Origin of the sequence: Croceifilum oryzae, from assembly GCF_030814315.1 — a bacterium.
In the GTDB taxonomy this organism is placed as follows: domain Bacteria; phylum Bacillota; class Bacilli; order Thermoactinomycetales; family Thermoactinomycetaceae; genus Baia; species Baia oryzae.
In genome coordinates this window covers 115344-230686 of the sequence record NZ_JAUSUV010000003.1, presented here as the reverse complement: position 1 = coordinate 230686, position 115343 = coordinate 115344, and the positions used below count along the sequence as shown (strand labels likewise).

At 40.5% G+C, this 115343-nt stretch carries 112 protein-coding genes, 1 tRNA gene and 1 pseudogene (2 of these 114 cut by a window edge); 32 read left to right on the top strand and 82 right to left on the bottom strand.

Annotation, left to right across the window (positions count from 1 at the left end):
- The 7 genes from mgtE to J2Z48_RS04330 all read left to right on the top strand — a co-directional run.
- A protein-coding gene (gene mgtE / locus J2Z48_RS04360) for a magnesium transporter (RefSeq protein ID WP_307251338.1) crosses the window boundary here: on the top strand, window positions 1-310 show its final stretch. It extends 1040 nt beyond the left edge of the window; the window shows 310 of its 1350 coding nt (coding positions 1041-1350); the start codon falls outside the window, past its left edge; the stop codon is at window positions 308-310.
- Between the two features lie 290 nt (window positions 311-600).
- Window positions 601-1776 carry a branched-chain amino acid ABC transporter substrate-binding protein gene (locus J2Z48_RS04355; protein WP_307251337.1) on the top strand — a complete coding sequence of 392 codons (1176 nt, stop codon included), beginning with the start codon at window positions 601-603 and terminating at the stop codon, window positions 1774-1776.
- 93 nt (window positions 1777-1869) lie between these two features.
- The gene (locus J2Z48_RS04350; RefSeq protein WP_307251336.1) at window positions 1870-2847 is read left to right on the top strand and encodes a branched-chain amino acid ABC transporter permease; all 978 of its coding nucleotides are present in this window, start codon (window positions 1870-1872) and stop codon (window positions 2845-2847) included.
- Window positions 2848-2856: 9 nt separating this feature from the next.
- Window positions 2857-4122: a branched-chain amino acid ABC transporter permease gene (locus J2Z48_RS04345; protein WP_307251335.1), complete on the top strand. Its 1266-nt coding sequence runs from the start codon at window positions 2857-2859 to the stop codon at window positions 4120-4122.
- A 19-nt stretch (window positions 4123-4141) separates the two neighbouring features.
- Entirely contained in the window at window positions 4142-4915 is a 774-nt protein-coding gene (locus J2Z48_RS04340; protein ID WP_307251334.1) for an ABC transporter ATP-binding protein, read from the top strand.
- Between the two features lie 22 nt (window positions 4916-4937).
- Window positions 4938-5642: an ABC transporter ATP-binding protein gene (locus J2Z48_RS04335; protein WP_307251333.1), complete on the top strand. Its 705-nt coding sequence runs from the start codon at window positions 4938-4940 to the stop codon at window positions 5640-5642.
- Between the two features lie 152 nt (window positions 5643-5794).
- Entirely contained in the window at window positions 5795-7090 is a 1296-nt protein-coding gene (locus J2Z48_RS04330) for a hemolysin family protein (protein ID WP_307251332.1), read from the top strand.
- An 80-nt stretch (window positions 7091-7170) separates the two neighbouring features.
- Here J2Z48_RS04330 and J2Z48_RS04325 read toward each other — a convergent pair whose 3' ends face one another.
- The 3 genes from J2Z48_RS04325 to J2Z48_RS04315 all read right to left on the bottom strand — a co-directional run bounded on the left by J2Z48_RS04325 (window position 7171) and on the right by J2Z48_RS04315 (window position 8694).
- Window positions 7171-8100 (bottom strand): ROK family protein, encoded by a 930-nt coding sequence (locus J2Z48_RS04325; RefSeq protein ID WP_307251331.1) that lies wholly within the window; start codon window positions 8098-8100, stop codon window positions 7171-7173.
- Window positions 8101-8184: 84 nt separating this feature from the next.
- On the bottom strand, window positions 8185-8460 hold the full coding sequence (gene hbs, locus J2Z48_RS04320) for a non-specific DNA-binding protein Hbs (RefSeq protein WP_093292482.1): 276 nt from the start codon (window positions 8458-8460) through the stop codon (window positions 8185-8187).
- An 87-nt stretch (window positions 8461-8547) separates the two neighbouring features.
- Window positions 8548-8694: a hypothetical protein gene (locus J2Z48_RS04315; protein WP_307251330.1), complete on the bottom strand. Its 147-nt coding sequence runs from the start codon at window positions 8692-8694 to the stop codon at window positions 8548-8550.
- Between the two features lie 186 nt (window positions 8695-8880).
- On the opposite strand from J2Z48_RS04315, the gene J2Z48_RS04310 reads away from it, so the two are divergent.
- Window positions 8881-10011, top strand: a complete 1131-nt coding sequence (locus J2Z48_RS04310) for a protein kinase domain-containing protein (RefSeq protein WP_307251329.1) — start codon at window positions 8881-8883, stop codon at window positions 10009-10011.
- 302 nt (window positions 10012-10313) lie between these two features.
- Here the strand turns inward: J2Z48_RS04310 and J2Z48_RS04305 are convergent, their stop codons facing one another.
- The 10 genes and pseudogenes from J2Z48_RS04305 to J2Z48_RS04260 all read right to left on the bottom strand — a co-directional run bounded on the left by J2Z48_RS04305 (window position 10314) and on the right by J2Z48_RS04260 (window position 19772).
- Window positions 10314-11678, bottom strand: a complete 1365-nt coding sequence (locus tag J2Z48_RS04305; RefSeq protein WP_307251328.1) for a hypothetical protein — start codon at window positions 11676-11678, stop codon at window positions 10314-10316.
- A gap of 18 nt (window positions 11679-11696) precedes the next feature.
- A complete protein-coding gene (locus J2Z48_RS04300; protein WP_307251326.1) occupies window positions 11697-12362 on the bottom strand; it encodes an ATP-binding cassette domain-containing protein in 666 nt (221 codons plus the stop codon).
- Window positions 12363-12488: 126 nt separating this feature from the next.
- Window positions 12489-12704, bottom strand: a complete 216-nt coding sequence (locus J2Z48_RS04295) for a hypothetical protein (protein WP_131848781.1) — start codon at window positions 12702-12704, stop codon at window positions 12489-12491.
- A 136-nt stretch (window positions 12705-12840) separates the two neighbouring features.
- Window positions 12841-13056: a helix-turn-helix transcriptional regulator gene (locus tag J2Z48_RS04290; protein ID WP_307251324.1), complete on the bottom strand. Its 216-nt coding sequence runs from the start codon at window positions 13054-13056 to the stop codon at window positions 12841-12843.
- A gap of 161 nt (window positions 13057-13217) precedes the next feature.
- Entirely contained in the window at window positions 13218-14549 is a 1332-nt protein-coding gene (locus tag J2Z48_RS04285) for an APC family permease (RefSeq protein ID WP_307251322.1), read from the bottom strand.
- Between the two features lie 159 nt (window positions 14550-14708).
- Window positions 14709-15533: a DUF8832 domain-containing protein gene (locus J2Z48_RS04280; protein ID WP_307251321.1), complete on the bottom strand. Its 825-nt coding sequence runs from the start codon at window positions 15531-15533 to the stop codon at window positions 14709-14711.
- Window positions 15530-17988: pseudogene (locus tag J2Z48_RS04275) on the bottom strand (heavy metal translocating P-type ATPase). Before J2Z48_RS04275 ends, J2Z48_RS04280 begins: the two are co-directional and overlap by 4 nt.
- A 235-nt stretch (window positions 17989-18223) precedes the next feature.
- Window positions 18224-18673: a hypothetical protein gene (locus J2Z48_RS04270; protein WP_307251320.1), complete on the bottom strand. Its 450-nt coding sequence runs from the start codon at window positions 18671-18673 to the stop codon at window positions 18224-18226.
- 31 nt (window positions 18674-18704) lie between these two features.
- A complete protein-coding gene (locus J2Z48_RS04265) occupies window positions 18705-19193 on the bottom strand; it encodes a YqxI family protein (RefSeq protein ID WP_307251319.1) in 489 nt (162 codons plus the stop codon).
- A gap of 297 nt (window positions 19194-19490) precedes the next feature.
- Window positions 19491-19772, bottom strand: coding sequence for a hypothetical protein (locus tag J2Z48_RS04260; protein ID WP_307251318.1), 282 nt, complete (start codon window positions 19770-19772; stop codon window positions 19491-19493).
- Window positions 19773-20032: 260 nt separating this feature from the next.
- Between J2Z48_RS04260 and J2Z48_RS04255 the strand changes: the two genes are divergently transcribed.
- Entirely contained in the window at window positions 20033-21367 is a 1335-nt protein-coding gene (locus J2Z48_RS04255) for a helix-turn-helix domain-containing protein (protein ID WP_307251436.1), read from the top strand.
- An 83-nt stretch (window positions 21368-21450) separates the two neighbouring features.
- Here J2Z48_RS04255 and J2Z48_RS04250 read toward each other — a convergent pair whose 3' ends face one another.
- The 8 genes from J2Z48_RS04250 to J2Z48_RS04215 form a co-directional block, all read right to left on the bottom strand.
- Window positions 21451-22290 carry a phospholipase C gene (locus J2Z48_RS04250; RefSeq protein WP_370872867.1) on the bottom strand — a complete coding sequence of 280 codons (840 nt, stop codon included), beginning with the start codon at window positions 22288-22290 and terminating at the stop codon, window positions 21451-21453.
- A 124-nt stretch (window positions 22291-22414) separates the two neighbouring features.
- Complete coding sequence (sbnA, locus tag J2Z48_RS04245; RefSeq protein ID WP_307251434.1) at window positions 22415-23392, bottom strand: 2,3-diaminopropionate biosynthesis protein SbnA; 978 nt, start codon at window positions 23390-23392, stop codon at window positions 22415-22417.
- A gap of 130 nt (window positions 23393-23522) precedes the next feature.
- The gene (locus J2Z48_RS04240) at window positions 23523-24212 is read right to left on the bottom strand and encodes a phosphatase PAP2 family protein (protein ID WP_307251317.1); all 690 of its coding nucleotides are present in this window, start codon (window positions 24210-24212) and stop codon (window positions 23523-23525) included.
- 275 nt (window positions 24213-24487) lie between these two features.
- The gene (locus J2Z48_RS04235; RefSeq protein WP_307251316.1) at window positions 24488-25462 is read right to left on the bottom strand and encodes a sporulation protein; all 975 of its coding nucleotides are present in this window, start codon (window positions 25460-25462) and stop codon (window positions 24488-24490) included.
- Between the two features lie 250 nt (window positions 25463-25712).
- A complete protein-coding gene (locus J2Z48_RS04230; RefSeq protein ID WP_307251315.1) occupies window positions 25713-26081 on the bottom strand; it encodes a VOC family protein in 369 nt (122 codons plus the stop codon).
- Between the two features lie 17 nt (window positions 26082-26098).
- Entirely contained in the window at window positions 26099-27010 is a 912-nt protein-coding gene (locus J2Z48_RS04225; RefSeq protein ID WP_307251314.1) for an ABC transporter ATP-binding protein, read from the bottom strand.
- A gap of 21 nt (window positions 27011-27031) precedes the next feature.
- On the bottom strand, window positions 27032-27952 hold the full coding sequence (locus J2Z48_RS04220) for an ABC transporter permease (RefSeq protein ID WP_307251312.1): 921 nt from the start codon (window positions 27950-27952) through the stop codon (window positions 27032-27034).
- A gap of 125 nt (window positions 27953-28077) precedes the next feature.
- A complete protein-coding gene (locus J2Z48_RS04215; protein WP_307251311.1) occupies window positions 28078-28233 on the bottom strand; it encodes a hypothetical protein in 156 nt (51 codons plus the stop codon).
- 282 nt (window positions 28234-28515) lie between these two features.
- Between J2Z48_RS04215 and J2Z48_RS04210 the strand changes: the two genes are divergently transcribed.
- The gene (locus J2Z48_RS04210) at window positions 28516-29010 is read left to right on the top strand and encodes a DM13 domain-containing protein (protein WP_307251310.1); all 495 of its coding nucleotides are present in this window, start codon (window positions 28516-28518) and stop codon (window positions 29008-29010) included.
- 120 nt (window positions 29011-29130) lie between these two features.
- Here the strand turns inward: J2Z48_RS04210 and bacA are convergent, their stop codons facing one another.
- From bacA to J2Z48_RS04175, 7 genes are all read right to left on the bottom strand, one after another.
- Window positions 29131-29961: an undecaprenyl-diphosphate phosphatase gene (bacA, locus tag J2Z48_RS04205; protein WP_307251433.1), complete on the bottom strand. Its 831-nt coding sequence runs from the start codon at window positions 29959-29961 to the stop codon at window positions 29131-29133.
- Between the two features lie 176 nt (window positions 29962-30137).
- Complete coding sequence (locus J2Z48_RS04200; protein ID WP_307251309.1) at window positions 30138-30620, bottom strand: GNAT family N-acetyltransferase; 483 nt, start codon at window positions 30618-30620, stop codon at window positions 30138-30140.
- Window positions 30621-30803: 183 nt separating this feature from the next.
- Window positions 30804-31616, bottom strand: a complete 813-nt coding sequence (locus J2Z48_RS04195; RefSeq protein ID WP_307251308.1) for an alpha/beta fold hydrolase — start codon at window positions 31614-31616, stop codon at window positions 30804-30806.
- A 65-nt stretch (window positions 31617-31681) separates the two neighbouring features.
- Window positions 31682-32308: a phosphoribosylglycinamide formyltransferase gene (gene purN / locus J2Z48_RS04190; RefSeq protein WP_307251306.1), complete on the bottom strand. Its 627-nt coding sequence runs from the start codon at window positions 32306-32308 to the stop codon at window positions 31682-31684.
- A gap of 7 nt (window positions 32309-32315) precedes the next feature.
- Window positions 32316-33620 carry an amidohydrolase family protein gene (locus J2Z48_RS04185; RefSeq protein WP_307251305.1) on the bottom strand — a complete coding sequence of 435 codons (1305 nt, stop codon included), beginning with the start codon at window positions 33618-33620 and terminating at the stop codon, window positions 32316-32318.
- Entirely contained in the window at window positions 33578-34249 is a 672-nt protein-coding gene (locus tag J2Z48_RS04180; RefSeq protein WP_307251304.1) for an HAD family hydrolase, read from the bottom strand. The genes J2Z48_RS04185 and J2Z48_RS04180 overlap by 43 nt, the downstream gene beginning before the upstream one ends.
- A complete protein-coding gene (locus J2Z48_RS04175) occupies window positions 34246-35148 on the bottom strand; it encodes a DMT family transporter (protein WP_307251303.1) in 903 nt (300 codons plus the stop codon). Before J2Z48_RS04175 ends, J2Z48_RS04180 begins: the two co-directional genes overlap by 4 nt.
- A 234-nt stretch (window positions 35149-35382) precedes the next feature.
- On the opposite strand from J2Z48_RS04175, the gene aiiA reads away from it, so the two are divergent.
- Window positions 35383-36141, top strand: coding sequence for a quorum-quenching N-acyl homoserine lactonase AiiA (aiiA, locus tag J2Z48_RS04170; RefSeq protein WP_307251302.1), 759 nt, complete (start codon window positions 35383-35385; stop codon window positions 36139-36141).
- Window positions 36142-36453: 312 nt separating this feature from the next.
- Here aiiA and J2Z48_RS04165 read toward each other — a convergent pair whose 3' ends face one another.
- From J2Z48_RS04165 to J2Z48_RS04135, 7 genes are all read right to left on the bottom strand, one after another.
- The gene (locus J2Z48_RS04165) at window positions 36454-38835 is read right to left on the bottom strand and encodes an endonuclease/exonuclease/phosphatase family protein (protein ID WP_307251301.1); all 2382 of its coding nucleotides are present in this window, start codon (window positions 38833-38835) and stop codon (window positions 36454-36456) included.
- 80 nt (window positions 38836-38915) lie between these two features.
- Window positions 38916-39962, bottom strand: coding sequence for a C39 family peptidase (locus J2Z48_RS04160; RefSeq protein WP_307251300.1), 1047 nt, complete (start codon window positions 39960-39962; stop codon window positions 38916-38918).
- Window positions 39963-40394: 432 nt separating this feature from the next.
- Window positions 40395-40910 carry an arsinothricin resistance N-acetyltransferase ArsN1 family A gene (locus J2Z48_RS04155; RefSeq protein WP_307251299.1) on the bottom strand — a complete coding sequence of 172 codons (516 nt, stop codon included), beginning with the start codon at window positions 40908-40910 and terminating at the stop codon, window positions 40395-40397.
- A gap of 38 nt (window positions 40911-40948) precedes the next feature.
- A complete protein-coding gene (locus J2Z48_RS04150; protein WP_307251298.1) occupies window positions 40949-42328 on the bottom strand; it encodes an MFS transporter in 1380 nt (459 codons plus the stop codon).
- 77 nt (window positions 42329-42405) lie between these two features.
- Window positions 42406-42963 (bottom strand): hypothetical protein, encoded by a 558-nt coding sequence (locus J2Z48_RS04145; RefSeq protein WP_307251297.1) that lies wholly within the window; start codon window positions 42961-42963, stop codon window positions 42406-42408.
- Window positions 42964-43133: 170 nt separating this feature from the next.
- Entirely contained in the window at window positions 43134-44207 is a 1074-nt protein-coding gene (locus tag J2Z48_RS04140) for a C39 family peptidase (RefSeq protein WP_307251296.1), read from the bottom strand.
- A gap of 270 nt (window positions 44208-44477) precedes the next feature.
- On the bottom strand, window positions 44478-45224 hold the full coding sequence (locus J2Z48_RS04135; protein WP_370872863.1) for a Crp/Fnr family transcriptional regulator: 747 nt from the start codon (window positions 45222-45224) through the stop codon (window positions 44478-44480).
- Window positions 45225-45459: 235 nt separating this feature from the next.
- Here J2Z48_RS04135 and J2Z48_RS04130 point away from each other — a divergent pair, with 235 nt between their 5' ends.
- A complete protein-coding gene (locus J2Z48_RS04130; protein WP_307251295.1) occupies window positions 45460-46440 on the top strand; it encodes a PadR family transcriptional regulator in 981 nt (326 codons plus the stop codon).
- Between the two features lie 10 nt (window positions 46441-46450).
- Here the strand turns inward: J2Z48_RS04130 and J2Z48_RS04125 are convergent, their stop codons facing one another.
- The 18 genes from J2Z48_RS04125 to J2Z48_RS04040 form a co-directional block, all read right to left on the bottom strand.
- Window positions 46451-46633: a hypothetical protein gene (locus J2Z48_RS04125; protein WP_307251294.1), complete on the bottom strand. Its 183-nt coding sequence runs from the start codon at window positions 46631-46633 to the stop codon at window positions 46451-46453.
- Between the two features lie 112 nt (window positions 46634-46745).
- On the bottom strand, window positions 46746-47939 hold the full coding sequence (locus J2Z48_RS04120; protein WP_307251293.1) for an ATP-grasp domain-containing protein: 1194 nt from the start codon (window positions 47937-47939) through the stop codon (window positions 46746-46748).
- A 228-nt stretch (window positions 47940-48167) separates the two neighbouring features.
- A complete protein-coding gene (yhbH, locus tag J2Z48_RS04115) occupies window positions 48168-49301 on the bottom strand; it encodes a sporulation protein YhbH (RefSeq protein ID WP_307251292.1) in 1134 nt (377 codons plus the stop codon).
- A 33-nt stretch (window positions 49302-49334) separates the two neighbouring features.
- Entirely contained in the window at window positions 49335-51233 is a 1899-nt protein-coding gene (locus J2Z48_RS04110) for a PrkA family serine protein kinase (RefSeq protein WP_307251291.1), read from the bottom strand.
- Window positions 51234-52004: 771 nt separating this feature from the next.
- Window positions 52005-52901, bottom strand: a complete 897-nt coding sequence (locus J2Z48_RS04105) for a hypothetical protein (RefSeq protein WP_307251290.1) — start codon at window positions 52899-52901, stop codon at window positions 52005-52007.
- Window positions 52902-52952: 51 nt separating this feature from the next.
- Window positions 52953-53915, bottom strand: coding sequence for an NAD-dependent epimerase/dehydratase family protein (locus J2Z48_RS04100; RefSeq protein WP_307251289.1), 963 nt, complete (start codon window positions 53913-53915; stop codon window positions 52953-52955).
- 112 nt (window positions 53916-54027) lie between these two features.
- Window positions 54028-54549 (bottom strand): TetR/AcrR family transcriptional regulator, encoded by a 522-nt coding sequence (locus J2Z48_RS04095; protein WP_307251288.1) that lies wholly within the window; start codon window positions 54547-54549, stop codon window positions 54028-54030.
- Window positions 54550-54682: 133 nt separating this feature from the next.
- Window positions 54683-55147: a tRNA (cytidine(34)-2'-O)-methyltransferase gene (locus J2Z48_RS04090; RefSeq protein ID WP_307251287.1), complete on the bottom strand. Its 465-nt coding sequence runs from the start codon at window positions 55145-55147 to the stop codon at window positions 54683-54685.
- 73 nt (window positions 55148-55220) lie between these two features.
- The gene (locus J2Z48_RS04085; RefSeq protein WP_307251286.1) at window positions 55221-55724 is read right to left on the bottom strand and encodes an amidase domain-containing protein; all 504 of its coding nucleotides are present in this window, start codon (window positions 55722-55724) and stop codon (window positions 55221-55223) included.
- Between the two features lie 78 nt (window positions 55725-55802).
- A complete protein-coding gene (locus J2Z48_RS04080) occupies window positions 55803-56336 on the bottom strand; it encodes a methylated-DNA--[protein]-cysteine S-methyltransferase (RefSeq protein WP_307251285.1) in 534 nt (177 codons plus the stop codon).
- Between the two features lie 126 nt (window positions 56337-56462).
- A complete protein-coding gene (gene queG, locus J2Z48_RS04075; protein WP_370872874.1) occupies window positions 56463-57602 on the bottom strand; it encodes a tRNA epoxyqueuosine(34) reductase QueG in 1140 nt (379 codons plus the stop codon).
- 44 nt (window positions 57603-57646) lie between these two features.
- A complete protein-coding gene (gene rnhA, locus J2Z48_RS04070; protein ID WP_307251283.1) occupies window positions 57647-58060 on the bottom strand; it encodes a ribonuclease HI in 414 nt (137 codons plus the stop codon).
- Window positions 58057-58629, bottom strand: a complete 573-nt coding sequence (locus J2Z48_RS04065) for a uracil-DNA glycosylase (RefSeq protein ID WP_307251282.1) — start codon at window positions 58627-58629, stop codon at window positions 58057-58059. The genes rnhA and J2Z48_RS04065 overlap by 4 nt, the downstream gene beginning before the upstream one ends.
- 107 nt (window positions 58630-58736) lie before the next feature.
- A tRNA-Pro gene (locus J2Z48_RS04060) sits at window positions 58737-58813 on the bottom strand.
- Between the two features lie 186 nt (window positions 58814-58999).
- Window positions 59000-66244: a non-ribosomal peptide synthetase gene (locus J2Z48_RS04055; RefSeq protein ID WP_307251280.1), complete on the bottom strand. Its 7245-nt coding sequence runs from the start codon at window positions 66242-66244 to the stop codon at window positions 59000-59002.
- A gap of 133 nt (window positions 66245-66377) precedes the next feature.
- Window positions 66378-67286 (bottom strand): GHMP family kinase ATP-binding protein, encoded by a 909-nt coding sequence (locus J2Z48_RS04050; RefSeq protein WP_307251279.1) that lies wholly within the window; start codon window positions 67284-67286, stop codon window positions 66378-66380.
- Between the two features lie 18 nt (window positions 67287-67304).
- On the bottom strand, window positions 67305-69998 hold the full coding sequence (locus tag J2Z48_RS04045) for a lyase family protein (RefSeq protein WP_307251278.1): 2694 nt from the start codon (window positions 69996-69998) through the stop codon (window positions 67305-67307).
- A 13-nt stretch (window positions 69999-70011) separates the two neighbouring features.
- On the bottom strand, window positions 70012-71049 hold the full coding sequence (locus J2Z48_RS04040; RefSeq protein WP_307251277.1) for a pyridoxal-phosphate dependent enzyme: 1038 nt from the start codon (window positions 71047-71049) through the stop codon (window positions 70012-70014).
- A 336-nt stretch (window positions 71050-71385) separates the two neighbouring features.
- Between J2Z48_RS04040 and J2Z48_RS04035 the strand changes: the two genes are divergently transcribed.
- A complete protein-coding gene (locus J2Z48_RS04035) occupies window positions 71386-71724 on the top strand; it encodes a hypothetical protein (RefSeq protein WP_307251276.1) in 339 nt (112 codons plus the stop codon).
- A gap of 189 nt (window positions 71725-71913) precedes the next feature.
- Here J2Z48_RS04035 and J2Z48_RS04030 read toward each other — a convergent pair whose 3' ends face one another.
- The 12 genes from J2Z48_RS04030 to cspE all read right to left on the bottom strand — a co-directional run bounded on the left by J2Z48_RS04030 (window position 71914) and on the right by cspE (window position 82255).
- A complete protein-coding gene (locus J2Z48_RS04030) occupies window positions 71914-73470 on the bottom strand; it encodes an ABC-F family ATP-binding cassette domain-containing protein (RefSeq protein WP_307251274.1) in 1557 nt (518 codons plus the stop codon).
- Window positions 73471-74065: 595 nt separating this feature from the next.
- Entirely contained in the window at window positions 74066-74458 is a 393-nt protein-coding gene (locus J2Z48_RS04025; RefSeq protein WP_307251273.1) for a thioesterase family protein, read from the bottom strand.
- A 21-nt stretch (window positions 74459-74479) separates the two neighbouring features.
- Window positions 74480-75976 carry an aldehyde dehydrogenase family protein gene (locus tag J2Z48_RS04020; protein ID WP_307251272.1) on the bottom strand — a complete coding sequence of 499 codons (1497 nt, stop codon included), beginning with the start codon at window positions 75974-75976 and terminating at the stop codon, window positions 74480-74482.
- Between the two features lie 21 nt (window positions 75977-75997).
- Complete coding sequence (locus J2Z48_RS04015) at window positions 75998-77209, bottom strand: thiolase family protein (protein WP_307251270.1); 1212 nt, start codon at window positions 77207-77209, stop codon at window positions 75998-76000.
- Window positions 77202-77993 (bottom strand): 3-hydroxyacyl-CoA dehydrogenase family protein, encoded by a 792-nt coding sequence (locus tag J2Z48_RS04010; protein WP_307251268.1) that lies wholly within the window; start codon window positions 77991-77993, stop codon window positions 77202-77204. The genes J2Z48_RS04015 and J2Z48_RS04010 overlap by 8 nt, the downstream gene beginning before the upstream one ends.
- Window positions 77986-78846, bottom strand: coding sequence for a 3-hydroxyacyl-CoA dehydrogenase NAD-binding domain-containing protein (locus J2Z48_RS04005; protein ID WP_307251267.1), 861 nt, complete (start codon window positions 78844-78846; stop codon window positions 77986-77988). The genes J2Z48_RS04010 and J2Z48_RS04005 overlap by 8 nt, the downstream gene beginning before the upstream one ends.
- Before the next feature lies 1 nt (window position 78847).
- Window positions 78848-79159, bottom strand: a complete 312-nt coding sequence (locus J2Z48_RS04000) for an EthD family reductase (protein WP_307251264.1) — start codon at window positions 79157-79159, stop codon at window positions 78848-78850.
- Window positions 79160-79182: 23 nt separating this feature from the next.
- Complete coding sequence (paaD, locus tag J2Z48_RS03995) at window positions 79183-79665, bottom strand: 1,2-phenylacetyl-CoA epoxidase subunit PaaD (RefSeq protein WP_307251262.1); 483 nt, start codon at window positions 79663-79665, stop codon at window positions 79183-79185.
- Window positions 79643-80449: a 1,2-phenylacetyl-CoA epoxidase subunit PaaC gene (paaC, locus tag J2Z48_RS03990; protein WP_307251261.1), complete on the bottom strand. Its 807-nt coding sequence runs from the start codon at window positions 80447-80449 to the stop codon at window positions 79643-79645. The genes paaD and paaC overlap by 23 nt, the downstream gene beginning before the upstream one ends.
- Entirely contained in the window at window positions 80439-80822 is a 384-nt protein-coding gene (locus J2Z48_RS03985) for a phenylacetic acid degradation protein (protein WP_307251259.1), read from the bottom strand. The genes paaC and J2Z48_RS03985 overlap by 11 nt, the downstream gene beginning before the upstream one ends.
- A gap of 33 nt (window positions 80823-80855) precedes the next feature.
- Entirely contained in the window at window positions 80856-81779 is a 924-nt protein-coding gene (gene paaA / locus J2Z48_RS03980) for a 1,2-phenylacetyl-CoA epoxidase subunit PaaA (protein WP_307251258.1), read from the bottom strand.
- Between the two features lie 263 nt (window positions 81780-82042).
- On the bottom strand, window positions 82043-82255 hold the full coding sequence (gene cspE, locus J2Z48_RS03975) for a transcription antiterminator/RNA stability regulator CspE (RefSeq protein ID WP_307251257.1): 213 nt from the start codon (window positions 82253-82255) through the stop codon (window positions 82043-82045).
- 185 nt (window positions 82256-82440) lie between these two features.
- On the opposite strand from cspE, the gene J2Z48_RS03970 reads away from it, so the two are divergent.
- A complete protein-coding gene (locus J2Z48_RS03970; RefSeq protein WP_307251256.1) occupies window positions 82441-82878 on the top strand; it encodes an SRPBCC family protein in 438 nt (145 codons plus the stop codon).
- 77 nt (window positions 82879-82955) lie between these two features.
- Here the strand turns inward: J2Z48_RS03970 and J2Z48_RS03965 are convergent, their stop codons facing one another.
- Together J2Z48_RS03965 and J2Z48_RS03960 are read right to left on the bottom strand one after the other, a co-directional pair.
- Entirely contained in the window at window positions 82956-83516 is a 561-nt protein-coding gene (locus J2Z48_RS03965) for a VanZ family protein (protein ID WP_307251255.1), read from the bottom strand.
- A gap of 48 nt (window positions 83517-83564) precedes the next feature.
- Complete coding sequence (locus J2Z48_RS03960; protein WP_307251254.1) at window positions 83565-83990, bottom strand: hypothetical protein; 426 nt, start codon at window positions 83988-83990, stop codon at window positions 83565-83567.
- A 411-nt stretch (window positions 83991-84401) separates the two neighbouring features.
- Between J2Z48_RS03960 and J2Z48_RS03955 the strand changes: the two genes are divergently transcribed.
- Window positions 84402-84695: a hypothetical protein gene (locus tag J2Z48_RS03955; RefSeq protein WP_307251253.1), complete on the top strand. Its 294-nt coding sequence runs from the start codon at window positions 84402-84404 to the stop codon at window positions 84693-84695.
- Window positions 84696-84973: 278 nt separating this feature from the next.
- Here J2Z48_RS03955 and J2Z48_RS03950 read toward each other — a convergent pair whose 3' ends face one another.
- Together J2Z48_RS03950 and J2Z48_RS03945 are read right to left on the bottom strand one after the other, a co-directional pair.
- Window positions 84974-85816: a hypothetical protein gene (locus J2Z48_RS03950; protein WP_307251251.1), complete on the bottom strand. Its 843-nt coding sequence runs from the start codon at window positions 85814-85816 to the stop codon at window positions 84974-84976.
- Window positions 85817-86114: 298 nt separating this feature from the next.
- The gene (locus J2Z48_RS03945; RefSeq protein WP_307251250.1) at window positions 86115-86468 is read right to left on the bottom strand and encodes a hypothetical protein; all 354 of its coding nucleotides are present in this window, start codon (window positions 86466-86468) and stop codon (window positions 86115-86117) included.
- Between the two features lie 451 nt (window positions 86469-86919).
- Between J2Z48_RS03945 and J2Z48_RS03940 the strand changes: the two genes are divergently transcribed.
- Window positions 86920-88275, top strand: a complete 1356-nt coding sequence (locus tag J2Z48_RS03940; RefSeq protein WP_307251248.1) for a helix-turn-helix domain-containing protein — start codon at window positions 86920-86922, stop codon at window positions 88273-88275.
- Between the two features lie 1072 nt (window positions 88276-89347).
- Here the strand turns inward: J2Z48_RS03940 and recQ are convergent.
- From recQ to J2Z48_RS03920, 4 genes are all read right to left on the bottom strand, one after another.
- Entirely contained in the window at window positions 89348-91513 is a 2166-nt protein-coding gene (gene recQ, locus J2Z48_RS03935; RefSeq protein WP_307251247.1) for a DNA helicase RecQ, read from the bottom strand.
- Window positions 91514-91612: 99 nt separating this feature from the next.
- Complete coding sequence (locus J2Z48_RS03930) at window positions 91613-92461, bottom strand: DUF4097 family beta strand repeat-containing protein (RefSeq protein ID WP_307251246.1); 849 nt, start codon at window positions 92459-92461, stop codon at window positions 91613-91615.
- Entirely contained in the window at window positions 92458-93012 is a 555-nt protein-coding gene (locus tag J2Z48_RS03925; RefSeq protein WP_307251245.1) for a DUF1700 domain-containing protein, read from the bottom strand. The genes J2Z48_RS03930 and J2Z48_RS03925 overlap by 4 nt, the downstream gene beginning before the upstream one ends.
- Entirely contained in the window at window positions 92987-93328 is a 342-nt protein-coding gene (locus J2Z48_RS03920; protein ID WP_131848897.1) for a PadR family transcriptional regulator, read from the bottom strand. The genes J2Z48_RS03925 and J2Z48_RS03920 overlap by 26 nt, the downstream gene beginning before the upstream one ends.
- Window positions 93329-93586: 258 nt before the next feature.
- Between J2Z48_RS03920 and J2Z48_RS03915 the strand changes: the two genes are divergently transcribed.
- The 4 genes from J2Z48_RS03915 (at window position 93587) to J2Z48_RS03900 (ending at window position 98246) form a co-directional block, all read left to right on the top strand.
- Window positions 93587-95512: a beta-glucoside-specific PTS transporter subunit IIABC gene (locus J2Z48_RS03915; protein ID WP_307251244.1), complete on the top strand. Its 1926-nt coding sequence runs from the start codon at window positions 93587-93589 to the stop codon at window positions 95510-95512.
- 61 nt (window positions 95513-95573) lie between these two features.
- Complete coding sequence (locus tag J2Z48_RS03910; protein WP_307251243.1) at window positions 95574-97007, top strand: 6-phospho-beta-glucosidase; 1434 nt, start codon at window positions 95574-95576, stop codon at window positions 97005-97007.
- A 159-nt stretch (window positions 97008-97166) separates the two neighbouring features.
- Window positions 97167-97706 carry a GNAT family N-acetyltransferase gene (locus J2Z48_RS03905; RefSeq protein WP_307251431.1) on the top strand — a complete coding sequence of 180 codons (540 nt, stop codon included), beginning with the start codon at window positions 97167-97169 and terminating at the stop codon, window positions 97704-97706.
- 99 nt (window positions 97707-97805) lie between these two features.
- The gene (locus J2Z48_RS03900; protein WP_307251242.1) at window positions 97806-98246 is read left to right on the top strand and encodes an NUDIX domain-containing protein; all 441 of its coding nucleotides are present in this window, start codon (window positions 97806-97808) and stop codon (window positions 98244-98246) included.
- A gap of 14 nt (window positions 98247-98260) precedes the next feature.
- Here the strand turns inward: J2Z48_RS03900 and J2Z48_RS03895 are convergent, their stop codons facing one another.
- A complete protein-coding gene (locus J2Z48_RS03895) occupies window positions 98261-99247 on the bottom strand; it encodes an MBL fold metallo-hydrolase (protein WP_307251241.1) in 987 nt (328 codons plus the stop codon).
- 326 nt (window positions 99248-99573) lie between these two features.
- Between J2Z48_RS03895 and J2Z48_RS03890 the strand changes: the two genes are divergently transcribed.
- The gene (locus tag J2Z48_RS03890; protein ID WP_307251239.1) at window positions 99574-99879 is read left to right on the top strand and encodes an alpha-helical endospore appendage domain-containing protein; all 306 of its coding nucleotides are present in this window, start codon (window positions 99574-99576) and stop codon (window positions 99877-99879) included.
- Between the two features lie 170 nt (window positions 99880-100049).
- A complete protein-coding gene (locus J2Z48_RS03885) occupies window positions 100050-100397 on the top strand; it encodes a hypothetical protein (RefSeq protein ID WP_307251237.1) in 348 nt (115 codons plus the stop codon).
- Window positions 100398-100490: 93 nt separating this feature from the next.
- On the opposite strand, the gene J2Z48_RS03880 is transcribed toward J2Z48_RS03885, so the two are convergent.
- The 4 genes from J2Z48_RS03880 to J2Z48_RS03865 form a co-directional block, all read right to left on the bottom strand.
- Window positions 100491-101069 (bottom strand): hypothetical protein, encoded by a 579-nt coding sequence (locus J2Z48_RS03880; protein WP_307251235.1) that lies wholly within the window; start codon window positions 101067-101069, stop codon window positions 100491-100493.
- A gap of 22 nt (window positions 101070-101091) precedes the next feature.
- Window positions 101092-101775: a hypothetical protein gene (locus tag J2Z48_RS03875; protein WP_307251234.1), complete on the bottom strand. Its 684-nt coding sequence runs from the start codon at window positions 101773-101775 to the stop codon at window positions 101092-101094.
- An 18-nt stretch (window positions 101776-101793) separates the two neighbouring features.
- Window positions 101794-102390: a matrixin family metalloprotease gene (locus J2Z48_RS03870; RefSeq protein WP_307251233.1), complete on the bottom strand. Its 597-nt coding sequence runs from the start codon at window positions 102388-102390 to the stop codon at window positions 101794-101796.
- 128 nt (window positions 102391-102518) lie between these two features.
- Window positions 102519-102932 (bottom strand): hypothetical protein, encoded by a 414-nt coding sequence (locus J2Z48_RS03865; protein WP_307251232.1) that lies wholly within the window; start codon window positions 102930-102932, stop codon window positions 102519-102521.
- Window positions 102933-103041: 109 nt separating this feature from the next.
- Here J2Z48_RS03865 and J2Z48_RS03860 point away from each other — a divergent pair, with 109 nt between their 5' ends.
- A complete protein-coding gene (locus tag J2Z48_RS03860) occupies window positions 103042-104238 on the top strand; it encodes a tetratricopeptide repeat protein (RefSeq protein WP_307251231.1) in 1197 nt (398 codons plus the stop codon).
- Between the two features lie 617 nt (window positions 104239-104855).
- On the opposite strand, the gene J2Z48_RS03855 is transcribed toward J2Z48_RS03860, so the two are convergent.
- The gene (locus tag J2Z48_RS03855) at window positions 104856-105233 is read right to left on the bottom strand and encodes a hypothetical protein (protein WP_307251229.1); all 378 of its coding nucleotides are present in this window, start codon (window positions 105231-105233) and stop codon (window positions 104856-104858) included.
- 513 nt (window positions 105234-105746) lie between these two features.
- Between J2Z48_RS03855 and J2Z48_RS03850 the strand changes: the two genes are divergently transcribed.
- From J2Z48_RS03850 to J2Z48_RS03840, 3 genes are all read left to right on the top strand, one after another.
- Window positions 105747-106124 (top strand): hypothetical protein, encoded by a 378-nt coding sequence (locus J2Z48_RS03850; protein WP_307251228.1) that lies wholly within the window; start codon window positions 105747-105749, stop codon window positions 106122-106124.
- Between the two features lie 149 nt (window positions 106125-106273).
- On the top strand, window positions 106274-106966 hold the full coding sequence (locus J2Z48_RS03845) for a DUF5819 family protein (RefSeq protein WP_307251226.1): 693 nt from the start codon (window positions 106274-106276) through the stop codon (window positions 106964-106966).
- Between the two features lie 12 nt (window positions 106967-106978).
- Window positions 106979-107947 (top strand): HTTM domain-containing protein, encoded by a 969-nt coding sequence (locus J2Z48_RS03840; RefSeq protein WP_370872862.1) that lies wholly within the window; start codon window positions 106979-106981, stop codon window positions 107945-107947.
- Between the two features lie 77 nt (window positions 107948-108024).
- Here J2Z48_RS03840 and J2Z48_RS03835 read toward each other — a convergent pair whose 3' ends face one another.
- The gene (locus tag J2Z48_RS03835) at window positions 108025-108420 is read right to left on the bottom strand and encodes a hypothetical protein (RefSeq protein ID WP_307251225.1); all 396 of its coding nucleotides are present in this window, start codon (window positions 108418-108420) and stop codon (window positions 108025-108027) included.
- Between the two features lie 294 nt (window positions 108421-108714).
- On the opposite strand from J2Z48_RS03835, the gene J2Z48_RS03830 reads away from it, so the two are divergent.
- Window positions 108715-109044: a PadR family transcriptional regulator gene (locus J2Z48_RS03830; RefSeq protein WP_307251224.1), complete on the top strand. Its 330-nt coding sequence runs from the start codon at window positions 108715-108717 to the stop codon at window positions 109042-109044.
- Between the two features lie 13 nt (window positions 109045-109057).
- On the top strand, window positions 109058-109984 hold the full coding sequence (locus J2Z48_RS03825) for a pentapeptide repeat-containing protein (protein WP_307251222.1): 927 nt from the start codon (window positions 109058-109060) through the stop codon (window positions 109982-109984).
- Window positions 109985-110129: 145 nt separating this feature from the next.
- Here J2Z48_RS03825 and J2Z48_RS03820 read toward each other — a convergent pair whose 3' ends face one another.
- Complete coding sequence (locus J2Z48_RS03820; protein ID WP_307251220.1) at window positions 110130-110885, bottom strand: amidohydrolase family protein; 756 nt, start codon at window positions 110883-110885, stop codon at window positions 110130-110132.
- Between the two features lie 175 nt (window positions 110886-111060).
- On the opposite strand from J2Z48_RS03820, the gene J2Z48_RS03815 reads away from it, so the two are divergent.
- Window positions 111061-111861, top strand: a complete 801-nt coding sequence (locus J2Z48_RS03815; protein ID WP_307251218.1) for an HAD family hydrolase — start codon at window positions 111061-111063, stop codon at window positions 111859-111861.
- A 38-nt stretch (window positions 111862-111899) separates the two neighbouring features.
- Window positions 111900-112823, top strand: coding sequence for a ribonuclease Z (gene rnz / locus J2Z48_RS03810; RefSeq protein WP_307251217.1), 924 nt, complete (start codon window positions 111900-111902; stop codon window positions 112821-112823).
- A gap of 45 nt (window positions 112824-112868) precedes the next feature.
- On the opposite strand, the gene J2Z48_RS03805 is transcribed toward rnz, so the two are convergent.
- A complete protein-coding gene (locus tag J2Z48_RS03805; protein ID WP_307251216.1) occupies window positions 112869-114074 on the bottom strand; it encodes an MFS transporter in 1206 nt (401 codons plus the stop codon).
- Window positions 114075-114307: 233 nt separating this feature from the next.
- Between J2Z48_RS03805 and J2Z48_RS03800 the strand changes: the two genes are divergently transcribed.
- A complete protein-coding gene (locus J2Z48_RS03800; RefSeq protein ID WP_093293787.1) occupies window positions 114308-114601 on the top strand; it encodes a hypothetical protein in 294 nt (97 codons plus the stop codon).
- Window positions 114602-114826: 225 nt separating this feature from the next.
- On the top strand, window positions 114827-115343 hold the beginning of the coding sequence (locus tag J2Z48_RS03795) for a S8 family peptidase (RefSeq protein WP_307251215.1). The gene runs 974 nt beyond the window's last position; the window shows 517 of its 1491 coding nt (coding positions 1-517); its start codon is at window positions 114827-114829; the stop codon falls past the right edge of the window.

The following is a 115343-nucleotide window of genomic DNA, read 5'->3' as shown; positions in this document are numbered from 1 at the left end:
ATTTTCAGATGTGTTTCGCGTCATTCGGAAAGAGTTAATTACAGGTACCCTCATCGGAGCCTCGATCGGTATCATTGCTCTCACCCGCGCATGGATGATGGATGTGGATCCTAATGTCACATATGTGGTTTCCATCTCTGCCTTATGTATCGTGCTATGGTCATCATTGGTATCGGCCTTTTTGCCCCTTATGCTTCACCGGCTTAAAATCGACCCCGCTGTCGTATCAGGTCCACTCATTACTACTTTAGTAGATGGAACAGGACTCATCATCTACTTCACAATGGCCCAGTTAATTTTGCATATCTAACTCCCATTGATTATTTTTAAAAACGCATAGGAGTGATCTTATGGACAGTTCCAGTCCTAGGTTGCGATCTAAAATGGATACTAGACAACAAATGGAGAACTAACTAGTTGAGATCTTTCTCATCAATCACTAGTGGTTCTCCATTTCCTATTTATAAAAAGTTATGTCTATTAATTATAATTTTTTAAATAAATTTATTTTTTAATCTAATATAAATTGGTGGTGAATTCCAAACCTTTTGCGTGTATGATATAGCTATAGTTACAACATTAAAGAGGAGGCTTACCCTTTTGAAACGTAATTTTCTTACTATTCTCACTGTGTTTGGACTTGTTACCGCCACAGCTGTCGGTTGTAGTACCGATGCAGGAGGCAATAACGCCATCAAAATCGCAACACAAAGCCCGCTTTCCGGAAGTAGCTCCACCTTAGGGGAAGCAATTAAATTGGGAGCTCAGCTAGCACTGGAAGAAAACCAGGAGAAGTTTAAGAAACTAGGCTTTACTCTAGAGCTTGTTCCGTTTGATGATCAGGGAGACCCAAAAGTGGGTGTGTCCAACGCGCAAAAATTAGCCGCTGATCAAAGCATCCTCGGGGTCGTAGGGCACTTAAACTCAGGTGTGGCCATCCCTGCCTCATCTACTTATGAAAACAATTCCATCGCGATGGTTTCACCAGCTAACACAGCAGTTGAATTGACTGAACAAGGGAAAAAATCAGTTAACAGAATCGTGGCACGCGATGATTTCCAAGGGCCTGCCGCTTTTGGATTTGCAACAGACAACCTCAAAGCAAAAAATATTTTCATTATTCAAGATAAATCAGCCTATGGTCAAGGGCTTGCTGAAAACTTCAAAAAAGTAGCCGAGCAAAAACAGGCGAAAATCCTTGCCTATGAAGGGATTACTGTTGGTGAGCAGGATTTTAACGGCGTTCTCAACCAAGTAGTAGCCAAAAAACCTGATCTCATTTACTTCGGTGGACTTTACGGCGAAGGCGGTCTACTTGTTAAACAGGCCCGCGAAAAAGGACTGAATATCCCTGTTATGGGTGGAGACGGGTTCGATAGTTCCGATATGGTCAAAATTGCTGGCAAAGGGGTAAAAAATACCTTTTACACATCGGTAGCAGCTGACATCTCCAATACCTCAGAGGGACAAAATTTCGTGAAAAAATATCAAGCAAAATTTGGCGACAAGAAATCGGTTCAGTCTTTCTCCTACTACGGATATGACAGTATGGGCGTTATCCTCAAGGGACTCGAAGACTCGATCACGAAAAATGGGAACAAAAAACCAACTCGTGAGCAGGTTAGAGATGCTATCCGCGCAGTTCAAGATTATCAAGGAATCGCGACCAAAGTAGGCTTTGACGCGAAAGGCGATAACAAATACGCAAAAGTATTCGTCTTCCAATTTGAAGATAAATATCCAGGAAAACAAGTTGGAGTCATCGAGAAACAGTAGTCCTTTTTTGCTATGAGGTGAAGGATCACACCTTCATCTCTTTTTTACAAAAAAACTTATAAAACTATACGTTCTAGAAAGGAATGGACCCTTATGCAAGAGATCCTCTCCACACTACCCCAGGTACTCTTGGACGGTCTGACCCTCGGCGCCATTTATGCAGTCGTCGCTCTCGGATATACCATGGTATATGGAATTTTGGAACTCATCAACTTTGCGCACGGTGAGATTTTTATGGCAGGGGCATTTATCGGAACCGCTCTCTTATTTACTTTTGTAGACATTGGTCTCGCTTTAAACTGGCTAACGTTGATCCTCGTCTTACTTCTCGCTTCTCTATTGACAGGTGTGCTGGGCGTTGGGATTGAACGTATCGCTTATCGTCCCCTCCGTAAAGCCCCCAAACTAATCCCTCTGATCTCTGCTGTCGGAATCTCTTTTATCCTTCAAGACCTTGTCCGATTCATCGCAGAGTATAAGACAGGAAATTATATCGTTACGGGACAAACCGTCTTTGAAAACAAAATCGCCATCCCCGCATTTTCCATAGGTGGGTATGACGTTCATGCATCCGCCATCAAATCAAACACCTTAGTTGTCATCGGAATCGCCGTTTTAATCATGATTGTACTCGACATCTTCGTAAACCGTACCAAATGGGGAATCGCGATGCGTGCAGTCGCTCAAGATCGTGATACAGCGGCCCTAATGGGGATCAATGTAAACAAAGTGATCGCACTCACCTTTTTCATTGGTTCCGCCATCGGAGGAGCGACAGGCGTTCTCTATGCACAACAATATGCTACCATTAACCCCTTTATCGGCTTCATTCTCGGGTTAAAAGCATTTACTGCTGCCGTTTTAGGAGGGATTGGGAATATCCGTGGAGCCATGTTTGGTGGACTTTTAATTGGATTATTAGAGGTATTTGCGGCCGCTAACCTAGGGATTCTGACTGGTGGAGCCTTAGGTGCTGAGTATAAAGATGTATTTGCATTTATTATTCTTATACTGGTCCTCATTTTTAAACCTGCCGGCCTCTTTGGTCAAGCAGTAAAAGAGAAAGTGTAGGTGAAAATCATGAAAAAATTAGCTTCTCTCTTCTCAAGTAGCCGCACTTTTCAGTCGGTTCTCATTCTTCTCATCGTCCTATGTACAAGCACAAGTCTCTATCTCATGGATAAATCAGTCACATCCTTTTTACTTTTACTTTTCTCTTTCTTACTTCTGTACTACACAACCTTTTCCAACTGGATCAAATGGGGCGCTGGTGCCCTAATCGCCTTTGCCGTCATTCCCGTTGCTGCTTCTGGCGGTCCTTCCCAGCAAGTGTATATGGAAGTCGCCGTTATGGCCGGAATCTACATCGCCATGGCACTTGGGTTAAATATCGTAGTTGGCTTCGCAGGCTTACTCGATCTAGGATTTGTCGCCTTCTTCGCACTCGGAGCCTATGTGTACGGGATTTTTGCCTCCCCACAAGCACAAGCCCTCTTTCATAACTCCTCCATCTTCCCACTGGGCGGAGAATCATTCTGGCTCTTTATTATCGTAGGAGCACTGGTAGCGGCATTATTTGGCATTATCTTGGGTGTTCCCGTTTTGCGGGTAAAAGGCGATTATCTCGCCATTGTCACCTTAGGGTTTGGTGAAATCATCCGTATTGTATTTAACAACTTGGATAAGCCCATCAATATTACCAACGGAGCACTCGGAATTTCGGGAATCCCCCAACCTAAACTATTTGGTTTCACATTTACACAAGCCTCTCACATTTACTTCTTGGTTTTGATTGTCTTAGGATTCGTCATCTATGCCGTTCGGCGCTTTGAAGACTCCAAATTAGGACGTTCGTGGAAAGCCATACGAGAAGACGAGATTGCCTCTCAGGCCATGGGAATTCCCCTTGTGAAAACCAAGTTATGGGCCTTTGCTCTCGGTGCTTCTTTTTCCGGCATGATGGGCGTTCTCTTTGCCGCAAAAAATCAATTCGTCGATCCTACCAGCTTCACCTTATTAGAATCCATCACCATCTTAGTGATGGTCATCTTAGGCGGAATGGGTAGCGTCCCTGGTGTTATCTTAGGTGCCGCGATCATCTCCATTCTCAATCTACAAATTTTAACTGAGATTACCCTATTCCTCACCCAAAACCTACACGTACCTGAGGTATTCTCGCCAGCTAAAATGCAACGTCTATTATTCGGACTCGTCCTCGTCGGCATCGCCATCTTCCGACCCCAAGGACTCATCCCAGCCAAAAACAAAACATACAAAATCGCTGATCTCAAAGCAAAACTCTCAAAGAAAAATACAAAAACAAAAGAAACAACCACTTCCATCTAATGTTTGGAGGAATCAATCCATGTCGATGTTAACAGCCACCAGCATTACCAAACACTTTGGCGGACTCACTGCTGTCAAAGATGTCTCCATCAACTTTGAAAAAGGATCCATCACTGCCGTCATCGGTCCTAACGGAGCAGGTAAAACCACATTCTTTAACATGATCACAGGAATCTACTCCCCCGACGGCGGAGAGATCCATCTCGATCAAAAGCCCATCACGGGCCTAAAGCCCAATTTCATTGCGGAAAAAGGGATTGCACGCACATTTCAAAACATCCGTTTGTTTAAAGAGATGAGTGTCCTCGAAAACGTAATGGTCGGCATGCATACCCACCTAAAAGCCGGCTTCCTTGGCACACTATTTTCAACACCTAAAGTTCGTTCTGAGGAAGAACAAGCCCGCTACGATGCATATTCTCTTCTCGAATACGTCGGCCTAGCCGATTGGGTAAACCATCAAGCGAAAAACCTCCCTTATGGGGCACAGCGCAAGTTAGAAATTGCCCGAGCGCTAGCCACTCATCCCAAAGTCCTACTTCTTGATGAGCCTGCCGCCGGGATGAATCCAAAAGAGACTACTGAATTAACCGATCTCATCCTACAGATCCGGGATGATAAACAAATCACCGTCATCCTCATCGAACATGATATGAAACTCGTGATGAGAATCTCCGAGCAAATCTATGTGTTAGACCATGGTCAACTCATCGCCCAAGGTTTACCTGAAGAAATCCGAAACAATCCCAACGTCATTGAGGCTTACCTAGGGAAAAGTGCCATTTCAGTATAAGAACATAGGAAAGGAGACCCTTATGAGTCTACTTCAACTTCAATCCATTCGCTCCTTTTATGGCCAGATAGAGGCATTACACGACATATCCCTACACGTCCAGCAAGGTGAAATTGTCACCCTAATCGGCTCCAACGGCGCCGGTAAATCAACCACCCTCAAAGCCATTTGCGGACAAGTCAAAACAACAGGGACTATTTTATTTGAAGGAAACGAAATTCAAAGCCAGCCTCCCCACACTATCGCCGAATTAGGAATTGCTCATGTTCCCGAAGGACGACGTATCTTCCCAGGACTCACAGTAAAAGAAAACTTAGAGATGGGAGCCTTCCAAGTAAAAGATAAAAAACAAATTACCGAACGGATGGAACGAGTTTTTCAATACTTCCCGAGAGTAAAAGAACGACTCTCTCAAAAAGGAGGAACCATGAGCGGCGGGGAGCAACAGATGCTTGCCATCGGACGTGGACTCATGATGAATCCCAAGATCCTCCTACTCGACGAACCCTCCATGGGCCTAGCCCCCGTTGTCGTAGAACAGATTTTTGAGATCATCCAAAAACTAAACCAATCCGGGATGACCATTCTCCTAGTCGAACAAAACGCCTACCAAGCCCTACAAATCGCCGATCGCGGCTACGTCATCCAAACCGGCTCCATCGCCCTACAAGACCACGCCGATGTACTACTCGGAAACGAACAAATCCGCGAAGCCTACCTCGCCTAATACCCTCAAATAAAAAAACTAGACCCTACATGGAGTCTAGTTTTTTTATTAATTAAATTAAAAAAATAATATTTTATATTTACTTTCATTATGTAAGTGACTTATGATTAAAGTTGTAACACTATATTCTATTTTACTAGGAGGTTGACCTTTTGGAAGGGGTCATAAGTAACTCACTGTATTTGATATTCGCATTATTCCTCGTTTTCCTCAACGGATTCTTCGTTGCTGCTGAATTTGCTATCGTAAAAGTTCGAAGCACTCGAATTGCCCAAGTAGGGCATCGACGCGGTAGGCTCGCACAAAAGGTGCTTGCCAACCTAGATGCATATTTATCAGCAACACAACTAGGGATTACCCTCGCTTCTCTCGGACTTGGTTGGGTGGCCGAGCCAGCTATTGCTAGGCTTCTCAAACCCATACTCATAGTTTTCCAAACACCCGAATGGTTCATTCACACGATCTCTGTGGCAGTTGGCTTCCTGATCGTTACCTTCTTACACATTGTAGTAGGTGAGATGGCACCCAAGACTCTAGCAATTCGTCAAGCTGAAAAAGTTACCCTGTGGATCGCTGCGCCATTACACTTGTTTTACTCTATCTTTCGGCCTTTTATTTTTGTCCTCAACGGTTCCGCCAATGGGCTCTTACGCGCATGCGGCATTGAAACAAACGACCATCACTCTGCTCACACCGAAGAAGAGATTCGCTTGGTACTCCAGCAGAGTCATAAGAGTGGTTATATTGATAAGACAGAGATGCAGTTATTTGACAATGTATTTGACTTTACCGAGCGGATTGCTCGTGAAGTGATGATCTCCAGAACCCAGATGACCTGTATCTACTCAGAAGATGATTTCGCTACAAACTTAGATATTATTGTTAACTCGACACATACTCGATTTCCGATCTGTGAACAAGACAAAGATCAGATTATCGGGATTATCCATATACGAGATGTATTTGAAGCATTAGCCAAAGGAAAACAACCCACATTAAAAGATTTATCTCGTCCCGTCTCGTTTGTCCCAGAAACGATGGAGATTAAAGATGTTATGTTTACCTTACAAAAAAATCGCGCGGGGATGGCCATCGTGGTCGATGAATTTGGTGGTACATCAGGGATTATCACATTAGAGGACATCATGGAAGAGATTTTTGGAGAGATTCAAGATGAATTTGACCAAGAGCTACCTTTATTCCGTAGTACGGGTTCGCATACATCCATTGATGCACGCTTGCTATTAGAAGATGTAAATAGACATTTTAAACTAAGATTAGAAGATGAAGATAACGATACCATTGGCGGATGGCTTTTCTCTCAGCTACAAGCCATTCCGAACATCGGAGATTCGCATGATGCCTTTGGGTATACGTTTGAAGTAGAAACCATTGAAAATCGTAGGATCGCACGTATTATGGTGAAGAAATCACCTGTTGCAACATAATCGCTTTCGAATCATCATAGAAGCCCTTCAGCTGCTGTCTGAGGGGTTTTTTCATGTGAATCAGGGCTGACATCCAGCCCCTATTTTGCACACAGCATAGCCGCCCCTAGGATCGCACCACGCTCAAACAATTTAGCTGGAACGATTTCAAAGGTACCTCTATAAACAGGCATCGTTTCTTGCTCCACTTGTAGGTGTAGTAAGTCGAAAAATCGTACCCCTGCTTTTGAAACACCACCACCTACTACGATGCGCTCTGGATTGAAGATATGGATATAATTCGCAAAGCCAATTCCTAGATAGCGAATCACGTTTTTCACAATTTCATCTGCAATGGAGTCTCCCGCTTCCCACGCTTGGAACACATCTTCAGAACGTACATCTCGATCCTGCTCTTTCGCATACTGGAAGAAAAGGGCTTGTGGATTCGCTTCTTTGGCCCACTGAGCGATAGCTGTACCCGAAGCGACGGCCTCTAGGCACCCTTTTCGCCCACATCCACACACAAAGCCTTCTGGATCGACCACCATATGCCCCAGCTCACCAGCAAAGCCTTGTTTGCCTTGGATCGTCTGCCCATTTAAAATGATTCCGCCACCTATACCCGTACTGATTGTAACGAAGATGAGTGAATCGGCTCCCTTCCCTGATCCAAAATGGTATTCCCCCCAAGTGGCCGCATTGGCATCGTTGTCAATATGAACGGAAACACCAAACTCTTTCGCTAATCTTTCAGCAAGCGGAAACCCATCGAGACTCGGAATATTGGACAAGGTTAAGATCGTTCCTGTCTGAGGATCTGTTAATCCGGGTACGGCAATCCCAATCCCATAAATAGGCTCCTCACCGCTTGCACGCATAATCACTTGCTTAATCCGCCCATATACGCTTTCGGCTCCTTCATGAGCACGGGTATCGATTCGGGTCTCATTTGTGATGTGTCCACTTTCATCTACACATGCCGCAGCGATCTTGGTTCCACCTAAATCCACACCTATATAGCGTGTCATCCATCATCACCCAGATTCTATATATTGATAAGAAAAAACCAGCATCCACAAATGTAAGTGCTGGTTTCCTCTATGTACTCCAAATTAAGCGTTAACTTCGTCTTTTAACTGCTTACCTGGTTTGAATGCTGGTACTTTCGTAGCTGGGATTTCGATTTCTTCTCCAGTTTGCGGATTGCGGCCTTTACGAGCTGCACGATCACGCACTTCAAAGTTACCAAAGCCAATCAGTTGAACCTTCTCACCCGTTGCTAGAGCTTCTGTAATCGCATTCAATGTAGCGTCTACAGCAAGACCCGCATCTTTTTTCGTCAGCTGAGCAACTTCTGCAACTTTATTGATCAATTCGGTTTTGTTCAAGCTTAACCCTCCTAACAATCAAGGACAGCCTTATCTTACAAGGCATTTCTCCTGTCATACCTATATTAGCTAGATTTGTTCAGCCATTCAAGATTTATTTTTAAATAAATATAGGAGAAGCACGCCCAGCATCACAAATATCCCTAATGCAGCAAACGTTAACTTCAGTAACTTCCCAACCACAAGGAAGAAGAGAATCATCAATCCGACTACATACCATCTACGTTTTTCCATACAGTCCTCCACTATAAAAAAGTGATTTAAACCGATTTAGCGTGTCCTTTCTGTTAACAAGGAGGAAAAAAACTTGTAACACGAAGGTTTTTTCGGAATAATAGATATGTACCTTACCCTTTAACAATGCTAATTTTATAATAAGATAGATGATAAGCCATCCGATCTCAGAAAAAGGTGATGCCGATGGAAGGAAGGCTACTAGCCGGGCGATATCAAATACATCATATCCTCGGCACTGGTGGGATGGCAACTGTATACAAAGCCTATGACAATGTTCAAGATCGCACGGTTGCGATCAAGATTATGAATCAACGTCTCATTTATGATCATGAATATGTCCGACGCTTTGTATGGGAGGCTCAAGCCACTGGCCGATTGTCCCATCCAAACATTGTAAATTTGTATGATGCCGGGCAAGAAGGTCCTCTCTACTATATGGTGATGGAATATGTAGAAGGACAAGCACTACGGCAACTCATTCAGTCTAAGAAACGATTAAGCGCAAAAGAAGCTATGCAAATTGCGATTCAGATTTGTAGTGGCCTTCAACATGCACACAATCATGGCATCATTCACCGCGATATCAAACCACATAATATCATGTGCACTCCAGGTGGACGATATAAGGTGGCTGACTTTGGAATCGCGCGCCTATTACGCAACACGAACAATCTTACCAAGACCGGAACGATCATGGGCTCCATCCACTACTTCTCTCCCGAACAAGCAAGAGGTCATGTAATCGGATACCCTTCAGATCTATATTCACTTGGTATTGTTATGTATGAGATGGTCACAGGTAAGGTCCCGTTCCACGCTGAGGAGGATATTGCAATCGTATTAAAGCATATCCAAACCCCCGTACCAGACCCCCGTAAGATCAATCCAGACATCCCAGCTGAGTTCACACAAGTATTGCGCAAATCGATGGAAAAAGATCCTAAAAAGCGTTTTCAAACAGCTGAAGAAATGAAAAAAGCACTTCAATCTGCCCTGCATGCTACGTCCAAGGAGAAAAATCCGGCTAGCAGGAGATCAGAGAGCCTTACCAAAACGAGGTCAAACTCAAAAGCCTACTCTATCTCGAATACAGATCGTTCTCGCTCCAGTGCACAGGTTCAAGCTCAACAGAGACCCAACGTAGACTTGAGAAGAAAGCGTACAGTTGAAGCTACTAAGAAAAAATGGATTTATCTGATCGGTGCCATTTTCATCATTATCCTATTTGGGATTCTATTAAATTCATGCCTAAATAGTAATAACCAAGAAAGTAACCATTCAATCGAACAAACAAAACGAACTCTAGTGAGATAAGACCCCTTCACTAGAGTTCGTTTTGTTTGTATTCTATGACCTAAACCAATAAAAAAACAGAAACGAACTTTCTCGTTTCTGCGGACAGCCAACCCCTCATTTTTTTCGTTCTACTCTTTCTTAGCACCCAAAGAGAATACTATTTTTAGAACTAAACCAATTGCTGCGCAGGTAAAAAACAAACTAGAATACGGCTTTAGCCCTGCAATTACGTATTTAGACAGTAAGTATGACACAAATGAAAGTACCAAGATAACCTCAGCTACACGGGTCAATTTTTTCATTCTTTGATCACTTCCTTATCAAGAGATTGATTTCATTTCAGTATTTCTTCGGTACGTTCTTAAATAAGCCCATACAATTGTGATTCCTAGAAGCAGTAGCTTCACATAAATGAAATGGAACCAAATTAACCAAGGGATTTCGATAGATAAACAGGTCAATATACAAAAAAAGCTGACTTTCAGTTTCTGCCCTACTTTCAACTTTCCCTTGGGCACCTTTACAATCAACGTGGCTATGTATAAGCATATTAATAGCAAAATAGGATTAAGTAGCTGACTCGGATTTAGCATTCCTGAGAGAATCTCCACAGAAAAAAATAGTAGCCCGAGCAAGAAGACAAAGACACCGTGTATAATATTTAAACCTAAGCGGTCTAATCTATTTGCGATAGGATAATCAAGTAAGTTGTGCTTCTCTTCCAACTGATAATCCACACGTAGATTATTAAATGAAAAATATACAATCATAAAAGAAGGATACAACAAATCAAAATGGTCCTTCGAATCAGATTTACCTAAAAATATGTAAGAAATAGATTTAACAAAAAATAAAATGATTCCAATGCCTAACATCTTACTAAGATACTCTTCACTCCGTAAGAGCCGGAGTAAGTGAATTTTTAAAGCAGGACCCAGTAGGCTTTTACGTGGGAATAAAGCCGAACATAACTCTACTATCCTCGCTGGGACTTTTAGCCTAGAACTACTCGTATGAGCACTCTCTACTAGGCATCTCTGCACCATGTAAGGATAAAATACTAAAATGAGTACACTCAGAAAAACGAGGATCATGTCTACAAACAACATGACACTATCAATCGAGAAACTCACATGAAATCGATTCCATACATTATAAATGATAATGAGAAAAGCAAAAAAGATCAATTTAAAAATGAGTGGGGAGAGATTAGTCCCCTTTCGAAACATGTTGTAAATGCTAATAGAGGACCATACAAAATTCATTAATTGAACCCGAACAAGTAGCATCACGACCTGCATGAAATCAGCATCAAAATAAAGTAAGACAGAAGCCGCCAGAAGAGAGTCGATGATAATAAAGACCCATGAATTGCTATTACACGAAACATAATACCAAAAAAAGCGATGTACCGAAACCGGCATCGACTTGGCAAAGCTAATCGTTGTAGAGGTACTTTCATAAACATGAGTTGTTACAAAGTAGTAGGACGACTGTAACAAAAACAAACTAAAAAAATAGATGATAATAGCGCTTTTCGTTCCAAAAAAATGAACTAAACAAGTTAATCCGATGGCTACAATGAAACAGAACACGATTTGTTCGATCCATATCTGAGCTTTGCTTCTATTTTCTGTTTCATTCGCCTTATCCCATATTTCTCTATAAATAGATAAAGTTACCATTTCCTACTTCCAATCCCCTCATGCTGTTATGCTCACAGCAGGAATTATTTCTCCATTCTCCAAAGAGAATATCTCATCTACAAAATCAGCGTGATGCATAATGTGAGTGGTGAACAAGGTAGTAAGACCTAAATCTTTTCGTTGTTGAAAGGATTTTTGAACATATTTTACTGTCTCAGCGTCAAGCCCTTCAAAAATCTCATCACACACCAATAAGGCTGGTTGATATAACAAGCAACCGATCAGTTGAATTTTCTTTTTCGTTCCAAAAGATAGTTCCTTAATTAGATGATTTAGTTCGTGGGTTACGAGTAACTGCTCCGCAAGCTCTGTAATTCTTGCTTGAGGGACACTCAACTGATAAATATCGATAATAAAACGAAAATATTCATTAGGTGTTAAAATGTCCATAAATTCATGTCGATCCGATGAGATGAACCCTGTGTTTTTACGTAAAAAAACGCGATCCTTAATACTCTTTCCTAAAACCATAACTTCCCCTTGCTCTACACTTTGATAGCCTAACAGACAACTAAGAAAGACAGTCTTCCCTATGCCGTTACTCCCTCTTATTACTGCAGTAGTTCCTTTTTCAAGTGTAAAGTTGATATCCTTTAATACCGTTTTTTCACCAAATGACTTAGACAATCCACGTACATCGACTGCAAGTTCAACATTTGCCATACTGACCATTCACCTCTAGAGTGTTTAGGGATAAAGATAAAGGGTATTTATCTTTATAGTATCATGAAAAGGGAACTCAATTTCTACACTAAGTCGAGGAGTGTAAAATTGAGTTTTCTTTCTTTATTAGAGCAAACCTGCTTTTTGAAGTGCATCATAAATGATACCTAGAGTACTTGTATGCTCTACTAGCCACCAAACAAATGACCAGAATCCTTTATCCCAAGCAGCTTTTGCTGAGTTATAAACGCTTCCAGCGCCTTTCTTAATTGCGTCCCAAGCTTTAGGACCATGTTTTTTAATCGCATTTGCAATCGCTTTTGCTTTTGATAACCAACCCATTATATATCTACCTCCATATGTTTATATCCCTTTATCTTTATCCACATTTTAAATTATAGAGTATAGAGTATAGAGCCTCAATTTCGTATTTCCGAAGAAATTGATAATTATATATTAATGCGCTTTGTTTTTTACTTTAACTTTCAATTCCATTCCTAAATGCACCTGCTACTATACCAACTTTGGTAGAAACTCCCATCTTTTTTGCAATCCCCTGGATGCGATACTCAACCATTCGCTGCGAGCAACGTAACTCCATAGCGATCTCTTTGTTAGGCATTTCCTGTATAATCATGCGAATAATCTTACACTCTACCTCACTAAAATCCATAGGTTTCACATCAGCTAACATTCGTTCACCTCTCAATAAACTTTTCTAAATCATGTAATAATATTAAAAAATATAAAAATACCTGTCAACAGCTATTATGAATCATTATTCATATAAAGACAAGCCCTTCCAACAAATCACTTAGAAGGGCTTCATTTTCCTATTAAATTCTTACATTCCTATTAATTAGATGAAACTTCTTTCTTCTCAACTTTGGAACGTTGATACCAAAATAACGGGAGTCCTACTAAAGTAAGTAGAATCGATATCAAGCTATCCATTGGCTTTTCCCACAGTGTGCTAAATACGACAAACAGAGAACCCAATATCGACACTAACGGAACAAACGGATACCAAGGTACACGATATTCGCCAGGCTTCATTTCGCTCCCTTTGCGTAAGCGGAACACCGCCATCAAGGCAAAGATATAGAATGTAAAAATCGAAAACGTAGCTATATCGCTTAAGCGATTAGAATCTAGGGCACACATAAAAATAATTCCAATCCCAGTAATGAGGAAAATAGAATTCACAGGAGTCCCAAATCGCTTCGAAACAAATGCAAATACCGAGGAAAAAGGTAATTGTCCACGAGTTGCCATCGCATAAGGTACACGTGGCATACTTAAAATTTTACCATTTAAGCTACCAAAGATTGATACTAAAATCCCAATACTGAGTAACTTCCCGCCAAAGTCTCCAAATAAGATAGTGGATGCTGTTCCAGCAGCATTTTCACCGAGAGAGACCACTTGAGCCGCAGGTAGTACATGCAGAATTGCAATATTAATTAGCATATAGGTAGCCATGATCAGTAAGAGTCCTGCCGTAATGGCCTTTGGTAATACTTTCGCAGGATTTTTCACTTCTCCCGCGACCGAACCAACTAAGATCCAACCATCATATGCAAACAGGGTAGCAAGTACCGCTGAAGAGAAACTAAACTCTTGGCTCGATTCAAATAAAACACCTAGAACTTTAGAGTCTCCATACCATAATCCAAATACCGTAATTAAGAAAACCGGAATCAGCTTACCAAACGTAGTAACCGTTTGAATCCATCCGCCAAAGCGGGCTCCTAATAAGTTCATTCCTGTTAAAAACAACACGGTTATAATTCCGATAGCTGTCTGCCAACTTTCGGACCATGAGAAAAAGTGAGCTAACAGTGAGCCAAAGTACAGTCCTAAGGCTCCAATCAGTGCGGGTGCATAGATAACTGTTTGCATCCATCCACTTAGGAAACCTAAAGTCGATCCATACACTTCTTCAATATAGGTATATAGTCCACCCGTTTTCGGGATTTTCACAGCCAATTCAGCAATCGTAAGGCCCGATGCAATCGTAATAATTCCACCAAATAGCCATGCTAACAAAGCAATAGTTGAATCTCCTGTATATCCTAAAACCACACCTGGTTTTAGAAATACACCAGAACCAATTACGCACCCTACTACAATCGAAAAAGCATGAATAAATCCTAAATCTCTCCGCAACCCAGTCTGTTGCTGCATCTAGTTCTCCATTCCCTTCTATGATTATATTTTATCGAACTAAAGCAATTAGAAATAAATGTATCAGCGATGGCTGATTTAGTCAATGGTTCTTAAATAGTATAATTATTTATACAAATAAAAACTACCATAGAAGGTAGTTTTTATTTGTATAAATAATTAGGAAACCTTTACAACAAAAGGTACTGTAAATACCTTGTCATTACGTTTAAATTGTCCCCATATTTTATAGGTTCCTGATTTCGGAAATGCCGTATGAAATTTCGCCTCAGGTCCTGTACTTTTTTCATCCACCGGATGGACATGTAAGTATTCTTCCATATTCTCACTTAAGATAACCACATGTCCAACTGCTCCTAGATAAGGTTGTAGATCTGTAATTCCTTGTTTGCTGATCGAGTCTTTCATTTGAAAAATAAGCATCGTTTGCTGATTCACTTGCGGCTCTGGAGAGATCTGAAGACTGATCTCCTGTCCATCCACCACTTTTACAAGCTTCTGATCTGGCTGGATAGCTTCTTTTTTTACATCTCCTTGAACCGTAAACATATAGGTTTGAATCGTCTGTGCCCCATCTTTTGGAATATAATCAGCAATGAGTTTATATTTACCCGCCTTAGGGACCTGCGTATGAATCGTAAATTCGCCATTTCCTTTATACTCTGGATGTACATGATTAAAGTAAGATAAATCATCACTCACCATAATTAGATGAAGCAACTTTTCATGATTTACCTTAAATTCAGGTACGGTCTTCCCAGAGTCATCCATGATTTTCATATTAATTTCACCAGATGATTTCGGTGTATGAATCGTCGTAGACCATTCAACATGAGTCTGTAACTCAGCCTTATCTTCTTCTGCTGCTTTATGATTAACATGAGAATCAACAGGCTTGGATGGTGGATCATTGCTTGCATTTCCACAAGCTACTAAAGCTACAACTAGAAACAAGCAACTTATTCGCATGAACCATTTTTTCATGATACTTTCTCCTCTTTAAAAGAAACTCGTTGTAAGCGTAGGGCATTTAAAACAACCGAGACCGAGCTAAATGCCATCGCCGCTCCTGCTAACCATGGGGCTAACAAACCCAGTGCCGCAATAGGAATTCCAAGCATGTTATAAGCAAGTGCCCAAAACAGATTTTGCTTGATATTTACCATCGTTTTTCGGCTCAACATCATCGCATCCGCAACACTACCCAAGTCACCCCGAATTAAGGTAATATCGGCTGCTTCCATCGCAACATCTGTACCCGTTCCAATCGCCATACCTACTTCTGCCGTTACCAATGCAGGAGCATCATTCATCCCATCCCCGACCATCGCAACTTTACGGCCACTTTCTTGTAGCTCCTTTACGACATCAGCCTTACCAGCTGGGAGCACTTCTGCCATCACACGATCTATTCCAATCTGATCCGCGATCGCCTGTGCCGTACGCTGATTATCTCCTGTTACCATAATCACCTCTAAATGAAGCTCTTTTAAACGTCTAATCGCTTCAAGAGAGGTAGACTTGACCGTATCCGCTACGGCAATCAAACCCGCATACTTACTTTCAACAGCAACGATCATCACCGTTTTGCCCAAGCTCTCCAAGTTAGACATCGTTCTCTCGTCCGCTTCTTGAAACGCAATATGATGTTGATTCATCAATCTTCTTGTTCCAACGAGGATTTCTTTACCATGAATGAGCGCACGGACACCATACCCCGGAATCGTTTCAAATTCCTCTGGTCTTCCCAGCTTATATCCTTTTTCTATCGAACCTGCCACAATCGCTTCCGCCAAGGGATGCTCCGAATTCCTCTCAGTAGTACCTACCAACGATAAAAACGAATCTTCATCCCATTCATCTGTAAAGATGACATCTGTGAGAATGGGTTTCCCATTTGTAATCGTACCGGTTTTATCCAGCACGACTGTATCAATAGACTGAGTAGACTCTAGATATTCTCCACCTTTAAATAAAATCCCCATCTCTGCCGCTCGACCCGAACCAGCCATGATCGAGGTGGGAGTCGCTAAGCCTAATGCACACGGGCAAGCGATAACAAGGACAGCAATTGCTTTTTCCAGAGCACCTGAAAATTGATTCGGATCCACAAGAACATACCAGATCAAAAATGTGATCATAGCAATTCCCACTACAATTGGAACAAACACGCCTGAAATTCGATCTGCTATCCGTTGGATAGATGCTTTAGACCCCTGCGCTTCTTCGACTACTTTAATAATTTGGGCTAAAGCGGTCCCTTTTCCGACCTTCGTAGCTTGTATGATCAGCAAACCATTTTTATTTAAAGTGGCTCCAATCACTGTGTCGCCCACTTTTTTATCTATCGGGATGCTTTCACCCGTTAACATCGATTCATCAACAGCCGAAAGTCCATCTACCACTTCTCCATCAACCGGGATTTTTTCCCCCGGCTTTACGACGACTTGATCCCCAACTACTACTTGCTCCGTGGGAATCAATATCTCCTGCCCATCTCGAATCACACGAGCCGATTTCGCTTGCAGTCCCATCAGTTTCTGAATGGCTTCGGAGGATCGCCCTTTCGCCCTCGCTTCCAGCCATTTTCCTAAGATAATTAACGTAATCAATACAGAACTAGTCTCGTAATACAACTCTACATCATGCCCTACTTGCGAAAAGCTTGTAAATGTCAGATAGACGCTATAAAAATACGCGGCGGAAGTCCCTAGGGTGACGAGCACATCCATATTGGCGCTTTTATGCATTAAAGCTTTTATAGCACCCACGTAAAAATTCCATCCGAGAATGAATTGGACAGGCGTAGCGAATACAAACTGAAACCATGGGCTCATCAAAATATCAGGTACCCATATCCATGAAGTAAAGGAAAAATGGCTCACCATCGCCCAAAAAAGCGGAAGCGATAATATAGCAGACCCAATAAATCGCCATTTCTGCTTCTCAGTCTCTTGTAGGCGATCTTCCATCTGCTTTTTATCTTCCTCGTTTATCCTTGCCTGAAAGCCGATTTGTTCAATCTTCTTTATAATTTCCTCTGATGACACAACACTTGAAGTATACTCGACTTTAGCTGTCTCCAAAGTAAAGTTAACAGCTGCAATCTCCACACCCTCTAATCGATTTAATACCTTCTCGATTCGATTGGCACACGCAACACACGTCATTCCTGTCACTTGAAACGAGGTTGTTTGCTTCGTCATACTCACACCTCCATTCATATCTTCTACCTCATATCCTACACCACATCAAATCCTTGATTTTCTATTACATCCTTAATCTGCTCAAGAGTTACTTTTCCTTCATGAAACTCCACTGTTACAGATTTACCTGCTAAATCAACGTTCGACTTTACTCCAATCTGCTCCAATGCCCCTTCAATCGTCTTCACACAATGATTACAAGACATACCCTCTACTTGTAGAATTTGAATCATATCATCTATCTCCTCTATATTTATTTTTTCTTAGATACTATCATCATACCCTAACGGGGTATATTACGATTCTATTATACCCCATTAGGGTATGTAAAGTGAAAAACTGCACGTAAAGAAGGAGCTATCATTGCAGGATTAGTGGGGATTCTTTTTCTGTATTCATTAATTTGGTTGTTGATTAGTACAAAAAATCCGCTAAGGAAAACTAGCGGATTTTTTGTATAGAGTCCCTTTAAAGCTGATGAGGATACAAGACGGTCAAATCTTTGGATAAACCTTGATTGTGTAATGCTTGAAAAAGCTCTTCAATCGTCTCTTCGTTTCGAATTTCAAGCACTTCCATAAACAATTGTTTCGCTTCTTGATAAGTAGGGGGTTGGGGACTATATAGCATGTCCATAGATACCCCGGGAATGTTTTTCTTGAAAGGCTCTTGACCTGTAAGGCGATCAACTAGAATTGACTTAACTAGTCCGAAATACGTTTGTTTCTTTCCATACACCTTGTTTCGAACACACCAGTCCCAAAAAGCGTACTTCTCATTTGTCACTTTCGAAAAAGATAGGTACTCAACCATTTCTCTTAATTGAGCTACTTCTTCTTTTAGTAGCTCCAACTCGCTTAAGGGTTCTTCAACGTACTTTTCTTTGGCTTCTTCAAGTTCTTTTTTTAAGCGTTCCATTCTTAACCTATCATCCACTTTATCACCTCATTTATAGCACCAAATTGTCGATGATCCACTTAACAGTATTAGCTATTTGCTGTGCATAACCACCATTCATCCCTAAAGTACCCACCAGAAAATAATATAACTTTTCCTTGATGATACGGGTAGTCACATCGGGAATCTCAGCAATCTCGTCAATATAGTTGGCAATAGACCTTGAGTTCTTTGAGAATGCTTTAGCAACATCGTCGTCCAATTCCTTTAAAAGCTTTCCAAGTAAATCACCACCGTGACGAATGGCGGAAGCTAAAAGCTGTGCCGCCAATTTTGTAAGGTAGCTCTTTACGCCTTTTTGGTTTATATCTCCTTTACCATTTTGTAGTTGTTGCTCAAGTTGTACATTTGTAGGTATATCTGTTTTTGCATGAATAACAGGAGAAGCATTCGTTTCTGATGCAAAGGCTTGCAAGCTTGTACCTATACCAGTAAACAAAACGGAAGTAGCAAGTGTCACTGTTAAGATAAATTTTTTCATCTCTCTCAAAACTCCTTTTAAATTGAATAAAAAAATACGAAGGATGAGCCATTAATTCTTCTACATCCCTCGCATTTACATCATTTACATAATGAAGCAACCAGTGAAAATACCGTAAGGATAGACCCCATACATCAAAGCAACTAGATTCCTGCTTCTAAAGGCGGATCGCCTACAAACAGTCTGTACATAAGGTCGTGCCTCCTCCTAACTCAATTAACATGATAGAGGGTAAAGTCTGAGAACAGGTTATCAGTAAATAAATGGCGAAATTAGATAAATGAGGGAAAAACAAGTCTAATCGGAAAAAATATCATACCCATGTCCATAAAAAATGGTGTTGTTGTCCATTTCGAATTTTTTCCATGTGATGTTTGGTAGATAAATCTTCACTTTCGTGTCAGTTGTGATAACAAGTGTCTGCTCTGTCTTTCTACGTGTAGCAACATAGACTGCTTCCGTAGTTTCGTCAGGTAATTGGGTGGTCCGACGTTCTTCCAGGTCAAATACTTGTTTTAAGGCTAATCTAGAACATTTTAAGGCTTCTAAAGACTTGGCTTTGATATGAAACCGTAGCATGTTTTTCCCCTCTCTTTATCAAGCTTTCGCAATTATCTACTAGGATGTTTCCTGACTATAGTCTACTATGTTACGATAAAAATACAAAAATTTGGAATTATCTACAATTTATGCAGTTGAGATAAAGGAATCCAATATACTTCTTTGTATTTTAACTCCTACCCTTTCCCATACAACCTGTTGCGCTCCACATTCCATTGGAATCCTCTCGCCGCTCCAAAATGAGGTGAAAAAATGGCACTTATTTTAGTAAATAATTACTGGCTCAAGCAATTAAAGAGGCTAGGATCGCTCGAAAAATGCACCAAGACGACGTTTCCATCGAGACAGGTATATCATCCTCTCACTTGTATAACATTGAGAAAGGATACTTCAGGGTAGATCGGGACAAGGTTCAAAAGGTTTGTGATTTATTCAAGCTTCATTTAGAAAATTTTCTAAGTGAAGAGGTTGCACCAATTGAACTTGATATCTCCCAGTACATCAAGCTCATTGAGTGGGAACTTACTCAGAACCCATCAAAAGCTATGGAACATCTTCGTCAAATAGAATCACAGCAAGTACATCTTTTTGGAAAAAATACCAACTTGGAGATGTATGCAACCCACATCCGAGCCAAACACGCTAAAATGAATGAGCAGTACGATCTAGCTATCAAATACTACAACGCTGTAATAAAGATCGCTACTGAATCGGGGAAGTCTCTACATCACAATCTAGTATCATCTAGTTACTATGGAATTTCACAGGTTTTACATCGACAAAACAGATTATTACAGGCAATACAAGCCATCCATCGAGGGATTGATGCTTTTCGAACAGAAGGCGAGCGTGTTTATACTTATATGTTGCTTCGAATTAACCAAGCTTCCATTTTAGAGAAAATGGATAGAGATAATGAAGCACTTAATCTTATTGAAAAATACTGGGATGATCGTTCTTATCTAGAGTTTTCAGACGCGCGTCTTAATCTGTATCAGATTAGAAGCGAAATTCTTATCAAACAAGAACGTTTTCAAGAAGCTGTAGAGATTGCGAAAATTGGCTTTGATTTAGCTAGGTTAGAAAAAAACGTCGACCGTACTTTTGAATTTCTTTCATCCATTGGATACGCATTTGCAAGGTTGGGGAATTTGCAGGTGGCTAAGGTTTACTTTGAAGAGGCAAACCGACTTCAATCAAAAATCAGAAGAAAAGTCCTTGCTTCTACGACTTATATACAACTAGCAAAGATCTATCTGCAACAAGGACAGTTTGAGGATGCAAAACAGCACCTAGAAATCGCATTAACACTTTCCAAAAGTGATGACTACTACCACGCAAAAACTCTCACCGCTATGGGAGAAGCACATTATCATCAAAAAAAGATGGAATCTGCTTTACAGTACCTAGATTCCGCTCGGAGGATAGCAACTAGACTGAATCTTGACAACATGGTTAGATATACTCTAACCTTATTATTAGATATATCTCATCATTTAAAAATGTCTATACATGAGGAATACTTGGAATTATTCCGTTCTATCTTTATAAAATCCACTACCCAAGGAGGGATTGGTATGTTCGGATTTGTAAACGACCCACCAGATGATTAACCACTTTTCTAAAAAGACAACACAAAAAAAGAATGGCTAGATTGTTGTAATCACTAGCCATTCTTTTTTTGTGTTTAGATATATTAATTCACATACGTCTCAAACCAAAAATGAAGAAACCCAGCCGTCGTACGTTGTGCTTCGATCAGTCTTTTTCCAGCAGTCGGAATCACTTCTTCCCGCCACTTTGCCGCATAATAATCCGAGAAAGTCGCTCTCGTATACCAATCAAAAACTTGAGAATTTAAGATCCCTGGGGCATCTTTTTTCGATTGAACAGCCGCTTTATGTAGCCAACCTTCAGCCGTATTTGAAAAATTCCAGTATCCAACATGATCTGTAACCTTGTAATTCTCTTTAAAACTATCTACAAAATCCTCAAACTTAGAATGAAACCCCCATGGCATCGTCGCACTTGTGAAGTTTGATGAATGCATGGGCTGGGTCAAATCTGTCAAGAAATGGAGGGATAATCCCAGATAATAAAAAGCCTGTTTTACATCCTTGCTTCGATACGCCTCTCCAGCCATGTGGAAATACTTAACCCCTGTTTCTTTAGCCGTTTTCACACCCGGTAGGTAGCTACTACCCGTATCAGGATCATAAAAGTGAGAGCTAAACGTTCCAAAATTGTTATACGTTACGATATGGTCTGCATCATATAAACCTTGTGCCAGATCATCTTTCCATTTTTTCAACAGCGATACTTCTTGCGACTGTACTTCATTACTTCCTGTCATGATGTCTATACTTCGTGAAACAATCCACAGATGAGAATTTGTTCCTTCCTCGTGTGGATGACCCGTTGTCCAATTAGGGTTTATAGAATGAGAAGGATCTACACTTGCTGCTGCTTGAAGCGGAAAAATGGTACTTGCTACTAGAAGTATACTAGCAAACATAATTCTACCCTTACTTTTCACAAAGCTCTCCCCTTCGCGTTACAATGAACTCTTACAATCTACCCATTTATCATTTGATAGATTCACCTTCATTATAAACGATTCAAAAGAATTATTTAACTCATCATTCAGAATTAATTCGTTGCTAAGGGAGCTTATTCACCCATTCCTTGTCATACACACTATCCAAATACCTCTCCCCACGATCTGGCAGTACCGTAACTACCCTAGAATGACTCGGCAACTGGGGCACTAGCTTTTGCAGTGCCGCCACAATCGAGCCAGATGATCCTCCAGCAAAAATCCTCTCTCGCTCCAATAACCGATAACAACCCTCAACTGATTCCCGATCATTTACATGAATCACTTGATCAATCTCATCAGGCGTAAACAACTCAGGTACACGGCTGGCACCAATTCCCGGGAGTTCCCGTGGAAGAGAAGGAGTACCGAAGATCACCGATCCGACCGCATCGACTGCAATCACTTTCACATCAGGAAACGCCTCTCTTACTCTGCGCGAAATCCCTAGTATACTCCCCGTCGTGCTCACCGCACAAACCAAATAATCGATTGAACCGTCGATTTGTTTTACAATCTCACTCCCTGTACCATAGTAATGAGCTTGCCAGTTTAGCGGGTTTGCATACTGGTTTACCCATGAAGAATTAGGGATCTTTTCTAATAACTCCTGAACCCTACGAATCCGTGTCTGTAAGTATCCACCATGTTCGTCAGGTTCATGAACCATATCGACCTGGGCTCCAAGGCAACCAAGCATGTGCAAGTTTGTTTTTGTAATTTTGGGATCCACTACACACGTAAAGGGCAACCCATAAAACTGGGCCACCAACGCAAGACCAATCCCTAAATTCCCTGATGTGCTTTCAATCAGATGAGTATCCGGTTGAAAAGTACCATCACGAAGACCTTGCTCAATGATATACCTCGCTGGACGGTCCTTCATACTTCCGCCAGGATTTAACATCTCAAGCTTGGCATATAAACAAATACTTGTCTCTCGAAACAGAGAACACAACCGCACAAGCGGAGTATGGCCAATACCATCCATATAAGAACCCATAATAGGAGGTACCCAATCATCTCCTGAAAAGGATTTCATATTATTCACCTCAACAACACCCTCCTATTATTGAGAATTTTTTATGTTAAAAGGTCATCAAAATATGTATATGCAAAAAAATAAAACATAGTTGCATAAATACAACCATGTTTTATCAGTTTCCAGCTTACTATGCCCCACGCTTCAACGTCTTGAAAGTACTTGTATCTGCGATCCGTTGATCCGCAACAAAAACTTCTCTCCGTCGACTTTGTTTCACTAATAATGTAAGCACCATTAATCCTTCCACTACCAGAACTGCACCTACTATATCTAAGATCACATGCTGTCTAATGAATACAGTCGAAGCAATAATGAGAAAAGCCATCACTGCTGTCAAGATTTTCACCAAGCGGGATACATCCGTTATTTTCAGAACCGCTCTCATTACCACATAGGTAGTCAGAACATGGATACTCGGAAAACAGTTATAAGGTGCATCACTCTGATAAATCCATTGCAACATTTGGCTCAAAAAGTCATTTCCCTCAACTACAGGACGCGGTACATGCGTTTGATAAATGATATAAATACTATAGCAAATTAATAGTCCGAGATTATATTGCAATAACGTTTCATAATAAACCTTGCGATTTTTAAACATTAAGTAAAGCAACGTAATAAACACAAAAGCATACCAAAACATATAGGGTATAACAAATATTTTTAGTAGAGGGGTTTGTTGATCGAAACTCGTTACTAAACTATATACTTTTTCCTGTGGACGATTTAGAAATTGATAGATAAGTCCTAGCAATGGGATCGACAAAATGGAAGCAAGCGCTATTAAATTAGACTTTGTAAATAGTGTTTTTATCATAAATTTTGTCCCCCCTCATTGTTGATATAAACAAGTAAATCCGTTTTCTACCACTCTATAGTAAATGGAATCTCTACTAAAAACCATATGATAACCTTACGCTTAACTTACTATTTTGTAAGATACCTTAAGAACTGCCTACTTTCATAAAGTTAATATAATACTATAATACATCAACAACAAATCTAATATTGTATACCCAGAAATCAACAAACAAAAAACATCCATTCCTCAAACGAGAAATGAATGTTTTTTGTTCGAAAAATCTTACAGCTTTACACTTCTCCATCGTCGCCAAAGAAGTCATCAAATCCGCCTGCCAAATCTTCCGCACCATCGAAGACCTCGTCCATTACTTCAGCTGCGATCATACCCGCGGCAAAGCCTCCGATAGCCCCCATCGCAGCTTTGCCCATTCCACCCGAGGAATGACTACGATGATGTCCATGACCATAATGATGATGACGATGTCCGTGATGCCCATGATGTGCGTTTTGTCCATGGTGAAAATATCCTGAATATCCTTGAGAGTACATACTTGGATCGTTCACGATCTCTGTAACCACTTGGTTTAAATGCTGGACCAAGTCCGAAGTCTGATTTAGCATTTCATTCGTAAGCCAAATTTCGCGCTTGATCTCCCTTTCGCCAAAGAATGAGTATAAATCAACTTCTAAAAGTAACCGTATTCCGCCTTCTTCGATCGCGGCTCTAAATTCTACTTCCTGCACTTTATCTCGGAAATAATTAGTTGGTGCAAACGCAAATTCTTGCATATATCCGTCAAATGAACGTGAATCATATTTTTCGTGGAAACCAAGTTGTTGGAACGCATGGATGACTTGTTGAAGACGGACTGGAGGATCAATGTGAACAAAATCACGATCTGAAGAATCAACTCCGCCTGCGATGTCTAAACGAGTTTTAAAGAAATACGCCACTGAAGAACCTGATACAAGTAAGTTATGAGGCATTGTGTACGAAAATGGGAAAGTGCGTCTCTCTGAAGGTTGAATATGAAATGTATGATGGAACGGAAACGTTTGAATCACTTGTTTGTATTCATGACCATCTTTTCGAATACTCACTACGAAATCGATATCAATTCGGTTGATCTTCTGCTCTACCTCTCCACCTTGAATCATAAGGCTTCCACTAACAGCCTCTCCCAGTGTAAAAGATTGCTTATCCAATATTAAGTCCACCTTTGCAGAACCATGACCAAATTTAGCAAATAAACTTTTAAACATATCAATACCCCCGTCTATGTAATACCTTTATTCTATCAAAAAGTGAAAACGAGTTATGTACGGTTTTTTGTTGAAAATGAGTACAATTTCACATTCAGATTCTCCCTGATTCAAAATGCTACAATAGAACATCTTAAATTGTACATACCACTGGGGTGATTCTCTGAAACATAGAAGAAACACCCTCAATACTCAACAATAAGCCCTCACATCTCTACTCATCGAGAAGTGAGGGCTTACTGTTGAAAGCCTATACTCTTTCTAAAAATTCAATGCGATTACCAAATGGATCCTGGACGTAAAAACGATTCGCACCTTCTAATGGTTCATCGTCTATTACGACGATTTCATTGTGAATGAGTTGTTCACGCAATCCATCTAGATTTTTCACCTGAAATGCAGGATGTGCTTTTAGAGCTGGAGAAAAGTCTTTTTGAATGCCAATATGTAGTTGCTGTGTCCCCACTGCAAACCAAACTCCTCCACGCTTCTTTAGATTATCTGGCTTAGGGATTTCATTCATCCCAAGGATATTACCGAAAAAAGCACGTGCTTTCTCTTCACTATATGCTGGTGCCGCCAACTGAATATGATCAAGTCCTTGAAATTGAAAAGTCATATCACGATCCCCTTCCTTTACTGAGCCGTAACCTCTAGGAAGCGATCTTCCAATGATTTCGCTTTGCTTTGAATACCATATAAGCGGACTCCATTGTGAAGAAGAAAACTACTTACTTCCGAGATGTCTTCTCTATTAATAGAAAGGACGAGTCCATTATCTTTTATAGCTACCTTACTATTCGGGAACTGCTCTCTCACATGGCGTTCTGCGAGGTCAAGCGGTTCTACTTGGAAAATGACTGGAGTCTCTTGATTATCCCCATGGATAAACTCATTCATATCCTCCACTTTTACCAGCTTACCTTGTTCAATAATTCCAATTCGATCACACATGAGTTCCATCTCACTTAGCAAATGACTCGAAACAATCACAGCTATATCCTCTTCACGGGCTAGTTTCCGTAGATAATCACGTAATTCACGAATCCCGGCTGGATCGAGTCCATTCGTTGGCTCATCCAAAATGAGGACAGAAGGCTGATGAAGGAGTGCCTGGGCCAATCCGAGACGTTGTCTCATACCAAGAGAGTACGTCTTCACCTTATTATGAATCGCATTCTCCAGACCGACCAATTTCACGATTTCATTGATACGACTTTCTGTAGCGCCCACCATACGAGCATATTGCTTTAAATTTTGATATCCCGACAAGAATTTATACATATCCGGATTTTCTACAATGGCACCAACCTTTGCAACAGCCTTCTCGAAATTCTTCTGAATGCTGTTACCGTCAATGGTTATATCTCCAGCTGATACTGAGGTGAGGCCTACCATCATCCGAATGGTTGTCGTTTTTCCGGCTCCATTTGGTCCTAGAAAACCAAAGACTTCACCTGGATAGATATCAAATGTTAAACCTTTGATGATTTCTTTCCCTCTAATTACCTTTTTCAAGTCTTTTATCTGTACAATTGCTTTTTTCATATGACCCATTCCCCTTTCTCTCTAAATGGCGACGTCCCTTTTCTTAAAAGTAATCATAGCAATGGCTAGGAAGAGGATGAAATAGGCACCTAGTACGATCGAAGAGAAGGAAGTTGTCATTCCCTTAATAAGGGCTTCTCCTGAAGACAAGTACTCCGTATGTACAAATGGCGTATACTTAACCCACGTATATTTCAGCATAAATATTGTGGCAATGTTACTTCCAAAATAAGCAGCCATTGAGAGACCGATTGCTAGTCCATTACTGCGAAATACCGTTGAAATCATAAATGTGAATGTAATTACAAAAAATGGTAAAATAAGCGATAGCAAGAAGTTTTTACCCCAAGTATAAAGGAAGGTTTCCTTCACCAGATGGTCCCCTTGCATCACAGCATGAGGTGCAGTGATTCCCTCAAAACCAAGCAATAGTCCACCTGCTATTAAGGAAAGAAGGACCCCTAATAGTAGTAAGAAAGCTGTAGAAATCAGCGCAGAAACGTATTTTGAAAGTAATATTTTAAGCCGATGGATGGGTCTAATTAACAATAACTTAATCGTTCCCGTTGAGAATTCACTTGCTACACTATTAGCAGCGATAATGATCCCGAAGAAAGCACTGAAGAAAATAATCGCCCCTTGTTCATCATTTAAATATGTATGTATCGTGTATGGTTTGATATTATGGGTCAAGAGATATTCACTTTTTGCTATTTCCTTTTGTACCGTCTCCTTTGTATCTTCGTCTACCTCTTTATCATTTAGTATTGCTGTATTCTTCTCGATCCCCTTCTTTAAGTCCGCTTGTCCATCAGCTGGCTGTTTATACCCTCCCACAAATGTGTTTAGTAGTACAACAACTACCAAGAGCCCCAACATAATCCATGTAGATAACCGAAAAGACGTCTTAATATTTTCATTATGAATCAACTTAAAAAACATAACTCACTTCCTCCTAATCTAAAAATTTATAGTTCTTTACAATACAACCATAACACATATACCCTTCCATTCTCTTCATTTAAACTTGATTTATTCTATTTTTTGAATATTACTCTATATACTACTCATAACGGAAATGAATCTGAGATGCAATTTGATGAATGGTCCCTCTCCAACTGTGGCTTTTGTAGCATCGGTTGGCATGTCGTGTTATAGCGTTTATCTCCACTCGTCTGCGTTACTATTTTTCGGTTAAGTCTCACTTCCCCTTGTTTGTTCATACGATCGTCAGCTCCCATTGTTAAAAATATGATTCTCTCGAAACAATTACCCCTACTATATGTCAAACATACATTCTTTTTCATAATTAAAAATAAACCTTAAAAATAAAAATTTCATTAATTTAAATTCTGTTACCCACTTTTATATTAATCCCACATCTCATTTCATAGGGAATAATCTTTTTTGCTTGTATAAATATAAATCTATTGAATAAAAAAAATAAACAATGTAACCTATTAATGTACTACATTCATACAGTAAAAATGTAAGGAGGATTCTTGGTGAAGAAGAATACCTGGAAAATCATATCTATTCTATTTATCGTGCTCGTGGGTGTTTGGTTTATATTCCGTCCCGAAAAATTGTTTATTGATAAAACAGTAAATGAAGCACTCCAAACACCTACTGGACAAACGCAAGGCTCGAAAATTCTATACCAAAGTCAGTTTCATAGTGGAGATACGTTTCATAAAGGCAAAGGAACTGCAACCATTCATCAACTGGAAAATGGGAAACGAATTTTGCGTTTCACAGAGTTTGAGACAGATAACGGTCCAGACGTAAAAATCTATCTAGTTGCCCTTCCAGAAATCAACAAAAGTAAAGAAGTAACCAAAGACAATTTTATTTCTTTGGGACAAATAAAGGGGAACAAAGGAGATCAAAACTACGAAATACCTGACAATGTCGACTTAAACAAGTACCAGACCGTTTCGATTTGGTGTGAACGTTTTTCCGTCAACTTTGCTTCTGCATCATTTAAAAAAGGAAAGTAGTTCTAATAGGATATATTGTTTCTATGAATGTATTTCTATATAAATCAAAAGGCTTTCCTTGTATACATGTCCAAAGAAAGCCTTTGATAATAAGATTTAATCCTGATTTTTCTCAAAGGATCATATCAGTTTAGAAATAAAGACAACCAACAAAATACCTGCCAAGACAAAGCGATAAATGGCAAACGGAGTTAAGCTAATTCTCTCCATTAGATTCAGGAAGAATTTGATTGCAAATAGGGCTACCAAAAACGCCGTAACAAATCCAGTAGCAAAAAGCGGCAGATCATCTACGCCCAAGATCCCCCAACTCTTATACAACTCCAGACCGCTAGCACCCATCATCATCGGTACCGCAACGATAAAAGAAAACTCTGCTGCTGTTTTATGATCCGCACCCGTTAAGAGCCCACCCGAAATAGTGGCACCAGAACGTGAAAATCCTGGCCATAAGGCAAAACATTGAAACAAACCAATCATAAAAGCTTGTTTGTAAGTAATCTCATCTAAACTGGTAACTATCACAGGGCGTTTCCACTTTTCTGCGATAATCATTAAAATGCCACCAAAAATAAGGGGATAGACTACCTTGTCAGAAGTGAATAGTCCCGATTTAATAAAGTCTCGCAACAACAATCCTAGTACAACCGCAGGAATCATCGCGACAATTACGTGCAGAATGGTAAGGTTCCCCCGCTTTTTCCTTCCATCCTTCAATTTTTGAGAGACATCGATTCCAATAAGGCTTAGCAATCGTTTCCAAAAAACAACCACAACAGCCAAGATCGAACCCAATTGGATAAATACTTCAAAAGTAGATGCCTTAACTCCCTTGAATCCTAATAACAACTCTCCTACCAAAATCATATGACCTGTGGACGAAACAGGGACAAACTCTGTCATCCCCTCCACAAAGCCCAAAACAATTCCTACAAAAACATCCCACCACATCATTTATCTCTCCATTTGTTACAGTTTGTCATCCTTTAATCGTTCTATATTTCTATGTATTAACTTGAAAACACTTTCGTAGTATGAGGAACATGTTATCATAATTATTCTTAAATCCACATCTTTTCCTTTATATAGACACTCATAACATCTTTTTTATGAAACGAACGTTTATATCATTCATCGCAAGCAAATTCTTTCACAAATAAAACCCGATCTTGCCCTCGACCATCATAATTCTTATGTACCGGCACACCTTGTACGGTATCGTTTCCCTCTACCATAGAAAATCCCATTTTGTGATGAAAAGCAATTGATACTTGATTGATAGGGGAGGTAACACAATGGATCATACGGCAGTTCTTTTCTTTAACTATCTTGAAGAATTCCTCGTATAACTTCTTTGCTAACCCTTCTTTTCGATAGTCAGGATGAACACCCACAAAGTGGATATATGCTTCCTGTGGGTTCGATTGTGAAATAAATCCAATAAGGAATGCAAGGACATCATGATCTTCATCGATTACGAAAGAAGTATCTTTAAAGTGATCGAAAAACAACTTCGGAAGCATATCCGCCACCTGCCTACCGCCCCACCAATCATCAATTACGGAAATAACTTTATAATAATCCGATTTCTCTACTGGTCTAATCTTCATGTAATGACATCCCTCTTTTCTCCTTACTACCATTAATCATCATCATACGCGAAAAAGCTGTCTTTTTTAAGAGACAGCCTTACATATGGTTCTTCATCTCCTCTTGAATCGGCACACGAGCATCAAACAAAGGAGGATTATTATCGTTTGTAAATTCACAAATTACCCATCTAATATCATTTCTTATGTAATATCCTTCATCATCTTCAACATGACTTGATAAACTTCTGATTCAAGTTCAATTAGCAAATGATTCGCACCTTCAACCTCCATATATTCTGCTTCAAGCACCTGTTTTTGGATTTCTTTACTGTAGTAGTTGGGAAACATAAGGTCGTATTGACCATGTATCAAATACATCGGTTTATTTTTGAGAGTTGAAATATCGCCTGTAACTTGAATATGTAGCAATGCATTTATAAGAACCATTAACTGCTCTTTTGTAAAGAAGTTGAGGCGTTCCTGTATAGAGACTTCTCTAAATTGCGACCAACTCTCTGATCTAGGACCAAGCAATAGGCTACTATTTACATCCCAAAACCGCCTTACCTCCCCTTGCTCCACCAACTGAAGGAAATTTGACCAAAGTGCTCCAAGCGGTTCTCCTATATAGAAGAACGGAGAGATGAGGATCAGACCATCTACATTCTCAAGGCTTTGTATGGAATACTGTGCAACGATCGCAGCTCCCTGGCTATGACCCACAAGTACGATCTTTTGAAAACACTCCTTTTCTTTCAGATAGCTGACCAGTTCATCTAATTGATGGACATATGCTTGAAATGAAGCTTGCTCCCACAAATACGCATTATTTCCGTGTCCTACACAATCATATGATACAAAATTAGCCCGACCTTTGATTGGAATGATAATGTCGTCCCAGCACACACCCGATTCAGAGAAGCCGTGAACAAATACAAAGCAACATTTCTTATTCTCGTGACGGTGGATATTTGCAACTGAATATAGACTTGAAAATGGCAAGTTAGACTCCACTCTATACCTCTCCTATCTTAGCGAATGACTCTGAAATTCCTTCATGGACCGATACTGGAGTGGCTCTAAACGAAAAGTTCATTCTCATACCCACTCTTTACATGAACCACATCATTTTTAATCTCTAATTTATCGTCCAAAAATAAATGTACCGCCCTTGCCAACGCTAATTTTTCCACATCTATAATCGCTTCCCTCAAATCCGACTCGGTATAATGTGGCTTTACCTCAACGGCTGCTTGAGTAATAATCGGACCTTGGTCGACTTCATTGTTAATAAAATGTACCGTAGCTCCTGTAATTCTGACTCCCTTCTGAATAGCTTTTAACTGTGCCTTATCTCCTACAAACGCCGGGAGTAGTGACGGATGCGTGTTGATCGTTTTATGGCCGTATCGCTCCACAAATTCAGTACTAAAAATCCGACGATACCCCCCAAGAACAAGCAAATCAATCTGATATTGATCAAGTAGCGATGCGATTTCATTTTCATGCTCGCTTCGGCTCGTATAATTTTTGTGATCGATACAGGTAAAGTAACAGCCTTTGGGTATGGGGAGTTGTGAGGAATCAACTTCAGAGTTGTTCGTAATAGCTAAAACAAGTTCACTTGATAGCTCATTTAACCCGTCTTGCACTGCTCCAATTAACGATCCACGACCTGAGAACAGAAATGCTACTCTTTTTTTCATACGACATCTACCCTTCCAATTTTTTGTTTTGTAAAAAACGATCTCTTATTTGATTAAAATCACAGCGAAGGAAGCTCTCATTCAAAACAACAAACTCCCCATTAATCATCACATGCGTCGGATTATGGTTCAGAATCATATCTAAAAACAGTAAACTCGGATCTTGTGATTCAACCACCACATTACCTCGCTTAAAAAAACATAGATCGGCGAACATTCCTTCTTTGACACTCCCTACATGATCTAAACCTAATGCCGATGCCCCTGTTTTCGTAATCGAGTCAATTAAATCTGCAACATCCACTTTTTCGTCTAAGTTAGATTCACCATGAAAATAAAGTGAGAAAGCAGCATCAAAAGCTAATTTATGAAACGGATTTACCATCGCTGCATCTGTACCTAGCCCAATTTTGTTATGTAATAGAGCTTTAAACGGAAACCTCCCAGCTCCTGTAAAGCTATTACTGACTGGACAGTGTATAAAGTTCAATTTTTTATCAGATAAAACATGAATATCTTCATCTGACAGTGTTGAAGCATGTACCAATAGTGTAGAAGAGTCTAATAAATGTAGCTTATCGAGTACCTGAATACCAGATTCACCATAATGAGCGACACACTGCTCAACTTGGCTTCTTCCCTCACAAATATGCATCACAAACTTCTTATTTTCTTCATAGGCAATTTTATGAAGCTCTTTCATTAACTCTGGAGTTGCCGAAAGCTCTGAAGCCGTAGCTGGATGAACTTTTATTAAATCCGATTCGTACTTATGTACACAATCGGAATAGCGCTTGATAACATCTTCCAAAGAGGATGAACTCGGCTTCGATTCTTTTCCTATCCATTGGTCATTTTGTGAAAAATGGATAACCGCTCGAATACCCGCTTTTTTGGCTTGCTCTGCATCTACCTCAGCTCGGCTCGTAAAAATTCCTAGAGTGGTTATACCTTGACGAACCGAATTCAAAATGGAGTATAAAGAAGATAAACCCTGAAGTTCTTCCGTTTCTAGATGATTGTTTCGATGAACTGCATCTAAAACCTCACTTATGCTACTAAATGCTTTTACCCCTCCATATAACTCTTTACTTGGATGTAAATGCCCATTAATTAATCCAGGTAAAACAATGAGATTTGTTGCATCGATGACATTCCCATCATCAATCGAATTTGGCTGACATATCTTCTCAATTTTATTTCCATAAAGAACAATATCAGCAAGGCGAAAGTCGTGTTGATCCGAGTAATAGGTTGCATTTTTTAAAATTACCCTATCAATTCCTCTACTTTGTTCAATACTAGATTCCATTGGAGCACCTCCCCCACTATATGTTCTTTATTAATATGGAGGGTCTTCATCCCTATATTTTTCGCTGGCATGATATCATTGGTAAGTGAGTCCCCAATAAACAAAATATCTTTCGGATCTGTAGAAAGATCCTCTACTAAACTCTGAAAAAAGTCTTGATGAGGTTTGCAAAATGGGTAATAGCTTCCAAATTGAAAACAAGAAAAGTATTGATCTATTTTATGATATCTCAGCTTATCCATCTGGATTTGTTCCATCCCATTACTACAAACAGCAAGTAGAAAGGTCTCGCTTAATTTACTTAGTAATGGTTCAACTCCCTCATATGGCACACAATTTTTTATATAAGCAGACTTGTAACCCATCGAAACTTCCTCTAGATTTTGTTCCATTCCATAAAAATCACAAAGCAACTTAAATCTATGTCTTAAAGTAGCTTCTACGTCATGGATCCCCTTCTCAAAATTCTCCCAAGATACCTTATTGAACTTAGAAAACACCTCTTTGAATTCCTTAAACGAAAGATCACGATTATAAAAATAAGCCTTAAAAACTTCTCGTAGGCTATCCTGTTCTCCTCGGGTATGATTACACAACGTTTCGTCTAAATCAAAAACAATAACCTTCATCTTTTCACGCTCTCATTTCTATTCGCAATAGTAGGTAGTGCTAAACCAATAACGACTAACGACCCCGCCATTATTTTTACATTTGAAATAGGTTCGTTATAAACTAAAACCGAAAATAATAGGGTGAAAATAGGAATTGAGTTAGAAAACAACGACGGAATAATAATGTTGGTCTTCTTAACTCCAAAATTGTAAGCCATATCTGCTACTAGATTGGCAAACAAAATAGCGAACAGTAAGTAAAGTAGAGAGGTAAGATCTAGATTCTGATACGCTGTCAAATCACCGAAAATGAATGCTGGAATAAAAAGTAATACACTGCCAAAAATAAAGCACCATGTAGAATAGTGAATTGGATGAATCGAATTCATAATGCTTTTTCCAAGTGATATATAGATAACGAAAGAAATAACTGCCACAAACAAGATGAGGCTACCAAATAAATGATCATCACTAAATTGAACCGAGCCAAAATCTCCATTTGTAACTAATAAAATAATTCCTGTAACTGACAGTAAAGTTCCAAATAGATTTATCGCTCGTAATCGATTCTTCAACCAAATAACATCTAGAATATTACTTATCAAAGGCACTAAAGCGATAATCAAAGATGCATCAACTGAAGATGTTTTTTTCATCCCATAATTCACAAGTAGATTGAATAAAAAAATCCCAAAAAAGCTAGCAAAAAATATTTTAATTAAGATTTTTTTGTCATAGCTAAATAATCCCTTCCAAAAAATAAGAACCGATACCATCGCTGCCCCAAAAATAGCATAGAAGGCTAATACAAATGGACTTAGTACGACTAATAGAAACTTCGTCACAATAAAGTTGTAACCCCACAAAATGACTGATACCAACAAAGCCATAATAGGAATAACAGATATCTTTTTCATACCATTCTCCTTATGTAGTAAGGACACTTAGTTACACAACAAATTAACACACAAATTTAACTATAGAATATAATTCTGAAATATTCAATACATAATCTTATAAATACACATTTATTTTACGATACTCAATTCAGATGTGATATAAATATCTTATAAAGAAACAAAACATATCACTATTACTATCTAAGAATATCCGAATTGTTAATATAGTTATTTACGAAGGGATGATGATTAATGTCAGTTACAAAATTATTCTTTTTACCCACCGGATCTTGTTATCTAGATCAATCAGCAGTCAATCGAACCCTTCCAGCTGGGAAACTAGTGGAAATGCCAGTTTGGTCTTTTCTACTCGAAACAACAGATGGCCCCATCTTAATTGACACGGGAATGCCTGATTCCTTTGTGAACAATCCCAACTACTATAAGGGAACGAAAAGAGAGGGACGAGTTGTTCCAAATATGTCAGAAGATGATCGAATCATCAACGTGTTGAAGCGCGTTGGATATCGCCTCGATGATATTCAAGCGCTTATTAGCTCCCACCTACACTTAGATCATGCAGGTGGAAACGGACACTTCCATAAAGCTCCTATCTTCGTCCAACAAGCAGAACTGGACGCCGCTATCGGAAATAATGACTATGCTCCACAAGAATGTATATTTCCTGATTTACCCTATCACGCTATTGAAGGCGACTACGAAGTTAGACCGGGTATCCAAATTCTCTTTACACCGGGGCATTCACCTGGACATCAATCCATATTAGTAAAAACCAAAAAATCCGGATATGTATTACTAACCGTTGATGTTGCTTACGTTCGGCAAAACTTTGATAATGGAGTACCATTCTTAACATCCGATCCCGAAATGGCTACTAAATCCATTCAACGTATGAAGGAAGTGATCCAAGAGTTCCGTCCCTCTACTGTTTTCTTCGGACATGATCAAGATCAAGCCAAAAACTGTCGTACATTCCCGGATTATTTATAAGGAGTAAGCCGTTTTCATTCAATCTACTTTATCCAAGTCTTCTGCATAAAATAAGATTGCTTCTTTATAAGATAAAATAGCTGAGTCATTTGTTGTCTCAGCTATTTTTTTCACGAATATCATCGTGATTTCTGAATTTATGAAGAACCGCTTTTCTCATGATATCATCTTTTACTCGTTCCCAATCTTTCCGAAGAGGGAGCTTACGATCACGCCCCAGAACAAAAAGCCCTCCTTTCAATCATGATATAGATTTTTAGGAGAGCTACTATTTCCAGATGATTCCTATCTTTATTGATAGAGTGTTGTTACCTATTCTCCAGTATACTCTGATCCAGGCAGATGGACTTGATATCCCATTCTATAATGAGCATCTGAATCTCTCGTAAAGTCAGCTGTTTTATATGAGAGTGCATCGGAACCTGGATCTAGAAGGCTAGATTCGATTCTAAGTGATCCAAGAAGCTCATCAGTGTCGCCTGCATTGGGATCTCCGTAGTCTGGAGTACCATCCCCATCTTCTTCGTACAGAGTAGATTCGACCGAAGTAAATGGAATCTTGTGTGTCTTTAAGCTACCGCCAAGAATCCTTTGGGGATCGTGGTGAGACTGATTTTCATCTGTATCACCATACCATAGTGTACGATTTAACTCCCCGTCAATGTTCAACTTAAGATACGGGTCATCATCCTCAGCGTCTAAAATATTAGTATCTTCTTGATCCTTACAACGGAGTGTCATAATATCCAAATTTCGTAAGTTCGTCGTATACCGCATCGAAAAATGGGCTTGTATATTGCTTGTAGGTTGTGGTCTTGTAACAACCAGACGATACTCACCTGATTCAGGAGGAATTGCTGTATTTGTTACAAACGGTAGACTCCATAATGATCCAACCTGGGTCTCATTTACTTTGAACAAATCAGGACCGTCTATACTGGCTTTCAGCTGATATCCAAATTTTTCTTTGGGAGTTCCAGAAGCTGGTTTGGTATACTCTCCTGAACTATTTACGCTCTTCTGAGTGAGTGTGAAAGTGAAGTCTTGTTTTTTTAAGGAGAGTAATTGTTCAGTCCGAAGTTCAAAATAGGTTTTCTTTTGCATTGGATGTGTTCCTGTGTCATCTGCTTTGGTCATGGTAGCATTGGTCTCTTTGAACGGATGTAAGGCAATCGCATCATCCCAAGAAACACCTGTATGTTTACGGACTTTCAAGTTGATATTTCCAGTCCATGTTTTATTGTGTGTTTGATCTTCATTTACAGGTCGGATTCGCAAATAGAAAGGACCTGAGGGAGCAAACGAAACCGTATCCTTTGACAACTGTACACCTTTATCAATCAAGCTATCTCCCTTCCAAGGTTTCAATGGGGTTGAGAGATCCTCATCCCGATAAGCCGTAATCTCAAATGGTGTAGTATGTTCCGTTTCAGAAGCCACTGTAAAGGTATAGGTCCCTGGATTGGTAAAGTGTACCCACTGATAATTCCCTTGTTTATTGATACGCATGCGTGATATGTCTTCTCCCGGGTCAGTTAAAGCGGCTGCCGGTGAACAGTAGGCATAATGGGGGGCGACAGTCAGCTCTACTCCGTAGTGATCGGATAAGTCGAGACCCTCTTTACTGTCAAAATCACGACGCAAAGCTGTATGCTGGTAACAAGAGCCTTGAATATTCGCCAAAATATAGTCTAACCGTTGGTTACCTGAACCAGGATGTTGGTCATTTTTTTGACTCCAAGAGTAACCAGGATCCTTCTTTGAACCAAGCTTCCAAGTATCTTGCAAACCTATATCACTAAAGAGATTCATCATATCCCTATATTCATCTGTATCTGCTATGACATTTAAATCCCCTGCTAGAACAATATCTTCTATTCGATTCGGGAATTTTTTTCTCATCAGAACATTATCCATAAATGTCTTTATTTCGGTGAATTGTTGTTTTCTTGTCTCTAGGTGGGGATCATCGCCGTATGAAGCCTGAGGATGACTGAAAAATACATTAATGGGATTGGAGGAATGTGGATTTTCTAAGCGAACCCAACCTACTCCCTTTTGTGCCATATTATCTGGATGATCTGAATCAGAAAATGGATGCCATGCTTTGCTACATCCCTCAACGGTAAAACCTGAGGCATCAATGTCCTCCTCACAACTAAACCTTCCCGTATCCGGAAGATTTTCCATATCTTTAACAACCTTTTCAAGATCCTCATTTTCGAGAGGTTTGAATTTGGTGAGCAACATCAGACCACTGTCTTCTCTTACAAAATCAGTGTCTACTGGATCTAATGGATTGAATGCCATGCCCATATCACCAAGTTCTTCGATTCGGTATGGATATTTATCCATAAGTTCATCAAGTAATCCTTCTTGGAAATCAGAATCGGGTGTGGTGCTTTCATCAAACACTTCACTCAAGACTACGATATCATAGTCCCCATTTAAAATGTGTTGACCAATCATCTTTCCGCGATCCTTAGCATTCATAGGATATTCTGTATCATCATCGAATGGTGTCTCTTCAAGGAATGGTTCTTTTGCGTGTACATTATAACTTAAGATTCGATATGATCCATCGAGTCTTCCCGCAGCATAACTTTCTGTCAATAATATAACGGGAATGAGTGTTGTCGTTATCAAAATCATCACTAACAACAAATAGAAAGACTTATTTGTTGATCTCATCATCACAGCCCCTTCCAGATGTTGATTAAAAGATGTAGGGCTACTAAAACTAAAAATTGATTTAGATAGTAGCCCTGAAATCCTTACTCTCTTTCTATTTTAAATATATCTTCAATGTCTTCAGCATCGTATTCAAACCACACCTCTTTTGGAGTACTTGCCCAGTTATCGTGCACAGCAACAAATTGATGAGTGATTCCTATATCTGTGCCAACCGCTGTAACAGCATGCCCACCATCTGATCCATGATAATCATCGATTTTGAGGATAGCTGGATTCCCAGCTTTTATTTGGTTTTCAATAGTGCTGAAATCAAAAATTAGCCAATCCCTATCCACTGAAAAACGATCCTCATAGCCCCGTTCTTCAATATAATCTTCCAAACCATCCTCAATATCGGATACATAGACTCCACTTTCATGATGATCCATAAGGACTCCCAAACGATTTGCTACTGTTTTCCAGTTGTTATCTCCTGATAAATTAGAATATCCATGTTGATCCCAATACATCATTACATTCGCAGATGCTGTGGGAACACAGTCATTTCTCATCGATGTATTATCGCTTTGTTGATAGTCAGGAACACCTGAAATAACGCGCCGAGAACTAGACGCTGGAATGACGTTCGTCCCTCTATTCTCATTCGTTCTTCTTTGTTTATTCAAGACAATCGAATCCTTAGAGAACTTTTCTCCCGTTCTCAAGTCTCTTAGGTAATGATTGCCTAAATCCTCCGCATAGTTGATAGGTCCTAGATAATATACAGGGTTTTTAACATTCTGCAACGGATGAGTATCTCCTAGAGAAAACTCGATGACCTTTCCTTTAGATACAACCATATATCCACCAATCTTTGTTTCGCTTGCTTTCACTAATTCAACAAAATAAATGGTTTCTTTATGTTCCTTGTCCAATAATGGGGTCACCTTACCCGGTCTTACCTCTTTATACTCAGCAGATCCAGACTGTACTTTCTGGGCAATCGTAGCTTTTACAACATCCCATACATTGTTATTTTCTTCTGTTACAGCATGATTTGCTGCTAGAGCAGTACTATACATGCCTACCTCCACAGATCCGAAAATCAAAAGCGTTATGACAAGCTTGGGTACTACGTTTTTCTTCATCTGTGATCCTCCTCATGTTGGTTAATTAATTTTATTAATAATTCTCTTTTATTAAATAATATATCTAGATATTTAGTAAAGGACATGTGTCCCCCATTTTTATATAATTTTGATCACTCGTTCTGAAACTAAAAAGCAGTCTTTCCTCATTGTCTTGAGAAAGGACTGCTATAGGCTATAGTTAAAAAATTTTTCCTTCATTATCGCTTTATAGACCGATTAAACCCTATATCATACTACATTCCATCAATTATGATGCTGATAATTCTGTCCACGATATCACCTCCTTTCTAAAAAAAGCGGAAAAAGGCTCACACTGATATGTGCAACAGGATTCTTGGGCAATCGTTTAACTAAATCCAAAGAAAGCTTTCTCTTGCTTCTCCAAAGCTCCCTTGTTTAAACGCTAATTGAATAACTAAAAAGCTAAGATCAACCACTATTTAGACCTAACCATTTTTCCATTGTCATAACATCAATAAATTGTCCATCTACTATACCTTGATTCTCAAATACCCCTACTTCTCGAAATCCCCTCTTTCGATAAAGCCCTTGTCCCAACGAATTAGACAGGAAGGTGCTAAGAATAATCTTATGGAATCGATTTTCTTTTGCTTTATTCTCTAGCGCCTTCAGTAAATGGGAGCCTAATCCTTTTCCTCTCCAACTACGCTCAATATAAATAGATAAATCCGCCACTCCTTGATAAGCATAGCGGTGGGAATAAGCATTTAACGATGCCCAACCCAGCATTTGTTGATCAGATTCTATGACTAATACTGCATATCTCCCTTGATGATGTTCTTCATACCACTTCTGGATATCTTCTTTCGACTTAGGTGTTTCTTCTAACGTAGCAATGCGATCTTCAATCCCTTGATTATAAATTAGTCTAATTTCTTCTAAATCCTGAATGGTTGCTTCACGTATGACTAGATTAGCACTCACAAGATTCACTCCCTTTATTATGATAGATGGTAATTCTTCTATTTGTTCGTCCTTCCTCTTTTAAAAAACAATAAAAATCGTCCTTCCATTACGATAGTGATCATTGCAACTATCTGAAAAACAGCACTCATCAAAAGCATAGTTTGAAAGCCTTCTAAGCTAATTTTATCTGGTTCTGTTCCCTTGATAAGTGAAGCAAAAATACCTGCTGCAAAAGCACCTGTTCCAAACTGGACTAGTTGAAAGAAGCCCATAAACTCACCCGTACGTTCAGAGGGAACGGCCATCATGGTAATCTTGTTCTGAGACGGCATTGAAAGCGTCCAGCCAATCCCGAGGAGTAGGTAGATTAAACTGAATAGCAGGATATATTCAAAGCGGTCACTGAACCAAAAAGAGAGCGTAGCAACAAGAGAAAACAAGATACCTACTGCGAGCGCTGTGCGAGGGCGTGAATCAGCCAATCGGCCAGCTAATCCTGACAAGAAGAGACTAATGATAGCATCAACCATGACAATCCAACCAACTTGATCTGTAGGAATGGCATGTATATCTCGTAAATAGCTGGGGGCATACAGAGTAATCGCATTGTTTACGACGGATAAACAAAAAACTCGAATACACGCAAGAATGAAAGTTCGATTATGAAATACTCCTGTTGGAAGAATGGCTACCTCTCCCTGTTTCTTCATTTGAACAAAAATCACTGTACCTAAACCCAAAAGGACAGCAATCCCCGAGCCTATCTTTATCACGATATCTATTTGTTGCATAAATAACATTTGTATGGAAATCACCATAACGAAAAGACCGATCCCTCCAAGGATGGGAACTTTGTTTTGGTTTCCCTCTGAAATGTAACGAGGTATATATATAATTGAGAGAAGTAAAGCCACAACAGCTAGTCCTGACAATAGGAAAAAGAGGGAAGACCAAGGAAAATGTTTTAGCATGATTCCACCCACCGCAGGACCAACTAAACTGGCGGCTGCTGATGTACCAGAGAACCAGCCAAACGCCCAACCTATTTTATTCTCTGGGAAACAAAGACGAATCAATATGACTAAGGTGGGGACAATCAAAGCATCAGCTAATCCTTGGAGTGCTTGAAAGGTTAAAAACATATACCAGTTCCTTGTTACACTGCTCATGAGAGAAGCTCCAATAAATAAACCGAGACCTAAAATGAGTTGCCGACGCACTCCAATTCTATTTGCTAATTTTCCAAAAAAAACTAACCCTACAGCAAAGGTGGTAAAGAAAAGAATATTTCTCCATTGTAAAGTTTCATAGCTAATTTGGAAGGAATGTACTACATCACGAAATGCAATCGTCAACATAGAAGTACTCATAACACTTGCAAAAACATTCATAGAAATAGTGATGATTAGTAAATGGTGATTGATACGAGTATGCAAAAATATGCCTCTCCTCTACTACCTCATGAGAGCTTACTGTCCCTTGGGTTCGTCATAGCTTCTTTTTTGTTTCATAGTTAATCTAATTTCTTACCATCCACTTTTTTGGGGAAAATTTCGCATCTTCTTTCAGAATACAAAAGATGCTGCTGATAAATCTCGCGATGTTGCTGATCCATAAAGAAATCATCTTCCTCAAAAACTACTTTTATTCCCCAACTTTCCAATGTTTTTAGAACTGACTCTGAATTTTCATCTTCAAAAGAGATACTTGTTGAGAATTCGGTTCCATCAAATGCTTTAATCTCTTCTATCTCTTTAAATCTTTTTAAAATGTCTTCTACTTCTACCTCTTCCTTGTGTATCTCTAACATTCTAGATTCAAAAGCGATCTCGCCTTTTGGATTCAGATCAAGATTAAAAAAAATGTAACCTACGATTTTTTCGTGCTTTTCATACAGAAAAATATCGGCGGATGCATCGACCACATATTCTTCTGCGTTCTCGGCCATGTAGATAAACAACTTTTTATGATTGTCAGTACTGCTCCAGTTTTTTATGGTACCAATGATTTGATCAAAATTGGGACTGTAGTCATTCGCTTCTTCAATTGTAAACTTTATAAGATCTTTCATTTTGTTACCTCCCATTCTGGTAAAAAGATATTGGCTATTTATCGCTATACAAGTAAATCGCGCCCTCTCCCATTAGCAACAAACAGTCACTTTTTGGTTCTATTTTTAATTGGGATCTAGATACATTAGGTCAATTGTGTGCTTTTAGGTGACTGATCCAAAAAGAGGCTTCATTCTCTTTCTACTTTATATATTCCTTCAATGTCTTCAGCATCGTAATCAAACCACACATCTGTCGGAGTACTTTCCCAGTTATCATGTACAGCTACGTATTCATTGTTATGTCTTGCATCTGTTGCGACTACGGTAACATTGTGACCACCATCTGATCCTCTATAATCATCGATACTAATCATGGTTGGATTTCCTGCTTTTATCTGGTCTTCAATACTACCAAATCCAAAGAAGACCCAGTCTCTATCCACCGAAAAACGATCGTCGTAGCCTCGTTCTTCAATATAATCTTCCAAACCATCCTCAATATCGCTTCGAGAAACTCCATGACTACTATCATGGTCCATCAGAGATCCCAAGCGATTTGCTACTGTTTTCCAGTTGTTGTCCCCAGATAAATTAGGGTATCCATGTTGGTCCCAGTACATCATTACATTTGTGGCTGATGTAGGCACACAAGCATTTCTCATAGACGGATTATCTCTTTGTTGAAAGTCTGGAACATTTCGAATGTAGTAATATCTGGAACTAGGATCTGATGACGGTCTGAGCGATGATGAGGCATATTCCTTTCTTTTCAATCCATTTGATCTTCTCTGTTTATTTACGACAATCGAATCCTTAGAAAACTTTTCTCCGGTCCTCAGGTCCCTTAGATAATGATTGCCTAAATCTTCAGCGTAGTTGATAGGACCTAGATAATATACAGGGTTTTCAACATTCTGTAACGGATGAGTATCTCCTAGAGAAAACTCGATGGCCTTTCCTTTGGATACGACCATATATCCACCAATCTTTGCTTCGCTTGCTTTCACTAATTCAACAAAATAAACGGTTTCTTTATGTTCCTTGTCCAATAATGGGGTCACTTTACCCGGTCTTACCTCTTTAAACTCAGTAGATCCCGCCTGTACTTTTTGAGCAATCGTAGCTTTTACAACATCCCATACATGATTATTTGTTTCGGTTACAACATGGTTTGTTGCCAAAGCAGTATTTTGCATGTTTGCCTCTACAGATCCGAAAATCAAAAGGCTCATTACAAGTTTTGGTACCAAGGTCTTCTTCATCTTGTGATCCTCCTCATGATGGTCATTATTTACTATCAATCCTACTAAAACGAAAATGAGTTTCTTCTATATAACTAATTGTTATTAAATTATAGATTTATGTAACTAGTAAAGGACATAAGTCCTAGTTTTTATATAATTCTAATCACTAGTAAAAGTGATCAATCTTTCTTGAGGCTGGAAAAAAGAGACGTTTCCGCCTCCTTGTCGAATTCGAATATATGGTAAACCAAACGATTATAAATTACCTTTATGAGCCAACCTTGTTTTCTAGATGGATGAATAAGTTTGTTCATAGATATTATGACCTGCCAATACTCTTAATTTTTCTCTGTCTTTAATAAAGACACCATCGATATTACGCTCAACCAAACCGTCCGTACAGAACCGCTGTATAGTTCGATTCACATGCCTATAACTAGTCCCAATTAAATTGGCTGCATTTATGAGACAGGATGTCTTTATTTGACCATATGGTAAGTCATATTCATCACAAGACACAGATATTAGATAGCTTGCTAATCTCACTTCCACAGGATACATGAGATTAAGGCTTAAAGAATAGGATTCATTGTAGAGTGTTTGGGTAATATGTTCTAGTAAAAATTGTAAAAGGGGCTGGTGGCACTTTCCGTATTTTTCTAACCAACGATAGTACACACCAATCACACAGACCGGCGATACGGCTGTAACGGTATGAACTGTATCAATCCCTCTTACATACTCCACACCTCCGATTACATCAAGCGGTGTCCTAAAAGAGAGAATAAGGGTTTTACCTTTTGATGTGTTGGTATAGACTTTAACCTTCCCCTTGACAAGTATATACAGATATTGTGAAGCGTCTCCTTGGGAACAAATAAAATCTCCTCGTTCAAATCTGTATAGCGATAAATGGGGGATTAACTGCTCATTAAACACCGTTTCTAATCGATGGATATGCAGATAATGATTTAATTGTTCAAGGTTCATCCTCAGTTTCACCCTTAGCCCTTTAATGATTTGTTTGGCTTTCATGATCCACCTTAATATATAACACTAGATCATATGTTAATAGTAACATATGATCTAGTGTTATTACAATGCGTTATGTTTTCGAAAAAGTAGAAAAGCCCGATGAAATGATTCATTGTATTCTCCACAATTAAAGATTCCAGCACATTGCCAACCTAGATTGTATTCAAGATTGAATACAGTCTTTATCATATGATATTGTTAACACACGCTGAGATAAAAAAAGGAGATATATTTCGTGACGATCAACCACGCCATTTTAGGAATGCTAAGCTATAAATCTTTAACTGGTTATGAACTAAAAAAAATGATAAAAGAATCACCCTTTATGCCTTGGTCGGGAAATAATAATCAAATTTATAAAGCATTGATGGAACTACTCAAAGACGGCTTTGTTACTAATGAGATTCACCACCAAGATAGTTCCCCATCCAAAAAAATATATACAATTACAAATGAGGGGCTTGCTGAACTTAAAAAATGGTTACTATCACCCCCTAAAGCACCTGAGATCAAAAAAAGCTTTCTTGTTCAACTGGCATGGGCAGCACAACAAATGGTATGGGCAGCACATGTAGGACCCAAGGAATTGGAGTCACTACTGGAAGCTTATGAACAAGAACTTCAGGAACTGATTCTGCTAGAACAAGAAAAGCAAAAAGGGTATTTTTCTCCAAATAGAAATGCAATCGAAAAGATAGTATGGGATTTTATTTATAAAAATATTGTTAAATCCTATGAAAGCGAGTTAGTTTGGGTGAGGGAAATACGTGAAGAACTAAAGAGAATGCCTGAAGAAGAATATAGTACAAGGATTCTGCCTCTTAGTGACAATCAAACTACGGAAAAGGAAGAGTTCGAAAGGAACTACCAATTGATTGCGGAAAATAATAAAAAATTCATATTGTTATCTCCGACGGGGAGATCGATCCCAACAGAACAGGATGCACTAAACATTGTCGCTATTTGCGCTGCAAATGGAACTAATCTACTGCTGATTCATGGGGATTTTCTTTCAGACGATTTTATTAAACTAAGAACAGACTTAGCAGGTAATATACTGCAAAAATTTAGCAACTATAATATCAAAGTTGCTACCATTTTAAGTAAGCACAAAGTCAACAATCACTTTAAAGAACTGGTGACCGAATATAACAAAGGAAATGCTTTTAGAGTTTTTGACAATGCCGAAGAGGCAAAAGGCTGGCTTTTATCCTAATAGATATAAGCTATGGAGCAGTTTCTGACTCTAGACCTAGCACATCACGTGACCAAGCACATTGATTGCACAAAAAATGAGCTAAGTTAAGCCAGTAGTGTCCCGTCGGTTCCATACCTAAAATGACTTGTTCCTTTTTATGCTGAATTTGTGCCTCCTCTGTTAAATTAGGGATCTTTTCGATACCCCGCATATTACAAGAGAAACTTCCTTATAGAGAAATAAAACAGTTGCCTTTGCCCTACTAACACACAAAAGCAACTGTTTTATTCGAATTCCATTTTTCATACCTAATCAAGCTAAATTCATCCCCATATACATTTTTTTTCTATCCATTGAGTCACTTCTTCCATACGTCCTATCGCTTCCTCTTCACTATTCCCATATACAACAGCAACAGCAATTTTATGACCACTGTTTTGAATACTATCATAAGTTGTTCCTAATTTGGTTCTAACCTGATAGTTGACTGTCCAGCTAAATGGAACCTCAGTTGGAATAAATTTCAAAGTACCTTTTTTAGGAGGAATTTGTACCCATCCAAATATTTTATCTTCTCTCTCTAATCTAATAGGATCCAACAAGCCACATTGACCTTTTATCCACATATGATTAAGACTAATCCCAAAACTACATGCCGAAACTTCATTTATTGCTCCACCTCCTGTCCTACTAGCCACTTCACATAATACCAGCCGATCATCACTTGTATGAAAAACCTCTGCATGAAACGAAGTTATTTTTGGCATAGGCATAGAAGTTATTAGACTCTTAATAAATTGTTGTAAACGATCATATAAAGAATGGTCTTGAGATAATTGTACATTAGATGCCTGCTTACCCTCATGAAAAGAAAGACAACTATTCAAATATCTTCCTGGCCAACTACATAGAATTTCACCATTATAGAATAGACCATCTATCGTATACATTTGACCTTGAATATATTCTTCAATCTGATATTGACTGTCAATAAAACCTTGGTCCATTAAGAGTGTCAGTTCATCCATATCATTAATAATAAAAGTATCAACTGACCCAGCACCACATCGTGGTTTAATCACAACAGGAAAGCCATGTCTATTAATAAATGCACCAATGTCTAGAGGCGATGAAATATCACTAAATGAAGGTACATCAACTACTGACATCGCATATTCTTTCATTTTAATTTTATCTCGAAATGCAATAGCACTTAAAACTCCTTGACCTTTAATATTTAGTATTTCCCGAATTTTCGCTGAACGTATTATGTCAAACTCTGAAGTTACAACAACCTCTCTTATATTAAATTTCTCTGCCAGTCTTACAGCTTCTAGTTCAACATTTTGATTTATATCAAAATCGTTAAATCCCTTTACATAAGCATACTTATTGAGATCATATGTATCTAATTCCTCTGAAGATGCTAGCAGAAGCAACTCTTCATTTTTATAATCCAGAAGCTCATGAAATGGTGTAATGTGACTGGGGGTACGACTTAACAACAATATAGCCATAATTGAATCATCCACCTCTATAAATTTATTTATAAAACGTAGAAAACGGTGAATTTAGGTTACTATACTTCACTCCTTTATTCAATGCTTTAGCTAGTTATAGAGATAATTAGTGATATCTATCACTGTTTTAGATCAAATAGCTATGCAGAAACTCATCCCGATTTGGAAAATACAAAATCACACCATAAAAAAATCGCCCTCCTAAGAAGGCGATCCATCACTCTACTACCCATCCTCTTTCTTCGAAAAAAAGTGCTTCAACGCTTGGTACACTTGTCCTTTTTCTTTAATAACGTAATGCAAAAACTTCTCATCTTTCACATGTCGGTAGGCGTTCATAAGTGTGCTGTGGCGGTTGTATTGATTCACCTCACCGTAACCGAAGATGTTGGAGCGCTTCATGAGCTCTTGGACGAGACCAATGCATTTTTGGTTGTCGCTGGTGAGGTTGTCACCGTCGGAAAAGTGGAAGGAATAGATGTTGAATTGGGCTGGAGGATAGCGAGTGTCGATGATTTCAATGGCTTTGCGGTATGCAGAGGAGCAGATGGTACCGCCACTTTCTCCTTTGGTAAAGAAGTGTTCTTCGCTGACTTCTTTGGCTTCTGTATGGTGGGCGATGAAGACGATCTCTACTTTTTCATATTTGGTTCGTAGGAAACGGACCATCCAGAAGAAAAAGCTCCGAGCAACATACTTTTCAAACATGCCCATTGAACCAGAGGTATCCATCATAGCCATAACGACAGCGTTGGAATGTGGGATGGTGATTTCTTCCCATGTCTTATATCGCAGATCGTCAATCGAGATTTTCGGCTTTCCTTTGTTACCGAGTCTACCGTTTCTGCGAATGGCTTCTAAGAGAGTTCGCTTCTTAGCAATGTTGCCAGAAAGACCTGTTTTGCGAATGTCGTTGAATCGTGTGTCTTCTACAGTTATTGAATCCATTTCCTTCTGCACGAGATGAGGAAGTTCCATTTCTGCAAAGAGAATATTTTCGAGTTCTTCCATGGATATTTCTGCTTCATAGTAGTCTCCGCCTGCTTGCTCCCCTGCTCCCTGCCCCTTGCCTGATCCTTTTTGTGGTTCACCATCTTTCGCGACAACATCTCCTACTTGCGTGTCACCTTGGCCTTGGCCCATCTGTTTATTCTTGTTGTGATTAAAACGAAAGCGGTACTCTTCCATGGAGCGGATCGGGACTTTCACGACTTGTTTGCCATCGGATAGGACGATACTTTCTTCGCTTACGAGGTCAGGTAAATTTTTCTTGATCGCTTCTTTTACTTTCTCTTGATGCCTAAGCTGGTCTTGGTCCCCCTTGCGGTGCAGGGACCAATCCTCCTCTGATACAAGCATAAATTCACCTCCCACTATCCCGCTGATTGCTGGCTAACGGTTTAACAGACTGCCGACGTATCGTAAGAGCCCGTTGGCACTAGCAGGAGTATATCCGTAATCTTCAACTAGGCGGGCAATCACTTCATTCATCCGTTTCAATTGCCCTTCGTCTGGAGTTTTAGCAGATGTGGTGATTTTGACGATATCTTTTAGATCGATAAATAGTTTCTTTTGAATGGCTTCTCTGAGACGTTCGTGACTGTTGTAATCAAAACGCTTCCCTTTACGAGCATAGGCAGATAAGCGGATTAATATTTCTTCACGGAATGCTTTTTTGGCATTTTCGGAGATTCCAATTTGCTCTTCGATGGACCGCATCAGCTTTTCATCTGGCTCCATCTCTTCACCCGTGAGGGGGTCCTTGATTTTATGCCAGTTGCAGTACGCTTCTACATTGTCGAGGTAGTTATCCATCAAGGCTTTTGCTGATTCTTCATAAGAGTAGACAAATGCCTTTTGGACCTCTTTCTTCGCGATGTCATCATACTCTTTTCGTGCTAGGGCAATGAAGTTGAGATAACGTTCGCGTTGTTCAGGGGTAATCGATGGATGCTGATCTAAGCCATCTTTTAGAGAGCGAAGGATATCTAAAGAGTTGATGTAATCGGCATCTGTTCGAATGAGGGCGCTCGAAATACGGTTGATAACATAACGAGGGTCAATTCCGTTTAATCCTTCGTCGTGGAATTCGCTTTTCAGCTCTTCTACATCAATATCTTTAATGCCCTCTAAGTCTTCACCATCGTAGAGGCGCATTTTTTGGATGAGATCCATTCCTTGCCTTTTGGAATCTTTTAATCTAGTTAGGATGGAAAATACAGCAGCAGTACGTAGGGAGTGGGGTGCGATGTGTATATGAGACAGGTCGGATTGTTTAATCAGTTTCTCATAGATTTTTTCTTCTTCGGATACTTGTAAATTATACGGAATCGGCATAACAATAATCCGTGAGTGAAGCGCTTCATTTCGCTTGTTTGCAATAAAATTACGGTACTCTGTTTCATTGGTGTGAGCAATGATTAATTCATCTGCGGAGATGAGGGCAAAACGCCCTGCTTTAAAGTTGCCTTCTTGGGTGAGGGATAGTAAATTCCATAAGAATTTCTCGTCACACTTTAGCATTTCTTGGAATTCCATCAGCCCACGATTTGCTTTATTTAACTCTCCATCAAAGCGATAAGCACGTGGATCTGATTCGGACCCATATTCCGTAATCGTCGCAAAGTCAATCGAACCTGTTAAGTCGGCAATATCCTGCGATTTAGGGTCAGACGGGCTAAATGTTCCAATCCCTACCCGCTCATCCTCAGATAAAAAGACTCTTTCTACTACCATATCTTCAATCCGTCCATTGTACTCATCCCGTAGGCGTTGACGGCAAGACGGACATACATTTCCTTCTATACGAATCCCTAGCTCTTTTTCAAACTCGGAACGTACTTCTTTGGGAATTAGATTTAAAGGTTCTTCATGCATCGGGCATCCTTTGATCGCATAGATGGCACCTTCGTCTGTCCGAGAATACTCTTCTAGTCCCTTTTTGATCATGGCTACTAGCGTTGATTTTCCTCCACTGACAGGTCCCATTAGAAGTAAGATTCGTTTTCTAACATCAAGTCGACGAGCGGCAGAGTGAAAATACTCTTCAACAAGCCGTTCAATTGCATAGTCCAATCCAAAAATTTCCCGACTAAAAAATAGATATTTTTTGTTTCCATTGGAGTCTGTTTCAATACCAGCCCTACGAATCATGTCATAGACACGTGAGTGAGCTGTTTGGGTAACTTGAGGATTTTGCTTTACAATCTCCAGATATTCCGTAAATGTCCCTTCCCACAACAGCTTCTTTTCTTGTTCTCGGTGATCTGCGAGACGCTTTAAAATATCCATAGAAGTCCCCTCTCCCTCAGTCTAGCTTCACTCAAACCAATCGGTTTGAGTATCTAACATTTATCTGTCCCATGACATCATACGCATCATAACTCTAGCAAAATCGATAAAAAAGAAATGAGAGTTCTAGTATATGCTAGCAGGAGATACAAGTTGCGTAAGCTCATTCGAATAAGAACAAATTGGGGATTCATATCACTTGTAAAGGGGGCTTTGGACCTATTCATGAGAGATATAGAATGTGGATAAATGGACAGGAAAAAGATGATACGTATTCATATTATACAATAATACAAACATTAAAACAATTTAAATGATAAGAAAAACGGTTCAATATAGAAAAATGACTTGATCTCATGTGCGATCAAGTCATTTTGGTATTCAAACAGGAAACGGTTGAGGTTTCTCCTAGGTATATTGTAAATTGATTGTCATCAATATATTAAGGCACATGGTTGCTGTTGAGAAGGTAAAAAGAAGGGCTGCAGTAAGATTTAATTTTTTTTCTTCCTTATTCTGAACAAATTTTATCCAAAACATCGTAGCGAGTAATGCGAGAAAGGCGGCAATTACATAAGACAGCCAAAATGGATGTATATCTACAAAGAGTAGAAAGAACATAAGAACAATGGACAGCAGAACTGACGTAAAGAAAATTAGAGGTTTCACTATCTTCATTTAAATCCCTCATTTAACTTTTCAATGTATTCTCTCTTCATTATACATGAGAAAAGAGTATAATATATCGAACTTCTCAGTCATATCTCCTGACTATCTCCAGCTGACATAAACATGTTCTTTTTTACAACGCTTTAACATTGACTTCAGTGCGCCATACATAGCGATTGCTGTTATCGTTATATAAATTAGTAACATCACACCGCTTATGATTGGTAACACAGTCCATTCGAATACAGAGTGTCCAAGTGCCGTTTGGACAAAAATGAGCACGATGGAAATAGTCCAGGCAATACTCCCGATATGAATAAGTTGTCTCGCCTTCTTCTTAGCGATTTGTATCCACCCCATCAACCATCCAAGTAAAGGAAGAGTCTGCAACGCATGGAAGCTAAGTCCATGAAGGACAATCAGGTTACCAGCACTACCAGTAAAGCGGCTTTGCACGACACTCATCCAAGCTCCCGCAGCAAAGGCAAATAGAAGCGAAATGAATGCATAACGGATACCTAGTACAACGAGCGGACGTTCATGAGATTTCTTTCGGCGAAAATATGGAATAGCAAGTAGTAAGGACACGACGATCATCAGTACCGCATCAATCCCGAACAAGTAACCAATGATCATATCAAACGTTTCATTCACTTGTGAAAATCGGGGATTAATGCCACGAAGATGCTGAACGGTTTCGGCAAAATAGACATAAAGCAGGGCGATGATAAAAAACCAGCGAACTGCCTTCCGCTTCCCAGAACTAAGTCCAGAAAGAGGTAGTATTGCTGCGAGGGACAAGGTAAACATCCCGACTGCCGCATCAAATGAGAAGGCACTCCATGCATTTCCCTCTGGTAAAACGACAGACCCGTTGATACCGATGTAGATGACGATCCCAAAGGAAAGCAAGAATCCAAGCAGACTGACCATTACTAAAATCTTTTCCCCCTCGAATAGCTTACTCTCTTGCGCAATGTCCATTTTATGATTCCTCATGATCCATCATCCCTTTTTATTTATTGATTGATCAATTACTAATTCAGAAACTTATTTTGTCTGTTGCAATGCATGGATTGTTTCCCAAATTCCCTCTTGGAAAGGTGTTGCACGCACAGGTCCGATCATTTTCTCGTATTTATCTCCACTTAAGACAAGCGGTTCCTCGGTTAAATAGAGCATCTCCACAATCTCCTTCATGACTGGCACAGCGAGTCCGAGTACAGACAGTCCCCATCGACCGAGCGGAATAACGGATTTGGAGTTTCCACTTGCCTGCTGTGCGATTCGCACAATCTCCTTACCTGAAATTAGACTCCCACCCGGTATATTCCAGTTCTCTTTACCGTATGCTTCGTCCTTAGCAGCAAGCTCCACGATCATGAACGCCGCATCTGGTAAGTAAACATATTCTCGTGGGACATGCATGTTGCCGATAAAAAATGTCATGCTTTTCCCATCTGCAATATCTTTAATAGTTGAGCCTAGGTACGAAGCCTCATTTGCTGTTGGACCATAGTAATCTGGCAAGCGGACAATCATAACTCTAGTGTTATTCCATTTGTTGTCAAAAAGCATCTTCTCAAAAGCAAGCCTTGTCTTTCCTTTTCGGGTATGTGGCTGTTTTGGATGATCTTCAGAAATCCGATCCATCTGTCTTTTTCCGTATGGGTAAATCCCATCAACCGCAACTACTTTCAAGCCTAGTTGGTTAGCCGCCTCCATCACGGATTCTCCTAACGGAATCAGCTTTGTCTCCATTTCGTGGTAAGGTACATTTGCGCAATGAAACAGTACATCCACACCCTCTGCCGCTTTCACAATGTCGGCTGAATTAAAAGCATCACCTGTTGCAAGGGTTACATTTTCCGAATGATGGATACGATCCTTCAATTGCTTTAGCTTTGGAAGCGATCTTCCGAAGGCCACTGTTTGAATTCCTCTATTTGCTAGTTCTTCAGTAATAACTGCTCCAGTACCACCCGTTGCTCCGATCACAATTGCTTTTTTCATTATGCTCACCTGTCCTTTTGTTTTTGTAATTGATCAATCACTAACTCTTGTTCATAATATATCACGTTGTAATTGATTGGTCAATCACAACTTTTAAAAAATCTTATTCTCTTTATTTCCCCATCAATTCAGGCATGTCTAATGCGGATGAAATGTTGCAGAGCATCCCCCGTGCTAGAAACATCGTCGCCCGTTCCTGAGGGTTTGGAATGCCTGCACCCTGAAAGGCGTCTAAAACGATACGATGAACTTCTCCAAATCCTTTGCGCATTGCTTCCCGGATCGAGTCTTCCTGAATCGTCTGAGCCTGCATTTGTAGCAGTGTTTCGTTTCGATATGAATCTAAGATATCTTCATAAGCTCGAATAAGGTCTGGTTCCAGTTGTTCAGACAATCCGGATTCCATGACTTTGTGGAAAGAATCAATCACTCGTGTCCAAGACACTTCTAATGCTGCTAGTAATAGGGCTTCTTTAGTAGAGAAGAAACGAAAGATATACGGTTGCGATATTTTAGCCCTTTGTGCGACTTGTGCCGTCGTTGCCCGATAGTATCCGATCTCTGCAAATACCTCGATTGCCGCGGAGATGATTTCCTCTTTTCGATTCACTGAAGTTGCATCTGATTTCCCCATGGAATACTTTCCTCTTTTCTAGTTAGTGATTCATCAATTACTTATAGTATATACGAATTCACTCGTGAATGATACAGGTGATGGTATATTTTTTCGGGAGCTAGGTAGGGGCGATGGATCTGCCCCCTTTCGCTTACTTCATTTCCGGAAATCCAATTTGACGAAAAGCCTCATATGTCACGATTGCCACAGAGTTGGACAAGTTTAACGAACGCTTTACAGGCAACATGGGTATGCGAATCAGTGTATCTCGATTCGCCTCTAAAATCTCGCTACTTAGTCCCTTCGTCTCTTTGCCAAATACAAAAAAATCGCCTTCACGGTATGTAAAGTCTGTATACCAGCTAGAACCCTTTGTAGTTGAGCAAAAAAAGCGCGCATCTGGGTATTTCCGCTTGAGGTCAGCAAAGGAATCATGATATTCGACCCCTAAATCGTCCCAATAATCTAATCCAGCACGTTTTAATTTCGCATTATCAATCTCAAAACCAAGAGGCTTGACCAAATGAAGCTTAGCTCCTGTAACCGCACAAGTGCGAGCAATATTCCCTGTATTCTGAGGGATTTCAGGTTCAACGAGTACAATATGAAATGACATTAGATATTAGGCATCCCTTTCATCTGAAACAATTCTTTTCCTATTGTAACGAAAGGAATGCCTAATCCACAAGTTAATAGATAATATGAAAAAATGCATACCTCGTTTTCGAGGTCCAGCCTGGTGAATCCAGATATCGCCATGGTCGGAAGGCACTTGGGTACGTTTGCGCATGTACAAGTGGCTCTCCATTTTCATCAAAGCCGGTCACAATCGTATTATGGTTCCACTTTCCATCGCCTTCCCAATCATAGCAAATAACATCTCCTAACTGGAGTTGGGTAGCCTCTTGCATCACTCGAACGCGTTTACTCTCTCTTAAGTACCAATATAAACTGTGAGCTACTGCCCAACTTTCACTCCAGAGGTCATTTTTCCCGCCTCTGTGTATATACCACCAACCTTTTTTAGGATTTCCCTGACCTTCCATCGGAAAATTACCTGCGTATAAGCACTGCGAGATAAAATTTGTACAGTTATCGGCAAACACTAGATATGCTGGATTATTATTGTTCCAATGTTGTCTCGCATAGGCTACTGCTTGTTCACGTACATACGTCGATACTTCCATTGGCATAAAAAACTCCCCTCTCTCAGAAACAGAGTATGAGGGGAGAAAAGAAAAAAGCACGCTTCCATATTGATTTTCAAAAGATTAATCTTTATATTCACTAAACCCTTCTAGTTGTAACAGGTTTTTTTTGATTTCCAAGCCACCACCGTATCCAACAAGGGATCCGTTGGCACCGATCACTCGATGGCAAGGTACGATAATGGAGATTGGATTTTTATTATTCGCTCCGCCTACTGCCCGAACTGCCTTCGGAACTCCAATCGCCTCTGCAACTTGTTTATACGATGCGACAGTCCCGTATGGGATTTTACATAATTGCCGATATACGAGCTGTTGAAAGGGAGTACCTGTGAGATCTAGGGGCAGATCAAACTCCTTACGTTTTCGGTCAAAATACTCTAGCAATTGGGTTAGGACAGGAGTACATGCTTGCTCATTCTGCTCGAAATGAGTAGAACGGGCTTGCTTACTCACCCAAATTCGCAAACCGAGAATAGGATCTTCTTTCTTCGGAAAGTCAAGGTAACAAAGCCCCTGCTGAGACACCGCCACAGTTAAAACACCCACTTGGGATTTCAATGTACTCCAAGCGATAATGGGCTGGCACTGGTTCACAAGTAGATCCTCCTTTTGGTCATACCAATACAATTCATATTACGATCATACCTCTTTCTGCACAGTAGGTGAGCATGTAATGATTGTCAATTTTTATAACGAACAGGAAGGACAATCTACCTTGATTTATGTGGAGGTAGCTGGTTTCTGAATTCGTTCTAAACCAAAGGAAATCTCACGAAGAACCTCTTTATCCTGCTCTTCATGAAATGCTTGGTTCAATGCCTCTTCTACCTCTGCACCACCGATTTTGCTCAAAGCCCATGCGCTCATCCCGCGAATCACAGGACGAGGGTCTTGTCCTAATAAATTCTTCAATAATGGAATGGCTGATTGGTCTTTAAAATGAGCAAGTGCGATAATCGCATTTCGCTGGATGGGCTTTTTCCCCCGCCACGAGCCCGACATATATCCATATTTCTCTTTAAACTCACGATTACTCATGGTAAGGAGTGGTTGCAATAGGGGCTTCACCAACTCAGGATCAGGCTCGAATTCAGCGTGGTGAGTAAAATTACGCTTTCGATTCTTAGGGCAAACCGTTTGACACGTATCACATCCATAGAGTCGATTTCCTATCTTTTCACGATAAAATTCATCCATAAATCCTTTGGTTTGCGTGAGAAATGCAATACACTTTGTCGAGTCTAGTTGCCCTGGTTCTACTAGGGCTCCTGTGGGACAAACATCTAGACATAGCGTACAATCGCCACAACCATCTAAAACCGGCTCATCAGGAGGAAGATACAGGTCTGTAATCATCTCTCCTAGATAGATCCATGAGCCGAATTCTTCGGTGAGGATAGAAGTGTTTTTCGCACTCCAACCAATCCCTGCACGTTCCGCTACCGCTCGATCTGATAAAGCACCTGTATCTACCATTGATTGGATTCGAGCGGTAGGGACCAATTCAAGCAGATATGCTTCTAGTTGAGCTAGCTTGTCTCTCAAGACATCATGATAGTCCTGCCCCCATGAGGCCCTAGCAAAAATCCCCCGGTACGCTCCAAGTTCAGAACGAGGGGGATTGCTCATCTTGGAGGGGTAGGCGATCGCAATGGCAATGATGGACTGCGCTTCTGGTAATGTAAGTGTAGGTATCGTGCGCAGATTGAGGTCCTGTTCTTCAAAACCAGACTCGTAGCCTGATTCTCGATGTTGAACGAGTTTTTGTTTCAGTTCGACAAAGGGATCTGCGGTCGTAAAGCCGATTTTGTCTATCCCGATCTCGTTTGCTTTTTCAATCAGTTTTTGTTTCAGTTCCATTGCGTTCACCTAGTCCACCTCCTTTTTTCTTATGTAGTTACGGGTTATTTTTTAGGTACCGCAGCTCGAGCCAATTCGTCGCAACGATTGTTTAGCTCTACCGTGCTGTGACCCTTCACTTTGATAAACTCTACATCGTGTTTTCGTGTGAGGGCAAGTAGCTCTCTCCATAGGTCAGGGTTTTTTTTAAAACCCTCTCGTTCCCACTTGACGTACCACTTTTGATGAAAGCAGTTCACGATATAAGCACTATCAGAGTGCACTTTTACCTTACATTTCGCCTTTAATAATTTCAGTGCTTCGATAACAGCTTGTAATTCCATCCGGTTATTGGTTGTGTCGGGGTCTCCACCTGAGATTTCTTTACGATGTTCGCCATGTAATAAAACGGCGGCCCATCCCCCCGGACCCGGATTATAAGAACATGCTCCATCTGTATAAACAATTACTTCTTTCACCGATTTTCATCCCCTTGTAGAAGCATGTGATAAGCATCTCGAATCTGCTGGAAGTCGCTCCATGCATCTTTCTTCGCAGATGGATTTCGTAATAGATACGCAGGATGTAGGGTAGGCATAAAGCGGACCCCTTTTCGCTCGATCCATCGCCCTCTCACTTGTGTAATACGTGCCTTAGGATCAAGGATAGCCCGTGTAGGTGCGGAACCTAAGAGAACAATTAGCCTGGGACGTATCAATTGAAATTGTTGTCGTAGGATGTGGATGCATGTAGACATCTCTTCTGGTTCAGGGGTACGGTTTCCGGGAGGACGGCATTTGACAATATTGGTGATATAAATCTGCTCTCTGGGAATTTCAGCAGCTTCTAAAATTCGACTTAATAATTGTCCAGCTTTTCCTACAAAGGGTCTTCCCAAACGATCCTCATCCGCTCCTGGTCCTTCTCCTACCAGCATCAAGGGCGAAGAAGGATTTCCTTCCCCAATGACAACTTGAGACCTCCCTTGTGCATGAAGTGGGCACATCTGACATTCACAGTATTTTTCATACAGCTCCACTAAGGACATCCTTACGTATCTCCTCTTCTGTTCGGGTCTAATAAATCCTCTATTCTTTTCAATTATTATTTGGGCATATAAAGAAAACTACCCAACCAAATGAGTAGTTTTTTGTGTGGTCGGGATGACACGATTCGAACGTGCGACCCCCTGGTCCCAAACCAGGTGCTCTACCAAGCTGAGCCACATCCCGATATTCAACTATATAAATTCGTAACGACAAGAAATAATATAGCACACCCTACACGAATGGTCAATACCTTTTTCAAAACAAAGCCCTCTTAATGAAAAAGTAGTGGAGTGGACTTATTCGTCTCACTCCACATCACACCATAGAGAAATACTTATCTTTTCCTCCCTAATAAGACGCGTCGTTCACTCAAGTGGTTCGCTTTTTATCTACTTCCTGAGCTAATTTACGAATCGTGACAAATTCGAATAACTCACGAATCGTAAACGGGACATCACATTTTTTACTTATTTGGGTAGCGATTTGAGCGGCTTTCAGAGAATGGCCTCCCAGATCAAAGAAACTGTCCGTTACACTCATGTTTTCTGACTGTAGAATCTCTTTCCAAATCTCGAGGATCTCTTCTTCTGTTTGACTTTGAGGTAACACAAACTCTCTTTGAGAAAAGATGGTATAAGGCTCTGGCAACGCATTCTTATCGATCTTACCACTTGTCATAAGCGGCATTTGGGTTACAAAAACGTATTGCTGAGGAACCATATAATCCGGCATAAACTGTTTCAAAAAGCTTTGTAATTTACTAGAATCAATGTAATTCCAAGTATCCACCGAATCCAGTGGATGCTCAACCCAAACACTCGGATCCCAATACTCCCCTATTCCTTGTTCCAAGTCAATGTAGACAGGTGCAAGCGCTTTCTCCACCTCATAAGATCCACTTTCTTCAAAGGTGGACCCTGCCCATACTTGCCAATCTGCAACACTTGCCTTAACATACTGGGACTTATGCGTAATCTGAAGGATTTTTCCTCCCACACGCTCATGCGAACGTAACCAGTTATCTACAGGATACCCGTCTTCTCGCCGTAACTCACAATAGGAAGAAAAATCGAGATCCGGGTACGCACTTTTACCTGTTGGACGAACAGGAACAATCAAACGTTGCAATCCTTGTCCATGAGCCAGCATTTTAAACGCTTTGACTAGTAACGTGGCAAGTCCCTTCCCTTGGTATTCTTTATCCACCACTCCCGCGAGAACGAGTAGCGTATTCGATTGCGTATCTCTTTTCGCATCCGTAAATCCTTTGATCAAACCCTCATCCCAGCCTTGTGGCAAATGCTCCTGAGTGCCATCCCAGTCAATCGGAATTGCGTTCCCAACAGCTATCACCTTCCCTAGTCCATCAACCAAAGCAAGTTGGTATTCCGCAAACCGAGTAAAGAGTTGTGGCCAATATTCCCGTAGAACTTCTTCTCCAGCAAAATATTCAGGCCATGCAGGTAAATGAAGCTCGTTCATTCGATCTTGTAAGCTAGGGATTTGCGAAAGGGTATATAACTTTAGTCCTTCCCCATCCATTTGAAGAACAGGACTCTCCGATTTCATCTCCACATAAGCCACAAGTCCATCCATTTGTTCATCTTTCTTATGAATCACCGCGCACTTACTTACGTTTTCGTGTGATGCTAGCCAACTTTCTACCTCTTCTAACTCTACTCGATTTCCACGTACTTTCACTTGATGATCGACACGACCTAAGTAGACGATATTTCCATCCTCGACATACTTCGCCACGTCCCCTGTTTTATATAATCTGGCGTTCACATCCGAAGTAAAAGGATCCGGTACAAAATACTGAGCTGTCATCGTTGGATCATGGAGATACCCACGTGCAAGTCCTGGAGAAGCAATATAAATTTCACCTGGTACTCCAACGGGTACAGGATTCTTATGTTTATCTAACAAATACACTTGCACATTTTGAATTGGTCTACCGATCGGAACCACATTTCCTGAGAATGGTTCGTCACAATCAAACGTAATCGCATCTACCGTTATTTCCGTCGGTCCATAGTGATTACTCAGATGACAAGAAAATTGGTTTTTGAATTGATCGCATAATTCACGGGTAAGTAAAGCCCCACCGCAGATCACATAACGAAGCGACGGCAACTCTTCAAATCCTCCATTTTTCCTTGCTGTTACAAATGCTTCTAATAGCACAGGCACAAACTGGAGAATCGAAATCTGATGCTTCCTTACCAACTTACCAATAGAAGCTGGATTTTTACGTTCCTCCGATTCTGGAATCACTACCTTCGCACCATGCGCCAGAGGCCAAAACATTTCAAGTAGCGATGCATCAAATGTATAAGGTGTCATAAATAAAGTTGCATCCGAATCAGAAAGCGGATACTTCCTCTGACTCCATTCAAATAGATTGATGATACCGCGATGCTCTATTTCAATTCCCTTTGGCATACCTGTCGTACCGGATGTGAATAACACATACGCCAACATGTTAGTGGATATAGAAAGATTTAGATTCGTATTCGGCTGCTTATCTATCAGCTGAGCATCTACATCTAGGTTGATAACCTTACCTTGAAATGCGAGATCTTCCTTCGCATATTGGCTCTCTGTAATGATCACATCAATCCCTGCGCGTTCCATGATCATCTGCTGGCGACTTACCGGAACTTCTGGGCTAAGAGGTACATATGCAGCTCCTGCTTTTAACACCGCGATCAGTGCCACAATCATGTCCGTTGATGGTTCAAACGTAACCCCTACCTTATGCCCTGGTTTAACATCCAGCCTTGTGATCCAGTGTGCTAAGCAATTGGCTTTCTCATTTAGCTCACGATAACTAAGTGTGATCCCGTTACAGAGAATAGCTGGATTTTCTGGTGTCTTCACAGCCTGTCTCTCGATCATCTCATGAAGACAGATTGCATCATGAAAAGGCTTCTCTGTCTGATTCCACTCACTCATCCGCTGCTTCTCTGATTCCGATACCAGCACATACTCTTGAAGCCGTTTTCTTGGCGCTGTAACCACCTGCTCTGTCAGCCACATAAACTGATGAGAAATCCGCTCTGCTGTTGATTTCGTAAATAAATCAGAGTTGTAATTGAGATTGATTTCAAGCCCACTTTCTAATTCATCAAAGACAAATGTTAAGTCAAAGCGGGAGTTTCTCTCCATAAATTCATACACACGAAAGTTACAACGCAATCCTTCAAACTGAATGCTATCCATCAATCTTTGCTTGTTATTTTGTAAACCGTACATCACCGAAAACAGCTTCGTTCGCGACAAGTCTACTTCCGCCTCAATCTGCTCAATTACAAAATTACTCGGATATGCATGATGATCATATGCCTCAATCGACGTTCGCTTACTATGTGCAAGTAACTGTTCAAAGGTCATATCAGGTTCAATCGTACAACGCAATGGGAGAGCCGTGGCAAACAAACCAAGCATGCTTTCTAGCTTTACATCATCACGATTGAGAATCGGTGAACCCACCACAAAATCATGTTGACCACTTAAACGATGTAACTGCAAATTCAATACAGTAAGCAAAAGCATATTCAATGTAATATCGTTCTGCTGACAGAAATCAATCATTTGCTGTTGGAGTCCTTGATCAAACCTTCCTAGGATTGTTCCTCCATTAAATGTAACCATCGGCGGTCGAGGATAATCTGTTGGCAAATCCAGACCTGAAGGCACATTCGAGAACTGATTCAACCAGTATTGACGTTGGTTATCCAAATGTCCTTCCTTCACTAAGCGATTCATCCACCGTACATAATCTGTATACTCAACCTCAATAGATGGTAACTGCGGTTCTCTCCCGGTGACATATGCGTTGTATAACTCATTAAATTCTTTCATGAGGTTCATCGAGGAAGTTTCATCCCAAATGATGTGGTGGCTAGCAAACATATATAAGAACTGTTTACCCGGAAGCTCAACCAACTTAGTAGAAAATAAAGGACCTCTCTCAAAATCAAATATTTGATTCGCATGTGCCTCAGCCAGCTCTTTGGTAACCGCGGGAATCTGATCTTCTGATATATGAGTATGATCTTCATAGAGATCACAAAGCTTCATTTCCAAGCTCGGGGCTACTATTTGCAACGGAACTCCATTATCGTTTCTAAATGTAGTACGTAGCACTGCATGACGCGAAATAAGAGTTTGCCATACCCTCTCAAACGCCGGTAAATCCATATCACCATAAAACATCAAGTCGAAACTAGTATTATAAAATGGATTATCTGGCTCAAAATGGTGCATATACCATTCGGGTAGCTGTACAGGGGCTAACTCATATACCTCTTGCTCAGGCATTCGTTGAAGAGTAAGTTCCTGATTCTCTTCGGTTTTCGCAACCTCTGTATCAATTACACCCGCTAACTCACTCAGCACAGGAGTAATAAAGATCTGTTGTAAAGTCATCTTAATTTGGAATTGATCACGAATCCGATTGATTACTTTTACCGCACTAATCGAGTGTCCTCCCAGATGGAAAAAGTTATCTTCTACATCGATCTGCTTCATTTCCAGAATGTCCTCCCAGATCGACACGAGCTCTATCTCCGTTTCCGTTTTCGGTTGGGATACTCCCTGCTTCTCTCCTTCTCTAATCTCTAATTCTCTTAAAGCATGACGATCTATCTTTTCGCTCGTTAAGAGAGGCATACTCTCAATTCGCACCGCAAGCGCCGGTACCATATAATAGGGCAAAATCCCGCGTAGATACTCTTGTAAATCAGCCGTGTCAAGTAGCTGTTTACTCGTATAGAAAGCCACTAGCATGTTATCTCCGGATTCTGTCTGCTTCACGATAACAGCAACCTCGTCCACTTGTGGATGGTTTCCAATTGAACTCTCAATCTCACCTAGTTCAATCCGAAAGCCACGCACCTTCACTTGAAAATCGATGCGACTAAAAAACTCAAGCGATCCATCAGGTAGCCAGCGACCTAGATCGCCTGTTCGATATGCTCTCGCTTCCGTCCAATCCACTGCAAACGGATTCGAAATAAATTTTTCTTTTGTGAGCTCTTCATTCTTCCAGTAACCATCACCCACTCCAATGCCACTAATCCAAATTTCGCCTTTGACTCCTACTGGCGCCAAATGATGATACTGATCTACCACGTACAAAGTCATATTGGGTAAGGGTTGCCCGATCGGAACACGTAGTTGCTCTGCATCCATCACACCCGTCATGACATGTTGTGTTACATCGTCTGAGCACTCCGTCGGACCATACGCATTAATTAATTTGATGGTCGGGTATAGATCAAACCAGCTATTTACCAATTTAATCGGTAGCTCTTCGCCGTTGGCAATCATCCAGCGCAACATAGGCAGTTGCCTTTCCACTTCTGTTAAACCTTTTACTGTATCGAGGAATGCAAACAAGAGTGAAGGAACGGTTTCTACTACCGTCACCCCTTCTCTTTGCAGGTGCTCAAACAATAAAGATTGGTCACGCGAAACTTCAAACGAAGCAATCGATGTTTTCGCTCCTACTAGCAGGGCAACAAGGGACTGCCAAACGGATACATCAAAGCTGACAGAAGCATTTTGCGCCACGACATCCTCTGCTCCTAGACTCAAGCTAGTAATCTTCGAATAGAGATGATTGATCATGCCATCATGTCGCACCAGTGCCCCCTTTGGCTTACCAGTAGAACCTGATGTATAAATCATGTAAGCCAGATCCGTTGATGCATTAATCGGATCGAGGTTATCTGAACTGTACTGATGTAGATCACTCTTCGTATACAGTCCACGTCGATTCGAATGTTCCCCCGCTTCATCTAAGCAGATCATGGTTTGCACAGTCTGATTAGTCTGTAACACTAATAATCGTTCTACAAAAGCATCCTGTGTAACGATTGCATTTGACTCGCTATTTTGTAATATGTATGCGATACGTTCATCTGGAAGATTGGGGTCAATCGGAACATAGGCAGCTCCGCTCTTAAAAATAGCCAACATGGTCGAAATCCAATCGAGATTCCTCTCACTTACCACGGCTACAAATTGATTGACCCCTATCCCTTGTGAGCGAAGTAAGTGTGCCATGCGATTCGCTCGTTCGTTTAGCTCCTGATAGGTACATTCTTCTCCTTCAAAACTCACTGCAATATGATCTGGCGTTCTCGCTACTTGTCCTTCAAACAGAGTTTGCATCGGGACATGAATTGGAAATCTTTCCTTGCTAGGATGAAACTGTTTCAGAACTTGATTTTTTTCTTCTTCCAACAACATGTCAATCTCACAAACTTTTTGCTCTGGTTTTTCTACCACTTGTGCCACTAACTGAACAAAATGCCGGCTTAAGCGTTCGATGGTTTCCTTTTGAAACAGAGATGTACTGTATTGGATATAACCATCTATCTTTCCTTCTGTCTGGAACAGTTCGAACACAAAATCAAATCCCGAATACTGGATATGATCTAGCGATTTTTCAAAAGAGAGTGTAAGATCTTTATTGACTTCTACCTCTAACTGCTTATCTGTACGCAAGGTATGCAGCTCAAAAACAACATCAAACACTGGATTCCGACTAAGATTCCGTTCCATTCCTAGCTCTTCCACAATGCGATCAAACGGATATTCTTGATTCGCATATAGCTCGATAACTGTTTGTTTGACTCGTTTCACAAATCCCTGAAATAACTCACTTCCGCTTATTTCATTCCGCACGGGTAATGTATTAATAAAACATCCAACCAGATCCGCTACCTCTGGATGAACTCGACCCGACAACGATGTCCCTACGATAATATCTTTGTTTCGCGTATATTTGGCAAGTAGAACCTGAAACGATGCTAATAGAAACATATAGAGACTGACATCTAACTTCTCACAAGTAGCCTTCAATTTCTCCATCAACTCACCATCGATTACGAGCGGGACGGTATCACCCTCAAACTGTTGCGTAGAAGGTCTTGGAAAATCCAACGGGAAGTTGAGATCAGGTAACTCCCCTGACAAGCGATTTAACCAAAATTCCCGTTGCCCATCTAACTCTCCTCCCTCTAGCAATTCATTATGCCAATGTGCAAAATCACTATATTGAATAGCTAGAGGCGCTAATGGATTAGGCTGTTTATTTGCCAAAGAACGGTAAAGAGTGGAGAACTCGGACATTAAAATATCGATCGCCCACCCATCAGCAATAATGTGATGCGCAACGAGGAGGCACATATGCTCGGACTCAGACAAGCGATATAAAGTGGCACGAATGAGCGGTGCTTCCGTTAAACAAAATGGCTTATTTAACTCACTCATCACTAACTCCTGTAGAGATTTCTCCTGCTGAGACATATCAACGGCTATCGCATCAAAATTAATGTCGGAATAGACTACTTGTACAGGAACTCCACCTTCTTCACGAAAACAAGTACGTAATATATCATGACGGTTTACTAGAGTGTCTATGACTTGATGAAAGACCTCCCTATCTAAATTCCCCTTTAATGTAAATGCTGTGGATACATGCGATAGCGCATTTACCTTTGATGCTTGTACAAACTCCAGTTGTTCCGTAAACCAGAAACGCTTCTGTGTGTGGGATAACTCGTACTTACTAAGTTTGAGCTCCGTATAGATTGCCATGGCTTTCTCCCCTTGGTAAAGTAATGATCATTTATATGACATTCAAAAAATAGATATAACATTACTAATATTTCATTTTATAAACAAACTATCATTCAGATATTTGCTGTCCAAATGCCTCGTATATATAAACTTACATATTGGTATAGATCATAGGCTCGATATCTCGATCGTGAAACTCCTGTAATATCTGGTGCATTGCTTCCGTTGCCTTAGCAGCATAGGGATTGAGAATCGATCCAATCATCGTCCCAGAGTGCGCAATAACCGTACCGCAAATTCCGTTCCTATGATTCAAGCCCATGAAAAAATCAAAGTAATCTTTATAAAGCCTTTTTTGATTCATTTCAGCACTCATTGTAGAAACTCTACCAATTTCATCTAGATCTCTACGCGCGATTGCGACTCTAAGGTCCTCAAGCAATCGTTGGAACACGTACCTTTCCGAATCGACATATAGAGGACTCTTCCGATTATGTTGGATTGAATCAACGATCCCCCCTGTATCCGCCGCTACAATGATCATCGGAGGCAATTCACCAAGTCTCCCTGCTAAACGTACTTCTCGATGATAAAAGGTGACAGACTCTTCATACATAACACCATCACTCGGTTCAATTTGACGCATAACTTCCTCAATCACACTTGGAGAGATAGGAAGACTCAGATATTTAGAAACAGATCGAATACTCGCGACAATATCTGCCGATGAACTAGCTAATCCCTTCCCCTCTGGTATTTCACTCTGTACCATAAGAAGACCACCCAAGTGAATATCAAAACGGCGTAACAAGTAATCGATTGCCACTTTCACTTTCTTTTTATGAGAAGGAAAAACTCTTATCTCCTTCGTATGTAGATCAGGTAAAAAAGTTGCTTTGGATTGCAGAGAGATAGGGAGAGTAACGAGAAAATGACTCCCATCAGGTAGCTCTCCCTGTAACAATTCTCCAAAAGTACCTCGTGCCTGATCCACACAAAACGGAGCACAACTTGCAATCGCTTCCAGCATAACTTCATTTTCTCTCCTTATTTCATTCACTGAAGTACGTAATCCTCTCTATGTCTGTGTAGGCAGAACCATACGGTTGATCAACTGCTCCTTTTTGTGAGATGCGGTATGTATTTGCTGAACATAATCATCCAATTGATCTTTTAATTGTTCTAATGAGTCCATACAGTAAGAGATATGCTCGTCCACCTGTTTCTCGCCAGGACCCATTCCATAAAGTCGATCTTGCGATAGTAATGTCTGACCCATCTCAATATCAAGCTTTTGATTTACTAATTTGACGAGAGCCGCATAATCACTCCCAATCAATGGAATGATTTCACCGAGATAATGGTGAGATTCTCTAAACGAAATCGAGTGCTCTCGGAATAAATACTCGGCTACATCACTTAGATAGGAACAGCTGTCCATAATATGCTTTTTAGCAGACTGCTCGTTAATGGCTAACCCATTTAATAAGATACTGGTCATATTGATCACTTTCGTTAGCTTTGAAATCATCTCACAAGAATGATCGGTGCTAATCCCCGAAACCTCAAATGAGTTAGAGAATGGAGTCTTATGGACAGAAAAAGTAAGCGTATCCTTGATTGCTAATAATTCATCGATCCGAGCTTTCACCCACTCCAGTAGATACGGATTCTTTTTTTGTGGCATTGCTGATGATCCGCCACAAAGTTGATCAGGTAAGGAACATAACGAAAACTCGATCGAAGACCAGATTTGCAAATCTTGAATCAACCGACTAAGCGTTAGCCCGATAAAGGAGCACTCACTGGCGACGCGCAGATTCAGGTCTCGACTACTAACAGCCGCAATCGAATTCCGATATGCCGTTTTGAAACCCAGTAATTCAACTGTGATATCGGTATGGATCGGAAGTGTTGTCCCTCCCCCCGAACATGCCCCTAAAGGCGACTTCATACTCCCATTCAGAAGGCTGATCCATTGATTGGTATGGTCTAGGAGACTTTCCACGATTGCCATGAGATAATGCCCAAACGTCCCCGGCAATGCCGTTTGGTACTGGCTATAGATAGGGAACACAGTATTGGTATACTTTTTAGCTAGCAACGTCATCGAAGACATCAATCTCCAAAGCGTTTGAATTAATTCGAGCCCGTGATCCCGTATAATAAGATGGTTCATCGTTGCGTTTATATCGTTTCGGGATCGAGCCAACTGCAAGTTGCCCCCTAGCCTCTCTCCAAGCTGGGCTATCATATAACTCTCATATGTTAAATATAAGCCCCTTGGAGTCGGAAGACTGAGAACGCTTTCAAAATCGTGCTCTCGTAATCTCCTTATTTCTTTTAACACGGGGATCACATCATCTTGTGGTAGAATTCCACTTTCCAAAAGCATAATCTGATGCGCTTCATCTATATCACAAATCAACCGGATCTCTTCTAAACTCGTTCTTCGTTTCTCTGTTTTCATAACCGCTTGTGCATAAGGATGAAGAGTCGAACTCAACCTACCTGTATTCTCTAAAAATTGAAGGGTGTAATCTGCTAAAGATGAATTCGACCTATCGCGGTAAACAGCTTCTATCCTGTATAACCATTTTTTTGCAACCTGCTCACACTCCTTAGTATCCGAACCTGCTACAATCACGCACGCAATCCGGTCCTTAAAGTCTCCTGAGAGAGTGATTCGATCTCCTGTTTTTTTCAACAGTAGGATTTGATGATCGAATCGTTCATCATGGTCTCCTTTCTTTACGATTATGTTTTGGATCTCTCCTTTACCTTTCGCGAGTTTAAAACGAATAACACCTGTTTGAAGGAACGTAAATCCCCCCATCTCCTCTTTAAACTCGTCTATCTTGTTTAAATGTAAAAGCAGACAGAGTTGGATCATATTGATATTGGTACACTTATTCATCAAAACTGGGATCATCCCACCTGCTAATCGAGGATTGATTTCAATAATCTTCACAGTCTGTTGTTTCATACGGATTTCAACATGAGAAGCTCCAGTCATATAGCCAACTTCATCAAGTGCCTCACGTACAATACAGCAAATCCGTTCTGACTCATCCCCATTCAGACTAGCAGGAAAATCATGCCCGATCTCAACAAAATACGGCTCCTCACCTAGGTGCTTCTTGGTAATCCCCATCACATGATGATCACCATTCAGGGATAGAACTTCTACCGAAAACTCCTCACCGTCCATATACTCCTGAATGATAAACTCATTCTGATCCGTCTCATTCGCATATAGAGCCAATTGATCGGCATCCCGGATAAAGCGTACTCCTTGACTACCCGATCCTTTGAGTGGCTTCACGACAAACGGATATGGGACTATATCGTTTTCATGGATCGTACTGGCTAACACGGTAGAACGCGAGACATGGATCGCTTTCGGACATAATCCTTTCTTACTAAGCACTTTATATAATTCAAGTTTGTTTCTACAGGTTGATATTGCCTCTGGTCGATTCGATACCAACCCCAAACGCCGATTGATTTGATTTACTATCTCTACATAAAATTCGCTTGATGAAAAAACAAGATCAACGTTTGGAATCCTTTCGACCATACGAATAAGTTCATCTGAATTTTCTGTGTTTATCTGAGCGTAATGGACCGGGTACCTATCTAAAAACGGGTATTTGAACGGATCATTCGATAGGAAAAACACATTGTATCCCATCGCCAAGGCTTCTTTCATAAAAAGCTCACCTGTACCCGTGGTATTACTTTCCACAAACACAATGGATTTAGAATCCATATAAATCCACTCCTTATAAAGTCGATTTTCGATTCCATTTCATGAAAGCCCAATCAGGAGGACTACACGGCACATCCCATGGACCCATACATTCCTGTGGCTCTGTCAGCTCATTATCGGGTAATTGAAGCTGATTCTTCTGTAGCCAATCATCTTGATAAATCGTCTCCATATAGCGGACTCCATCATCAGGACCAATGAAAACAAACGTCTCGTCTGGTGAATTCCTTGAGAGAAAATCTGCAACTCCAAAGCATGCACCGGTCGTCCCACCTGCATAGATAGCATGCTTTCTATGTAAATCTCTTGTCCAAGAGTATGCTAATCGCGCACTCACCCAGTGGACTTCATCATATAGATGATGCTTTACGTTTTTAGGAATCACACTATTCCCTAATCCCCGCAACTGTCTTTTTGAATCAGTTAATCCAAACAAGACACTACCAAATGTATCAACTGCAACCATTCTCGTATCTAAATTTCGCTTTCTAAGAGCTTGAATAATCCCACTTGTTGAGCCACCTGAACCCACAGCCCCTACAAGCGAAACCTGGGTACCAATGCTCTCAGCGATCATATCTGCAATCGGATCATAGGACCCCATATTATCAGGATTATCATACTGGTTGCACCAAAAGGCATTTTCATTTTCCACTAAGATCTTTTTCACAACTTGTAGGCGCTTCGATTGATAATTCCCTTGCTCGTCGGGCTCTTCAACAACCAATACATGTGCCCCTAGGTCTTCTAATCGAGCCTTTAAATTTTTATCTAGAGCAGGATCGCTTACAATTTTCAATCCCAACTTAAAATGATGACATACCAGAGCAAGCCCTAGAGCAAATGTACCACTCGAAGTATCAATCACCAACGAATCTTTTTTGATTTCTCCACGTTCCATCGCACGGCGTACAATATTTAGAGCTGGTAACACCTTCATCACTTTAAACTGAACAAGGAAAAGATTATCGCGCACTCTGTATATATGTGGGTGGATAAGCTCTTCGTATGGTGATTCGAATGGTGTACACTTCAATTTCATTTCCATCATATACATACTCCTATAACAAACATTATTTTATATGTTTCATTTATCTAATGATTTTGTTTTGTATGAACAAAATTATATTATTATTTAAATTCAGTATATCAACTATTTAATACTTTAACATAACAAAATCGTTCTTCCTAGACATCTATTCATTTTTTACATATTGTACACATTTGTAAAAAAACAAAAATATCAGTAAAGAATAAGAAACAGCGATTACTTGCATTTATAAATCTAAAAAGCCCATGCAACTATTTTTCTATGAATCCACGTTTGTTCCTGCCAATCTATAAAATCCTACATATCTATATAGAGAGACTGAGAGGAGGAAAATAAATGATAAAATCATATTTCGATCCTGTACCGGTTAGAGTGCTTGAGCTAGATCGTAGTTTCTATACTCTATCTCCTAGACCCAATCATACTATCTTCTTGAACGCACCGGCCGCCAGAAGACTCGGAATTTCTCCCAATACTACTCGCATTAAAATACGTCTAGGAAGTAAAGTATTCCATTTTAGGTTTGTTTTATTCACTTTCCCCGGCGAATCACGAAGTGCCGCACGTTTTACAGCAAGAACCTTAAATCGATTTAATTTGAACGCAGATCAAGTCTATCCGATGACCTATGACTCAAAGAGAAATGAATTAACCATTATTCGTGGATTACTATAAAATAAACTGATTAAATGATATAAAAAGCCTAGCACCACATGTATGATTGCATGTGGTGCTAGGCTTTTATTTTATAAATGATCGATTCCACGCAAATATTTACTCAGGGTCATTAGGTAGTTGAATCGTTTAAACTGTAGATCCAACCTCTCAAGTAGCAGCTACAAAACACTGTTTATAAAACCCAACTTAAAAAATCTTAGTGGTCCAGTTTTCACCGTTCCATACATCTGTTACGACATCCTGATAAAACTCAGGTTCGTGACAGATGATGAGGACACTCCCCTTATACTCTTTCAAAGCCCGTTTTAATTCTTCTTTCGCATCTACATCCAAGTGGTTGGTAGGCTCGTCTAATACTAGAAGATTTGTAGGACTATTAATCAGCTTACATAAGCGAACCTTTGCTTTTTCTCCCCCACTCAGCACTTCTACTTTACTCTCGATATGCTTAGTAGTAAGTCCACATCGGGCTAATGCCGCTCTTATTTCAAACTGGGTAAAGGAAGGAAACTCCTGCCACACTTCTTCGATACAAGTATTATAATTCGCTTTCTTAATTTCTTGTTCAAAATAGCCAATCTCCAAGTAGTCTCCTAACTCAACAGAACCTCCTAGGGACGGGGTCTGTCCTAAAATACTTTTCAGGAGAGTCGTTTTCCCGATCCCATTGGCTCCGACCAGCGCAATTTTTTGCCCTCGTTCCATTGAGAGATCTAAAGGACGGGATAACGGTTCATCGTAACCAATCACAAGACCTTTCGCTTCAAAAATCATCCGACCTGACGTACGAGCACTTTTGAAATCGAACTGCGGCTTAGGCTTCTCAGGAGCTAACTCAATTCTCTCCATCTTGTCTAACTTCTTCTGACGAGACATCGCCATGTTACGCGTCGAGACACGTGCTTTATTGCGTTGGACAAAATCCTGTAAATCGGAAATTTCTTGTTGTTGCTTCTTAAATGCCGATTCTAGCTGGGCCTGTTTCGCCTCATAGATCATACAGAAATTATCGTAATCACCTACATAACGATTTAGCTCCTGATTACCCATATGATAAATGACATTGATTACACTATTGAGAAATGGAATATCATGTGAGATTAAGATAAATGCATTTTCATATTCCTGGAGATATCGCTTCAACCATGTAATATGCTGTTCATCCAGATAGTTGGTAGGCTCGTCTAATAGGAGAATATCTGGCTTTTCGAGTAGCAGTTTGGCTAGGAGAACCTTTGTCCGTTGACCACCGCTCAGATCATTCACATCGCGATCCAATCCAATGTCATCTAGACCTAGACCGCGGGCGATTTCGGTTACTTTCGCATCGATCACATAGAAGTCATTGTTGGTAAGTAGGTCTTGAATCACACCGACATCTTCTAACAATGCCTCTAATTCCTCAGGGGTACACTCGCCCATTCGCTCATAAGACTGATTCATCTTCGTTTCTAGATCAAACAGGTAGGAAAAGGCCCCTTTCAACACATCACGAATCGTGGATCCCTTGGTGAGAACCGCATGTTGGTCTAGGTAACCTACACGCACATTATTCGCCCAATCCACACTCCCCGCATCTGGTTCGAGCTTACGGGTGATGATGTTCATAAACGTTGATTTCCCTTCTCCGTTTGCACCAATTAACCCTACATGCTCTCCTTTTAATAGTCGGAAGGACACGTTATTAAAAATCGCACGATCGCCAAATCCGTGGCTCAAGTTTTTCACTGTTAAAATGCTCATGGCGTTTACACCTTTTTCTACGTTTCTTTTTGGATTCTATCTTTTTTACTCTATCAGAATAGAATAACCCAAGTAAGCGGTATTTTCAAAAATACACGCGCTTGGGTTAGGTGGGAATTGATTTATGAAAACTTTGAAATGTAGAGTGGATGGTTCTACTTGTGAATTGATATGTGGGTATGAATGTTGTTTATAAACCAGATATTGGATGAACATGTTCCGGGACATGTACACCACTAGTTTATTAACAGGCTGGGTGAGTTTGTTTAGGGCATTTTCGGTACAACCTGCTGCCCTCATCTCACGACTTTGGAAATGCTTCAGGTAGCACAGGGGATATCTGTTCGATTACAGGCGATGTTAGCAACCCTACCTAGCGTAGACATCCGTAGTTCGGGGCGCTTTTTGGTGCAACATGTTTGAGCGCTCTTTGCGAGTTTTGCACCTGCCCCGGCGAAGGATGGCGAAGCGGGCATCCCCACTTCCTTTGCTGGATTGCTATTGAGCAGTAATCGAACAGACTCTCCAGCTCCCGATTATCCAACCAGCCACTACCACTAACTACTACTTTACCAATTGTCTTCTTCTACTCACCCTAAGACAATTCTTGAAACTTACCGTACAACTTCTCCTTAGAAACAATCCTCTGAACAAACACCCCTTCACCCACTACTCCATGTCCATGAGAAGCGGTTACTCTACAAGTAACTTGGCGTTCTGTCAGATCCACAACCTCCGCTTCAAAGACTACATCCACTCCAACCGGAGCTGGCAAACAATGCTTCACTTGAATCTCCGCACCAATTCCTTCTTCTCCCTCTTCTAAATAGGGCTCAATGATCAACCGCCCCACCCACTCCATATGGTAGACCATCGCCACCGTGGACAAGACTGGATGAATCAAGCGCCCGTCGAAAGAAGCAGTCATGTCCGGAGAGACTGTCATTTGCATCGATTTCTTATTCCCTTTTTCCAAACCTGATTTCATGTGATATCATCTCGCTGTAATTTATAATTGAAATGGATTTAATGGTTTTGGACCTGTATAAGATAGAACACTCTTGGTTTCCAGATATAAATCCAATGATTCAGTAGCCAATTCTCTCCCAAATCCAGACTGTTTGTATCCACCAAACGGAAGTCCCGGGAAGGTAGAGAATGGATTATTCACCATCAAAACCCCGGCTTTTAATTGCGAAGTAACGCGATGTGCTTTAGCGTGATCCGTTGTCCAAACTGCAGCCGCTAAGCCATAATAGCTATCATTGGCAAGCTGGATCGCTTCCTGCTCCGTTGCAAACTTCTGAATCACGACAACAGGGCCAAAAATCTCTTCCTGTACCACTTTCATATTCGAAGTAACATCTACAATCACCGTCGGCTCATACCAATACCCTTGGGCAAACGACTCTCCATCAGGCGTTCGCCCTCCGCAAAGTACAGTAGCTCCTTCCACAATCGCTGATTTTACATATGAGTCTATCACTTCCCACTGTTCCCGGGAAATAATCGATCCTACATGGCTCGCTTGATTCCATAAATCCCCGATTCGCAATTGCTTTGTCTTCTCTACAAATTGCTCCACAAACTGATCATAGATTTCCTCTTGAACAAGTAGACGAGAACGCGCTTCGCAAGATTGCCCTGTATTGTAGTAGATGCCATAAATAGAACCGTTGATCGCTCCCTCCAGATCCGCATCAGCAAACACAATGTTGGGGGATTTACCACCTAATTCCAGAGTTACTCGCTTTAGTGTCTGGGAAGCTTTTGCCATGATATCTTTCCCCGTGCTCGTTTCACCCGTAAAAGCAACTTTATCGACACCAGGATGCTCAGCGAGATAGGAGCCGATGTCCGCACCGCTTCCCGTTATCACATTTAACACGCCTTTTGGCACGCCTGCTTCATGGCAAATCTCGGCTAGTGCATAAGCAGTAAGAGGCGTGAGACTAGCTGGCTTTAGAATAATCGTGCATCCAGCTGCCAAAGCAGGGGCAACTTTCCATGCCGCCATCATCAAGGGATAGTTCCAAGGGATGATCTGTGCACAAACCCCCACAGGCTCTTTTACACTATAGTGAAAAAAGCCCTTGGGAACCGATTTGGTCGTACCTTGAATCGTCGTAATCGCACCCGCGTACAGCTCAAAGTCTTCAATTGCTTGATATACTTGACCCTTCGCTGCCGATACTGTTTTCCCTGTGTTTAACACTTCTAGTTGTACTAAATCAGAGAGCCGCTCTCGCATAATGCTCGCAATCTTAAACAAAATTTGGCTTCTCTTGCTAGCTGGCCAAGTAGCCCATTTCCCCTTCTCTAACGCTTCCCGCGCTACCATAACAGCTTGATCGACATCTTCTCTCGTCGCTTTGGCAACATGGGTGATCACATCTCCGGTTGCAGGATTCGTAATGGGAAACGTCTCTCCATGCTGTCCTGGCACGGCTTCACCATTAATCCATAGAGAATACTTCTTACCAATCTGAGTGGAATCGACTGCCATCCCATTTCCTCCTTCATCCATTTACATGCTTTGCACAATCATCGAAATTCCCTGTCCCACTCCGATACACATCGTAGCCACACCGTACGCCCCAGATCGAGACTCTTGGACTAACTGATGAATCAACGTGGTAACAATCCGTGCACCACTTGCCCCGAGCGGATGCCCTAAAGCAATGGATCCCCCTAGTGGATTCACACGTTCGAAGGAGATTTGCAACTCTCTGATACAAGCAATCGCTTGAGTGGCAAATGCTTCATTCACCTCAAACCAATTGATATCTGGAATCCGTAGACCTGCTTTTTGTAAGGCTTTTTGAGTAGCAGGAACAGGTCCAATTCCCATCACATCTGGATGAACCCCAGCCACAGCTGATTGAACGAAACGGGCCATCGGACGAAATCCATGTCGAAGAGCGTACTCTTTTTCCATCAATAACAACACAGAGGCACCATCATTCATTCCAGCCGAATTTCCAGCTGTTACAGTTCCTCCTTCTCGAAAAACAGCCTTCAGGGTCGATAATCGGTCGATTGAGGTATCTGGGCGCATCTGTTCATCTAAATTCACCCATTTATCTGTCTTTTCTCCTTTTTTCTTCGTGGGAATGGGGATGATCTGACTAGCAAATCGCTCCTCTTTCCATGCTTGCGTTGCTTTCTGATGGCTTAGGTACGCAAACTCATCTTGCTCCTGCCGAGAAACGTGGTATCGCTTAGCTACATTCTCCGCCGTTTCCCCCATGCTATAGGGGTAAAATCGCTCCTCCATCTTCGGATTAAGAAACCGCCATCCGAGCGTGGTATCCACTAGGCTCTGATTCCCTCGCATCATTCCCTCATCTGGCTTCAACATAACCAAAGGCGCACGAGACATGCTCTCCACTCCACCTGCTATAACCACCTGTCCCGCACCTACTTGAATCAAATGCGCCGCTTGAATAATCGCTTCCATCCCTGAACCACACAGCCGGTTCACAGTTGTACCCGGAACCTCATAGGGAAGACCTGCCAACAGAGAAGACATCCGAGCAACATTGCGATTATCCTCACCCGCTTGATTAGCACAGCCCAACATCACATCGGTTACATCAAGCGGATCTAGCTCTGGATTTCTCTCCAACAATGCTTGGATAACATAAGCGGCTAAATCATCCGCCCGAACCGTGGAAAGACTGCCACGCGCCTTACCAATCGGGGATCGAACCGCATCCACAATGACAACTTCACGCATCCGAAAGCATCTTCGATCTTCGTTCTGGGCGATCGGCAAAACAGTGCGGATCTTGTCTCATCTCTTGCGCCCCATAGCTGTAGAAGCCTTGCTCTGATTCGACACCGATAAACTGGGCATACATCATCTTCCGAAGCAATGGTGCCGGCCGATAGCGATCTTCCCCGTACTCGCGCTGCAACCCTTCTAAAACAGCATAAAGATGGTGGACTCCAACCTGATCCGCCCATTGAAGGGGGCCTTGTGGATGGTTTAACCCTTTTTGCATCGCTAGATCGATATCAGTCGCCTTTGCAACTCCTTCCGATAGAGCAAACGATGCTTCGTTGACCAACAGAGCTAACGTTCGCGCAAATACAAGACCCGGCTGATCCCCTACGATCTCCACGTCCTTGCCCAACTGTTTCCAGATGGAAAGAAGCTTATGATTAGGACGAAGGGATTGAATCGGAAAGCAAATCTCCACGGACGTCATCTTAGGCAGTAGAAGGGGAGAAAAACCAACTAGTCTCTCCGGATAAAATAACCAAGAAGCAATTTCGGTCGCCGTTCGATGTAGAACCGAAGTAAAAATAGGAGTCTGTTGCGTAACTCGTGTCTCTACTTGTTGTAACAGTTGTCTTTTCTCTTGATTTAATCCCGTTTCCAAATCGAAGACCGCAATCACTTCATTGGCTGGAAACACTTGATCGAGAGTCTTGGTCTTCACACCTTGCTGATTTAAATACGAATCTATTTCTTCTACTAACTTTCCTTTCCCTACCAGTAGAACGAATTCATTCATAGATGTAATGCCCCTTTCCTGACTTCCGACCCAATTTACCGCTCTCAACCAAAGCTCGTTGCTCCGGATGGGGGCGAAAACGGGGATCATAGTGGAAGCCTTCATAAACAGAATGAGAGGCTGAATAATTGATATCAATACCGATCAAGTCCTGTAGTTCAAAGGGCCCCATCGGAAATCCAGCTGAACGGAGTATACGGTCCACTTGATTCTTATCTGCCAATCCTTCTCCTACGATGCGATACGCCTCTAAATGAAACGGACGCGCCACCCGATTCACGATAAAACCAGGGGTATCCAAAACGTGAATCGGCTCTTTGCCCATCGTCTGTAGCCAGCTCATCGCCTGCTGAACCAATTCCAATGGGGTATGAGCAGACTCGACCACCTCAACCAACGGTAATCTCCAAACTGGATTAAAGAAATGTAGCCCAATAACCCGCTCTGGATGTTTACATTTACTAGAAATCGAGGTAACTGATAAAGAAGAAGTATTCGTTGCAAGCACTGTCTCTGCTGAGGTAAGAGAATCTAATTGATGAAAAATATTTCTCTTCAACAATAAATCTTCTGGAACAGCCTCAATGATAAAATCACAATCGGACAAACCTTGCAGAGAATCTACAAGCATCAATCTCTCTTGCATCGACTCTACTTCAAATAAGGTTTTCTTCCCTTTCTCTGCCAGCTTCCACCATCGCTCTTCTAACCATTCACGGGCGCTGATACGATTTTTTTTGCAGTTATCAAATGCTTTCACTTGATAGCCTGCGGTGATCAACATGTCCATAATACCTCTTCCCATCGTACCAGTACCGATCACAGCAGGAGATTTCCACGTCTGTCCGGTCACATTAAGCTTCCCCTTTCACTTCTCCTACAATCATCGTTACAAGATCCCCAGCAAAGCTCATCACATCTTTCGCAGCCGTCTTTCCCTCTGGAGATTTCATCGCCGCTTGGAGAGATTCTTTCGATGCAAAATACAGATCGGCTTGTAAATAATACGGAGGATGGTCACCCATAGGAGTCTCAGTAAACCGAGTAATCTCCATTTTTAATAGAGCCGGCATTTTTCTTGCCAGTGGCACATGACCCTCAAAGTATCTCTTCTCAAACTCTTGAACCTCTTCCGGTTGGCGGTATAAAGCAGTTAGTTTTACCATGTTATCTCCCTCTTTCTCTCATATTAAATGGGCTTCATTGCTTCAAACGGCTCTTTGCAAGAGCGACAATAGTAAATCGAACGGCATGCAGTAGAGCCAAACAAATTAACCAGACTGGTTCCACTCGATTGGCAATAAGGACATTCCACCTGATCCAAACGATCCATCGAAGGAGTCGCCAAACCAAAGCCAGCTAACTTTTCTCTCCCAATCGGTGTAATCCGCTCACTGCTCCATAGCGGATTTCGAATAAACTCTACAAACACCTCATCCAGATCGGATTCTTGTAAAAGTCGTTCTTGAATCGAATTTCGAATGATCTCTAAAGCAGGGCATCCAAGGAAGGTTGGCATCACTTGGACCCAAATCGTTCTCTCATCAATCGTAATCTGATGGACCATCCCCATCTCTACTATGCTTATGACTGGAATTTCCGGATCTTTCACCTCATCAAGAATTTGATAAAATCGTTCCTGTTTTTGCTTACCACTGTGCGTTTGGGTCAAATCGGATCACCTCTGTCATATTTTCTAGCACAGAGGCTAACGCTGGAGAATGTTGGCCCATTCGCCCCTTAGATACTTGCTTAGAAAAAATTATTCTTCTCTCTGATCCATCTGATAGATCCTTACATAACTCTTTATATTGACTATAAAATTCGCTTCTCATCTCCACTGGTGGCTTAGTAAGAATCCCCCATGAGATAAGATCGCTTTCAATCACTCCGATGTCCAATAGGTCATCGAGATCCTGCTCCACCAATTCCATCGCGTGCTTCATCCGCTCTCGTGCTTCCCCTTCACATTTCGCCAACCGGGTAAACCAATGTTGAAAGTGAATGAGGTGATAGTACTCTTCTCGCTTCATCTTTTTTGCCCCATGCGCCAATGGGACATAACTGGATTCCACCATAGCATCCAATCGGATTTGATCCCACAGATCATACAGATAATGGCGTACAATCGTATATGCCCAATCCCCGTTTTCCCGCTCCACAAGCAGCGAGTTTTTTCGTTCGTGTGCTGGACGGTGAAAAGCTAGATAATCTGCACTTACTCCTTCTAGCTCCTGAATCAACTCATAGTAAAATGCCGCATGCCCCACTTCATCCTGCGCAATCGAGCTAAACGCTACATCTTCTTCAACCGTAGGGCATAATCCCAGCCACTCTGAATCTCGGTGTCCGATGATAAACTCATCGTCTGCTAACTGGATTAACCAATCTACCAAGATCAGGCGCTGTTGCTCTGTTAATTGATCAGGTACTAGGGAGTTAGTCTCATGACTCATGGCCTTCCTCCCTATGGAGGTCATTTTTGGACTGCTTTTTCTGTTCGACGTATCGAACAATCTCCTCCAATGTGATCTCTTTTTCCTTAAACATCCTCCACAAACGACCGTTTTCCGTATAACCCGAAACTTCGCGATAAGACCGATCCATCTCTCTCGCATGGAAATCTGCTTCTTCCGCAGACTGTATGTGTATCCGTGGCACCACCCAAATCTGAAGAACCTGTTCCCGGCGGGTAAAATTTTCCCTTGCTAATTGCAGAGCCAATTCGCTGGTAGGCGCTAGTAAACTGCCCACATGTATCATAGGGTCTAGATGATCTCTTTGCACAAACACTTCATAGACACTAGAAGGTTCCGTTTGCTTTTCCATCGCACCCAAACTCCCCTTTCCCATGAAACAACGTCATACTTCTGTTGTCATGGCAAGACGCACCCATTTATGCTGATCCTGGGCAAAGCGTCGTAAGGCAATTCTCTCTTGCGATTTCGGTCCTTTGTTTTCTGAGACAATTTTTTGGAATGTTTTCCATTCTGGTTCGGTATAGTACCAACGTTCTTCTTTGGAATCATAGTGTAATGTGGGGTCAGGGATCGTAAGGCCGAGCGACCAGATCCGAGGAACATATTTTGCTAGAAATTTTTGCCGCAGTTCTTCGTTGGTTTTCGTTCGAATGCGATAATGCAACATTTTCTGAGCAGCTGGGGTTGTTTCAAGAGGTCCGAAGAAAAAGAGGAGAGAGTACCACCAATAATTAAGGGAATCTTGCAACATTTTTCGTTGCTTATCGGTTCCCATCGCTATACTTAAGATTACGTTTTCACCATGCTGCATATGAAAACTCTCTTCTGCACAGATTCGCTTCAGGATACGAGCATACGGTGCATACGAAGTAGACAACAGAGATGCCTGATTAATAATAGCGGCTCCATCAATCAACCAACCGATTAAGCCAGCATCCGCCCATGTTCTCGCTTCCATATGAAAAACATTGTGAAATTTAACCTTGCCTTCTACTAAATCATCTAATAACTCTTCACGCCCTTTTCCATAAGGCGCGGCCAAGTCTTCTACGATACGGAGCAACAATTGCCCGTGGCCCATCTCATCTTGAACCTTTGCCATTAAAGCAAGTTTCCGCCGTAGATTCGGTGCTTTTGGCACCCATTCCTTTTCAGGATAAACACCCATAATCTCACTTACTGCATGCATATGAATCAATTTAATCAACAAGTGGCGGTAACCATCCGGCATCCAATCATTGGACTCGATCTTGGCTCCACTTTGCACTCGTTTCACAAATTCTTCTTCCAACAATTGTGAATCCACATTGACGCCTCCCTTGATCCATAAGAGAAACCTACAACGATGCAGTCCACTATACGCACAATAAAAAAGCAGGGATTAATAGGACCCTGCTTTTAGCATAGACGAACATTCTATTTATTGTCAATATTTCCAACTAGGTCTAAAGTACCATTCCTCTTTTTTCCTTTGATGCATACATATAGTAGCTCTGTGCATTACCAAAGAAAATCAGATGGGTCCTCCATTTGTATAGGAGTAGGCGTAAACGCGAATATACAATAAAGTTAGTTAATAGCTACTACATTTACAGCCGAAGGTCCCTTTTGACCATCCTGAATTTCAAATTCCACCTTTTGACCTTCTGCGAGTGTCTTAAAACCTGAGCTTGCTATAGCAGAAAAATGCACAAACACATCCTTGCTACCATCTTCAGGAGTAATAAACCCAAATCCTTTTGATTCATTAAACCATTTTACTGATCCTATTAGTTTAGACATTATGTAGACCTCCAACATTTTGAATTATCATTCATAATATTATAATAGCATGTTTTTTCAGGAATTACAGTCCTACTCCAGTAACAAATCGAATCGCAAAATTTGGAAGACGCCTCACATTTACTTGAAGTTCCAAAGTGTAATAAAATGTAAATAGTTTAATCCAGAAAGGTGAGAGTTACACCATGGAACAGAACACCAATACATTACCAGATATTAAACAGAGTGTTGAATTACATGCACCCATCAAAACAATATGGGATATGGTGTCTAATTCAGAGAACATCGCATCTTGGTTTATGCCAAATAATTTTGAGCTAAAAGCAGGCTTTGAATTTCATATAAATTCACCATTCGGTCCCTCTCCTTGCAAGGTCATCGAATTTGATGTGCCACATCGTCTATCCTTTCGATGGGATACAGATGGATGGGTGATTACGTTTTTGTTGAAAGAACTAGATGACCAGCACACAGAATTCACCCTCGTTCATAGTGGATGGAAAGAAGCTGATCGTATCTTACCTAAAGCCAATGAAAAAAGCTCTGTAATTCGTGAGCGTATGAACGAAGGCTGGAAAGTAATTATTTCAGATCGACTCACAAAGGTTGTGGAGGGTAAATAACCCTCTACTCTCTTTCATTCAGCAGCAAGCAAAAAAGGCTAGCTCTTTACTAGCCTTTTTTGTGCTTATTGATCGAACTAACGACTCATTCTTTTTAGATGATCAACATGTACTAATGTCTTAATTACCGGGACAGATAGTTTGAGAATGAAGTAGCCTACCATGTAACCCATCACATTTAGAAACAGATCATCAATATCAAAGCGTCTATAATCTTGGCCAATCATTTTAGTTAGTATAAATTGTAAGCATTCAATGAACAAAGATACCCCTATTCCCACTAGGAACGCTTTACTAGCCGAATTCACTTTCCTCCATAGAAGAGATACATAGAACCCCAGAGGAAGCAACAGAAGTAAATTCCCACCAATTTGTAGTAGTGCCACACCTGGTACTTCACTTCCAAATATACGCATAATGCTTTCAAACGGAACAAAGTTATTTAGTCCGATCGGTATCGCGTATTCTGGAGGAAGTATTTTAATTGGAAAAAAGGTTTCTTTCAATAGCATCATAATGTACGCAATAAAAGGGAAATGAAGCGCTCTTTGCATCCAGCTTTTATTCTTCCAAAATACAAAACCCATGTAAGTCAGAACAATGACGATCATGTAAAGTGGCTTTAAATCGATTAGCAACTAACTCTACTCCTTATAGAGAAGGACGTAAGAATTGTCCCATCAAACCTAGTTATATTTTATATTAGCCCTGACAGTACAAGAATCATCAGCTTTTTGAAATGAAAAATAGTATTTCCCGGCTCCTACATTTGAAAAAGTATTTTTACCCTCTATTTGTCTAGATTGTTTGATTCGTCCAACGAAATCATCCGGTCCCCAATCACTGAATCGATACAAGTCAACAAAAAAGTAATCATTTTCTGGTTGTTTGGCAGTCGTACACTTCACCGAATTTCCGTATGTTTGTATCGTTAGATCAGTCCCCAAATAATTTCTCACGGCTCCATTTACTTGATAATCAAGGGTTAACGTCGAAGTATAGGAATGAGTAGAGGTTAACGTGGAGGTATAAGAATGAGCAAAGGTCATCATCGGGATCGCAACGAAAATCAATAGAGACGCTACTGTGACTCTATTTAACGACTTGAACAATATAAACGCCTCCTATGTAATGCTATGTAACATCAAACTCTCTTACAAAAGGAAGAGTTTGAAATATCTTTTCTTCTAACATAATTTTATCTAATTAAAAAATGCTTACAATCAAACTAGCTTACAATCATCTTACAAGTTTGTAATACATGATGACCCCACGCTAGCAAACCCAGAAAAATGACAAATAAAAAGGTATGAGTCCAGCTCAATACCGGACACACACCTATAGATTGCTTACATATTCGTGGTTAAGAAGTCGTTTCTTTAATTTTTTAAATAATTAAACAATATAACTTTTTTATATAAATAAAAATTATATTATGAATTATTTAAATTAAATGAAGGGATGACTGATCTGGTTGAAAAAACTCATAGCTTTGTTTATGTGTCTAGGAATGGTATTTACACTTGCCTCAGCAGCTAGCGCTTCAGCAGCCGTTATTGAACCAAAAAAGATTGCTGTATAGTGAAACACCTAACGTTTGTATTGGTGGATTAAGATGTGGGATCCACAATTCCTATCAAGCAACTTTAAGCGAGCCTCATTATATCGAAAGAATATCTGTCTATGCCCATGATAATATTGGCGATTCTACACGTGCAGATTTATTGTGCTATGTAGATGGTGTATTGGTCGAACGAGTTGATGTTAAAGCAGCAGGTGGTCTACTAACTTGCAATGCGTATCGAACAGACAAGTAGTCACTCTTCAATCTGTTCACCAAAACAACGACAGAAATGGCGATGAAAAAACCCTGTAACAAGCCAAATCTTCATTGGAGATGGCTATTACAGGGTTTTATATTAACTTTTGAGATTACTTTTTTCGCTTTTCTTTTTCAAAATAGGTAAAGCTAGTGATAGAACTCTGATCAGCTGTACCAGAGCAACAAGCCCTAAACCGATAAGTAAAAGCATTGGTAACAGTACCAAAAGATTCGAAAACTCAACACCACTCACTCTCATCACCTCTAAACTTATCAATCGTTGGAGTAAGTCACAGAAAACGTATCATTTCCAACAAAGAAACGCAGAAGATTTGTGTAACTACCTGCGCCCCCTGTAAGCACATTGTCCCATCTTAGGTACGCTCTAGCCCAACTTGAGCTATCTTCTTTTTTCTTGCTAATCGTGAATGCTTTTTGTGTAGCTGTGCCTGCTCTCGCAGATACCGCCGGGTCCCAAATACTTTCGATCATATCCTCTGAACCTGACATGGTAATATATCGAACAAAAAATGATCCGCTGGTTAATGTACCCCACCTATAGACTTTGCGATCAATTGTGCACCATCGTGTACTACATTGTTCTTTTATTTTTGTACTTGAAGATCCATCACCTTTAACCTCAATTTTACCGGTTGAGACCAACTCATCCAAACTCTGTACACTCTTTAACCTAACATCATTTTTAGAATCAACAATTAGGCTACTGTCCTTCACAGTGTATACCTTGCGTAAAGTAGGTAACGTTGTTTTCGTAGGAGAAGATTCTGTTGGTACTGCTCCAAACTCTTCTACAGACCCATCTGGATATATGACTTGTTTGATTTCGTTACTCTCAACGGTTACATTGAAGCGGTGAGGCTTATCTGCATCCAAAATTTTTCCTTGTTTCATTTTTACAAATAACTCTTTTTGTGTTTTCTCTGGAATATTGAGGTGATCCATCCTCTCTTGAATCGATGCATTGTTCGAACTATTTAAGTTTACACTATTGTATACATTTTTTGCAATTGAATGACTTATTTCTGTTGCATTTACCATTTGAGGAGAAACTGAGGCTGCCAAGGCAAGAACCATTCCAAATACCTGTTTTTTCATTAGAATTCACTCCATATCCCTGTATTGTCTTATGAACTCAGTCACATAAGAGAAACTAATTTTTATAGATCATTTATGTGTACATTTCATATCTTTCATTGACTTTATAGATGCCTACTAAAAAACCAGTCATTCTTTAAATCAATACTACATAAATAAGCCAAAATACAAAGGATGAGCTTACATTTCTTCTACATCCCCCGTATTTAGTTATAAGACAACATAAGAACAATTTACTAGGTGAAATAGGATTTCATTTTGTCTTCTACATTGACATCACCCCTTTCTCCAACTGGGTTTAAATTTTCTTGTCAAAGATTTTTTTCAGTTTCATCCACAACAAATACGCTTCCTTTTCTTCTTGAAGAAAACTAAAAATGTCAACCTCTCTTCCCCGAAACACTTTTGTTCCTTTAAACTCAACTGCTTGTACCATGTCAAACAGTTTAAACTCAACCTTATGTTGATCCGTTTCAATTACCTGGATCAAGCTTGTCCGTTTGTCAGATAAATAATTGACAAAGCACTTTATACTATTCCGAATACTATCCTCCTCAATTTTGCATCCTCTATCTTCTTTTAGTATCTCTATGCTAGGACTACGGTACAACTCTGATATAACAGCTTGAACTTCCTCGTTTAAACCTGTCACTTAAATTTCTACCATCGCTATCTCCTCCATGAAATTCTAATAAATATTTAGAAAGAAATCTGAGTATGATTGATTGGATACTTAAAAAATCATTGAAATATAGGTTATTTTAAGCTAAATTATCTAAGATTCATTTTTTGATTAGTTTGATGATACATAAAAAACTAATGCTATGTCTATATTTTCAAGAAATTAGGAATCCAATTTACAAAAGTAGAATCCAACACATTTTTAGTCATATATTGCGCTTTACACAACAAAACACTTTAGAATTTAACAATATAAATTGAAATCCAAATCCATATATTGGATTAACATTTAACTACTCTCTACTTCGGAAGAGAATTAACACTTTTCTTTTACATTAGAAGGATTATTTATAACTATCGGAGAATTTAAACATAATATAGTTCTCCAGTTTAATCATGTTTATGCGAGAGGAGTTATTCATTTGAAGACATGTATAGTAGATTCGGATTTTATTGTTGCACATCATATTGAAATTGGTAGATTGATTCGCAAAGTACGAATTGAAAAAGGAATGACATTGAAGGACTTAGATCATGGAGAAGCTTCTATCAGCACCATAAGTAATATTGAGCGTGGAACCGGTCAACATACACCAGACAGAATCAAAAGCCTACTTGAAAAAGTGGGTATACAACTAGAGGAGTTACCCTATCTTCTAGATCAAGAGAAGAACCACTTAAAGCAGGTACAATTTCACTTAGATGTATCTGAAACGCTCATAAGTGCTATTCAATACCAAGAAGCCCTGCAAGAACTAGAGAAAGTGGTGATACAAGATTTCCACCACCAAGCCCCCTTGTTATCTTTTCTACGGGGTAAATGTATGAAGGGACTAGGCAAATTGAAACAAGCCTTAAAGCAATTTCAACATGCTATCCGTTTATCAAAGGATGTCTCAAAAACTGAAAGCTTAGAGACATCCTTCTACGGTGAAATGGCAATATGTATGTACCAACAAAACGATATAGAGCAAGCTATCGAATACACCAATCAAGGTATAAATGCATTCACTAAAGGAGGCAATAGACAAGACGACATCATTAAGCTATATTTAAATAAATCAGTATTTTGCTATAAATTGAACCATGCTGACGGTCTTGGTGCATTGGACAAAGTTGCTGAATTTCTCGATCAAACCAGCAACATTGATATCAAATTGAGATATTACTGGTTGAAAGCCGATCAAACAAGGAAAGCCAAACAATTTGAGGAAGCTTTGAAATATGCAAATAAAGGACTCAAACTAGCACAGTTGAATAAGCTATTTAACATGATAGTTGAGTTCTGGATTTGCTTGGGAAGTATACTCGCCTCTATGAGGAACCTTGAAGAAGCCAAAATGTGGTTTCAAATTGCACTGAAATTTCAACATGACGACATTGAACCTAGATCAAAAGCGTCTGCAAATCTACGTCTAGGTGCGCTGTACTCACTACAAAAGGTATGGGAAGATGCGAAATCCTTTCTTACTACTGCGCAAGAGATGGCAATTACTTCAAATGATGCACCTAAACACTTCTGGTCACTTTTATTGTTGGGCGATGTTGAAATCAACACAAGTAATCATTCCTTAGCAATTCAGCAATACCAACATGCGCAAGAACTTGCAAATAAATTTAGTTTTACTAAGTTTGAAAGTATGGCATGGTCTCGCCTTGCTAATGCATGGGAGAATGTGGACAGTGCAAAATATCAATTCTGTACAAGTCGATACTATGAATTACAACAAACTATTAGCTTGAAAGGAGACTATTACGATGATGATGAGATTTTTTAAAGTATCTATAAGTATAGCCTCTGCTATCGCTATTCTTGGCTGTTTGATCGAACCAGTTGGTTTTTAAAAATTTCTAGCTACCTTTACAGGTGGTTTTTTTGTTTATCCCACTCTAGGGGTGTTGTTTTAAAGTGAAATTGAAAAATATATTTTTTATAATCTACTTTAACCCTTTTAATTCCTTATGTACCAAGGGATACGAAATTCACAGACTTTTTACCCGTTTTAGCGAAAGTACTTTAAGGGCTTTTTCACTAGTTCTAATTACTTTAATGGTACTGTTCAACTTACTTCAATGATGGTTAAGATTTCTTTAATAGTAGTGATTAAAGTAATTTTAACTGTAGTAATTATAGTTTTTTTAAACAGTGGTGTACTTATATTTCCTTATTTAACTTTCTTTGTGTAAATCCCTTTAATACCAACGATTTTCACCTATCTACATATCAAATATAATATAAAAAATATTATATTTGATATGAATATTAATTTAATTAATAATATTAATATTTAACTACAGATTTTTTGTTACAATCACCTAAGTTATTAAAACTCATATTGAGGAGTATATTTAGAATATGAATAAAATGAAAAAATGAGTGGTTATGTTTCTTCTATATCTAGTTGTTACTACTATTGTTCTTCCTAGTTCTAGTGCATTTGCAAGAGAAAAGAAAGATTGTTCTAGCTCCGGGATGCAGTGCCGATCTATCAAAATTGAGGGCGATACCTATAGTTGGCAAACAGACAGTATATATTCCTAGTGACAGGAATATCAAATTTGGTATTAGAAACGAAAGCAAAAGCCAACAAACCATTAGCTTTTATATCGCTACTATAGGCGGTACACAGATTGGAGACAGCCACACAGCACAGCCGGGGCAAAGCATAACATACAATCTACGAGACCACCCAACAGGGACGTTTGTGATGGTGGAAATTCGAAACAGTGCTGGGGACAAGGTACTATGCTAGATGTCTAAAATGTGTCCTTAGTGATGCATCCCTATATTCCACTATCAAGATCACAACACAAAAAAGAGCTAGTAAAAAACTAGCCCTTTGCATTCACTTATTCATTTATTGAACTAACAGCTACCTGTTCCCTCGCAATGACGGCTTTGATCTGGAAATAAGTCACTTCAGCTGGTAAAGCTTCTTTGAGAGGCTTTAATTTGGATGCACCTAGTTCTTGGACAGCTTGTAAGATGGCTTCTTGGTACTGCTCCGGAATAATGGTGTCCCAAGGAATTTCGTAGCCTTCGCTGTGGCAGCGAACGAGGTGATCTTCAATTGTTTTGTTGGACATGTTCCGGGTGGAAGCAATTTCTTTAATCGATTTCCCCGATTGAAAGAGGTCATAGGTAACAAGGTGGCTCTGGTTGGTCTCTTTTCGTACAGGTGTTTTAGATTGCACTTTCTGTTCACGCTCAGAAGCAAAGGTGGCAGTGATTTCTAAGATTCTAGCTCCATACTTAGAGACCTTGTGCTGTGTCATACCAACCATAGAGAGCAGTTCTGTGTCGTTTAATGGAATTCGATCAGCCATAGCACGCAAGGTTGAATCGGACAAAATCATATATGGAGGTAGCTGTTCTTCATTTGAGAATACTCGGCGAAGATCATCTAGGCGATCAAATAGGGTAGAACGCTTCGTTCGCAGTTGCTGCCATTCTGGTTTCGCGGAATCACGGAGTGGACGAAGATAGACATTTAACTCCCCTTTTAGGACTTGAACCGCTTTTTCGGTCAGTTTAATGAGAGGCAGAGAACTTGTAGCAGAACTATAGGTTTTGATATATCCTTCTGCTTGCAGTGTGAGGGCTAGCAATTGGATCTCTTTTTCAGTATAGTCTCGCAAAATCCCATATGTAGGGAGTCGATTAAAAGAAAGGTCTAACACTCTTTTGGATTTAGAGCCTTTTAGCACTTTGGCAATCATCGAAAGCCCAAAGCGTTCCTTCATACGACGGATACAGGAAAATAGCTTCTGCGCTTCTTCCGTAAAGTCTTGCAGGCTCGTCTCCATTTGAGCTAGACAGTTATGACACTTGCCACATGGCTCTTCCACTGGATCATCGAAGTACTGAATAATCGTGTTTTGTAAACAGGATTGGGTAAAGCAATATTGGTACATCGCATGAAGCTTGCTAGACTCTAACTTCTTACGCTCATCATTCATTTCGGACTGATCGATTAGAAAACGCTGTGTTCGTACATCTTGTCCTTGATATAACAAGATGCACTCGCTCTCTTCCCCATCTCGACCCGCACGACCCGCTTCTTGGTAGTAGTTTTCTATATTTTTAGGAAGGTTATAGTGTAAGACATATCTTACATTGTGTTTATTGATTCCCATCCCAAAGGCATTTGTTGCTACGATGACAGAAAGTCGATCATAGGAAAATGCTTCTTGGGATTGTGCACGTTGCCCCTCTGTCATTCCCGCATGATATCGTCCCACAGAGAAACCACATTCTCCTAAATGTTGATAGAGGGCATCCACTTCTTTCCGTGTGGAGCAGTAGATAATCCCAGATTGTTTCGGATATCGTTTGAGATAACTTTCGATGAAGGAAATTTTATCTTGGTCATGTAGGACAGAGAAACGCAAATTCGAACGTTGAAAACTAGTTAATACTGTGTTTTCTACAGGGATCTGTAGGATATCTTGGATATCTTGACGCACTTGTGCCGTTGCCGTCGCAGTTAACGCGGAGACAATCGGCGCGTTGGGCAATTGTTGAATCATGGTACCGATACTGAGATAGCTAGGGCGAAAATCATGTCCCCATTGCGAGATACAGTGGGCTTCATCAACTGTTACGAGGGAAACAGGGATCTTTTGAAGCATTTGTGCAAAAGATTCCATCTCCAACCTCTCAGGAGCGAGGTAAACGAGCTTTATTTTTCCAGAATAGATCTCTCGCATCCGTTGCTCCATCTCATAGTAATCAACCGTACTATTTAAATAGGTCGCTGGAATTCCTAATTGGTTCAGAGCATCTACTTGGTCTTTCATAAGAGAAATCAAGGGAGAGATGACGAGAGTAATCCCGTCAAGTAACAACGCAGGTATTTGATAACAGAGGGATTTCCCGCCACCAGTCGGCATAATTCCGAGAGAAGGTTGCCCCTCGAGAATTTGGGTAATCATCTGTTCTTGTCCGTTTCTAAAGGTAGGATAGCCATATAGATCTTGTAGCAATCTCTCAGCTTTCTCTATTAACTTCATCATTCATCCACCTATTCGCTTTCGTTGTTATCATCATAACGAATTTTAGGAGGTTGGACGAGAGAAAATTATATTTTTTCCTTTATATAGTAATTAAGGAAATTACTGATATAGTTTCTCTAATTCTATATTTCCAAGCTTCGTATGAATAGACAATGTAGGGGTACCAGATGCTCCCCCTTGACTACCCGGCGCACGGTCCACTTCATGGGTAAGTCCTTTATCTGTTTCGATATTCCCGAGATCTGTAAACAGATTGATCTTAACTGGGTTAGGATCCTTGGCGAACTTTACTTCCGCATTACCCATTTCGGTATGCATTTTATTGTTCCCCTTCACAGCTTCAAGTCGATCAATTTCAATATCACCCATTTCGGTAGCAAGATCAAAAGACCCATCTATTCTTTCAATATGAATATCACCATAGTTGGTATTGGCTTTTATCTCAGTACCTTGAAACTCATGAAGAAAAATATCACCATAGGAGGTTTTCATCTCTAATCTCTTCAATGCCATGCTTTGCTCACTTGAAATCTTGCCACAATCTGTTTCGATACGAACCTTATCAAACATCTTTTTAGGAATGTATACATGTAATACACGTTGTTTAAATGTGACAAATCCAATACTAAAGTTAAAGATCGAGTGCTTACGTTTTTGCTCTACCGAAATATGAATATCCCCCTGATCGCCTGTAGCTTTCATTACAGGTTGTTGACTTTTTGGGAAATTTCCTTTTAGGTGTGCATGTACTTGATCATCTTGACTAGGATGCAACATTACATCAGCAAATTCACTATTAATAAAAATCTGCTTTATATCCTTAGTACTCAATGTTTCTTTTATTTCAAATTCTTTCCCTAAATTTTTAAATCCTACCAATCCAACACCCACACTTCCAACTACACCAACAACGATAAGGATAAGCGAGAGCAGTACCACCTTCTTCATCTTGCTTCCCCCTTAATAATCTTATAGTTTGACTTGATGTAGCGAATAAACCACTGATAGACAACTATCAAAAAGCGATTCAATCCAGTCCACATTAACAACCCTATACCCAGACATATGAAGCTTACAAATAAAGAAAAAACTCCCTCTATCGGTTCTACTATAAAAAATGAAGCAAGAGCCACAAGAGGTATCATGCATAAAATAATGGCTGTCACATAAAACGAAAAAACAACTGCTATACACGCAATAAATGGTCCTACCAAGAAGATCAGATTAAATAAACCTAATCCAATTAACATATAAGTGGATCGAAATCGCCTGGAGGATGGTCTCTCTGGGCGTTCTTCCTCTATGTAGTAATCGGCTAAACACTCTTTGGCGATCAATTTAGGTTTCCCTAAGGATTGGATCACTTCTGATTCTGTTTTTCCTTTCCCAAGTCCATGCTCAAAGTGAGTCTCATAATCACTCAGGATATCCTCCTGATCACTAACAGGAAGCTTGTGTAAGTACGAACGTAATTCATTCAAGAATTCCATCTTTGTCATCTTCTATTCCCTCTTCTATCAATTGATTTACACTAGCGGAAAATGATTTCCATTCTTTAACCAAGCCTTGGGCATAGTTTCTTCCTTCATCGGTTAGCTGGTAATATTTCCTTGGGGGTCCTTCCTGTGATTCAACCAAATAGGTGGTAAAGTACCCTTCCTTTGTTAGCCTTCTTAATAGTGGGTAGATCGTACCTTCTGCGATCAAAAATTTCTCCGAAATCGCATCTACTAGCTCATAGCCATATCGATCCCGCTTTACAGCTAACACCAAAACACATAATGTGAGCACACCCTTTTTAAATTGAACATTCATCAAAAAACCTACCTTCTTTAACAGTACTATACATTACAAGGTACAGATTAATAATTAATATATTATTAACTACAAAATAATGCAAGGTACTGTTCTATAAATTATTCATTAATATTCTTTCCTCCTTCTTTCTATCGTGAATAAAACTCGATTTCATTCAAAACAATATCCAATAATTATCAATTGAAACCGGTTTCATCTAGATATATGGTTGAACTAAATATCAGTGTTGCTAAATATTAAATAAGGAGAATCAAAATGAAGTATGATCAACTAGCAAAAGACATTTTAAAAAATGTTGGCGGGAAAGAAAACGTTAACAGTTTGGCTCATTGTGTGACTCGTTTACGCTTTCAGTTGAAAGATGAAAGCAGGGCAAATACGGAGGTACTGAAAAGCATGGACGGTGTGATCACGGTTATGCAAAGCGGTGGTCAGTACCAAGTTGTCATAGGAAATCATGTACCTGATGTATATAAAGCTGTAGTAGACGTAGGAGGATTAGATGCTCAAGCCCCTGTGAATACGAATGAAGACGATAAAAAACAAGGACTATTTAATCGCATTATCGATATTTTCTCTAGCATTTTCACACCGATTCTCGGGGTTTTAGCGGCGACGGGGATGATCAAAGGCTTTAATGAGCTATTTGTAACACTGGAGTGGCTTACACGCGAGTCAGGAACGTACCAAATATTAAACGCCGTTGGAGACTCACTCTTCTATTTCTTCCCGATTTTCCTAGGCTATACAGTGAGTAAAAAATTTGGTGGCAATCCTTTTATTGGGATGGCGATTGGAGCGGCATTGGTTTATCCAGCCCTATCTGGCTTATCAGAGGGCCAACCGCTCTACACCTTATTTGCTGGAACAATGTTTAAATCACCAATTCATATTACATTCTTAGGGATTCCTGTGATTTTAATGAGTTATGCATCATCCGTGATCCCAATTATCTTTGCCGCTTCTTTTGGAGCAAAAGTAGAAAAAGAGCTGAATAGAGTCATTCCTGATGTAGTAAAAGCATTCTTAGTTCCCTTTTTAACGTTACTGATCGTAGTACCCCTTACATTCCTAATTATCGGACCGATTACCACATGGGGAGGTCAGCTATTAGGACAAGCGACACTGTGGGTTTATCATCTAAGCCCTCTCGTAGCCGGGTTACTTCTCGGTGGCTTCTGGCAAGTCTTTGTGATCTTCGGTCTCCATTGGGGCATTATTCCGATTGGCATGAACAACATTGCCGTTAGTCATATGGATCCAATCCAACCTTTGGCTTTTAGTGCGGCCTTTGCACAGATAGGTGTCGTACTAGCAGTCTGGCTGAAAACATCAGATAAAAAGATAAAGACCCTTGGGATTCCAGCCTTTATATCAGGGATTTTTGGAGTAACTGAGCCTGCCATTTACGGGATTACACTTCCATTGAAAAAACCATTCATCATAAGCTGTATTGCGGCTGGTATTGGTGGAGCGATTTCCGGAGTATTTGGTTCCGTAAACTATATGGTGGGAGGCCTTGGAATCTTTGAACTTCCTGTCTACGTTAGCCCGAAAGACGGCATTACTGCAGGATTTTGGGGCGCTGTCATCGCTATGACCGTTGCTTTTATCCTTGGTTTCATCCTTACCTCTCTACTCGGCTTTAAAAAAGCTTCGGAGGAAGAGGAAAGCAAGAAGGAAAACAAAAAAGAGAAAACTTCTGAACTAAGATTTGAGCTATCCAGCCCTCTCACTGGTGAAGTAAAACTTCTAGAAAATATAAAAGATGCCGCCTTTGCATCGGGCGCCCTTGGGAAAGGGATTGCGATTGAGCCTTCAGAAGGCAAGCTATATGCTCCCGTTTCTGGCTCCGTTTCCGTTCTCTTCCCAACTCATCATGCAATCGGGATTACCACAGACGACGGTGCAGAGATCTTAATCCATATCGGAATGGACACGGTACAGTTGAACGGTACATTTTTCACACCTCATGTGGAACAAGGTTCCCGTGTCGAGAGGGGACAACTATTAATCGACTTTGATATAGAAGAAATTAAAAAAGCAGGATTTGCTTTGACAACGCCAGTCGTGATTACAAATCAAGACCAGTTCCATATTACGACTATAGGTGAACAGCAGATTCGTGTGGGTGAGTGTTTGATGAAATGGGAGGGTAAAACCAGCCCAATCCTTAACTAACATCCAATATCCATCTCAACAAATGGAACGAATAACCCTACCACAAGAGAGGACGAACAACATGAACAACTTCCCAAAAGGATTCTTATGGGGCGGAGCCATCGCTGCCAATCAAGCTGACGGCGCATACCTAGCAGATGGAAAAGGCTTAACCACCGTTGACCTGCTCCCCACTGGAGAAAAACGTTGGCCTATTATGGATGGTGGCTTACAGTCCTTCACACCGGAACCAGGAGAGTTTTACCCATCTCACGATGCAATCGATTTCTATCACCGATATAAAGAAGATATTGCCCTATTTGCCGAAATGGGCTTCAAAGCACTGCGCATCTCCATCTCTTGGGCGCGTATTTTTCCAAACGGCGATGATGAGAAACCAAATGAAGCTGGCTTACAATTCTACGATCAATTATTCGATGAATTATGGAAGAACGGTATCGAACCAATCGTCACCATTGCCCACTTCGATGTGCCGGTACACCTTGTAGAAACATACGGAGGCTGGAGGAACCGGAAGCTCGTCCACCTCTTTGAAACGTATACTCAGACTCTCTTTACACGCTACAAAGAGAAGATCAAATACTGGATGACTTTCAACGAGATCAATATGCTCCTACATGCACCATTCCTCGGTGCAGGCCTTGTCTTCCAAGAGGGAGAAAATCGAACGCAGATCCAATATCAAGCCGCCCATCATCAGCTCGTAGCAAGTGCACTAGCCGTAAAAGCATGCCACGAAACCATTCCCGGGGCACAAATCGGATGCATGCTCGCCGCTGGAACCGTCTACCCATACTCTTGCAATCCAGACGATGTCTTCCATGCGATGGAAAAAGACCGCGAATCCTTCTTCTTCATCGACGTCCAATCAAGAGGAGAATATCCTGGTTATGCCAAACGTTTCTTCCAAGACCACCAATTAACCATTGAGATGGCAGAAAGCGATGAAGAGCTGTTGAAGAAATACACAGTGGATTATATCGGATTTAGTTACTACTCGAGTCAAGTAACCAGCACCGATCCAGGAATACTTAAAAATACAACGGGCGGCAATATTTTTGCATCGATTGACAATCCTTATGTGGAAAAGTCCGAATGGGGCTGGATCATTGACTCCAAAGGCCTACGCATCACTGCCAACCAACTATACGATCGTTATCAGAAACCATTATTCGTCGTCGAAAACGGCCTAGGAGCAGTAGACCAATTAACTCCTGAAGGAGAAATACACGACGACTATCGGATCAACTATCTACAAGCTCACATCGAAGAAATGGCCGAAGCGATAAAAGACGGTGTAGACATCATCGGCTACACCAGCTGGGGCCCTATCGATATCGTCAGTGCCTCCACAGGCGAGATGAAGAAGCGGTACGGCTACATCTACGTCGATCGAGATAACAACGGTAGCGGAACACTAAAAAGATATCGCAAGAAAAGTTTCTACTGGTACAAACAAGTAATTGAAACCAATGGTCAAAAGCTTGATTTATAAAGTTTCATATGAAGGAAAGGGAGCTATTCCAAGTAACTCATTTACTTTAATAGCTCCCTCTTTTCTAGAAGCGCACTGAATGAATTCGGAAAAATTATGTATAATTCTCTATGAAACTCCTATTTACCAATCTCCAAAAGAGAAGGGAAAGTGATCGGAATGCTATTTGAATCAACCCGAATGAAATTAAGAAAGATGACAAATGAAGATACGGAACTTTACCACAAATGGAGAAATGATATAGAAGTGATTCGTTCCACCTATCTATCTTTGGATATGTATCATATGGATGAAACGAAAGAATTTGTAACTCGCATCTTGGAATCCCCTACAGGCAAAAGCTACATAATGGTTGAAAAAGAAAATGAAACACCCATCGGCATTATTTCATTAGTCAATATTGATTATAAAAATAGAAATGCTGAATGTATTATCGACATCGGCGAAAAAGAATATTGGGGAAAAGGCTACGGCTCAGAGGGATTGAAATTACTACTAGATCTCGCTTTTTACGAAATGAATCTTCACCGAGTTGCTCTTAAAGTATTTTCATTTAATGATAGAGCGATTCGATTGTACAAGAAGATCGGCTTTCAAGAGGAAGGAATTTCTAGACAAAGCCTATTTCGAAATGGTAAATGGCACGACATCATTCATATGGGGATCCTACAAGATGAGTACTTTGAGCAGAATCAGTAAATGGAAAGAGTTTATTCTAGGTAATAGCCTACCTAGAATAAACTCTTTAACCATGCTAAGATACCAATTTATACCCTACGGTAAAGGAACGTGACCTCTATGAAAATCAGAAATTCTGTCAAAGCCATCCTCATCCACGAAAAATCATTGCTAGTCACAACGTATGAAGATCAAGACGGTATCTATCATCTACTTCCAGGCGGAGGTCAGCATGCAGGCGAAACCTTAGACCAAACCCTGATGAGAGAATGCCTTGAAGAAACCGGGATCGAAGTCAACCTTGGCGATCTCCTATTCGTGCGAGAATGCTTTATGGACCCCGGTGTTCATCGGATTGAATTTATGTATACCTGTACACCTACATCCATCCATACAGACACTCCTATTCTCAATATGGACCGCAAACAGACAGGCATTTCATGGCTGCCTTTAGACGAATTAGAGAACCATCCCTTATTCCCTATTGGACTCAGGAAACGGATTTTAGCTTTTCACAGCGGAGATTCACCTTCTCCTATCTATTTGGGCGAGATCAAGTAAGCCTATCTCTCCACTCACAACGAAACCTGATCCGAATTAGAACGCAACATACGCCCCGACTCCACCTCATCTAACACATACACTTCGCCCAACTCACGAATCACCACGCAATCCTCTTTCCTAACAGCCTGCGCAGCATCTAACAATCGTTCGATCGGTTCCTCTACCGGCTCAAACGATAAAACAAATGTATTCCAATGAATCGGAACCAACTTCTTCGCACCCGAATCTACAAACATCTTCCACGCTTGTTCAGGTGTACAATGATTTACTTGAAACGATGCTGGCTCATAAGCGCCAATCGGCATAAACGCGAGATCGATTTCTCCCCATTTCGGCAACTCTTTACATACATCCGTATAAGCCGTATCTCCTGGATAAAATAACTTCTTATCCCGATAACTGAGGAGAAAGCCCGTATACCCCTGATTTCGACTCCATGGATATCTCTTCCCCCAATGGACCACAGGAATCCCTTGGATCACAAGGCCATTAGACAGAACCATGTTATCCCATTCTCCAGTAAGTTCTCGAATTTCCTTTGCCCCTAGCTTCCGAAGCAAACGCGATATGCCGGGAGCTGTAATAATCACCGTTTCAGAAGTAACTACTTTTCGTAATGATGAAAAATCCAAATGATCCATATGAGCATGCGACATGAGCACCACATCGACAGGCCCGATACTCTCTACATCTATGGCAGGACTTGTATGACGCCGAAGTCCCATCTTCCAATTATCTCCCCAGCCTAGAGGGATCCCAATCCGCTCTGTTAAAACAGGATCCGTTATAATCCGAATCCCATAAAACTGAATCAGCACCGTAGAATGACCAATCCACCCTACCGTCACACGTTCTTGATCCCACTGAGTTGGGTCAATTTGCTTCGGCGGAACTTGATAAGGTGGATTTGGCATTTGAGACATTCGATAAAATAGAAATCCTACCACGAGCAGGATGAGGGTAACTACGCAAAATAAGAAGGTAAACAATATACCCATCTAGCTCACTCCTTTTACCTTGTTTCTCTACTATAACGGACCTGCATTAAACAATCACATCAAAAAGATTAATTCTTTGTTAGCGACATCCTATCATCTATTCTCATTTTGACAAAAAGGATCGAGAATGATACTTCAATCATCATGATTTATATTGCTTTACTAGGCAGGTGTCCTGACTACAAAGCTAAATGCCTAATGGCTCCGCGTTATTAGGCAAGCTCTTTTTAATTGGGCCAGTCCTCCTCGTTCCTTTCTGGGACCATACCCAGCCCACGGGCATACACATAGTAGAAAATAAGGACTTACTTAGGAGGAATAAATAAATGTCTCAAGCGAATATACCTAATATTTCCCCGAATATTACCATTACACGGGAAGACGCGATCAACCTGCTCTTATCTTCCATCGCACTCGAGGAGCTAGGACTTAGCCACATCATTAATGCCGAGGGCGAAAAACTTCAATACGTCTTAGGAACTCTGCCAGGAGTTACTCCCATCTTACAACCAACGATATCCGATTTACTTCTTATAAATAGTAGCGTTCGTGAAACCATTCGTGAGGTTAGAAAAAAAGAATGGATCTTAAACGAGAAACTAGAAACCGTTTTAGAGGCAGAAAATACTTAGCTTTGAATCACTTACCCTATGAAAATAGCTACACATGTCTGATAGCCACGCGCTATCAGGCATGTTTTTTTGAATTTGGTCCCCTTGCCATGATCGGAATTGATTGCTTATTACTCTAATTAATTATAAAATTTAAAATAAATTACAACTATTAGGAGGAATGATACCCAGTGGAGATAAATGGGGTAGGACCCACTCTCGTTCAGATATTTATCTTTCTCTGTCTGTTAGGAACGTTAATCGGAGGGGCAATTATGGTTTATTGTCTCGTAAAAAAACAAAAAAAAATAGATTATCATGATCAACGTACACTATTAGGAGTAAATGATTCGTCTATGTTTGAAGGATGGCCCGGCACAATCCTAGTCATAGCAGCACTCTTTCTCGCACTGTATTCCCAAATTGCTGGGACCGAACATTTTACACCCTTTAAAATTGTTGTAATAGCCTGTTTATCGCTTTCGATTGTAGTTAATTTCATTCGTGGGATTAGAGAGTATAGAGGAAAAAAAGAGTAATAAATCAACATTTTAATATGATCCCCTTCGGTAGGCAGCTGAAATAGTAATACTGCTATCTAAGAGGGATTTTCCATGAACAAACTTTGCTGTCTATTTCATCTGTACTCTCACAGATAGATTCGTTACCCCCATCTCTAAGGTGGAAAAAACTTCTCGGTCCACTTTACTTTTGAGTGTATCCGTAAGGCGCTTCACTTTATTTCCTCTCACCAAGAACTGACCTTGAAAAGCCCCTACACTCTCATAGTAATCCCGCTGGATTCGATCATCCTTCGCATGCAAATTACCAAACAATACGACCTCATCATCACTTTTTAGCGTGTCCAACACATAAGGAGCCACAAAGGGAACCACCTCACCAACAGAAACCTTTCCATTCCCGAAAATCACTTCCGTCACCTTTACCTCTGATGCTACATCCTCTTTATAGAAATCACGATGTTGTACAACTCCCCGAACCACCACATCAGAATCTCCACGTAACTGTTCAACCGTTTGATATACCTTAGAGAACTCAGGTAAGACGCCATCAATATGCCTGTCCATTGGAAATGCGGTCTCAGATACACTTTCTCCCGTCTTCACTCCATCCGCTTCCTTATCTGAAGAACAACCTGTAAATCCGAAAAACATCGCACCCATGATAGATAAAGAAAGTAGCTTACGCATCACTCTCTCCCTTTCGTCAGAGTTATTTTTCGATCCCTTTCACTTTGACAGATAATTTAGATATTTCTATCTCCAAGAGGGGAAAAGCTGCTCGATCTGCCTCATGTACAAAATGAGTAAGGCGTTTTGCTCTGTTTCCAGATACCCGAAACTTCCCCTGATATCCTCCAACACAGGTGTAGTAATCTTGTGACACAAGATCCCTCTCCGGATGAAGGTCACCGAATAAAATGTACTCCTCTTGAGGCTTCATCGTTTCAATGCCATTAAATACAACCGGAACCAAATCATTTTCCTGTCCGGACTGAATGCGGATTTTTCCCGGTTTACTTTTGGCAATATCCCCCTTTGTTCGAACTCCTCCAAGCTCCACAAAGGTAACCGTATCTCCCACAGACACCTCTCCACGAATCACCTTCGTTACTTTGATAGCCGATTTCGTCCGTGGAACATCTTCACGTTGAAAAAACTCTCGACTCTGTACAATCCCTTGAACCACAATATCAAATTCCTGACTTAGTTTCTCAACTGAATCATAAATTTCACCCACATCCATCGAAGCATGAACTCTTACACTGCTAACCGCTCTAGGCTTCGTCTCAGTAGGTTCTTCTTTCTTTACAGATTGTGCATCCGGCTCAGAAACACACCCCGTCATCCCACAAGACAATGCCATACTTACTAATAGGGTATACATTCTTTTCATGGTAACTTTTATCCTTTCTTAGTAAAGATAGTTAATTCCCGCCAGATCATCCACCTGCGCAGAATCCACTTTACGCCCCTGACCAATTTGAGTCATAACAGATGTCGCCGTCATCGTATGGGCCAAGCCCATCGTATGGCCAATTTCATGGGCAATCGTTCCTTTTTTGTTGTAGGAACTTAGTTTGTTATACTCAGGTACATTTATCTTGATCTCTGCATAATCCCAATTCTCTTCCCATGGATCTACATACTCAGGTCCTTCCCCCGTATCTCCAAAATCATAATGCTGAACAACCGCATAACCATCCGCTTTCTTGCCCGAAAATGTGGTGATATCTACAACACTATTGCTCCGATTAGTTGTTTCTCGAAAGGAAATCGGCGTGGAGATTCCCAAGCGTTTTGTCGTATTAATCCAATCAGACCAAGCCCCTTGGATAAAGGAGTTATAGGTTTTAGCAGAACTATGGACAAAATAATATCGCTTGTTCTTGCCATAACTCCCAACCCCTTTTTCAAGATGGTACTTGTCCCATGTTTCATACGCTTGGGTCGTCATAGGAGCCGCGAGAAATAGAACAACCGCAAATAAACTGGCAAACCATTTGAACATGATCCGTCACCTCTGATTTTCTAAAGTACCGTGCAAGACCTAAAAATACGAAGGACGAGCTAATTAATCCTTCTACATCCTCCGTATTTAACCAAAAATGAAACAACATATAAGAAGTGTGTAACTCCCTAAGAATCTCCATCTTGTTTGTCAAACGTTTCTCTCAACTTCCTCCACAAATCAAAAGCCGCTTTTTCCTCTTTAATCACGCTAAAAACGTCAACCAATCTACCAGCAAGCACCTTCACACCCTCACTAATTGCACCCTGAACCATGTCAAACATTTTAAACTCGATCTTCTGCCCATTCGTCCTGATAATCTGGATCAAACTCATTCGCCGTTCGGGTAGATGGTGGATCGAACACTTGACACAAGGCTGAACCTCTCCACCTTTAATCTTGTATCCAGCCTCTTGTTCAAGGACCTTCACACTTGGGTTACGGTGCACATCATCCATAAACGATTGAAGCTGTTCTTTTGAGCCTTCTACTTGAAGTTTTAACACTTTCCAAGGAGAAAACAGCCAAGAAGCACTAGCCAATCAATCCGACGGCATGATCTCAACCGGCACCATCTCGCACATCGAAAACGGCGGGTATCGAATCAGTTTGGACAAGCTCCGGTACTGGTGCGACATCGTACATGTAGATATGTACAAACTACTCGCTTCAGGCAATCCGTACGCTGAAATCACTGAAGAAGAATTAGCCTTCGAATTAATCACCATCGAGCATACCTTGGACAGGGTCGATCCAGATGAAGGATTCGAACGGCTAAAGCTACTGGATTTATCAAAGGGCCATCCGCTGATGTCCAACGTATTGTATCTCAAAGGGAAGTATCATTCCAAGAATAAGAACTGGGAACAAGCCCTCATTTGCTTTAATAAAGCTATCGAGATTGAGAAATCCTATTCTGCGCCAAGGAGTAATAATATTTCATCAATTTGTTATCAAGAGCTAGGTCGTATTGCAATGTATGAAAATGATTTAAGAACAGCCCTACAGTACACTCAAAAGGGGTTGAATTCCTTTGTTGAGGGTGGAGAAAGAAAATACTGCCTCTATTTTCTCTTAGTTAGTAAAGTTATCTATCTCAGAAACTTAAACAGAGTAGAGGAAGCGTTGGTAACACTCAATGAACTAAACAGCCAAAGAGAAAATATTGAATCAACATCTGTTCTTCTTAATATGGCTGATATGCAAGCAGATTTATTGAATCGAACTGAACGATATGAGGAAGCTACCCATTTTGCATTAAAAGGCATTGAATTAGCACGGATTGAGAGTAACTTTGAACGCCTATTCGATTTATGGACGGTACTGGGCGCTAGTTATATGAGTTTAAAAAAGTGGACTCAAGCAGAACGATGCTTTCTCGAAGCCCTTAAGTTAAAAGACAATATTAAGAGAGAATATTTGGCAGTCACTACTTACAAACAAATCGGAGAACTGTACACTATTCTTGACAAAAAAGATGAAGCATTAGACAATTTAAAAAAGGCAGTCAAATTAGGCAAGGAAACTAACGATGCTTTACGAACTTGTGAAGCACTTATATCACTTGGCGATTTTCATGCGAAGTATGAGGACTTCAAAAAGGCGAAAACTAAGTACAATCAAGCACTTTTACTTGCTGAGAAACATGCATTCTCAAGTCAAGAGGATGTCTTAGTCATTAAAATGGTCGCTTGCTCCACCACTCTCGGCTCTGATATCGCCATGTTTTCAGATCGATTAATCTCGATTGTACAAAGGTTAACAGGAAGGAGTGACAGCGATATGTTTGCATTATCCTCTCAAATTATGTCTACAAAAGGCTATGTAGCTGACCCTCCTGAAACATAGATAAGATTCGTTCTCTGATATCACCATGCTTTCGGATGACTCATTATCGATTTCACAAGAGATAACAGGAAGGGTGATCAAGTTATGTCTACAAAAAGCTATGTATCCGATCCTCCTGAAAGCTAGATAAAGCCTGTTCTTTGATGGCATTATATTTTTCATGTTTGCAGAAGGTGAAAGGAAGAGGTGACTGAGTTATGCTTACACAATCTTCTCAAGTTATGTCTACAAAAAGCTATGTATCCGATCCTCCTGAAACCTAAAAACAAATACTTCCTAAGAGCCTGAATAGAGGCTCTTTTTCTTACGCCCACTTCTCACACATTGTAAGATTAAAGGGAAAGGAGGGTCTGTTCGATTCCTTGCGATGTTATCGATCCTACTTAGCGTAGCGATTCGTAGCATAGGGCGCTTTTTGGTGCAACATGTTTGAGCACCTGCCCTAGCGGAGGATTGCGAAGCGGACCTCCCCACTCCCCTGCTGGATCGGTATTTGAGCAGGAATCGAACAGACCCTCCAGCCCTCGATCACCCAAGAGCCCGAAATAATAGGCTCCTAGGACAAAAAGAAAGAAGATCAGGTAAATAATCCTGATCTTCTTTGGCTTGCAAATATACTAGTCTCCAAAATATCCAATCGAACCGGTAGCATTACAGCCAACTTTAGTTTGACAAATTAACTCCAAAGAATACTCGCCTTTTTCAAAGTATTTAGAGAAGGTTTTATTTCCATTAGGAGCAATCAAACCATTAGCAACTACTGATCCATCTGCCTTGATGACATTATATCGAATTGCTTCATGCCCCTGAGACTTATTATTGATCACTACGGTCAGCTGGCGATTTTGGTTCTTTACAGTAACATAATTTGATGTTGCACTGGATTGAAGCTCAGAAAGATTAACCTCTTGACTAGGTTCTGCATGAGCGAATACAACAGAAGTACTTAAAGCAACCACAGCAGTTGAAACAAGAGAAGCAATTTTCATTTTCATTTTTCATTTCCCCTTAGGTACATTTAACTACTCACTCATAATACTACTAAAATACTATTTTTTATATAAATATTTTTTAAATACTTCTAAATAAAATACTAAAATAGAAAACTTTGTGAACAAATTGACCAAAAAGAACAATTCGAACAAAACTTCTCCCGATACGTAATCTATAGTCAGATTTTCAGATAATGAAAGGAAGATAGGAGTATCATATGAGATTGAGCGGTATTTACATTTCTTATCGTTTGTTTTATGTAATATAACCCCATTTAATCATGATAATGTAATTAACAAAAACATAATAGTTTATATAAAGTAAAAGTTAAGAATATTTATAGTAATGATATAGACATAATAGTATTGCATATACTATTATATAACTATGCTGGATGATGAAATTTTTCTAGAAAGATGTGATGAGATTCGGAGAGGGATTCACAGCTATGTTTACGTCTATGTCGCTTGCTGATTCCAGCTTAAAGACATTATAAAAAATAAAGGAGCAGTAAGATGAAGAGAACAATGGTAATATCCGGAATAGGATTGGCTTTCATTGTCGGTATCATGGTTGTCGGATCTGTAAGTGCAGCTACTCCTAATGTAGGTAAAGCGCAAAATTTCTCACACATGAAATCTTCGGATGAAGTGAAGACCAACGACCGAGCTGCTCTGGAGGAAGTTAGGGTAGGGCGTGCTTCAGACTTAGCTAGGCAAATACGTGCTGTAGATATAGCCGGGCAAGTTCGTGGCATTGATGAGATTCGGTCAGGACGTATTTTAGATGTAGACAGAATGCGTCAGCTAGATATTGGTAGAAGTATGGATGGGGGCCCGTTTGCAAATTCAAGAGTATCAGATCATAGTATGGAAGTTATTTTTGACAGATAATCAATCCATTCAGGATTAAAATCCACCTAAAATAAAATAAATGGACTTTTTCATCGCAAAAAGTCCATTTATTTAGACTATATGACAGACAGTAGACAGTCTACCCCATACCACTTTGTCTACAGCCTGATTAGTAGGGAGATCTGACAATGGAATCATCTAACCACAATAAATCCTTATTCTACAAAGGAGTTTATTTTGGCTTGCCTTTTGCTCTTATAGGCTTCATCCTATTTCATTTTTCGATCATCATCCTACATGTTATGCCGATAAATCCCATTTCAATTGCTCTAGAGCCCGAAGTAAATGCATATACAGGGGCTTTATTTAGACAGAATTGGCATTTATTCTCTCCAGAACCTGTTACGGAGAACGATGTTGTTTATATGAAAGTAAAGACAAAGTCTAATCAGGAAAGTGATTGGATTGATATAACCACTCCTTTTATTTCAGCTAATAACGAAAACTATCTTAGCCCTCTGAATCGAATTATGAGAATCCCTTCAACCGCAGTAAACGAGATGCATGGAGAAGAGGAGCTGATCAACCGATATAAAAAGAAAATTTATGAGTTAAATAAGGAGAAGGAGAGCGAGAAGATCCTAAAGAGGATTAGTGAGTATCAACTAAAGAATTCAAAAGACACTCGCATGTTGTTGTATCGATTTGTTTTTTCAACGGCTGCCAGATCATTTTCCCCAGACGATATCCAGTCTGTGAATGTAAGAGTGGTTACCGAAGAACCCGTTCCCTATTCCCAGAGAAAAAATCCGACCTACGAGAGAAAAAAGACCTACGAAGAACTTGGCTGGGAAAATTTTACTCATGTTTTAACTTGGTAAAAGGAGCGGTGAGTGATGACGTTAGAGGGCAGTTCCACGTTACGACAGAGATTTCATCAATTATTTTACAACGAGAAGTTTTTAATAGGGGCTAGTTTGGCCAGGATCAGCTTTGGATTTATCATGTTGTACTATTACCTGATTCACTACACACAAAGATACTTTATATGGTCTTATGAGGGGATCATCAATGAGCATCTTTCAGACAAAGAGAGCTTTTCCTTATATAACTTTTCTACTTCTTCGATGTATTTCGATATCGTTTACCATGTAAGTATCTTGATCGCCATTTTATACTTGTGTGGATACAAGACCCGGATTACATCGATTCTATTTTTTATAACCACATACTCCATCTTACAGCGGAATTTTTTAGTTGCAGATGGAGGCGATAATCTAGTCATCAATATATTATTTTTTCTTATGTTTGCGAATACATATGCCTACTTTTCCTTTGATTCTGCCAAGTGGCGAGCACGATCAGATCGTAGAAACAACCTATTTCATCTCGTATTAGCACTAGTACATAACATGGCGATTATAGCTTGTGTCGTTCAACTATGTATTCTCTATCTAACTGCGGGTTTCTATCAAGTAATGGGAGAGAGTTGGAATAGTGGGGTTGCTATTTACTATATCTTTCAAGTCGATGAGTATGCCAACCCGTTTATTCGAGATCTGGTAATCAATCATGACATTCTCATCTTCTTAGGCAACTACTTCTCGATTATCATTAAGATTGCTTTCCCATTTCTACTATTTAATCGCTATACCAAATACTTGGCAGTAGTAGGAATTGCCTTTTTTCATATCGGGATCGCGATTGGTATGGGCTTGGTTACCTTTTCCCTAATCATGTTGACGAGCGACTTATTGATTATAGGGGATCAGGATTTTCGATGGATGAAGTCCAAATGGTTGCAGTTGATAGGCTTTATGCGAAATAAAATCAGAAGGTTACCCTCTTCTACAAATAGCTAACTTCGTAGGTCTCGGATATGGAACAAACAAAAAAAGATCAGGCAACTAATCCTGATCTTCCTTGGCTTGTAAATATACTATTCTCCAAAAAATCCAATCGAACCGGTAGCATTACAGCCAAGTTTACTTTGACAAATTAACTGTAAAGCATAATCGCCTTCTTCAACGTACTTATGAACAGATTTATTTCCATTAGGAGAAATATAACCATTAGAAACTACTTTCGTATTCCCGTATCGATCTGCTTGTAGGACATTATATCGAATTTCTTCATGACCTTGAGACTGATTATTAATCGTCACAATAAGCTGTCGACTTTGGCCGTGCACATTCAGATACTTCGATGTTGCATTGGATTGATGTTCTAAAAGATCAACATCTTGTCGGTGTTCTCCATGAGCGAATACTACAGAAGTACTTAAAGCAATCACAGCAGTTGAAACGAGAGAAGCAATTTTCATTTTCATGTTCACATTTCCTCCTTATGTATATTAAACTACTTATTTATAATACTACTAAAAAAATATTTTTTCTATAAATATTTTTTATTCTATATAGATGGAATATTAAATAAAAAATGATAGACAAAATAAAGCAAGACTCCACCGATCCGTCATCTCTGAAAACATACACTTCTCCAGAGCCTGAAGATAGGCTCTTCTTTGTTGTCACCATACGAGTTGAATTATCAATATACAACAATGAACAAATTACCTTGACCATCATAGTAATATATCGTATGATGCAGATGTGGAGGTGCGTCACATATGAGCGAGAACAAAATGACATCCGGCCTGTTGCGCGGGCATACAGATACGATGATTTTACGACTCCTATCCGAAGCAGACCGCTATGGCTACGAGATTGTGAAGCTAATCGCCGAGCGTTCAAGCGGTGAGTATGAGTTAAAAGAAGCCACGATGTACTCCAGCGTTCGCCGGCTTGAGGTCGACGGTGATATTGAGTGGTATTGGGGTGGTGAGTCCCAGGGAGGACGGCGTAAATACTTTCGGATTACCGAAAAAGGAAAGATGACCTACGCCCGTAACATGCAAAACTGGGAGTATGCCAAACGCATACTTGAAAACTTATTATAGGAGGCTTGATGGGATGAATGAGAAATTAAATCACTATCTAGATGGCGTTTTCGCGCCGTACGATGGGGTGAAAAGCGTCGACGAATTAAAGGCTGATCTGCTGACGGATTTACAAGAGCGGTACCGTGAACTGAAAGCGGAAGGCAAGGATGATGAAACCGCTTTTGAGATAACCGTTGAAAGCATCGGCGATATTGAGGAAACAGTACAAGAAGTAGCGAACCTCTCTCATACACTGGAGCGACAAGTGATAACAAACTTAAGCGCAAGTAACCTGACCAAAAGCGATCTCTCTGGCGTTATCGCGCATAAGGGAAATTTCTCAGCGAGTGCATTACGTGGTTCTAACTTTGCAAATGCTGACTTAACTGGTAGTTCCTTCCATTCCAGCGATGTACGCGAAGCCAACTTTGCGGGTACAGATTTGACGGGCAGTTCTTTCAAAGCAAGCGACGTGCGTGAAGCTACTTTTGACGGCGCGAATCTGACTGATTGTAGCCTATATGCAAATGATCTTACTAATACAAGTTTCCATGAATCGATCTTAGTCCGCACGAAATTTAGTGCCTCTGGACTAGACGGGGCAACCTTTACAAACGTAAAAATGACGGATGTCACGCTAACCAAGACCGATCTCCGAAAAACGATCTTTACAGGTTGCTCCTTTAACGGTGTGGACTTCAAATATTCCGATCTACGAGATGTATGTCTGGATGGGCAAACCTTTATTGGTGTCAAATTTGGCAAAACAGCGCTAAAAGGGACTTCATTTAGAGGCGCTACATTTAAGAATGTCTCCTTCCACCCAGGATTTACATTAACGAACAAATATTATCGAGCGATTAAAACCTTCTGCTTTGACGAAGCCATGATGGATAAATTGACTTATGCATCGCTATCAGGCATGGGAGCTGATTTATCAAAGGTTACAGTTAGATAAAGAGAGGGCGAACCAGACTCCTTTTATGAATTCCCCCCTTGATAGCCACGATTAATATGCACCTCTTAGATAGACAGTTGAAGTAGTGAGGCTACTATCTAAGAGGAGTTTTTCTATAGATAGATCTACTACTCAATCAGTTCTTTCACCTCTCACAATCCAATCTATACCACTTTATCGCATTATCATAAAGTACTTTTCTAGCTAAAGCTTCACCAAGGGTATCCACTACTAGGTTCACATCCGAATGAGCAAATGGTCTAGGTGCTCTGGTGGAAGGCAAATCGGTTCCGAATAGTAATGCATCCGGATTTACTGAAGAGATCGTCTGCAAGGCTTCTCGAACATCAAGCTCTATTCTCCCAAATCCAGTTGCCTTTACCCGAACTCCTTTTTCTACTAAGCTTAATAAAGTGTGAAAGCCATCTCTTGTCAGACCGAGATGATCAATCGAAACAGCTGGTAAATCGATTACTGTTTGGGCAATTTCGGATAGCGATTTTGAATCAATATATAATTCCACATGCCATCCAACAAGCTCATAAACACGCTTAGCAAAGTACTCCAATTGGGCTAAGCTCTCCGATCCTCCTCTCTTCACATTAAATCGGACCGCTTTAACCCCCTTACCATCTAAATGAAAAATCTCCTCGTCAGAAGTGGTACAAGGTAATTGGGTTACGCCGACAAAATGGGTTCCCAGCTTGTCAAGTACATCGATTAAATAGCTTTGGTCAAAGGCTTGAAATGATCCAGAGACAATAGCGCCCCCGACAATATTTAGTGTTTGCGTGCGATCTACATAATCGTCGACTGTAAAAGGTTTCGGTTTATATCCTTGGTTTTCGACGATAGGAAAGTTCGGGTCGATAATATGTAAATGAGCATCGAAAATTTTCATGATATAGCCCCTTTTCTATTCTTTTTTAGCATCCGTTTGTATGTGGGACTCATTCTCATTATAATGGAATCACTCTATATCTTTTTCTTTTATAAACAAAAATTTTGATTCATAAATAGTTTGTTTCCTTTTAGCAAGAATATAAATAACAAATCCATACGAGATGAGCGATACGATGATTCAATTCTTTGTAACAGACCTAGATAATACCTTGCTAAATGACCAAAAAGAAATCAATCCCGAAGATCAACTAGCACTCGAAAAGCTAATCGCAGCAGGCGTGAAGATCTGTTTGGCATCTGGACGAAGCGATCACGAGCTAAGCAAAGTAATGAATAACCTAGAAGCAAAATACCATCGAATTAGCCAAAATGGTGCCTATGTCCGTACTCCAGAAGGTATGAGCCTACGTTCGACTGTCTTTGAAGGCGATTTGGCCAAGCGAATTTATGAATCTGCCGAGGAAAAAAATCTGTTTGGATTTATCGCAACCGAAGACCGCATCCTCATTCCTAACCGGGATCATCCCAGCATCCCCGAAATAGAAAAAGGATTAAAAATCGAGTTTGAAGAACATCCTGGAGCGCTTCATGAAATTGGTCAACAACTTCAACCAAGTAAATTATGCTATTTTGGCACAGAAGATCAATTACACGACCTTCAAAGCCACATCCAGCACTATTTTCCAGATGAAGTAGAAAGCTATATCTCAGATGTCCACTGTATGGACTTTATGCCCAAGAATGTATCCAAAGGAACTGCGTTAGCGTATTTATTGGACTACCTTCAGATCCAGCCAGACTGCGTAGCTTGTGCGGGCGACTCCTACAATGATATATCGATGTTCGAACTCATCCCGCATAGCTTCGTCATGAAACATGCCAATCCAGAAGTTAAAGCTCACGCCAAACGCGAAATTCAATCTGTCTCGGAAGCAGTAGAATGGATACTTCAGTACAATAAACAGGTACAATAGATAAAAGATTACTTTGCCATCAAGGGAGAGCGAAATGTATGCGGGTCCAATTTTTAGGCACAGGGGCGGGAATCCCTTCCAAACAGCGAAATGTGTCATCATTGGCCATCCAATGGTACCAACACGGTGGACAGACGTGGTTGATTGATTGTGGGGAAGCAACTCAACACCAAATCCTTCAATATCCAGTTAAGTTAAATAAAATCAATCAAATTTTTATTACCCACTTACATGGCGATCATATCTACGGATTACCGGGGCTACTTGGAAGCCGTTCCTTTCAAGGCGGAGAATCACCCCTACGGATCTACGCGCCAAAGGGATTGCAAGAATGGATCCATGTTTCCCTACAAATTAGCTCAACCCACCTTCGTTATTCTCTTGAAATCATCGAGATTTATGATGGGATGACTTGGTCCGATGACTCCTTTCACTATGTAGTTAAACAATTAGAACATGGCATCCCTTCTTTCGGATTCCGATTCGAAGAAAAGGGTCAATCAGGTGCCTTGCAAGTACATAAACTACAGCAGATGGGAATAGCGCCCGGTCCCCTTTATCAACAACTAAAGCAAGGAAAGAAAGTTCAATTAGAAGATGGCACATGGCTAAACGGTGCTGACTACTTATCCGATCCGGTCCAAGGTCTACGCATGGCTGTAGTCGGTGATACCCGGTTCACCTTAGCCAGCCATGAATTAGCTGATGGCGTAGACCTCCTCATCCATGAAGCTACATTCCGTGCAGGACAAGAAGAACTTGCCCGAAATTTCTTCCACTCCACCAGCACACAAGCCGCCACGATCGCAAAGCAGGCAAACGTGAAGCAATTAATTCTCAATCACATCAGCTCTCGCTATCAGCCCGACGAGATCGAGCAACTACTCGCCGAAGCGCAGTTCATCTTCCCTCAGACCCTCATTTCCTATGATGGATTTGCCTTTGAGTGGGATCAAAAATGAGAACAAACATAAGAGCCTGTCTCACTATGAGACAGGCTCTTACCTCTAACTAGCTTGCTTTTCTATACTCGTGCTCGGCTCAAGTCGAATGGCTTCCCGAACTGGATACACGATGGCTAATATCACGAAGGCAAGTAGACTACCTCCGAGGAAATAGAACAAACCGTTCCCACCTGTACCTTGGATTAAAAACGACCCCAGATACGGACCCGCGATCGAACCACAGCTAAAGTGCATTCCTGCAACAGCATTCCCTAGCGGTAGATATCGTTTGGGCAATAGGTCGGTTAAATAGGTTAATCCCAGCGAAAAGAGTGAACCAACTAACCCTCCGACAAGTCCAAATGCGATAACGAGCGCAAACATGGAGCCCATCAGGTACGGAATCATCAACATCCCTAATCCACCTAGTAGACAAACGGTCATCAACAGATTCTTCCGTCCCCACTTCTGACTTAATATCCCCAGCGGAACTTGGAACAACAAACTTCCCCATACAAACGTACCGATCAAATAAGCAATCGAATCTGCTGATAGGTTCGAGCGAAGCCCAATGATCGGAAAATTCCCAGCGAGTGCCGTTTCTAAAAAAGCATATAAGATAGGCGGACAAAGCGCGATCAGTCCGACTCGATAAACCATAGAAAGACGTAATTTTTCTTTGCTCGTTTCAGGTTGACTTAAAAAAGTAGTACGTCCACCTTCTAAGCGCATCATCAATGGTACCGTTATAGCCATGAGTAAACCAACTGCGATAAACGGAACTTGAAGTCCATATGGTAACAACTTTAAAAACAAGGGTCCAATCCCAAATCCAAGACTATAACTAAATCCATATAGTGATATCCGCTTCCCTTTTTCATCGTCAGGGCACGTAGAAGTAATCCATAATTGAGTTGTAAAGTGTAATAAGCTGTCCCCAGCTCCTACCAAAACTCGGAGCAATATCCAGACCCAGAATCCCGTGACATACGGAAATAAAAACATACAGATTGCCGCGCTTAACAAGCCGATTGCAATGGCTGTACGATATCCGACCTTCCGAACCACTTTCGCAGACAAAGGGGTCATGATCAGCATACCCACATACAACATCGATGTTCCTAGACCATTCTGAGTCGCGCTCATGCCTTGCTTCTCAAGCAAAATAGTCAATAGCGGAATCAACATGCCTTGTGTTACACCAGCCACTGCTACGATCCAAATCAAAATATAAAACCGCTTCTGTGACCATTGTTGAATTTGAATCATTCGCATCCCCTTCTCGCCTAGTAGTCAATTCGACTATTATATCGATTTATTAAATAATTAGCAAGGCGAAATAAAGTAAGAGGCTTCAAAAAAAATCAGGTGTAATATCATAAAATTTTACCTCAAAAACTTGACTAAATTTCAACTTCGAGGTATATTTTATTAAATATTAGAAATTTTTTCTGGTATTTGGGTTTTTTTACATATTGTTTAACTACTTAGAGGTGGTTGATGTGCGGAAGTTTGAGCTATCTGTTTTTGGAAGCTGGACCTTAAAAAAATTTGCATCAAAACGAAAATTAGAGTTATGGGCAGATCAGCAATGTATCGGGGCAATAAAATTATACAACGTTATCGCTAGAGGAACGCATTACTCAGGAAAAATAGAAGTAATTACCGATTTGGATCTGTCTAGCTTTTTTCAAAAGCATAGACACTCCTATATCAAACGGAATTACACAGATAACGGAAAATATACAGAAGAGCGTACCCCCGTCTACATCAGTCCAAGTGTATTTATTTATTGAATAAGACCTTTATCAGATCCAATGACAACCGGGTAGTAATGCCTCTCTCTACTTGAAAACTAGATTTAAGGAACCGTTACTACCCAATAACGAATGAATTTTATTAGCCCCACTCCGTCACGGGACAGCCTCATTAATTTCTTACTAAAATGAATATTTTTAATATTAGTTCAATATGGTAAGATATATTTTGCATGCTATCCTTTAACAAAAGGTGGGAATTCAATGCGTTCACGGAAAGCTAAGATATGGGCAGTCATCAGTGCTGCCGTCTTCCTCGTCATTTTCTTGACTTCTTGGTTTGTCATTTGGAAATCGACAGAAGAAAAACCAGATGAACCCGAAAAAGAGGTCGCACCAACTGCCCAATCCAGAGTGGTTGTGAAAGTGAAACCCTCCATCCAACTCCCTTATCAAGATGGTGCCGAACAATCCCTCAATCAAGAGCAAAAATCAGCACTACCTTCGGATTTGAAGTTAAAAAGACTGTTCACTTCTGCTGATCCACAACAACTTCAATCCCTGCAACAACAAGTAAATAAGAGTCAAAAGCCAGATGATCAAGTAGATCTCCTGCGCTATTTCGTAATCGATGTTCCCCAAGGTTCAAACCCCGATGACTTAGTCCAGAAACTAACCAAGTCTCCATTCGTCGAAACAGCCTACGTAGAAGGAACCCCCGTTATCCCCCCAGCCGTTAACCCTAACAATGATCCCCTATCCCCTAACCAAGGTTATCTCA

Bases quoted from the DNA above. Each gene is read 5' to 3' on its own strand.
- J2Z48_RS04350 (WP_307251336.1), top strand. From the start codon at position 1,870: ATGCAAGAGATCCTCTCCACACTACCCCAGGTACTCTTGGACGGTCTG.
- J2Z48_RS04345 (WP_307251335.1), top strand. From the start codon at position 2,857: ATGAAAAAATTAGCTTCTCTCTTCTCAAGTAGCCGCACTTTTCAGTCG.
- J2Z48_RS04340 (WP_307251334.1), top strand. From the start codon at position 4,142: ATGTCGATGTTAACAGCCACCAGCATTACCAAACACTTTGGCGGACTC.
- J2Z48_RS04335 (WP_307251333.1), top strand. From the start codon at position 4,938: ATGAGTCTACTTCAACTTCAATCCATTCGCTCCTTTTATGGCCAGATA.
- J2Z48_RS04325 (WP_307251331.1), bottom strand. From the start codon at position 8,100: ATGACACGCTATATAGGTGTGGATTTAGGTGGAACCAAGATCGCTGCG.
- J2Z48_RS04315 (WP_307251330.1), bottom strand. From the start codon at position 8,694: ATGGAAAAACGTAGATGGTATGTAGTCGGATTGATGATTCTCTTCTTC.
- J2Z48_RS04310 (WP_307251329.1), top strand. From the start codon at position 8,881: ATGGAAGGAAGGCTACTAGCCGGGCGATATCAAATACATCATATCCTC.
- J2Z48_RS04305 (WP_307251328.1), bottom strand. From the start codon at position 11,678: ATGGTAACTTTATCTATTTATAGAGAAATATGGGATAAGGCGAATGAA.
- J2Z48_RS04300 (WP_307251326.1), bottom strand. From the start codon at position 12,362: ATGGCAAATGTTGAACTTGCAGTCGATGTACGTGGATTGTCTAAGTCA.
- J2Z48_RS04295 (WP_131848781.1), bottom strand. From the start codon at position 12,704: ATGGGTTGGTTATCAAAAGCAAAAGCGATTGCAAATGCGATTAAAAAA.
- J2Z48_RS04290 (WP_307251324.1), bottom strand. From the start codon at position 13,056: ATGTTAGCTGATGTGAAACCTATGGATTTTAGTGAGGTAGAGTGTAAG.
- J2Z48_RS04285 (WP_307251322.1), bottom strand. From the start codon at position 14,549: ATGCAGCAACAGACTGGGTTGCGGAGAGATTTAGGATTTATTCATGCT.
- J2Z48_RS04280 (WP_307251321.1), bottom strand. From the start codon at position 15,533: ATGAAAAAATGGTTCATGCGAATAAGTTGCTTGTTTCTAGTTGTAGCT.
- J2Z48_RS04270 (WP_307251320.1), bottom strand. From the start codon at position 18,673: ATGGAACGCTTAAAAAAAGAACTTGAAGAAGCCAAAGAAAAGTACGTT.
- J2Z48_RS04265 (WP_307251319.1), bottom strand. From the start codon at position 19,193: ATGAAAAAATTTATCTTAACAGTGACACTTGCTACTTCCGTTTTGTTT.
- J2Z48_RS04260 (WP_307251318.1), bottom strand. From the start codon at position 19,772: ATGCTACGGTTTCATATCAAAGCCAAGTCTTTAGAAGCCTTAAAATGT.
- sbnA (WP_307251434.1), bottom strand. From the start codon at position 23,392: ATGAAATCCTTTTCAGGAGATGATTGGGTACCTCCTATTATGGGTTCT.
- J2Z48_RS04240 (WP_307251317.1), bottom strand. From the start codon at position 24,212: ATGATAAAAACACTATTTACAAAGTCTAATTTAATAGCGCTTGCTTCC.
- J2Z48_RS04235 (WP_307251316.1), bottom strand. From the start codon at position 25,462: ATGTTTAAAAGTTTATTTGCTAAATTTGGTCATGGTTCTGCAAAGGTG.
- J2Z48_RS04230 (WP_307251315.1), bottom strand. From the start codon at position 26,081: ATGACTTTTCAATTTCAAGGACTTGATCATATTCAGTTGGCGGCACCA.
- J2Z48_RS04225 (WP_307251314.1), bottom strand. From the start codon at position 27,010: ATGAAAAAAGCAATTGTACAGATAAAAGACTTGAAAAAGGTAATTAGA.
- J2Z48_RS04220 (WP_307251312.1), bottom strand. From the start codon at position 27,952: ATGTTTTTTAAGTTGATTCATAATGAAAATATTAAGACGTCTTTTCGG.
- J2Z48_RS04215 (WP_307251311.1), bottom strand. From the start codon at position 28,233: ATGAACAAACAAGGGGAAGTGAGACTTAACCGAAAAATAGTAACGCAG.
- bacA (WP_307251433.1), bottom strand. From the start codon at position 29,961: ATGTGGTGGGATGTTTTTGTAGGAATTGTTTTGGGCTTTGTGGAGGGG.
- J2Z48_RS04200 (WP_307251309.1), bottom strand. From the start codon at position 30,620: ATGAAGATTAGACCAGTAGAGAAATCGGATTATTATAAAGTTATTTCC.
- purN (WP_307251306.1), bottom strand. From the start codon at position 32,308: ATGAAAAAAAGAGTAGCATTTCTGTTCTCAGGTCGTGGATCGTTAATT.
- J2Z48_RS04185 (WP_307251305.1), bottom strand. From the start codon at position 33,620: ATGGAATCTAGTATTGAACAAAGTAGAGGAATTGATAGGGTAATTTTA.
- J2Z48_RS04180 (WP_307251304.1), bottom strand. From the start codon at position 34,249: ATGAAGGTTATTGTTTTTGATTTAGACGAAACGTTGTGTAATCATACC.
- J2Z48_RS04175 (WP_307251303.1), bottom strand. From the start codon at position 35,148: ATGAAAAAGATATCTGTTATTCCTATTATGGCTTTGTTGGTATCAGTC.
- aiiA (WP_307251302.1), top strand. From the start codon at position 35,383: ATGTCAGTTACAAAATTATTCTTTTTACCCACCGGATCTTGTTATCTA.
- J2Z48_RS04165 (WP_307251301.1), bottom strand. From the start codon at position 38,835: ATGATGAGATCAACAAATAAGTCTTTCTATTTGTTGTTAGTGATGATT.
- J2Z48_RS04160 (WP_307251300.1), bottom strand. From the start codon at position 39,962: ATGAAGAAAAACGTAGTACCCAAGCTTGTCATAACGCTTTTGATTTTC.
- J2Z48_RS04145 (WP_307251297.1), bottom strand. From the start codon at position 42,963: ATGAAAGATCTTATAAAGTTTACAATTGAAGAAGCGAATGACTACAGT.
- J2Z48_RS04140 (WP_307251296.1), bottom strand. From the start codon at position 44,207: ATGAAGAAGACCTTGGTACCAAAACTTGTAATGAGCCTTTTGATTTTC.
- J2Z48_RS04135 (WP_370872863.1), bottom strand. From the start codon at position 45,224: ATGAAAGCCAAACAAATCATTAAAGGGCTAAGGGTGAAACTGAGGATG.
- J2Z48_RS04125 (WP_307251294.1), bottom strand. From the start codon at position 46,633: ATGCGGGGTATCGAAAAGATCCCTAATTTAACAGAGGAGGCACAAATT.
- J2Z48_RS04120 (WP_307251293.1), bottom strand. From the start codon at position 47,939: ATGGCTATATTGTTGTTAAGTCGTACCCCCAGTCACATTACACCATTT.
- yhbH (WP_307251292.1), bottom strand. From the start codon at position 49,301: ATGCTTGTATCAGAGGAGGATTGGTCCCTGCACCGCAAGGGGGACCAA.
- J2Z48_RS04110 (WP_307251291.1), bottom strand. From the start codon at position 51,233: ATGGATATTTTAAAGCGTCTCGCAGATCACCGAGAACAAGAAAAGAAG.
- J2Z48_RS04105 (WP_307251290.1), bottom strand. From the start codon at position 52,901: ATGAGGAATCATAAAATGGACATTGCGCAAGAGAGTAAGCTATTCGAG.
- J2Z48_RS04100 (WP_307251289.1), bottom strand. From the start codon at position 53,915: ATGAAAAAAGCAATTGTGATCGGAGCAACGGGTGGTACTGGAGCAGTT.
- J2Z48_RS04095 (WP_307251288.1), bottom strand. From the start codon at position 54,549: ATGGGGAAATCAGATGCAACTTCAGTGAATCGAAAAGAGGAAATCATC.
- J2Z48_RS04090 (WP_307251287.1), bottom strand. From the start codon at position 55,147: ATGTCATTTCATATTGTACTCGTTGAACCTGAAATCCCTCAGAATACA.
- J2Z48_RS04085 (WP_307251286.1), bottom strand. From the start codon at position 55,724: ATGCCAATGGAAGTATCGACGTATGTACGTGAACAAGCAGTAGCCTAT.
- queG (WP_370872874.1), bottom strand. From the start codon at position 57,602: ATGGAACTGAAACAAAAACTGATTGAAAAAGCAAACGAGATCGGGATA.
- J2Z48_RS04065 (WP_307251282.1), bottom strand. From the start codon at position 58,629: ATGTCCTTAGTGGAGCTGTATGAAAAATACTGTGAATGTCAGATGTGC.
- J2Z48_RS04055 (WP_307251280.1), bottom strand. From the start codon at position 66,244: ATGGCAATCTATACGGAGCTCAAACTTAGTAAGTACGAGTTATCCCAC.
- J2Z48_RS04045 (WP_307251278.1), bottom strand. From the start codon at position 69,998: ATGGATTCTAAATCCATTGTGTTTGTGGAAAGTAATACCACGGGTACA.
- J2Z48_RS04040 (WP_307251277.1), bottom strand. From the start codon at position 71,049: ATGATGGAAATGAAATTGAAGTGTACACCATTCGAATCACCATACGAA.
- J2Z48_RS04035 (WP_307251276.1), top strand. From the start codon at position 71,386: ATGATAAAATCATATTTCGATCCTGTACCGGTTAGAGTGCTTGAGCTA.
- J2Z48_RS04030 (WP_307251274.1), bottom strand. From the start codon at position 73,470: ATGAGCATTTTAACAGTGAAAAACTTGAGCCACGGATTTGGCGATCGT.
- J2Z48_RS04025 (WP_307251273.1), bottom strand. From the start codon at position 74,458: ATGAAATCAGGTTTGGAAAAAGGGAATAAGAAATCGATGCAAATGACA.
- J2Z48_RS04020 (WP_307251272.1), bottom strand. From the start codon at position 75,976: ATGGCAGTCGATTCCACTCAGATTGGTAAGAAGTATTCTCTATGGATT.
- J2Z48_RS04015 (WP_307251270.1), bottom strand. From the start codon at position 77,209: ATGCGTGAAGTTGTCATTGTGGATGCGGTTCGATCCCCGATTGGTAAG.
- J2Z48_RS04010 (WP_307251268.1), bottom strand. From the start codon at position 77,993: ATGAATGAATTCGTTCTACTGGTAGGGAAAGGAAAGTTAGTAGAAGAA.
- J2Z48_RS04000 (WP_307251264.1), bottom strand. From the start codon at position 79,159: ATGGTAAAACTAACTGCTTTATACCGCCAACCGGAAGAGGTTCAAGAG.
- paaC (WP_307251261.1), bottom strand. From the start codon at position 80,449: ATGAGTCATGAGACTAACTCCCTAGTACCTGATCAATTAACAGAGCAA.
- J2Z48_RS03985 (WP_307251259.1), bottom strand. From the start codon at position 80,822: ATGGAAAAGCAAACGGAACCTTCTAGTGTCTATGAAGTGTTTGTGCAA.
- cspE (WP_307251257.1), bottom strand. From the start codon at position 82,255: ATGTCTAAACTAATAGGATCAGTAAAATGGTTTAATGAATCAAAAGGA.
- J2Z48_RS03970 (WP_307251256.1), top strand. From the start codon at position 82,441: ATGGAACAGAACACCAATACATTACCAGATATTAAACAGAGTGTTGAA.
- J2Z48_RS03950 (WP_307251251.1), bottom strand. From the start codon at position 85,816: ATGAAAAAACAGGTATTTGGAATGGTTCTTGCCTTGGCAGCCTCAGTT.
- recQ (WP_307251247.1), bottom strand. From the start codon at position 91,513: ATGATGAAGTTAATAGAGAAAGCTGAGAGATTGCTACAAGATCTATAT.
- J2Z48_RS03930 (WP_307251246.1), bottom strand. From the start codon at position 92,461: ATGAAGAAGGTGGTACTGCTCTCGCTTATCCTTATCGTTGTTGGTGTA.
- J2Z48_RS03925 (WP_307251245.1), bottom strand. From the start codon at position 93,012: ATGACAAAGATGGAATTCTTGAATGAATTACGTTCGTACTTACACAAG.
- J2Z48_RS03920 (WP_131848897.1), bottom strand. From the start codon at position 93,328: ATGAATGTTCAATTTAAAAAGGGTGTGCTCACATTATGTGTTTTGGTG.
- J2Z48_RS03915 (WP_307251244.1), top strand. From the start codon at position 93,587: ATGAAGTATGATCAACTAGCAAAAGACATTTTAAAAAATGTTGGCGGG.
- J2Z48_RS03910 (WP_307251243.1), top strand. From the start codon at position 95,574: ATGAACAACTTCCCAAAAGGATTCTTATGGGGCGGAGCCATCGCTGCC.
- J2Z48_RS03905 (WP_307251431.1), top strand. From the start codon at position 97,167: ATGCTATTTGAATCAACCCGAATGAAATTAAGAAAGATGACAAATGAA.
- J2Z48_RS03900 (WP_307251242.1), top strand. From the start codon at position 97,806: ATGAAAATCAGAAATTCTGTCAAAGCCATCCTCATCCACGAAAAATCA.
- J2Z48_RS03895 (WP_307251241.1), bottom strand. From the start codon at position 99,247: ATGGGTATATTGTTTACCTTCTTATTTTGCGTAGTTACCCTCATCCTG.
- J2Z48_RS03890 (WP_307251239.1), top strand. From the start codon at position 99,574: ATGTCTCAAGCGAATATACCTAATATTTCCCCGAATATTACCATTACA.
- J2Z48_RS03880 (WP_307251235.1), bottom strand. From the start codon at position 101,069: ATGCGTAAGCTACTTTCTTTATCTATCATGGGTGCGATGTTTTTCGGA.
- J2Z48_RS03875 (WP_307251234.1), bottom strand. From the start codon at position 101,775: ATGAAAAGAATGTATACCCTATTAGTAAGTATGGCATTGTCTTGTGGG.
- J2Z48_RS03870 (WP_307251233.1), bottom strand. From the start codon at position 102,390: ATGTTCAAATGGTTTGCCAGTTTATTTGCGGTTGTTCTATTTCTCGCG.
- J2Z48_RS03860 (WP_307251231.1), top strand. From the start codon at position 103,042: ATGTACAAACTACTCGCTTCAGGCAATCCGTACGCTGAAATCACTGAA.
- J2Z48_RS03855 (WP_307251229.1), bottom strand. From the start codon at position 105,233: ATGAAAATGAAAATTGCTTCTCTTGTTTCAACTGCTGTGGTTGCTTTA.
- J2Z48_RS03850 (WP_307251228.1), top strand. From the start codon at position 105,747: ATGAAGAGAACAATGGTAATATCCGGAATAGGATTGGCTTTCATTGTC.
- J2Z48_RS03845 (WP_307251226.1), top strand. From the start codon at position 106,274: ATGGAATCATCTAACCACAATAAATCCTTATTCTACAAAGGAGTTTAT.
- J2Z48_RS03830 (WP_307251224.1), top strand. From the start codon at position 108,715: ATGAGCGAGAACAAAATGACATCCGGCCTGTTGCGCGGGCATACAGAT.
- J2Z48_RS03825 (WP_307251222.1), top strand. From the start codon at position 109,058: ATGAATGAGAAATTAAATCACTATCTAGATGGCGTTTTCGCGCCGTAC.
- J2Z48_RS03820 (WP_307251220.1), bottom strand. From the start codon at position 110,885: ATGAAAATTTTCGATGCTCATTTACATATTATCGACCCGAACTTTCCT.
- J2Z48_RS03815 (WP_307251218.1), top strand. From the start codon at position 111,061: ATGATTCAATTCTTTGTAACAGACCTAGATAATACCTTGCTAAATGAC.
- rnz (WP_307251217.1), top strand. From the start codon at position 111,900: ATGCGGGTCCAATTTTTAGGCACAGGGGCGGGAATCCCTTCCAAACAG.
- J2Z48_RS03805 (WP_307251216.1), bottom strand. From the start codon at position 114,074: ATGATTCAAATTCAACAATGGTCACAGAAGCGGTTTTATATTTTGATT.